The sequence below is a fragment of the Nonomuraea sp. NPDC048901 genome (assembly GCF_040649695.1).
GTDB lineage: Bacteria > Actinomycetota > Actinomycetes > Streptosporangiales > Streptosporangiaceae > Nonomuraea.
In genome coordinates, this window is the sequence record NZ_JBEZFW010000028.1 from 1 (window position 1) to 110,575 (window position 110,575).

Here is a 110,575-nt window from a genome sequence, read left to right on the forward strand (position 1 = left end):
TCAAGTCCCAGGCGCATACTAAGAAGCGAAAGATCAGCTAGGAGTGTCAAGCATCATCCGATGCCAAAGCGTCAAGCATCAAGTGAGACCAGACAGAGCGGTGTGGCTGACTGCATAGAGGTTCGTGTGACGGTGGATAGCCGTGAGCTGGCGGACCAGATGTGTTCGGCGGTTGTGGGGCGCCGGTTGGCTGCGGCGGCTCAGGTGGTGGCACCGATCGTCTCGACCTACTGGTGGGGCGGTGAGGTACAACGAGCCGACGAGTGGCTGTTGCTGATGAAGACGACCGTGGAGCGTTTCGAGGACTTGGCCGCCTGTGTTCGGGAGCTGCACTCCTACGAGGTCCCCGAGATCGTCGCCGTTTCGCTGGTGGCGGGACGGCCGACTATCTGGAGTGGATCAGGCGGGAGACGAGCCCAGAGTCCGGCGTGTAGAGATGAGGTCGCCGAGCAGTTCACGGGCGGCCTGGTCCTTGTGGGCTGCAAGGGTCTTCTCGATGGTGGCGAGGTGCTGGAGGGCCCAGGTTGACTCGCTGCGCTGTGCGGACTCTAGAGCTCGGCGAGCGTAGGTGAGTCCCTCGGTGATGTCGCCGAGCTGGAACTGTGCTTGGGCTACGTCGGTGTAGACGACGACTGCTCGCTTGGGGTGGGCGTCTTGGGCGATGGAGCTGAGGGCGGCCTGGCCGGCGTCGATGACGTGGCGCTCGTCGCCGAGTTGGATGTAGGTGGAGAGCTGGAAGGCGGCCATGCGACCCGGGTCAAGGAAGCGGGTCCAGGCACGTTCGCGGTGAGGTCGTGCGCCGCTGTATACCTCCTCGGCCTGGTGCAGTAGTTGAACGGCGTAACGGTCACCGAGAGCGGCCAGTTCTTCGGCTTCTCGGCTGAGCAGCCATGCTCGCGTCGCGTCGTCGCCCTGAGCGGGAATGAACTGCTGCGCCTGCCGTACCAACTGCAAGGCGGCTTTTCCTTCCACGGCGTAAGACTTGTAGGCATAGGTGCATGCCTGGATGACGGAATGCCCGCTCTCCTTGGCCGCCAGCGCCGACACGCGGTCGAACGAGGCGGACTGCGCAGGCTGTTGGAGGTCCCATGCGAGCCAGGAAGCAAGAGTGGCGGCTTCCCCCGCGGTGGCGGCCAGGCGGCGGCGGAAGCGGTCAGGCGGGCTGCTCTGCAGAAGGCTGCTCAGCTCGTTGATGTGGCTGGTCAAGCCCTGGTAGATGGACCGGGCGGGGAGCGTGTACTCCAGGCGGTGGAAGCCGATGGTGCGGGCTTCGAGGCGCTCGACGGTGTCCTCGTCGAGCGCCTGCGGTCCACTCAGAGCCCGGGTCAGGCGCTCCCACGGGTCAGCGATGGAAGCTGCGGCTTCGGCGGTCATGCCTGCGGCGAGGATGAGCATGGTTCGACGGTCCACGTGTGCGTCCAGCCTTCCGACTATCCAGGCCAGCGTGAGCACATCTACGTCTTGAGGGGCGTCCTGCTGACGCGGGCCGACGGCAACTTGTTCCACGCTAGGCAGCGCACTTGTTGGTGTCCCATCCCCTGCCAGGATGGGTGTACGCGGAACCGGGACGCCGGTGACGACATGCGGCGCCAGGCCGAGACTCATCCGAGCGGCGTCGGGCATGCGCAGACCGTCGGCGACGCGCTCGAAGACGTCCAGCGAGGTGACCTGGACACTGCCCTTCATGATTTCGCTGACTTTGCCCTGGCTGAGGCCGACGGCGACGCCGATACGAGTCGGACTCACCCCGGCGAACTGGCGGACAAGCCGGAAGAGATGGCCGATGTCGCGATTTCGGAGCGCGTGGAGCATTTCGGGGCGTTGCCAGAGGTCAGCCGGTATGGCGACCGGTTGGGCCGCTTCTGCGGGCATCTGCCGTTTCCCCTTGCGTCCTTGGACTGCCGGTAACTACACGCTCACGCGTCGCGATCATTCCGTTAAGGGATCCCGCCTATCCGGCCTGAGGATCACGGCTCGGGATGGGACCGATAACCGCAGCTGAAGACTCTTGATCCATGAACGCCAACGATGAGCCGACGAGTGAGAGGTGCCGGGCCTAGCGCGCGAAGGGATGGCGCTGGGTGCGCAAGGGCCGTGCCGATAGTCAGCGTCGCATCGGCGGCATCGCTGAGGCCTCGGGGCAGGTCGCTTGCTTTAAGTGCTCGGGCGTTGGCAGGAGGAGGGCCGCGTAATGGAGATCATCATGGACTGCGTGAGCCCGCATGTCGCGGCTCCGAAGCGGGACGTCCACCGGCTGGACTGGCTGCCCGCATGGTCGGGCGGACGAGTCCGAGTGATCGCCTGGACCTGCTCCTGCCGCGACACGATCTATGAACTCTGCTACGTCAGCAGCCGAGCATTCATCCGACGCACCACGACGCAGGCCAAGACAGAAGCCCTCGAGACCCACCCCTTGCCACTCGACGAGGCAGGCGCCGTGTGGGTGTCGCTGGTCTCCGGCCGAGCGCTCTGAGCAGGCGTGGCGGCGCGGTTCTTCCCAGGGGGCCGCGCCGTCATGCCGTGGTTATGCCTCCTGCTTCGAGAAAGGATGGACCCCGGCGTTGAGCAGAGGCACAGCAGCCTTCTCGCTGCTTCCCAGCTGTACGGCTTCCTGCTCCGATTCACATCGATGTCAACGGCCACCCGGCCTTACCGACCCGAACTCAGGTCGACAAAGAAACTACTCTTGGTGGGCCCAGCGATCGGGGAGCTCGAGGGGCGGTAGCCCCTCGTTTCGGGGTTTGGGGCGGAGCCCCAATAGACACAGTCTGAGCTTGATCGGCGCGAAGCGCCCCATGCGCGAAGGCGATGCAGTTGAGCGGGGTGTGGGGGCCGCGCCCCCACTGGACACAGTCTGAGCTATTGAGCGCGAAGCGCCCCTCTTCGAAGGCCTTGCTTGTGGAGCGGGTGACGGGAATCGAACCCGCGCTGTCAGCTTGGGAATTGCAGGGATCTTGGCTAGTGGACGCGCTGGCCTGCGACTGAGGCCGGTCGTGAGTGACCGTGGGTGACCCCTCGTCACCGCCCTTAATGGCACGCTAATGGCACGACGATCACAGCCGCGAACAGGGATTCGTTCTGTCGGTTCTCTGCTCTACGGTGTGCCATTACGACGTCGTCTGTTGTGATCGGAGTGGTGAGCATGGGGTTGACGACGCCCTCGGCGCCGTTCGATGTAGCGGCTGTCTTCCCTGAACTGGCAGGTCAGCGCCGGACCACAGTTCGACTGCATCCGCGTCGGGGAAAGCCGGCCATCACGGACAGTTCCATGGGCGGGCCGTTGTTGTGGCCTGCGGATGAGCCTTGGCCAATCTGTCCTGAGCCGCTGTCTCATGACCCCTCGGAAGGTTGGGATCCACTTCCGCTGATCCCAGTCATGCAGCTTTTCGCTCGAGATGTTCCCGAGCTGCCCTTCCTCGATGGCACCGACGCCCTCCAAGTGTTGTGGTGCCCGCTCGATCACGAGCCGTACTTTCAGCCTCATACGATCGTGCGCTGGCGGAAGTCGGAAGAGGTCGGGAGTCTGCTCAGTGAGGCCCCCGAGCCAGATCCTGACAGCGACCACTCGTATCTACCCACGCCTTGCGTACTGTGGCCAGAGCGGGTGGAGGAGTACCCGGGAGACTGGGAACTTCCCGCTGAGCTCACGGATCGGATCTGGGCTTGGGAAAAGGATCCCTCGAACTCTGATGACTGGAGTTATTCCTCGCACCTCTCAGCTGCTCCTGGGAGCAAAATTGGGGGCTGGGTGGACTGGATCCAGGATCCGGTGCAGTTCGAGTGCGGCAGAGGCCACGAGATGGCACACCTGCTGACAATTGCGAGCTGGGAACTCGACATCGAGAGCGGCAAGCGTTGGGCTCCCATCGAAGAGCGTCCGCTGCTCACCCCTCACGCCCCTCCGGAAGTGCAGAACCCCACCGATCTCATGATCCAGGACGCTGGATCGCTCTACGCGTTCGTCTGCTTGGAGTGTCCCGAGCGCCCCGTGGACTTCCTCAGCCAAGGGTCATGAATGTGGCCCCCACAGTGCACAACCCCGCACGCCCTAATCGGTGATCAGCCGCCTTGCTCCGTGAGCCAGGGTGAGGAACGAACCCTGGATCGTCGATCGCCCCCAACCACGCACGGCGGCCGACCACGCCGTGGCGATCGTAAGGGCTGTATCTGCGCGGCGGCGTGGCAACCCCGGTCGGAGCGTTCGGTCGGTACGGCGCGGCAGGTGTGCGGCGCCCGGCCCGGTGCCCCGCCGCCGTCCGGGACCGGCCCCCAGGCCTCACGCCCGGACGGCGGGCGGGCGGAGGGCCGGGAGTGCGGCGGCGCGCCGCGCCGCCGCCTTGATACCTACAAGAACTATTCGGCAGTGCGCTGGCTGTATCTCGCATCCTTGCGCGCCTCAGCGATGAGTTCGACGAGATCAGCCACCAGCTTCGGACTAGCGGCGATGGTCGCGTGAGCGGTCATGCTGTGCGGGCTGCCGTCGATGTCGACCACGGTGGCGCCGGCTTCGCGGGCGATGACGACGCCTGCGGCGGTGTCCCATGGATTGTTGCTCAGCATGATGTTGGCGTCGATCTTGCCGTCCGCCACCCATGCCAGGTCGATCGCGGCTGAGCCGAACATCCGTACGCGCTGAACCCGCGCTGCCAACTCATGAGTCAAGGCGAAGCGGGGCCGGTTCCGCTCCAGAGCGTTCTCCCCCACCGCGTAATCGCCCAAGGCCACGATGGCGGCCTCCAAGTCGCGGGCGTCACTCACCCGGATGTCGGAGCCGTTGGCTTGGGCGCCTGCTCCTTCTGCGCCGACGTAGCGGATGCCGAGCAGCGGCAGGTCGATGACTCCGAGCGTGGGCATGTCCTTGTCGACCAGGCCAAGAGAGACGGCGCAGAGTGGGATGCCGTGCAGGAAGTTGGCCGTCCCGTCCACTGGGTCGAGCGCCCACATCAGGCCATCACCGGTGTGGCTGACGCCCTCCTCTTCGCCGAGGAATCCGATCTCCGGTGTCTCTCGGGACAGGAACTCGCGGACGGCCTGTTCGACGGCGTAATCCACCTCCGTGGCCATGTCCCGGTCGCCCTTGGCCGTGACGACGCCAGGAGCCTTGGTCCGGATAATCTCGCTGGCCATCGACACGGCGTGTTCAGCGATGGGGAGGAGGGTCCGGGCGTCGATGGTCATACGGGTTCGCTCCGCTCCCACATCTCGTTGAACACCTGGTCGAAGACGGGAAACAGGCCGTCAGCAGCGGTGTTATCTCTCATCACCAAGGTAGGTGAATCGACTCCGCGGGCCTGCGGCAGGTATGGCTGCACCACGCAGAACGCCCGGTCCACGATCAAGAGGTTGAACCGGATCGTCTCGTCGTAGACGTGCAGTTCAAGGCGCTGAGCCGATGCGGTGTCAAGCCGGTCGCGCAACCTGGTCAGCATGGTGATGTTGAGCGCCGTAAGGGTCGTCAACGTGCTGTCTGTGTAGCGCTCTTCCGCCTCGCGTGCGCGAATCGCCTGACCCTTCGGGTCGAGGAAGAGGCACCGGATCCGGGTGCCGGAGTCCAGGAGGCGCCGGAGCTGATGATCGGGATAACCCTGGCAAAGCACGTTGAGCGACAGGCCCGCCGCGTTGATCTCCTTCGCGCTGTCGAACAGAGTCGAGGCGGGATAGGCGGAGGAGAAAGCAGAGCGGCTGCTGAAGACAGCGGTCACATCGGCCATCTGCGGCATGGCGCAGATCTCGGTCTCGGGGTCGGCGCTTCTGGCTGGCTCCGGCTCTGTCCTCGGTGTGGGCACTTCGGCGGTGTGCGTGGAGAACAGTTCGTGGGCCGACCTGCCGGGGAACATCGCCTCCAGGACACGGCAGTGGCCGGAGTACGGCAAGCCCTTGAGTTCGCCGGTCAGCCAACGGTGGAGTTGCGCACGGCTCGGCCAACCACCCTGCAACGAGGGGTCCACCTTCTTGGCCGCCTTGTCGTACTCCTTACAGAACGTGCTGTATGTCTGCCAGTGGCGTTGCGTCAGGAGTGTCTTCAACAGGATCGGCTGGTCAGTCATGATCCGCGCCTCGGGCTGGGGTGCCATATGGGCCCAGGTTAGCGACAGAGACGAGCGAGGACGAGACAAAGAGGAGACGGAAAGAGACAAGTCGATCACAGACGGTACTGGGGAGCGATCGAGACGTGACAGAGCCTCGGGCAATCCTCGTTGCATGACTGCGCGATGTGTTTCCTGCTCGGGGCGGGGCTGGAAGTACGTGAGCCTGCGCCGCGTCCTGGTGGCGGCCGAGAACTCCGCTGACGCCTCTTCCGGCGAGCGGCACCGGGACGACTGCTGGCGATGCAACGGGACCGGCAAGGCAGGGGCACTGTCGTGAGCCTGATTGCCGACTGCCTCAGCTTCCATGTCGCCCCTGCCCGTCCGGATCACATGCGCCTGGTCTGGCGAGACCCTTTCAAGGCGGAGGAACGCGTCCGCGTGGCCGCCTGGACCTGCGACTGCGTGGACACGGTGTACGAGCTCTGCCACGCAGCCGGTCAGGCTTTCATCCGCAGAACTCAGCGGAGCCACGGGTCGGTGCAGAGCCATGAGACCTACCGATGGCGGTTCAGCGAGGCACAAGATGTCTGGCTGGCTCTGCTCGACGGTGGGGCTCGATAAAGCAGGCGTGACGGTGGGCTATACCGGGCGCCCATGACCGTCGCGTCTCGGTTGGTGGGGGACGTCTGTTGCGCAGTCAGATAGTCCCCCGCCATGCCGAACGTTTCCTCGCCTGAGGGGAAGACAGGCCGTCCGACTCGAACTAGGCTTAACGACAAGTCGAGTTGTTGGATGGTCGTCATGTCGTCTGAAGAGTTCGCGCCGCCGAAGTACGCCCAGATCGTGCAGGCGATCAGGCAGAAGATCGCGGACGGAACCTATTCCCCGGGCTCTCTGCTGCCTTCCGAGACTCAGCTTGTCCGTGAGTTCAGGGTGAGCCGTCCCACCGTCGTGCGGGCGCTCCAAGTCCTCCAGCTTCGGGGCATCATCGAGCGGGAGCACGGCAAGGGATCCTTCGTAAGGGCGACTCCGCCCGTCTCGACGGATCAGAGCACCCGGCCTGGGCGGGCTGTCCTAGATCGAGTGGAAGCCGAGGAGAACTGCTCGGTCGTTGACGCCGGACCACTCACCGCGACCGCCTCGGTGGCGAAGCTCCTTGACGTGCCCGAGGGGTCTCCCGTGGTACGGCGTCGCGTCCTGTTTCGCGACGCTGAGCAGCCCACCGACCTCGTTACCGTCTGGTGCCCGGCACATCACGCCGATGGCACGCAACTCAGCGAGGCAGCGCCACTGTCAGCCGGCATCAGGCAGCATCTCGCGGCAACCAAGGGTCTCAAGCTCCAACACGTCGTCGAACGTCTGAGTGCCAGGCACCCCTCTGCCGACGAGGCCAAGCTCATAGAGATCCGCAAGACCACGCCAGTCCTCGGGGTGCTGGCAAGTGTGTTCAACGGCGGAGGGCGGCCCGCACTCATCGTGGACTTGGTGCTGCCCGGCAATCTTCACGAGCTAGAGGACTCTTATTCGCTTTAGCTCATAGCCCCTTCCTTCGACGCTCCTGCTCCTTACGCTCAGCTCAGCCGGGACAGGAAGGCCTTCAACGGAAGGTGGACTGGCGGCTGGATTTCCAAAAGGGAATGTTGTCACGCGACATGGCGTCTCGTAGGGCTTCGACCCCATACGTGGCAGCGAAATTGAGCTCGTCTGCATAGAGAGGAACTGCCATCAGGAATTCCACGTGCCTACCGTCAGCCAGAGCGGCTTCTGAGAACATATCGTCGTAAGGCGCGACAACCAGAAAGCCGCCCAGCCACGCCCCTTCCGCATGTTCGCCAGGCAAGCGCAGGATGTGCCCCGACTCTAGGCTTACGCCCCGGTATTGTGCATAGCTTCCCAATTGAGCCAGCGGCTCGGCGATGTCGTCCCATTCCGGAGCAAAGCCGATGAAGAATTCCTGGCGGTGATCCAAGTCTCTGCCAGGCAGCGGATAGTCACTAGATCCTAGTGTTGCATACAGGGCAACCCCACCGGTGGCTACAGAAGCATCCCATTTGAGGACGCCGATCTTATATTCGCCCTTTATGAATAAGGCTTCACGAACCGGCTCACCCAGTTTGCTCGAGTAGAACTGCCGAACATCTTGGTGCTGATTCACGGACACACTTCCCAAATGGTCGCCATACGCCTCACGCCTGCCTCGCGGCCACCACGGACCTATGACATACCGCCACCTTGCCAACGCCAGCGTTTGATCGACATTTGTATCGATCGTCACGCTTTGCCGCAATGGCTTATGGGTTGATTTGTCGTACGCTCAAAAAGATCTTGAAGATTTCCCGCTAACTCGTGTTGTCGAGTCGCCGATCCACGGGTACCTTCATGACAACTCGACAAGACGAGTTAGCGACAAGACGACTAGCTAGGAGCAAGCCCCATGGCACTGCAAGGTCCCATCCCCGTCACGTTCGACATGGTCTTCCCGCACGGCTGCTACATCGTTGGCGAGGTCGAGCCCGTCAAGGACTTCGACGCCTCGACCAACGGGCGCTTCGTCCAGGCCCGCGACAAGCAGACGGGCGAGCTCGTCTGGCAGGTCACGGTCATGGACGCGGACCCGTCGCTCAAGGCCGCTCAGAAAACGGTGGCCGTGAAGATCCTCAACCCGGTGCAGCCAGTTCCTCCGGCTCCCATGCCGGGACTGCCGTTCACACCGGTGGACTTCGACCACATGGCGGTCACGCCGTACGTCAACCAGGCCGGGCGGCTGGCGTACTCGATCAAGGTTCGCGAGATGCGCGCTCCTCGTCCCGCTGCCAAGGCGACCGCGACCAAGGACGCGGCGTGATGGGGCGGCGCAAGGCCTTCCCAGCCAGCACGATCAATCTCAAGGCCGGTCAGGGCGCCGACGTGCGCAACCATCCGTATCCACTGCGATCACCCGTTCTGGGGCTGGTCTTCGGCGGCACTCAGGTGCTTGTCACCACCTCAGCGAACGATCACGTCACCCTCGACGACGTCGAGTTCGCTCGGAGTCTGGCGCGTGAGGCCGCGATGTTCGCCGGCGCGGTGGAGCGCATGTTCCACGGCCTGCCGAACGGGCTGGGAGTGGGCCGATGACTCTTAACCCGTACACCTACCTCACGGTGTCCATGCGTGCTGGCGAGCCCTCGCGGGTCGGCGTCTATTTCAACTCGGTGGAGCTGCGGGCTCGCGCCTGGCTGGGCGACGGCAACAAGCCCTGCTTCGACCTCGACACCCCGGACGCCTCGGTGACCGTCTCGACCGCGGGACCGGTGACCGATCAGGACCTCACCGTCGCTCAAGAGATCTTCAACGCCGCCGCTCGATACCTCGCTGACTGCGAGCGGCTGCACTCCAAGCAGACAGCCAAGGCCACCGCGGACGAGGCGGCCTGATGTTCAGCGGGGCCGCAGGAAGCGGCAACTTCCAGCGGCCCCTCGGTCTTCCGCACACACCACATGCTTGGAAGGACTTCACCCTAATGTTCAAGAGGATGCCCGGCGACGAGCCGCACCGCATCGTCTCCACCACCCCTGACACGGCGGTGGTCTTCAAACCGACCGTGGTCCAGACCCCGGCGATCATCACTCTGATCATCTTCACCGCGCGGTTCGTCGCCGGTCTGGTTCGCCCCATCTGGCGGCATCCGTTCGCACTGACCGTGGCCGCCGTTCCGGGCACGCTCTGTTTCGCGTACGGCTGGCGCGTCGCGCTGCTGCTCGTCACTCCGGCCCTCGCCGGACTGATCGCCTGGGCGATCCTCGACAGGCCCACGTTCGCGCGGTGGGTCGGCTGGCGACTGATGGCGTTCGCACGCTGGTTCTGGATCTACCGGCGACACTGGCAGCCGGTCATGACCGTCTCCGGTCTGGCTCGGCACATACGCGGACGGGAGTACGTTCCACGGCTGGTCAAGGTCACCTGCGACTCGTGGGCCGACCGGATTACCGTCCGCATGCTCGACGGCCAGGCAGTCAAGGACTGGGCCGACAAGATCGAGAACCTTTCCCATGGCTTCGGCTCGGAGTCATGCCGGGTCTCGGTGGCCAAGGCCGGTCGCCTTGTGCTGACCTTCCCACGCCGTGATCCACTGGCCACGCCGATACCGGCACTTCCCGTTTCAGATGTACCGACCGTGGGCCCGGTCGAGGTCGGCAAGCAGGAGGACGGCTCTCCTTGGCTGCTCCGGGTGCACGGGACTCACGTCCTGGTCGCTGGTGCCACCGGGGCGGGCAAGGGCTCGATCATCTGGTCAGCGGTGCGTGGGCTCCTGCCTGCCATGCGGGCGGGCCTGGTGGAGGTCTGGGCGCTCGATCCGAAGCTGATGGAGCTGTCGTACGGGAAGGCGCTCTTCGGCGGTCGGTACGCGGCCGATCCCGCTGACTGTGCTGACCTGCTCGACGAGGCCGTGAGCGTCATGCAGAAGCGCGCGGCTCGTTTCGCCGGGGCGCAACGCTCGCACACGCCGACCCTCGACCATCCCTTCGTCCTGGTCGTGGTCGACGAGGTGGCGTTCCTGACCGCGTACCAGTCCGACAAGCAGCTCAGGCAGCGTATCTCCGCTGCCCTGGCCACGCTGACAACCCAGGGACGCGCGGTCGGCTTCGGCGTCCTGGCGGCTCTTCAGGACCCGCGCAAGGAGGTCATGAACATCCGCAACCTCTTCCCGGACAAGATCGCCCTTCGGCTCGACGAGTCGGAACAGGTGGACATGGTTCTCGGCGACGGGGCGAGAGATCGCGGCGCGCTGGCCGACCTGATCTCTCCTCGTCCGGAGAGGGGCGCTGGTGTCGGATACGTCCGGCTGGAGACCAGTCCCGATCCAATTCGCGTCCGGGCGGCGTACGTCTCCGACGAGGACATCCGCGTGATGGTCGGTGAGGTCGAATGACGCTCGCCCACTTCCTCGATGGCCTGCGCTGCGCTGTCTGCTGCGCCCTCAATGTCCTGTGGCTCGACCCGCTGCGTGGCCTGGTCGAGTGCCGCGAGTGCGGACAGACCGCGCTCACCTTCCCCGAGATTGGAGAGGAGGTCCGTTGACCGACCGCAAGACTCCGCGCGCTGTCCGCATGGCTCAACCGCTCGCCCGCGATGTGGCCGAGGAGATCGCCAAGTTGCACGGCGTCTGCATCCGTCCCATCGCCCTCAAGCGGCTCGACATGACCACCGGCAAGACAGAGGTCGTCGATGTCCCGTGCGGCACACCGCTGGAGAGCAAGTGCCCTCCCTGCGCGAAGCGCAACCGGCAACTCCGCATGGCCCAGTGCCGTGAGGGCTGGCACCTCGACGAGGAGCCCATCATCACGCCCGACGAGCCGACCGACGGACAGCGCTGGCTCGTCGAGTTCCGGGCTGACATGCAGGCGAAGCGGGACAACGAGGAAATGGCCGGCGGCGACACCACCGACTTGGACGCCGTGCTCACCGGGCTCGACATCGAGATCAACGAGGCTGGGATGCGGGGGAACGTGCTGGGTCGTACGGCCTCCAAGCGGGTCCGCTCGACCAAGCGCCGCCAGGACGCACCGGACCTGCCCAAGCAGAAGATGGCCAGCACCACGCTGGGGCGGACCTTCGAGGCTGCGGACGGCAAGACCTACCGGCCCTCGCTGTTCGTCACGCTCACCCTGCCCGGCTATGGCAAGGTCATGAATGGCGCGCCCGTCGATCCTGACGGCTACGACTACGTGCGGGCGGCCCGCGATGCGCTGCACTTCTCCAAGCTCGTGGACCGGTTCGTGCAGAATCTTCGCCGTGTGGCGGGCTATGACGTGCAGTACTTCGCCACTGTGGAGCCTCAGAAGCGGCTCGCGCCGCACCTGCACATGGCCATCCGGGGCACCCTCCCGCGCGCGGAGATCAAGCAGATAGCGGCGGCCACCTATCACCAGGTCTGGTGGCCCCAGGCCGACGAAGCACGCTTCGAGGGCGAGCACCTACCCGTCTGGAACGACGGCATCGGCTATCTCGACCCTGACACGGGCGAGGTCCTGCCCACCTGGGACGAAGCTCTCGACCAGCTCGGCGACGAGCCCATGCACGTCATCCGCTTCGGCGACCAGGTGGATGTCAAGGGTGTGCTCGCCGGGTCGCCGGACGCTGACCAGTGCATTCGGTACCTGTCCAAGTACCTCACCAAGAGTCTCGGGGAGACCTTGGACCGTCAGACACAGCGGGAGCACGCAGCCCGATTCGTCGATGCGCTGCGCTACGAGCCGTGCTCGCCCACCTGCCCTAACTGGCTGCGGTACGGCGTGCAGCCCAAGAGCGCCAAAGCCGGGATGGAGCCCGGCCGCTGCCGGTCCAAGGCGCACAAGCCGGAACACCTTGGCTACGCGGGCCGTCGCGTCCTGGTCAGCCGGAAGTGGTCGAACAAGACGCTGGCAGAACACAAGCAGGATCGCCGCACTTGGGTGCTTGAAGCTCTCGGGCAACCGGACGAGACACCCGACCCGCACCGGTACGTCTGGCGTCCCCTCAAGGCCGGTGACCCCGATCTCGCCCCGATCGGCGTCCGGCTGCTCCGATCCGTCGCAGAGCGCCAACGCTGGCGCGCTCACCTGCAACGACTCGAAGCACAGAATCTTTCGGCAACTCGACAAGCGGCCTGAAGGAGGCGACCTTGGACCAACTGTTCACCGTGCCAGAGGCGGCCAGGCTGCTGCACACCTCGGTTCGCTTCGTACGCCGACTCATCGCCGAACGTCGCATCGAGTTCGTGAAGGTCGGGCGGCATGTCCGCATCCGTGAGTCAGCACTGATCGCCTTTGTCGTCGCGGGCACCGTCGCGCCCATGACGACCTTCGACGCAACCGGGAGGGCCGCCTGATGGCGAACAAGGAGAACCACCGCCGTTTCGGCAACATCCGGAAGCTGCCCTCTGGCCGGTTCCAGATCCGTTACCCCGGTCCGGACGGCCGCATCAGGACCGGAGAGGACACCTACGAGCGCAAGGGCGACGCGGATCGGGCGCTCACCCTGATCGAGGGACAGATCCTCTCCGGTGAGTGGACGGATCCGGAGCGGAGCAAGATCAAGCTCGCTGAGTATTCGGCAATCTGGATCGACCAGCGCCCCGGCCTCCGGCCCAGGACGGTGGACCTGTACCGCTGGCTGCTCAAGAAGCACATCACCCCGTATCTCGGCGCGGTTCCGCTCGGGAAGCTCTCGACGGCGATGATTCGGCAGTGGCGTGCTGATCTTCTGAGCAAGGGTGTCTCGGTCAGCATGGCGGCCAAGGCTTACCGGCTGCTGCGCGCCGTCCTGATGACCGCGGCCGAAGACGACCGGCTCATCTCCCGCAACCCGTGCAGGATCCGCGGGGCTGGTGATGAGAAGGCGGAGGAACGGCCCGTCCTCACCGTGTCTCAGGTCTTCGCCCTGGCCGATGCGATCGGGCGTCGCCCTATCGGCAACATCCGGAAGTCCGGTAAGGCGTACCGGCTCCGGTTCCAGCGGCATGGCGAGATGCGAACTCATCCCGAGGTCTTCGCCACACGGGCAGCGGCCGAGCAGGCTCTTTGGAAGATGCTCGACAAAGGGCAGGCCGATGGCACCCACAACCGGCGCTTTCGGACCTTCGTCCTGCTGGCCACCTTCGCGAGCCTGCGATGGGGTGAGATCACCGCGCTGACCCGCAGTGACATCGACCTCGACGCCGGAACGGTGCGGATCAAGGCCGCATACGTCGAGCGCTCCACGGGTGAGTTGGTGATCGGGCCGCCGAAGTCCAAGGCTGGCCGGCGCGTGGTCGGCATCCCGCAGGCGATCATCCCGGCACTCCGGGAGCACCTGCAGATCTTCGTCCAGCCGGAACACGGCGCTCTCGTGTTCGCGGGCATCAAGGGCGGTCCGATGCGGCGGAGCGGCTTCAACAAGCTGTCCGGCTGGACGGAGGCCGTCCGCGCGCTCGGCCTTCCTGGTCTGCACTTCCATGATCTCCGCCACACCGGGAACATGATCGCCGCAGAGTCCGGGGCAGGGCTCAAGGACCTGATGGCCAGGATGGGCCACGACAACGTCAGGGCCGCGATGATCTACCAGCACGCCGTCAGAGGTGCCGACAAGGTGATCACGGAAGCGATCGACAAGCACTTGATCGGGCACGAACAGGCACGCGAAGACGACGAGGATGACCCGCCTGGCGTGCTCGCCCCGGTCGGCTGATCGCAGACCTAATGGCACGTTAATGGCACGCAGAGATCAACAACCCTAGACAAGATCAAAGCCCAGGCACCGAGTCCCTCGGTCTACCTGGGCTTTCATATGTGGAGCGGGTGACGGGAATCGAACCCGCGCTGTCAGCTTGGGAAGCTGATGTTCTGCCATTGAACTACACCCGCATCGGCCGTAGCCGCGACCACCACTCTAGCGGAAACTCGGCCCACATCAGCCAGCCGTGCCCCCCGAGTTTCCCACCGGCACGCGGTAGGTTGCTCTGCGTGCTGCTATCTGACCGCGACATCATGGCCGAGATCGACTCGGGACGGCTTGCCCTCGATCCGTTCGATCGGGACATGATTCAACCGTCCAGTATCGACGTCCGGCTCGATCGGTTCTTCCGGGTGTTTGAGAATCATCGGTATCCGCATATCGATCCGTCCGTGGAGCAGCCGGATCTGACGCGGATGGTGGAGCCTGAAGGGGATGATCCGTTCATTCTGCATCCCGGGGAGTTCGTGCTGGCCTCGTCGTACGAGGTGATCAGCCTGCCTGATCACCTGGCGTCGCGGCTGGAGGGGAAGAGTTCGCTGGGGCGGCTCGGGCTGTTGACTCACTCGACTGCCGGGTTCATCGATCCGGGGTTCAGTGGGCATGTCACGTTGGAGCTGTCCAATGTGGCCACGTTGCCGATCAAGCTGTGGCCGGGGATGAAGATCGGGCAGCTGTGTGTGTTTCGGTTGAGTTCGCCGGCTGAGCATCCGTACGGGTCGTCGAAGTACGGGTCGCGGTACCAGGGGCAGCGCGGGCCGACGCCCTCCCGGTCGTTCCGGAACTTCCATCGGACGAAGATCTGATGATGATCCGATGAATGCCTCTGACGAAGGTCTCTGACGAAGGTCTCTGACGAAGGTCGGATGCTCTGGGTGTTTGGGGGCGAGCTGTTGCGGTTTGGGGCTTGCCTGGGGTGCGGGCGTCCCTCGGAGTACTGGCGGGCGACTTGCAGGAAGCTGGCTGGCGCCCCCTCGGGCAACTGGCAAGGGCTCCTCGGGCAGTTGGCGGGCGTCTCGGGGTAACTGACGGGCCTCCCCCGGAGTACTGGCGGGCGTGGGCGGCGCCTCGGGGTAGCTGGCGGGCGTCTCCCGGACGGACCTACCTGGCCTCCCTTGGGCGGCGTTCCCTCGGATGGGCCCCTCGGGCGGGTGGCCCTCGGAAACTGGCGGGCGTGTCTCAGGTGGTCGGCGGGCGTCCCCCGGAGTACTGGCGGGCCTCGGGTACCTGGCGGGGGCGCCTCTGAAAACCGACGGGCGGCTTGCGGAGAGCAGCGCGTCCCCAGCGTCCAACCCATGCGCAGCGGCGATGTGCCTGCCAGTAGACACAAGACGTCCGAAGACACGCCCCAACGACCCACGACCGGACTAGCGGTGGTCCGGAAATGTCACCAAGATGGACTGGACAAGCGGTGACCGAAACCCACGGCCAAGTCTCCCCCACCCCGCCGTGGAAAAAGGGCAACCAAACTACCAACCGGCCCGGTGTCGCACACCATACGAAGGGTAGCCAGTAGGAGAAGGGGACATGAAGTTCGCATTTCTCCTGGTAACCCGTACTCTCTACCACGGACCATCCCCGCACATCTGGAGAACGACGTGCGCCTGCGTCTCACGCCACGTGAGGACAGCTACTACGACCTGTTCGCCGACTCCGCGAACAACCTGGTCACGGCATCCCGTCTATTGGTCGAGATCATTAGTGAGGGATCGGACAGGGAAACCCTGGCCGAAAAGATGCGCGCCTGCGAGCACGCCGGGGACGAACGCACCCATGCGATCATGAACCGCCTCAATGAGAGCTTCATCACTCCGTTCGACCGTGAGGACATCTACCGCCTCGCCTCGAACCTCGATGACGTGATGGACGCCATGGAGGCGGCATCCGACCTCATCGTGCTCTACCAGATCGACCACCTCCCCAAGGACGTCGTCCGCCAGGTGGAGGTGCTGGAGCGGGCCGCCGAGCTGACCGCCGAGGCCATGCCGCGCCTGCGGTCGATGAAGAACCTCAACGAGTACTGGATCGAGGTCAACCGGCTGGAGAACCAGGGTGACCAGGTCTACAGAAGGCTGCTGGCCAAGCTGTTCAGCGGTGAGTACGACGCGTTGACGGTCATGAAGATGAAGGAGGTCGTCGACGCCCTTGAGGAGGCGGCCGACGCCTTCGAGCACGTCGCCAACACGGTCGAGTCGATCGCGGTCAAGGAAAGCTAACCTCTGTGGACCTTTCGCTCGCCCTCGTCATCGGCGTGGTCGTCATCGCACTGGCCTTTGACTACACCAACGGGTTCCACGACGCGGCGAACGCCATCGCGACCTCGGTCTCGACTCGCGCGCTCACTCCCAGGGCCGCGTTGTTCATGGCCGCCGCGATGAACTTCATCGGTGCCCACCTGGGCACCCAGGTCGCCGCGACCGTCGGCAAGGGCATCATCGACGCGCCGGACGGCTCGCATGGCCTGGTCATCGTGGCTTCGGCGCTCATCGGCGCCATCTGCTGGAACCTGATCACCTGGTACTTCGGCCTGCCCTCCTCCTCCAGCCACGCCCTCATCGGCGGCCTGGTCGGCGCGGCCCTCGCGTCGGCCAGCGCCGTCCACTGGGACGGCGTGCTGGAAAAGGTGGTGGTTCCGATGGTGCTCTCGCCGCTGCTCGGGTTCACGCTGGCCGGCGCGATCATGATCGCAATATATTGGATCTTCCGCAACAGCCAGCCCGGCAAGACCAACCGCGGCTTCCGCTACGCGCAGACCGTCTCGGCAGCGGCGATGGCGCTCGGCCACGGCCTGCAGGACGCGCAGAAGACGATGGGCGTCATCTTCCTGTCCCTCGTCGTCGGCGGCTACATCAGCCCGGGGTCGGAGATCCCGCAGTGGGTCATCCTCGCGTCGGCGGGGGCGATCTCGCTCGGCACGTACTCCGGCGGCTGGCGCATCATGCGTACGCTGGGCCGCCGGATCATCGCGCTCGACCCGCCACAGGGCTTCGCCGCCGAGTCCGCGGCGGCAGTGGTTCTGTACACGGCGGCGATCGGGTTCGGGGCGCCCATCTCCACCACGCACACGATCACCTCGGCGATCATGGGCGTCGGCGCCACCAAGCGGCTCTCGGCCGTGCGCTGGGGCGTCGCGGGCAACATCGTGACCGGCTGGATCCTTACGATTCCGGCTGCGGCTCTGGTGGCAGCGGTGTCCTACTTTGCCCTGCACTGGGTGGTGGAATAACGGCGTACATCACGTCGACGTCCCAGCGGTCGAAGCCCAGGGACTCGTACAGGCGGATCGCCGCCGTGTTGGCCTCGTCCACGTAGAGCATCGCCTGGGCGAGGCCACGCACGCGTAGATGGTCCAGACCCGCCAGCGTGAGCGCCTTGCCCAGCCCGGTGCCCTGCTGGGAGGGGTCGACGCCGACGACGTACACCTCGCCGATCGGTTCGTGGCCGTGCTCGGACGAGCCGTGGATCTTGGTCCAGTGGAAGCCGGCCAGCCGCTCATCACGGAAGGCCAGGAAGAAGCCCTCCGGGTCGAACCAGGGCTCCTGCTCGCGCTGGCGCAGGTCGCTCGCGGTCCAGGCGCCCTGTTCGGGGTGGTGGGCGAAGGCCGCGGCGTTGACCTTGAGCCACGCCTCCTCGTCCTGACCTGGTACGAAGGTGCGCAGCCGTACCCCCTCAGGCATCTCGAAAGCGGGTAGCGGCGTGGACAGGGACCGGCGCATCTGCCAGAGCGAGCGCACGCGCTCGAACCCCGCCGACGCCGCCAGGACGCCCGCGCCCTCATGATCGCCGTGCGCCCACAGGCGCAGGCTGCCACCCGACACCTCGAGTACGGCCCGCAGCAGCCGCGTACCGTGCCCCTTCCGGCGGCGGGCGGGGTGGATGGCCAGTTCGCCGCTGGGACCCTCGACCTCATCGGTGGGATCTATGTGGGCATAGCCCACCAAAGCCTCATCGTCGTCGTACAAGAGCAGGGAACGGGCCTGCGGATCACCGCCATAGCGCAGGTGGAGCATGACATGCTCGTTGAGCGGGCGGACGCCGTCGGCCTCCGTCGCCGCGTCCACCACGCCGAGCACCTGAGTGATTTCGCGGTCATCAAGTCGTTGTCTGATCTCCACGTGCGCTGTCACAGTCCGAACTCTAGGGGTACTGCTGGCAAATAACGCCATGTGGCGGGCCGATGAATCGTTACCTTTGCGACATTGGCTGCATAGGTTCCGGCCGTAACGTCTTAGGCCATGACCCCACGTTCCCTCCTCCGGCTTGTGCTGGCCGGAGCCGTCGCCGCGGGCGGGTTCGCCGCGGCGACCGCCCCCGCGAACGCGAGCAAGGCACCCAAGACCGTTCCGGTACGGCTGCTCGCGCTCAACGACTTCCACGGCAACCTCGAACCCCCGACCGGATCCTCCGGCCGGATGGTCGACGAGAACGGCGCCACCGTCGAGGCGGGCGGCGCCGCGTACGTCGCCACGCACATGAAGGCCCTCAGCGACAAGAACACGATCGCGGTGGCCCAGGGCGACCTGATCGGCGCGAGCCCGCTGATCTCGGCGGCCTATCACGACGAGCCGTCCGTCGAGTTCATGGGCAAGATCGGGCTCAAGGTGGCCGCGGTCGGCAACCACGAGTTCGACGAGGGATACACGGAGCTGCGCCGGATCATGAAGGGCGGCTGCCACCCGGTGGACGGGTGCTCGCCGGCCGGCACGTGGAAGGGCGCCCAGTACGACTACGTCGGCGCCAACGTGCTGTTCAAGAACCCGAACGAGAAGACCGACGCGCTCGCGGCGCTGGGCGCGCCGCAGAGCCAGGTCAAGAAGCTGATGAGCGACTGGGGCGTGCCCGCCCTGCCGCCCGTCAGCGTCAAGTGGATGAACGGCGTGCCGATCGGCTTCATCGGCCTGGTCACCCAGACCACCCCGAACATCGTCACCGCCGAGGGCATCAAGAACCTCAAGTTCGTGGACGAGGTCAAGGCCGCGAACCTGGCGTCCAAGCTGCTCAAGCTGGTGGGTGTCAAGGCCCAGGTCGTACTCGTGCACGAGGGTGACCAGGTGACCGCGGGCCAGTCGCCGGACGCCTGCAGCGCCGTCCCGGGCGCGGGCAACCGCATCGCCACGCAGGTCGACCCCGAGATCGACGTGATCCTCAGCGGCCACTCGCACCAGGCGTACCTGTGCAAGGTCAAGGACCCCGCCGGTCAGGACCGCCTGTACTCGCAGGGTGGCTCGTTCGGCCGCGTCATCACGAAGGTCGATCTCAACGTGAACGTCAAGACGCGGGACATCGACCGCGCCTCGGTGGTGGCGGACAACCAGGTCGTGACTCGTACGGTCACCCCGGATCCCGAAATTTCCGCCTTCGTGCAGACCTGGAAGGACCGGGTCGCCCCGGTCGCCAACAAGCCCGTCGGCCGGATCACCGCGGACATCACCAACACCGCGGCCCCCAGCGGCGAGTCCCCGCTCGGCGACCTCATCGCCGACGGCCAGCTGGCCGCCACCAAGACCGGCGGCAACGCGCAGATCGCCCTGATGAACCCGGGTGGCGTTCGGGCCTCGCTCACCTTCGCCGGCTCCACGGCGGGCGAGGGTGACGGCGTGGTCACCTATGGCGAGGCGTTCACCGTGCAGCCGTTCAACAACCTGATGCAGGTCGTGACGCTGACCGGTGCGCAGCTCAAGACGGTCCTGGAGCAGCAGTTCACCGGCGGGCCGAACGCCCAGCCGTTCACCAAGATCCTCCAGCCGTCGGCGAACTTCACCTACACCTACAGCAGCGGCGCGGCGTGGGGATCCAAGGTGTCGAACATGAAGATCGACGGCGTCGCGGTGACGGACGCGCAGACGATCCGGGTCGCCGCGAACAACTTCCTGGTCGGCGGCGGTGACGCCTTCCTCGGCTTCAAGGACGGTACGGACCTCTGGAGCGGGCCGCTGGACATCGACGCCTTCGTCGACCATCTGGGCCGCGACAACCCGATCGCCCCGCCCGCCACGACCCGCATCACCGTTACCCCCTAGCGAACCTAGCGAACTAGCGAAGGGCCCGCTTCTAACGCAGAAGCGGGCCCCTCCTTATGTGAAGGGCCTGCTTCGGAAACGAGAAGCGGGCCCTTCCTCCTTCTTCGCCTGACGCTCTCTTCCGCCTGACGCTCTCTTCCGCCCGACGCTCTTCTTCGCCCGACGGTCAGCCGGCGATCGGCTCCACCTTGCGGATCAGCAGGCCGAAGCAGAGTGCGCCGAGCACCGCCACCACACCGGTCACCAGTAGCGGGACCACGAACGAGCCCGTGGCCTGGGCGAGGGCGCCGATGACGATCGGGCTGAGCGCGCTGGCGATGTTGGCCGCGAAGTTCTGCAGCCCGCCGAGCGTGGCCACCTGGTGCGCGGGCGCGACGTCGGCGGGCAGGCACCAGAGCGACACGATGGCGAACGCGATCGCGGCGTAGCTGATGCTCAGCAGGGCCAGTGCCAGCGCGGCGCTCTCCACCAGGACGGCGGCCGCGACAGTGGAGCTCAGCAGCATGCCCGCCACCAGGCAGGTCTTCCTGGTCCTGGTGAGGCTCCAGCCGCGCTTGAGCAGCCAGTCACCGGCGATCCCGCCCGCCCAGCCGCCCGCCACGGCCGTCAGGCCGGGGATCATGCCGAAGAAGCCCAGCTTGAGCAGGTCGAAGCCGCGATCCTGGACGAGGTAGCTCGGGAACCAGGTGAGGAAGAAGGTGACCACGAAGTTCAGGCAGGAGAAGCCGCCGATCATGCCCCAGACCACGCGGTGCCGCAGCAACCACGCCACGCTCCCACGCCGCTCCGGCGCGGCAGAGGCACCGGCCGAAGCACGGGCCGTGGCACCGACGGACGCGCCGGTCGGGGCGCCACCGGAGGCACCGGGCGAGGTAGCGGACGAGGTGTCGACAGACGTGCCGGTCGAGGTAGCGGACGAGCTCTCGACAGACGTGCCGGTCGAGGTAACGGCAGACGTGCCGGTGATGTGGGCGCGTTCGGCGGCGTTCGGCCCGGGGTGGGACTTCGGTGAGCGGTAGTACGACCACCACCCGATCGTCCACAGCACCCCCAGAGCGGCCATAACCACGAACGCCGCATGCCACCCGAACCCCGCGATGATCGCCGTGATGATCGGCACCGCCAGCGCGGACCCGATGCGAGCGCCACTGTCATAGAAGGCGGTCGCCCTCCCCCGCTCACTGGGCGGGAACCACAGCGACACCGCCTTGGCGCTGGCCGGATAGGCGCCGCTCTCGCCGATGCCGAGGCCGAGTCTGAAGCCCAGCAGCACGCCGAAGCTGCTGGCCAGCGCGGTGAGCCCGGTGAACACCGACCACCACAGCACGCACGCCCCGTACATGATCCGGGCGCCGAACCGGTCGATGAGCCAGCCCGCGGGCAGCTGCATCACCGCGTACGTCCAGGAGAACGCGCTGAGGATCAGCCCCTGCTCGGTCGGGGTGAGACTCAGGTCCTGCGTCATGAAGGGCAGGGCGACGGAGAGCGCGGCCCGGTCGACGTAGTTGATGGCGAGTCCGCCGAAGCAGAAGGCCGCCACCACCCACCGCACACGGGTCGCCCGGCCCCTGTCGGGAGCCGGTGATCGTGGCGCTGCGGCGGTCTCGTGCTTCACCATGCTGACCTCCTCGCGAGATTACGGCACGGCACCAATTTGATCGTTTCGCTCAGGGCCTGCCGTGCTGTGGTGTGGTTAACAGGATGCTCGTTACACGCAACCTCGCCGTCAAGACCTGGAAACAAACGCGCAATCAGGGCGTCGTTCCGAGTTAAACGCTCATATCAATGAGCGGTTCGCGCAGAGACTTGACAATCAACTCTGCTCGATACAATCATCAAAATGACCGATTCAATCATCTAGAAGGTGGTGCACGGTGAGCCGTTTGCCCAGCAGGGCGCGCCGCGAGCGCATCATGGAGCTCCTCGCCGCCCACACGGACGGCACCGTAGAGGTGGAACGGCTGAGCGAGACGCTCGACGTCTCCCTCGCCACGGTCCGCCGCGACCTCGCCCAGCTGCGCGAGGAAGGCCGCATCACCAGGACGTACGGCGGGGCGGTGCTCGGCGGCGGCACCACCGAGATCTCCGTACGCCAGCGCCGCATGAAGCACGTACGGCAGAAGGACGCGATCGCCCGCCAGGCCGCCGAGTACGTCGAGGACGACCAGGTGGTCCTGCTCGACGCCGGCACGACTACCGAGCGGCTGGCCCGCTACCTGCTGGGCAAGTCCGGGCTCACCGTCTTCACCAACGGCCTCGGGGCGGTCAACACGCTGGTGGAGGAGGAGGGCGTCGACGTCGTGGTGATGGGCGGGCGGCTGCGCCGCATCAACCAGACCATGACGGGTCCGGGGGCCGAGGAGATGGTCAGGGGGCTGTACGCGGACATCGCCTTCCTGGGCGCCGACGCCGTGCATCCCACCCGGGGCATCGCCTCGCGCACCTTCGAGCAGAGCTCGCTGAAGACGCTGATGAGCCAGCACACGCGCCGGCTGGTCGTGGTGGCCGACTCCGCCAAGCTCCTGGACGACGCCAGCTCCTACTGGTCGCCGATCGATCGCCCCTGGACGCTCCTCACCGACGACGGGGCCGACCCCGAGGCGCTGGCCGCCCTGCGCGCGGCGAGCGGCGGTGACCTGCGGATCGTGGTCTGCCCGACGACGGACCTCCCACCGACCGACAGGCAATGACCGCTGATCTACAGACAGCGACGACCGACCCCCACCGAGCGAGAGGCCATGATGAAACAGGCAGTGTTGCGCGCCCCAGAGCGCCTGGACGTGTCCCAGGTCGAGCGGCCCGCGCTGGAGCCGGGCGACGTCCTGGTCCGCGTGGAGAGCTCCCTCGTGTGCGGCACCGACATCCGCATCTACCAGGGCACCAAGAAGCGGAACGTCACGTATCCCACCGTGATGGGTCACGAGTTCGCCGGGACGATCGCCGAGGTGGCCGGTGCCCTGCCGGCCGGGCTGTCCATCGGGGACCAGGTGGCGGTCTATCCGCTGGTGCCGTGCGGCGCCTGCGTGGCGTGCGCCAAGGACCGCGGCAACATCTGCCGCAACCGGGTCGCGTTCGGCTACCAACTGCCCGGCGGTTTCTCCCAGTACGTCCGGGTGCCCGCGCAGGCGGTCGAAGCGGGCAATCTGGTGCCCGTGCCCGGCGTGTCCGCCGCGGAGGCCGCCATCGTGGAGCCCCTGGCCTGCGCCTACAACGGCCAGCTGCTGGCCGGCGCGCCGGGCGCGGAGACCATGCTGGTCAGCGGGTGCGGGCCGCTGGGGCTCATGCACGTACGGCTGGCCAGGGAGCTGGGCGTCCCGCGGGTCGTGGCGGTCGATCCGATCCCTGAGCGGCGCGAAGCCGCGCTGGCGTCCGGCGCCGAGCTCGCCCTGCCCCCCGGCGAGGGCACCGCGGCCGACGTGCTGGAGTGGACCGGCGGGGCGGGCGTCGACGTGCTCATCGCCGCCGTGGGACGGCTCGACGCCGTGCATCCCTACCTGGCCTGCCTGGCACCCGGTGCCAGGGTCAGCATGTTCGCGGGGTTCGGTGGCGAGGGCAGCGTGCTGGAGATCCCGGCCAACGACATCCACTACAACGAGTGGTCCGTCGTGGGCGCCTCCTCGTGCCGGCTCGACGGCTTCACGAAGATCGCCGAAATGATCTCCGCGGGCGAGCTCAGGGTGGACGACCTGGTCGGCACTCAGTTCCCGATAGACGACATGGCCAAGGCCATCGACCTGGCCGCTTCAGGCCGCGACCTCCGCGTCGGCATATCTCCTTGGAAGGACTGACATGACGGCTTACGCCACACTCGATATCAACCCGACGGGCACGACCAGCGCTCTGGGCCGGACGATCCGGCTGCGCCGGCTGTTCGGCGCCACGGGCCGGACGGTCACCGTGGCCCTCGACCAGGCGGTGCCGCGCGGTGTCGCCCCTCGCCTGGCGGGGATCGCACCCACGTACGACGGCATCGCGGCGGCGGGTCCCGACGCCGTGACGATGTTCAAGGGCATCGCCGGACACGTGATCGCCCACAATCCCACGCGCGTCCCGTGGATCCTGAAGGCGTCGACGTTCTCCGTGGACTTCCACGCCCACTACGACGCGGTCGTGGCCAGCGTGTCCGACGCGATCCGCCTGGGTGCCGAGGCGGTCGCGGTGGGCATCAGCGCGGGGTCCTCCAACCAGGCGCGCGACCTCGAACTGCTGTCGGGCGTCGTGGAGAGCGCCGGCGCGGTCGGACTGCCCGTGGTCTGCCACGCCTACCCCAGCGGGGAGCTGTGGGAGGACAGGAAGGGCAGCGTCGAGGCGATCCTGTACGCCGCCAGGGCCGCCGCCGAGCTGGGCGTCGACGTGGTCAAGACCTGGTACTCCGGCTCGACGGAGTCCTTCCGCGAGATCGTCGAGGGCACGCCCGCGATCGTCGTGGCCGCCGGCGGCGCCAAGGCCGACAGCCCGTTGCAGGTGCTCCGGCAGGCGGCCTCGGTGATCGAGGCGGGCGGGCGCGGTGTCACCTTCGGCCGGAACGTGTGGGGCGCGGAGGATCCCGGCAAGATGGTGCGAGCCCTCCGCGCGGTCGTCCATGAGGACGTCGAGCCGGAGAAGGCCGCGGAGCTGCTGAAGTAGGGACCACATGGCCACCTATCTGGGGATCGACCTCGGCACGTCGGCGACCAAGACCGTCCTGGTCGACGGCGCCGGCCGGGTGCTCGCCCGCGGCCGCGCCGACCACCGTCCCGCTCACCGGCAGGCGCGGGGCCGGGTGGACACGGCGGAATGGGCGCGCAGCGTGCGGCTGGCCTGCCACGATCTCGGCGACGCCACCCGCGCCGACGCCGTGGGCCTGGCCGTGCACTGCCCGGTCGCGATCCCCCTCGACGACGCCGGCGAGGCCGTCGCGCCCGGCCTGTGCTGGGATCATCCCGCGCTCCCCGACCTCGTGGAGGCGTACGCCAAGGCACGCGGCGACGAGGCGGCCGCCCTGGTGGGCAATGCCGCCTTTCCGGCCACCGCTATGGGGCTGGCCTGGCGGTTCTTCGCCGAGCACGAGCCGGAGACCTTGGCGCGTACGCGCACGATGGGGTTCGTCGGCACCTGGCTGGGGCACCGGCTGACCAGCCGCGACGCGATCGACCCCACGCAGGCCTCCTACAGCGGCCTGTTCGCCTGCACCGACGGCTGTGACTGGATCGACGACCTCGCCGCCCTGGTGGGGGTGCCCAGGCACGTCCTGCCGCCGGTGCTCCCGTCGCTGTCGCCCCTCGGCACCCTCCTGCCCGAGGCCGCCGCCGAGCTGGGGCTGCGCCCTGGCATCCCGGTCGTCACCGGGGCGGCCGACACGGCGGCCGCCGCCTGCCTGCTCGACATCCACGGGTCTCGCGCGCCGCTGTACACGGTGGGCACGACGCATGTGGTCACGCGGAGCTCCGCCGTACCTGATCGGGCGCCGCGGGTGTTGCAGCGCGCGGACGTACGGCCGGGCAGATGGCTGTGGCATTCCGCGACGAACGGCGGCGTGGCTCTGTCGGTCGCGGCGCGGCTGCTCGGCTACGGCGACGCGGTGGAGGAGCTGATCGCCAGAGCCGGAGCGGCCACGATCGCGCAGGCCGAGGCGGCGCCGGTGTTCATCCCGCATGTGACGCCCGAGCGCGGCCCGCTGTGGCTGGAACGGCCGCGCACCGCCCTGCTCGGCTACCTGCCCGATACCGACGCCTGGTCGGCGGCGTGGGGCGCGGTCGAGGGGGTGGCCTTCGCGGTCCGCCTGATGCTGGGCGACTCCGATCATGTCGTTATGGTGGGCTCGCTGGATTACGCCGGGATCGTGGCGGACCTGTTCGGACGGCCGGTCCATCTCGTGGAGGAGACGTACCTGCCCGCGATGGGAGCCGCGGCGATGGCCGCCGAAGGGACGGACGGGGTCATACTCCCCGCGCCGCCGTATCGGCGCATCGACCCGCGGCCCGAGTGGGCGCACGTCGTCGCCGCGCGGTGGGAGTCGTACGGCGAGACCTGGGGCAGGATCGTGGGCCGCCCCGCCCCCACGGCACCCCCGATAAGCGAGGAGAGTCGATGATCTACGTGACCCGCACCTTGACCGACGCCGCCATGGCGCTCGTGCGCTCGCTCGGCCGTCCCGTGGTGTGCGGCGAGGAGGACCCGCCCGACCGCGCCACGCTGCTGCGCCTGGCCGCGGGCGCGGAGGGGGTCGTGTGTACGCTCACCGAGCGCATCGACGCCGAGTTCCTCGACGCGGCGGGCCCGTCGCTGCGGGTCGTCGCCAACACCGCGGTCGGCTACGACAACATCGACGTGGCCGCGGCCACCGAGCGCGGGATCCAGGTCACCAACACCCCCGGGGTGCTCGACGGCGCCACCGCCGATTTGACGATGGCGCTGATCCTGGCCGCCGCGCGCCGCGTGCTGGACGGCGACCGGCTGCTGCGGGAGCGTACCCCGTGGGTCTGGGGGCCGCGCATGCTGCTCGGGCTCGATCTCAGTGCCGGGGCGTCGCTCGGCGTGGTCGGCTACGGCCGCATCGGGCGGGCCGTGGCGCGGCGCGCCCGCGCGTTCGACATGGAGATCCTGGCCACGCCCACCTCCTCGCCGCTGGCGGAGGAGGATGAGCGGGGCGTCGAGTTCGTCGAGCTGCCCGAGCTGCTGGAGCGCGCCGACGTGGTCAGCCTGCACTGCCCGCTCACCCCGGCCACCCGCCACCTCATCGACGCCGACGCCCTGGGCCGCATGAAGCGCACCGCGATCCTGGTCAACACCGCTCGTGGCGGCATCGTCGACGAGGACGCGCTGGTGAAGGCGCTGCGGGCGGGGACGATCGCGGGGGCGGCCCTCGACGTGTTCGAGGGCGAGCCGGCGGTGAACCCGGCGCTGGTCGAGCTCGGCAACACCGTGCTGACCCCGCACATCGGCAGCGCGGGCACGGCGACCCGCGAGCGGATGTGTCACCTGTCGGTGTCGAACGTCGCGGCCGTGCTGGACGGGCGCGAACCGCTCACACCGGTGAATCTCCATCCAGGTACAGCGGCAGACGGGTGACGAACTGGGCGCCTGGATAGTGGTCGGTGATCGTCAGGGTCCCCCGGTGCGCCTGAGCGATCTCCCTCGACAGGGCCAGGCCGAGTCCGCTGCCCTCCTTGTCCCTGGCCCGGGCCTCGGCCAGGCGGGTGAAGCGCTCGAAGACGTGCTCGCGCTCGTCGGCCGCGATGCCCGCCCCGTCGTCGGTGACCGTGATGTCGACGGTCTTGTCTCGATGGTTGACCGCCACCTGGAGGTCGATCCTGTTGGTGGCGTGCCGGGTGGCATTGTCGAGCAGGTTGGTCAGCAGCCGGTCCAGCTGGATGCGCGAGCCCATGACAGGGGCCGTGCCCATCACGTGGGTGACGACGCTGATGTCGCCTCCCGCACGGCGCCGCCCCTGCTCCTCCGCCAGCTGGCAGGCGTCGACGACGTGCCAGTCGATGACGGCGCCCGCGTCGAGCCGGGCCAGCATCAGGAGCTCCTCGATGATGTCCGTCAGACGGTCGGCTGACTTCAGGGCCCGGGCGCCCGTCGACGCCCAGTCCGTGTCGTCCGGGTAGGCGCTGGCCACCTCCAGCTGGGTGCGCAGCGCGGTGATGGGGCTGCGGAGCTCGTGCGAGGCGTCGGCCACGAAGCGGCGTTGCGTCTCGGCGGAGCGTTCCAGCCGGTCGAGGGTGTCGTTGGTGGTCACGGCGAGGTTGGAGATCTCGTCCCCGGCGCCGGGCACGGGGACCCGGCGGCTCAGGTCGTGCCCGGTGATCTCGGCCAGCTCGGCCCGGATGCGCTCGACCGGGCGCAGGGTGTGGCCGACCACGGCCCAGGTGATGCCCGCGACGCCGAGCAGCATCAGTGGGGTGCCGAGGAAGATCAGGGCATAGAGCCACGCCAGTGCCCGGTTGACGTCGCTCAGTGAGGACGCGCCGTACACGGTGATCAGGCCGTACGGCGTCCGCGACTGCATGGCCATGACCAGGTACTTGGCGCCGTGCTCCACGCTCTCGCTGTCGCTGGTGAGCTCGATCTCGGTAGCGTAGATCGTCTCCGGCTGGGGCAGCCGCAGGTTCGCGACGGGGGGCTGGCCCCTCAGGTTGTGGCTGGAGGCGAGGACGGTGCCCTCGGACGAGACGACCTGCAGGAGGGGTACGCGGGCCGGCGTCGGGAGCACACTGCGCAGCTCCTTTGTGCGGGCGTCGTTTGCCACTCGTCGTACGGCCAGCTCCACCCGGTTCTGCACGGCGCCGCGGAGGCTGCTCGGCAACGTGCTCAGGGTGAGGCCGACCGTGGCGGCGAAGACCACGGCCGCGACCAGCGTCGCGATCATGGTCAGGCGAGCCCGGATCGAGCAGGGGAAGATCCTTTTCACCATTCCATGGTCCCTAGCATCACTATCTGTGACACTTCCCTATTATGCCGCGAGGAACAGCATTGATACTGACCTGCTGATATATCTACCTTTACAGCGCTAAATCGTCGCGGAGAGTAAGGGGCTCCACTGTCGGCGATTCCCCTGCCGGCGACGGCGCAGGCAGTGATTTCGCTGTCGGCGGTTCCGCGGTCGGTGGTTTCGCTGTCGGCGATTCTGCGGTCGGTGGTTTCGCTGCTGGCGATTCCGCTGTCGGCGTGCACCGCTACCGGGCGGTGGCCGGGATCGGCAGGGTGGTGGCATGAGGCTTCTGGTGCTGGGCGGGACGGAGTTCGTGGGGCGGGCCTTCGTCGAGGAGGCTGTCGCGTCCGGCTGGGACGTGACCGTGTTCAACCGGGGCACGCATGCCCCGCCACCCACAGTGACGGCGCTGCGGGGCGACCGGGCGAAGCCGGCTGGGCTGGCGGCGCTCGACCGTGGTGAGTGGGACGTCGTGGTCGACACCTGGTCGTGGGCGCCGTCCGCCGTACGCGACGCGGCGACGCTGCTGGCCGAGCGGGCGGGACACTACGTCTACGTGTCCAGCCGGTCCGTCTACACCTACCCGACTGCGGCCGGTGCCGGAGAGGACGCTCCGGTGGTGGCGGCCTCGGCCGATGACGGCGATGACGTGGGTTACGCGCGGTTCAAGGCCGGTGGGGAGCTGGCGGCGGTGGCGGCCTTCGGGGAGCGGGCGCTGCTGGCGCGGGCGGGGTTGGTCCTGGGACCGTACGAGAACATCGGGCGGTTGCCATGGTGGTTGAACAGGATCGCGCGTGGCGGGCCAGTGCTCGCGCCGGGGCCCGCCGAGCTGCCCCTGCAGTACGTGGACGCGCGCGACATGGCCCGGTGGTGCCTTGAGGTGGCCAAGGACGGACTGGGTGGCGCCTACAACGTGGTGAGCCCGTCGGGATTCGTCACCATGGAGGGGTTACTGCGGACCTGCGTACAGGTTACCGAGTCCGAGGCCGAGCTGCGGTGGGTGGAGCCGGAGCCGATCCTGGCTGCCGGCGTGGAGCCGTGGACCGATCTGCCGATCTGGCTGCAGGGCGATGACCACGACTCCATCCACCGAACCGACGTGTCCAAGGCGGTGGCGGCCGGGCTGCGATTCCGGCCGGTGGCCGAGACGGTGGCCGACACGTGGGCGTGGCTGCGGAGCATCGGCGGGCGGGCGCCCATGCGTCCCGACCGGCCGCCGGTCGGCCTGGACCCGAAGGTGGAGGCCGCGCTGCTGGGGCTCGACGGCTGATCTCAGCTGCTGCTGGGGCTCGACGGCTGATCCCGGCTGCTGGTGGGGCAGCCGCGGCTGCCGGTGCTCTGGGGCGGCGCGGTTACCAGGCGCGCCGTCCGGTCACCTGCTCTGGGGCGGCGCGGTTGCCGGGTGTACCGTCCGATCATGGACATGATGACCGTTGAGCAGAACGGCATCAACGCCGTTCCGGCAGCCGAGCGGCGGGGCGCGCCTCGGGACCTGTTATGGCCATGGGCCGGCGCCAACCTCTCCCTGTTCGGCGTCGCCTTCGGTGTCTACATCGTCGGGCTCGGTCTGGGCGTCGTCCCGGCGATCATCACGGGAGCGATCGGTTACGCGCTCTCGTTCGGGCTGGTCGGGCTGGTCGCCATCGCGGGCACCCGGTCGGGGGTGCCGACGATGACGCTCGGCCGCGCCCCCTTCGGCTACCAGGGCAACAAACTGCCGGCCGTACTCTCCTACGTCTCGAACGTCGGCTGGGAGATCGTGCTCGTGACGCTGTCGGCGCAGGGCGGCGCGGCGATCCTGAAGCGGGTCGCGCCCGGCATTCCCGGCACGACCGCCATGGCGGCCTGCTTCGCGGTCGCCGCGTTGCTCACGATCGTGATCGGGGTGTACGGCCACGCGTTGATCATGGCGGTGCAGCGGTATCTGACGTACGCGTTCATCGTGCTGACCGTCGTGTACATGATTCTCATGGCCCCGAAGCTCGGCACCTCGCTGGACACCACTGCGGGCCCCGGCGGCTGGGTGGGCGCGATCATCTTCGCGATGACGCTGCTCGGCCTGGGCTGGGTCAACTGCGGCGCCGACTACTCGCGCTACCTGCCCACCGCGTCCAAGCCCTCGTCGGTGGCGCTGTGGACGACGGTGGGCGGGGCGGTGCCGCCCATGGTGCTGCTCGTCTTCGGCGTGCTGCTGGCCGGCGGCGACCCCAAGCTGGCCCAGGCCGCGGGCGCGGATCCGGTCGGGGCGCTGGCGGCGGCGCTGCCGACCTGGTTCCTGCTGCCGTACCTGCTGACCGCCATCGGTGGTTTCCTGGCCGGGGCGATCATGGACATCTACTCGTCGGGACTGTCCATGCTGGCGCTGGGGGTGCCGATCAAGCGGCACTACGCGGTGCTCATCGACGGCGCGCTGATGGTGCTCGGCGGCTACTACCTGCTGTTCGTCTCCACCAGCTTTCTGGCGACCTTCCAGGCGTTCCTGGCGATCATCGGGGTGGTGATGGCCGCCTGGGTGGCCGTCTTCCTCGTCGACATGTGGCTCCGGCGGGCGGGTGGCCGGTCGTACGACGAGCGGCTGCTTCGGCCCGGGGCGCCCGCTCTGAACTGGTCCGGGGTGATCTCGCTGGTCGTGGCGTCTGTCGTGGGCGTCGGGCTCATCACCTCCACCGACCCGAACATCGCCCGGGTTGTCGGCTTCCTGATGAGTGACCAGCTGAGGGCGGGGACGTTCGGGGCGGCCAACATCGGCGTGGTGGTCGCGCTGGTGCTGGCGGGAGTTCTCTACTTCGCGATTTCGAGTCTGGCGCCCCGCCGTAGCGGCTGAGGGCCCCGGACGGCCTGTGACGGTCGTGGTGGCTGGGGTCCTTTGGGAGATACCCCCTCCGGGGAGAAGAGGAAGCCGGTCCGTCGTCGTACAAGGCCCAAGGACGGACACCCCCTCCGGGGGGCACTGTGTTAGGCGGTCACGATGGCGAAGTCGGGTATCGGGTGGTCGAGTACGGCCACCAGGCGCCGCAGTACGCCGATGTCGCCTTCTCGTTCGACCCGCTCGACCCCCCGGCCGGCCAGCAGGCCGAGCAGTTGCGCCTTGGTCAGTCGCAAGGTCAGGTCGACCGGCCCCTCGGGCGGGTCGGCGTGCTGGATGAGGGCGCCGTTCGACAGCGTGGTCCGGTACCTCTCGCCCAGGTCGGTCAGGTGCCAGTCGATGGACAGGCTCTCGTTCCAGGCCCGCGGGCCGTCGATCCGGATGGCGATCGATTCGAGGATCTGGTCGACGCCGAGCGCCGCGACCAGGCCGGGCGCGGCCCGCTCCGTGGCGGCCGGCACGACGCCGTCGCTCAGCTCCAGCGCGCCCGTCAGGTAGAGGTTGCGCCAGGTGGGGTTCTCCGCGCCGTGCCCGAGCCGGGTGTACACCTCGGCGAGCAGGTCACGCGCCTCCTTGTTGCCCTCGTCGGCGAAGACCGCGTGGTTGAGCAGCTGGGCGGCGAAGCGCAGGTCGTTCTCCTTGAGGTAGCGCCTGGCGAACGCGACGACGGCCGCCCCGCCGCCGAGGCACTCCACGTAGCGGATCGCGCTCTCCCTCGGCGGGTGCTCCCACAGGTGCGCGGGGTTGCCGTCGAACCAGCCCAGGTAGCGCTGGTAGATGGCCTTGACGCTGTGGCCGACCGGCCCGTGGTAGCCGTGCGTGTGCCAGACCTGCTCCAGCTCGGGCGGCACCCGCATGGCCTCGGCGATCTCGGCTCCGGTCAGGCCCTTGTTCATCAGCCGCAGGGTCTGGTCATGCAGGTAGGAGTACAGGTCGCGCTGCTGCGTCAGGAACCGGGTGATCTCCGGTCCGCCCCAGGTGGGCCAGTGGTGCGAGGCGAAGGCGACATCGAGCTCGGCCGCGAACATAGCGACCGTCTCGTCCAGCTGCCGGGCCAGGGCCTTGGCGTCCCGCAGGGGCAGGAGGTTGTGCGGGTTGCGGGTGGCGTTCTCGCCCAGGCACAGGGCCCGGCGGCCGGGCAGGTACAGGGCCAGCTCCGGTGGCGACTGGGCGAGCTGGAAGACGATGCGTACCCCGTCGACCGTCTCCTCCTGTCCCGTACGTTCGACGTCGATCGTGGGGGCGATGAGCGAGATGGAGCGGGTCTTGCCCAGGCCCGTACCGATCTGGCCGTCGGGTGATCGTTCGAGGGCCTGGCCGTACAGGTAGACGGATCGGCGGGCCGTGGCGGACCAGGCGTGCAGGTGCTCGCGGGCGACGTTCCGCAGGAAGCCCGCGGGCGCCAGGATCGGCACGCCGCCGCCGGTGACGCCGCGCACGCCGCCGAAGTGGTCGACGTGCGGATGCGTGTAGATCACCCCGGTCACGGGCCGGGCGCCGCGATGGGTTCGGTAGAGGCGCAGCGCGGCGGCGGCGCATTCGGTGGAGATGAGCGGGTCGATGATGATCACGCCGGAGTCGCCCTCGACGATCGACATGTTCGACAGGTCGAACCCGCGCACCTGGTAGACGCCGTCCGTCACCTCGTACAGCCCCTGCCTGGCGGAGAGCCGCGCCTGCCGCCACAGGCTGGGATGCGCGCTGCCGGGGCACTCCTGCTCCAGGAAGGCGGCCGACTCGCCGTCCCAGATGACCTTGCTGTCGACGGCGCTGACCACCGCCGGGCTGAACTTCGCGATGAAGCCGCGATCCGCCGCCGCCTCGAAGTCGTTGGAATCGTGGAGTGGAAGGTCGGCCATGCCCAGGCCCATTCCCGAGAACCGGTCAACGCATATCCTCGTTAATGGGCAATCCCGACAAAGCCCGCTAGGGGGTTCCGTGGAAGCGTGCGTGTTCGACCTCGACGGCGTGCTCGTCGACTCCGAGCCGGTCTGGGAGGAGGTACGGCGGGCGTACGTCGCCGAACACGGCGGCACCTGGCAGGAGGACACCCAGTCCAGGCTCATGGGGATGAGCACCCAGGAATGGGCTGCCTACCTGCACGAACTCGGTGTTGCGCGGCCTCCGGACGAGATCGCGCGCGGCGTGGTGGACCAGATGGCCGAGCGCTACCGGCACGGCGTACCGCTGATGAAGGGGGCGCCCGAGGCGGTACGGCGCCTGGCGGCGGACCTCACGCTGGGCCTGGCCAGCTCCTCGCCGCGTGCGTTGATCGAGGTGGTGCTGGACGCGGCCGACTTCCGTGACTGCTTCGCCGTCACCGTCTCCACCGAGGAGGTACCGCGCGGCAAGCCCGCCCCCGACGGCTACCTGGAGGCGACCGCCAAGCTGGGGGTCGATCCGCGCGAGAGCGTGGCGGTGGAGGATTCGAGCAACGGCCTGCGTTCGGCGCACGCGGCCGGGATGCGGGTGATCGCCGTGCCCCATCCCCGCTATCCGCCCGCCCCCGACGCGCTGGCACTCGCCTGGAAGGTGGTCCCCGACCTCGACTCCCTCACGGTCGCGGCACTCGAACGATGACTCGACTCAGTAACTCCCGTACGATGACCCGACTCACAATGGCGGCGCTCCAGCGATGATCCGACTCAGAACTCCCGCCGATCTCGACGCGTGTGTGCAGGCGCTGGCCGAGGTGCAGGCCGCCGACCGTTACCCCGTGGACTGGCCCGACGATCCGCAGAGCTGGCTCACGCCTGGCGACCTGCTCCGCGCCTGGATCGCCCTGGACGAGCAGGGCGTCATAGTCGGTCATGTCGGGCTCGCTCAGGTCGAGTCGCGGGTGGCCGAGCTGGTCGGCGCGCCCGTCCGCGCGTCCGTGACCCGTCTGTTCGTCACGCCCTCCGCCCGGCGTGGCGGGCTCGCCGCCCGTCTGCTGGACACCGCCCTCGCCGACGCGGACGGACGTCTCACCCTGGAGGTCTCCGACGAGGGCCGGGCGGCCATCGCCGCCTACGAGAGGTACGGCTGGCAGCGTGTCGCCACCTCCCGGGCCCGATGGCGCAACGCGGCCGGTGAACCTGCCCTGGTGCACCATTACCTGAGCCCGTGAAGCTATCCTTTCGGAATCGTGCGAGACATCACGGTATTCAGCGGCAGCGCCCACCCCGACCTGGCTGAGGAGATCTGCTCCCACCTGGGCACCCCGCTCCACCCGGTCAAGGTCAGCCGCTTCGCCAACGACGTGCTGGAGGTCCAGCTCCAGGCCAACTGCAGAGAACGCGACGTCTTCATCATCCAGCCGCTTGTTCCGCCCGTACAGGAGAACCTGGTCGAGCTGCTGCTGATGCTCGACGCCGCCCGTGGCGCGTCCGCCGCAAGGACGACCGTGGTGATGCCGCATTACGCATTTGCCCGGAGTGACAAAAAGGACGCGCCGCGCATCTCCATGGGGGCCAGGCTGGTGGCGGATCTGCTGGTGACGGCGGGCGCCGGGCGGGTGCTGACGATGACGCTGCACTCGCCGCAGGTGCACGGCTTCTTCAGCGTGCCCGTCGACCACCTGCACGCGCTGCGCGAGCTGGCCGCCCATTTCCGCCAGTACGACCTGTCCAACACCGTCGTCGTCTCCCCCGACCTGGGCAACGCCAAGGAGGCCGCGCACTTCGCCCGGCTGCTCGGCACCGACGTGGCGATGGGGGCCAAGCAGCGCTTCAGCGACGACCGGGTGGTGATCAGCTCGGTGATCGGCGAGGTCGAGGGCAAGGACGTGATCATCCTGGACGACGAGATCGCCAAGGGCACGACCGTCATCGAGCTGCTCGACCGGCTGCGCGAGCGTGGCGTCAACTCCGTACGCGTGGCGTGCACGCATGGGCTGTTCGCGGCCGGGTCGATCGAGCGGCTGACCGCGCTGCCCGAGGTCGAGGAGATCGTCTGCACCAACACCGTGCCCGTGCCCAAGCCCACGGACAAGCTCACGGTCCTGTCGATCGCCCCGGCGCTGGCCGAGGCGATGCGGCGGATCCACGACGGGGAGTCGGTGAGCGCGCTGTTCAGCGCGCCCTGACAAAAGGCCGGTTCCGGTCCCCCTGGCTCGCCATGGGGGATTAATCACGACATGCTCCTCGGATGGTCGATACGAAACTCGCCGGTCGGACCGTTCTCGTCACCGGCGCCAGTGGAGGCATCGGGGCGGCGGTCGCGCGGGCCTTCTCGGCTGAGGGGGCGCGGGTGGCGGTGCACTACTTCAGTGAGAGGCCCGCTCCCCCGGGCGTCACCTGGGAGCATGTCACCCCCACCAGGGACGTCGCCGAGGCGCTGGCCGCCGGGCTCCGCGACGCGGTGGCCGTACCCGCCGACCTACGTGAGCCGCAGGCGGCGCGACAGCTGTTCGACGCGGTCGAGCGGCTGCTGGGGCCGGTCGACGTGCTGGTGAACAACGCCGCGCACTGCGAGACCCCGGACACCTTCGGCGCCCTCACCGCCGACGGCCTGCGCCGCCACTACGAGGTCAACGCGATCGCCCCCGCGCTGCTCGTCTCCGAACTGGCGAGCCGGCAGCGGGACGGCCGCGAGCCGTGCGTGGTGAACGTCTCCACGGACGCCGCGCGCGCCTTTCCCGGTCAGATCGGGTACGGGACGTCCAAGGCGGCACTGGAGGCCCTTACGCGGGCGGCCGCGCTCGACCTCGGTGCGACCGGCATCCGGGTCAACGCGGTGGCTCCCGGCCCGGTGCAGACCGGCTGGATGGACGCCGAGATGTGCGCGCGGGTCGGCGATATCGTGCCGCTGGGGCGGGTGGGCGAGCCCGCCGACATCGCCGACGCCGTCGTGTTCCTCGCCTCGCACCAGGCTCGGTGGATCACCGGTCAGGTTCTCCAGGTGGCGGGTGGCCACGCGCTTTAGTGCGGTGACCGCCTCAATCCCTGTAACGGTCCGTCGTGAGCTGAGGTCCTTTGGGGCAGAAGAGGCAAACGGTCCGTCGTGGACACCGCTCTAGACGAAGCCGCCGTTGCTCATCAGCAGTTGGCCGTTGATCCACTGGCCCTGTGGGGAGCACAGGAAGTCGACCAAGTTGGCGGTCTCCTTGGGCGTGCCGAGGCGGTTGAGTGGGGTCTGGCGGAGGAAGGTCTCCCGGGCCTCGTCCGACATCCAGCCGGTGTCCACCGGTCCGGGGTTGATGACGTTGGCGCTGACGCCGAGGTGGGCCAGCTCGCGGGCGGCGGCCAGGACGATGCGGTCCAGGGCGCCCTTGCTCGCGCCGTAGGGCAGGTTGCCGACCGTGTGGTCGCTGGTGAGGCCGATGATCCGGCCGGTCCCGTGGGCGCCCGAGAAGCGGCGGCCGTACTCGCGAATCAGCAGCCAGGTGGCCCGCGCGTTGACGGCGAAGTGGCGGTCGAAGCTCGCGAGGGTGGTGTCGAGCAGGCCGGAGGCGACCGATTCGCAGTGGCACATCACCAGGGCGGTGACGTTGCCCAGCCGGCGTTCGGCCTCGTCGAAGATCCGTGCGGGGGCGTCGGCGTCCGTCAGGTCGGCCTCGATCGCCGCGCCGCGCCCGGCGAGGCTTTCGCCGATCGCGTCGGCCGCCCCCGGCTCGGCACCCCAGGACATGCGCTCGTCGTACGGGGTCCAGTACGTGTAGGCGATGTCCCAGCCCGCGGCCGCCAGCCGGCGGGCGATGCCGGCGCCGATGCCGACAGTGCGGCCCACACCGGTGACCAGGGCCACTTTTCCGTCGCGTCTCGTGTCGACCATAGTGGCCATCATGCATGCGGCCACCGATCTTCTGCTAACCCGTTTCCTCCACGACATCAGGCCGGCCGTACCCCTGGTCGCCCTGTGGGCGCACGGGTCGCTCGCGGCGGGTGACTACCAGCCGGGCAAGAGCGATCTCGATCTCATCGCGGTGGTCGAGACGGACCTCACCGAGGAGCAGCGGCAACGGCTGGCCAAGCTGCACGAGGAGATCGTTCTGCCGCTCGCTGAGCATCTGCACTGCTCCTACATGCCCAAACACCGGCTGGGCGACTTCGCGACCGACCATGTGACCTGGGCGCACCAGGAGCTGTACGAGCGGCCGGTCACCCCGGTGACCCGTCGTGAGCTGCACTCGGGCGCTCTCGAGCTGCACGGCGAGCCGCCCGCGGGCCTGCTGCCGCCGGTGACGGACGAGGAGCTGAGCGAGTTCATCCGGGCGGATCTCCGGGACTTCTGGCTGGTCAAGACGCGCACGCGCAAGCTGTGGCTGCGGGACATCTGGGTGGATCTCGGGATGATCACCGTGGCGAGGGCGACGGTCACGTTGCGGGACGGGCGGCTGATCACCAAGCGGGAGGCCCTGGACGTGCTGGCCGAGCTCGGCGCGCCGATGAACGTGGTGGCGGACATCCGAGCCCGCAGGTACGGCCTGCCGCGGCCGTTCCTGAGCCGCTTCAGGCGCGCGACGCTGGCCAGGGTCTTCATCAGGTCGGCGATCAGGCGCGCCCTCGGCTGACGATCAGGACAGAACCCCGGATAGTCTTTGCCGGGTCACCACCAGAAAACGGGGAAAGGCGGGACATGGGGGAGATCAGGGAGTCCTATCTGGTCGCCGCGTCGTCCGCGGTGGCGCTGCTGCGTGAGCCGGCCGTGGCCGCCGCGTGGGAGAAGCCGAGCGCGTTGACCGAGTTCAGTGTGGCCGGACTGGCCGCGCACCTGGCCCACCAGATCGTCCGGGTCGACAACCTGCTCGAGGACGGCGGCCCGCCCGGTGAGCCGATCCCGCTGATCGAGCATTTCACCAGGTCGCCGTGGGTGCAGGCGGGTCTCGACCACGAGAGCAACGTGGGCATCCGGCGGGCCGGTGAGGTGGCCGCCGCCGACGGCCCGGTGGCGCTGGCCGCCAGGGCCGGCGAGCTGTTCGACCGGCAGCGGGTCGCCCTGCCCGCGCAGCCCAGCGACAAGGTGGTGTACCTGCCGTGGTCGGGCTGGTCGCTCCGGTTCGACGACCTCCTGCTCACCCGCCTGATGGAGCTGGTCGTGCACTCCGACGACCTGGCCGCCAGTGTGGGCGTGGAGACTCCCGAGCTGCCGGCCTCGGTCGTCGAGCCGGTCGTCGAGCTGCTGGCGCGGCTGGCCGTACACCGTCATGGCGCGACGGCGGTGATCCGCACGCTGAGCAGGGCCGAGCGGGCGCCCGCCACAATCAGCGCCTTCTAACCCGCGCCCGCCACAACTACCTCTGGACCATGCGCAGGGCCGCGACCACCTCGCGGCCCGACAGCGCGCTGTCGGGATCGATCAGCCACTGCGACAGGAATCCCGTCAGCATGGCCTGGTAGAACGTGCCGACCAGCCGCGCCCGCTCCGGCTCCGCCGCCGGGTCGATGCCCTCGAACAACTCCGCGAGCCCCTGACGCCCCTCCTGGATTCCGGCCACGAGCTGCTCCCGAATATCGGGCAGGTGGTCGATCTGGCCCAGCAGCTCGAACTGGGTGACCCAGAGCGGCCGCAGCCGGTCGAATGACTCGATCACCCGGTCCCATGCCGCCTCGAAGCGTTCGAGCGGCTCCGCGTCGGGCTTGACGTCGGCGGCCAGCGTCGCCGCCAGGTCGTCGCCCCACTCCCGCATCACCTCGAACAGCACCTCGTTCATCAGCGCGTCCTTCGACCTGAAGTGATAGCCGATGCCCGCCAGGCTCACTCCGGAGGCCGTGGCGATGTCGCGCGCCGTCGTGCGCGAGTAGCCCTTCTCGATCAGGCAGCGCTTGGCCCCGGCCAGCAGGTCTTCACGATTTCCCATGCCCAAAGTCTAACACGGACGTCTCAGAAATCCGTACTAGACAAGCGTCTGAGACGACTGTACCTTTCAGGGCATGACGAACATCCTGATCTCCGGCGCGAGCATCGCCGGCACCGCGACGGCTTACTGGCTGCGGCGGCACGGCTTCACCCCCACCGTGGTGGAGCGGGCGCCCTCGATCCGCGAGGGCGGCTACAAGGTCGACATCCGCGGCGTGGCGCTCGACGTGGTCGAGCGGATGGGCCTGCTCGACGCGGTCCGCGCCAGGAGCACCGACATGCGGATCGCGACACACTACGACGGCAAGGGCCGGCGGATCGCGGAGATGGACGCCGACCTGTTCGGCGGGCGCGAGGGCGCCGACGCCGAGATCATGCGCGGCGACCTCAACGAGCTCCTCTACGACCTGGCCCGCGACGACGTGGAGTACATCTTCGACGACTCGATCACCGGCATCGCCGAGGACGGGACGGTGACGTTCGAGCGGTCGGCGCCGCGGCGGTTCGACCTGGTCGTCGGAGCCGACGGGATGCACTCCAACACGCGCGGGCTGGTCTTCGGCGCGGAGTCGGCGTTCGTGCGCGATCTCGGCTACTACATCTTGATCTGTACGGTCCCCAACCGTCTGGGCCTCGACCGCGAGGAGGCGGTCCACGCCGCCCCCGGCCGGACCGCGAACGTCTACAGCACCAAGCAGGACGGCAACGCCAAGGCGCTGTTCATGTGGTCGTCGCAGCCGCTCACCTACGACCGCCGCGACCCGGACCAGCAGAAGGAGCTGCTGACCCAGGCCATGGCCGGGGTCGAGTGGGAGGTGCCCGCGCTGCTGGAGGCCGTGCGCGGGTCGACGGACTTCTACTTCGACTCCGTCAGCCAGATCCACATGGACCGCTGGTCCAAGGGCCGGGTCGTGCTGGTCGGCGACGCCGCCTACTGCGCCTCGCCGGCGTCGGGCCAGGGCACCAGCCTCGCCCTGGTGGGGGCGTACGTGCTGGCCGGTGAGCTGGCCTCCGGCGGCGGCGTGGACGGCTACGAGCGGGAGATGCGCGCCTTCGTGGACGCCAACCAGAAGCTGGGCCCGGCCAACGTCAAGGGCATGGTGCTGCCCTCACGCGCGGTCATCTGGTTCCAGACCAGGATGATCAGGCTGCTCCCCCACCTGCCCGGCCGTGACCGGATGATCGACCGCATCGCCGGGCCCATGGCCCGGGCCGCGACGGCCATCACGCTGAAGAACTATATGGAATAAAGCGTTCCGTTCTGGTAGATTGGGAATCGAACGTTCCGTTCCACATAAATGCCAGAAGGAGCCTGTCATGACGATCCTCGTCACCGGTGCCACCGGAACCGTCGGCCGCCTCATCGTCGACGAGCTCGCCCGGAACGGCCACCAGGTGCGTGCCCTGACCCGCGACCCGGCCAAGGCCGACCTGCCCGAGGGCGTGGAGGTCGTCGCCGGGGACCTGGCCGAGCCGGGCAGCCTCACGACCGCCTTCGAGGGTGTAGCGGCCGTTCACCTCATCAACTTCGCCGGCGACGACTACGCGCCGCTGAAGACCGGCGAGCAGATCGTGGAGCTGGCCGTCAAGTCGGGCGTGCGCAAGGTCACCGTCCTGGGCGGGCGCGCCGACGGCCCGCTGGAGCAGGCCCTGGCCGCCAGTGAGCTGGAGTGGACGCTGCTGACGCCGGTCGAGTTCATGTCCAACACGCTCCAGTGGTGGGCCCAGACGATCAAGGCCGAGGGCGCCATCAGGGAGCCGTTCGGCAGCCGGCTCAGCGCCATGGTGCATGAGCGTGACATCGCCGCGGTGGCGGCCACCGTGCTGACGAGCGATGGTCACGCAGGGAAGACGTACCCGCTGACCGGGCCGCAGGCCATCACCACCACGGAGAAGGTGCGCATCCTCAGCGACGCCGTCGGCCAGGAGATCCGCTTCGTCGAACTCTCCGAGGCCGAGGCCCGCGCGAAGTGGCGCGCCGACGGCATGGGCGCGGAGACGATCGAGTTCCTCATCGGCGCGCTCGGCAATACCCCCGAGATCGGCTACACGGTGGTCCCGACCGTCGAGCAGGTCACCGGCCGGGCACCGCGTTCCTTCGCCCAGTGGGCCGCCGAGCACGCCACGGCATTCAAGCGCTGAGCTCCGCGTAATGGCAGGCCGCCCGCGCGGCCGGCGTGGCGGGCAGGATGTCGAGCCGCTGCGACCTGCACTTGGCGTCCACCCCCGCCTCGGCCGCCTTGCCGGAGGCGAGCACCTGGCAGCGGGCGTGGAAGCGGCAGCCGCCCGGGATCCGCGTCGGGTCCGGCGGCTCGCCCGTGAGCACGATCCGCTCGGGTGACTCCGGCAGCACCGACATCAGGGCCTGCGTGTACGGATGGCGCGGCGCGGTCAGCACCTGCTCGACCGGCCCCGCCTCGACGATCCGGCCGAGGTACATGACCGCCACCCGGTCGGCGATGTTCCAGGCCAGCCCGAGGTCGTGGGTGACGACCAAGGCCGACAGGCCCAGGTCCGCGCGGAGCCGGAGCAGCAGCGCGAGGATCTCGCCCCGCACCGAGGCGTCCAGCGAGGCCACCGGCTCGTCGGCGACCAGCACCTTCGGGTTGAGGGCCAGCGCGCCGGCGATGACCACGCGCTGACGCTGACCGCCCGACAGCTCGTGCGGGTAGCGCAGGAAGAACCGCTCAGGAGGCCGCAGCCCGGCCCTGGACAGCGCCTCGGCCACGATCTCCCGCTCGCCGGACAGGCCGTGGATGCGCGGTCCTTCGGCGACCGCCTCGTAGACGGTGTGCCGCGGGTTCAGCGAGCCCATCGGGTCCTGCAGGACCAGCTGCACGGCCTTCCGGTACGCCTTGAGCGCCTTGGAGTGGTAGTCCAGCGGCGTACCGTCATAGACGACCGTCCCCGAAGTGGGCCGTTCCAGGCCCATCAGCGTGCGCGCCAGCGTGGTCTTGCCGCAGCCGGACTCACCGACGAGGGCCACGATCTCGCCGGCGCCGATCGCCAGGTTCACCCCGTCGACCGCGCGGGCCCGCCGCCCGCGCGACGGGAACTCCACGTGCAGGTCACGGGCCTCCAGCAGGGTCTTGTGCCCCGTGGCGACGGTCTCCGAGGACGTCTCCGTCTCGGTCATGAGGCCTCCTCCTTCGCCCGTACGTGCACGCAGGCAGCGGTACGGCTGTCGCCCGCGGGCCAGAGCTCGACATCGAGGGTCGCGCACTCCTCCAGCGCCACCGGGCAGCGCGGATGGAAGGCGCAGCCGGTGGGCAGGTCCATTGGGTCCGGCGGATCGCCGCCGAGGCCCTTGGGCGCCAGCCGCGACTCCGGGTCGCCGACCGTGGGGAACGCCGCCGCCAGTGCCCGCGTGTAGGGGTGCTTGGCCTCGTGGAACACCTCGCGCGACGGGCCGTGCTCCACGACGCGACCCGCGTACATGACCGCGAGCTGCCCGCAGACGTCGGCGAGCACCGACAGGTCGTGCGAGATCATGATCAGCGAGATGTTCCGCTCGGCGATCAGCTCCTTGATCAGCGTCAGGACCTGGGCCTGGACCATCACGTCGAGCGCGGTCGTCGGCTCGTCGGCGATGATCAGCCGGGGCGAGCAGGCCAGGGCCATCGCGATCATCACGCGCTGCCGCTGGCCGCCGGACAGCTCGTGCGGGTAGCTGCGGGCCCGCCAGGCGGGCAGGCCGACCTGTTCGAGCAGCTCGGCCACCCGCTTGCCGGCCTGGTCGGGTTTGGCCAGGTTGTGCACCAGCAGCGGCTCGGCGATCTGGTCGCCGATCTTGCGGACCGGGTTGAGACCATGCTGGGCGCCCTGGAAGACGATCGACGCCTCGGCCCAGCGGACCGCGCGCATGCGGCCCCATTTCATGGCCAGGATGTCCTCGCCGTCGAGCAGGATCCGGCCGCCGACGCGGGCGTCACGCGGCAGCAGCCGCAGCAGCGCCATGGCCAGTGTCGACTTGCCGGATCCCGACTCACCGGCTACCCCGAGCGCCGCGCCCGACTCCAGTTTCAGCGACACTCCCCGTACGGCGGGCACCTCGCCGGAGGCGATCCGGTAGGTCACCGAGAGGTCGTCGAGTTCGAGGAGAGTCATGCGCCCGCCTTCCTGAGTCGCGGGTTGAGCACGGCCTCCAGCGCGCGTCCCACCAGCGTGAACGCCATGACGACGGCCAGGATGCAGAGGCCGGGAATGAGGATGTACCACCACGCGCCCTGGGTGGCGGCGCCGAAGTCGTAGGACGCGCGCAGCATCGTGCCCCAGGAGGTCTTGTTCGAGCTGACACCGAGGAAGGCCAGCGTGGACTCGGTGACGATCGCGCTGGCGACCTCCAGCGTGGTGCTGGCCAGCAGCAGCGGCGCCACGTTCGGCAGCACGTGCCGGGTGGTGATGTGCCAGTGCCCGCCGCCGAGCGCCTTGGACCGCTCGATGTACGGCCTGGCCTCGACGGACAGCGTCTGAGACCTGATCAGCCGGGCGGTGGACGGCCAGGTGGTGATGCCGATGGCCACGATGATCGTGGCCGTGCTGCCGCCCAGGATGGCCGCCAGCACCAGTGCCGTGATCAGCGAGGGCAGCACCAGGAACCAGTCGGTGACCCGCATGAGCACGGCCCCGATCCAGCCGCGGAAGTGCCCGGCGGCGATGCCGATGACCATGCCGATCACGATGCTCAGCAGGGCGGCGAGGAAGCCGATGAGCAGCGAGGTACGCGAGCCCCACCAGACCATCAGCAGGACGGACCGGCCGGACTCGTCGGTGCCGAAGGGCTCCGCGAGGCTGGGCGCCGCCCACTTGGCGCCCGTGCCGGACACCACGCTGGTCACGCCGTCGCTGATGAACAGGGGCGCGACCAGCGCCAGAAGGACCGCGGCGACGAGCACCACCAGCCCGGCCATTCCGGCCCGCTCCTGACGGAAACTCCGCCAGAAGCGGCCGAGCGCCAGACGCCTGCGAGACGTGGCCACGGCGGTCATGCCGACCTCACCCTCGGGTCGATGATGTGATAGACCACGTCGGCCAGCGTGTTCATGAGGATCACGGCTACCGTGATCAGCATGAACGTGCCCTGCATGAGTGTGAAGTCAGGCACCCTGACCGCCTCGTAGAACAGCTGCCCGAGCCCCGGCCAGCTGTAGATCGTCTCGACGGTGACCGCGCCGCCGACCACGAAGCCGATGCGCATGAAGACCAGCGTCACCGTCGGCAGCAGCGCGTTGGGGACCGCGTGGCGGCGGCGCACCTGGTCGTCGCGCAGGCCCTTGGCGCGGGCCACGTTCACGTAGTCCTGGCTGACCTCCTCCAGCAGCGACGAGCGCATGACCAGCAGGTATTGGGCGTAGACCACGGCCACGAGGGTCAGGCACGGCAGCACCATGTGCATGCCGACGTCGAGCACGTAGGCGAAGCCGTCGGGCGCGTCCACGCTCTCGATGCCCCGGGTGGGGAACAGGCCGGGGATCGGCCCGATCCCGACGCCGAACACCATGAGCAGGAGCAGCCCCAGCCAGAACGTCGGCATGGACCACAACACCAGCGAGACGCCCGTGGAGACCTGGTCGAAGCGGCTGCCGCGCTGCCATCCGGCCCGCTGGCCCTGCCAGATCCCGAGGCCGACCGCGATGACCAGGCCCCCGCCCGCGAGCAGCAGCGTCGCGGGGAAGCGCTCGCCGATGAGGCTGAGGACCGGCCGGTTGTACTCGTACGAGGTGCCCAGGTCGAGGTGGAGCGTCTTGCCGACGAAGTCGAAGAACTGGTCGATCAGCGACTTGTCCAGGCCGAGCCGGTGCCGTTCCAGAGCGAGCTGCGTCGGGGTCATGTTGCGGCCCTGCGCCAGGTTGCGCACGGGGTCGCCGGGCAGCAGCCGGAACACGAAGAACGTGCCGACGATCACCATCGCGATGCTGAACAACGCCCCGCCGACCTTCGACAGCGCGTACTTCAGCGTGCCGCGGTAGGCGGGGCGGTCATCACCGGAGCCCGCCGCCTGGACGGCGGGCTCCGCTGCTTCGAGCGGTGTGGTCATTCGCGCTCGTCGGCGACGCTCTTGCGACGCCGGGTCAAGAGGAAGGCCACGAGTCCGATGACCACCACGCCGCCGACCACGCCGGCGATGAGGCCGGTGTTGGAGCCGCCGTCGCTGCCGGCCGCGCTGGTGCCGCCGGTGGCCTTGACGTCCATGGCGTAGAACGGGTAGCCGCTGCTGCCGCCGTAGATCAGGCCCTTGTCCTCGGGGACCGGGGTGATACTGGTGATGCGGTCCTTGCGGTAGCCCTCAAGGTCGTTCGGGTAGTAGATCGCGATCACCGGAGCGTCGGTGTAGAGGCGCTCCTGCATCTTCTTGATGATCTCGACGCGCTTGGCCCGGTCGAGCTCCTTGAGCTGCTCCTGGTAGAGCTTCTCGAAGGTCGGGTCGCAGTAGAACGACTCGGTGCCGCCGCCCTCGCCCGACGGGGTGGGCCGGCGGCTGCACAGGTGCGTGGCCAGGACCTCCTCGGGGTCGGGGTTGACCGACCAGCCGCTGATCGCGATGTCGTACAGGCCCGTGACGCCCGTCTGCTCCGAGAACTTGCTGGAGTCGAGCTTCACCGTGGTCAGCGTGACGCCGATCTCCTTGAAGAAGCCCGTCAGGTATTCGGCGAGCTTGTCCTCGATCGGAGTGTCGGTGTGGATGCTGAAGCGGAACTCCAGCTTCCTCTTGCCGTCGGGCATCGTACGGACGCCGTCGGCGCCCTTCTTGTAGCCGGCGTCATCGAGAATCTTGTTGGCCTTGGCGACGTCGTAGGTGACCTTCTGGTCGCCCGTGGCCTCCCAGAAGAACTCCTTGTACAGCGGCGGGATGATCGAACCGTCGGCGGGCTTGGCCAGGCCGCTCTGCACCTCGTCGGCCAGCTTCTGCTTGTCGATCGCGTAGTGCAGCGCGGTGCGCACCTTCGGGTCCTTCAGCGCGGGGTGACCGTCGCCGACAGGCTTGTTGTCCGTGGTGGTGGCGCCGGGGTTGACCTCCAGGTACGCCGCGCGGCGGCCCTGGGTGTTCCACTGCTCGATGTTGGGGTCGCCCTTGATCGACTCGAAGTCCGGCGGCGTCATGCGGCCGATCAGGTCGATGTCACCCTTCTTCAGACCGGCGATGGCGGCCTGCGGGTTGTCATAGAAGATGAACTGCAGTTCGTCGACCTTGGGCCTGCCCCGCCAGTAGTCGGGGTTGGCCTTGAGCTTGACGAACTGGTCCTTCTTGTGCTCGACCGCGATGTACGGCCCGCTGCCCACGGCCGGGTAGACGTCGGCCTCGTACTTGGCCATGTCGGTGACCTTCTCCCAGACATGCTTGGGCATGATCGGGATCGGATTCTCCAGCATGGACGCCTGCGGCGCCTTGGTCTTGATGACCAGGTCCTGGCCGTTGGCGGTGACGCTCTCGAAGTTCTCGACGGCCGGGCCGTTGGCGGTCTTGGCCGCGTCGTCCGTCATGACCTTGTTGAAGGTCCAGGCCGCGTCCTCGGCGGTGACCGGCTGACCGTCGGACCACTTGGTGCTACGGATCTTGAACGTCCACGTGAGCCCGTCGGGCGAGGTCGTCCACGACTCGGCCAGGTCCGGGCTGGGCTTCAGCGTCTTGGGGTCGGGCGTGGTCAGGAAGCTGTACATCTCGCGCTGGACCGCCGACGAGACCAGCCTGACCGCCAGGAACGGGTTCATCGAGTCCATCGCCTGCGTGGCGCCGATGCGGACGATCTTCTTCCCCGCTGCCGGTTCCGCGGCTTGGGCCGCCTGGCCCTGACCTGCGACTAATACCGCTACGCCCAGCAGAGCCAGGCGTGCGAACCATTTCCTCATTGTGCCTCACCTTCAGGCGGGGGTGTCCTGTGTAGAGAAAGGCACACCATACGAACACTGCGTGTCAACGAGTGCCGGAAAATTGTTTCACCTTCGTTTCCTTGAGCGGTGTAAATTTTCAGACCGACTCAAGAACGGTCCCGTCGCTCACCCTCAGGCGACGATCGACGTGTACAGCGTCGAGCATCCGCCGGTCGTGGGTGACGAGCAGCAGCGTGCCTGGGTAGCTCGACAGGGCCGACTCCAACTGCTCGATCGCCGGGAGATCGAGATGGTTCGTCGGCTCGTCCAGCACGAGTAGATTAACGCCTCTAGCCTGCAGCAACGCCAGAGCCGCGCGGGTGCGCTCGCCGGGCGACAGCGTGTCGGCGGGCCGCAGCACGTGCGCGGCCCGCAGCCCGAACTTCGCCAGCAGCGTCCGCACCTCGGCGGGCGGCAGCTCCGGCGTCTGCGCGCCGAACGCGTCGAGCAGCGGCTCCCCGCCCTCGAACAGCCCCCTGACCTGGTCCACCTCGCCGACCACCACGCCGGGCCCGAGCGTGGCGTGCCCCTCGTCGAGCGGGGTGCGGCCGAGCAGCGCGGCCAGCAGCGTTGTCTTGCCCGAGCCGTTGGACCCGGTGATCGCCACCCGCTCGGCCCAGCCGATCTCCAGGTCGACCGGGCCGAGTGTGAACGCGCCCCGCCTGACCACCGCGCCGCGCAGCGTGGCCACCACCGCGCCGGAACGCGGCGCGGCGGCGATCTCCATCCGCAGCTCCCACTCCTTGCGCGGCTCCTCGACCACCTCTAGGCGTTCGATGAGCTTCTCCGACTGGCGAGCCTTGGCGGCCTGCTTCTCGGTCGTCTCGATGCGCGTGTTGCGGCCGATCTTGTCGTTGTCGGTCGCCTTGCGCCGGGCGTTCCTGACGCCCTTCTCCATCCAGGCCCGCTGCGTCCTGGCACGGGACTCCAGCTGGGCGCGGGTGTCGGCGTACTCCTCGAAGCGCTCGCGGGCGTGCCTCCTGGCCACCTCGCGCTCGTCCAGGTAGGCCTGGTAGCCGCCGCCGTACAGGTGGATCTGCTGCTGGGCCAGGTCCAGCTCCAGCACCTTGGTGACGGTCCTGGCCAGGAACTCCCGGTCGTGGCTGACCACCACCGTGCCGGCCCGCAGGCCCTGGACGAAGCCCTCCAGCCGGTCGAGCCCGTCGAGGTCGAGGTCGTTGGTCGGCTCGTCGAGCAGGAACAGGTCGTAGCGGCTGAGCAGCAGCGAGGCCAGCCCCGCGCGGGCCGCCTGGCCACCCGACAACGAGGTCATGGGCTGTTCCATGCTCACCGGCAGCCCGATCTCCGCCGCACGATCCTCCAGGTCGGCGCCGCCGAGCGCGAGCCAGCGCTCCAGCGCGACGCTGTAGGCGTCGTCGGCGCCCGGCCGCGCCTCGACCAGACCCTGGGTGGCGTCGTCGAGCTCCCGCTGCGCCTGCTCGACGCCGGTGCGCCTGGCCAGGAATTGTCCGACCGTCTCACCGGGGCGGCGCTCCGGCTCCTGCGGCAGGTGGCCGACCGTGGCCGTGGCCGGGCTGAGGCGTATGGAGCCCTGCTCGGGCCGATCGATCCCGGCCAGCAGGCGCAGCAGTGTGGACTTCCCGGCGCCGTTGGCCCCGACCAGCCCGATGACGTCGCCGGGGGCCACCACCAGATCCAGGTTCGAGAACAGGATCCGCTCGCCATGCCCCGCCGCAAGGTCCTTGACCACCATCGTCGCGCTCATGTAGGCCGATGCTACTAACGTGAGCCAAATGTCTCGCTGGCCCGTGCTCGCCGCCGCTGTCGTCACCGTCGTGGCCGGGCTGGGGGTGCGGCTGCTGTGGGACGGACCGTTCGCCAAGTACGCGGGCGACGCGCTCTACACGGTCCTGATCTACCTGCTGGTCGTGCTCGTCCTGCCGCGCGTCCGGCCGGTGTGGGCCGCGCTGGGGTCGGCCGCGCTGAGCTGGGCGATCGAGTTCGCCCAGCTCTGGGAGATCCCGCCGCTGCTGCGGCCGCTGCTGGGCAGCACGTTCAACCCGCCCGACCTGTTCTGGTACGCCGTGGGCGCCGCCGTGGCTTGTGCTGCGCATTTAGCGACGAGGTCCACATTTAGGTAAAGAACGGTCCTTACCAGCTCGAAACTCCGCTGTAACGCCTTGCCTGTGACATGGAAATGGTCTAGAGATAGACCAAATCCTAGAGAGTCCTCCGCCGCGCATCCCCCCAAGGAGACCTCAATGACCACAGAAGAGGATTCCAGGCGCCTCGCCGAGCTCGGTTACAAGCAGGAGCTGTCAAGGACCTGGAGCGGTTTCTCCAACTTCGCCATCTCCTTCTCCATCATCTCGATCCTCGCCGGCTGCTTCACCACCTTCGGTCAGGCCTGGAACAACGGCGGTCCCATCGCCATCTCCTGGGGCTGGCCGCTGATCTCCGTCTTCATCCTGATCATCGGTCTCTGCATGTCGGAGCTGGTCTCCGCGTACCCGACGGCGGGCGGCATCTACTGGTGGGCCGCCACGATGGGCAAGCCGATCCACGGCTGGTTCACCGGCTGGCTCAACCTGATCGGCCTCATCGCGGTCACCGCGTCGGTGGACTACGGCTGCGCGACATTCCTGAACATCACCATCAACCGGCTCACCGGCGGCGGCTGGGACGCCTCGCTCGGGAACGCGTTCCTGCTGTTCGTGATCATTCTGGTGCTGCACGCGCTGATCAACATCTACAGCCACCGGCTCATCTCAATGCTGCAGAACATCTCGGTCTGGTGGCACGTGGCGGGTGCCGCGATCGTGGTGGCGATTCTGATCTTCGCGCCGAGCCACCACCAGACGGTCGGCTTCGTCTTCACCGACACCATCAACAACTCCGGCTTCGGTGATGGCGACGGCGGCATACCATTCTGGTTCTACGTGCTGCCGCTGGGCTTCCTGCTCACGCAGTACACGATCACCGGCTTCGACGCCTGCGCGCACGTGTCGGAGGAGACGCAGGGCGCCTCCACGGCGGCCGCCCGCGGACTCTGGCAGTCGATCTTCTACTCGGCGATCGGCGGCTGGATCCTGCTGCTGGCGTTCCTGTTCGCCGCGACGAACGTGGACGAGATCAACAAGCAGGGCGGCTTCGTGGGCGCCATCTTCGAGACCGCCCTCTCCTCGCCGCTGGCCACCGCGATCTTCGCGATCTCCACGATCGGTCAGTTCTTCTGCGGGATGAGCTGCGTGACCTCGATGTCGCGGATGACCTACGCGTTCTCGCGCGACGGCGCCGTGCCGGGCTGGCGGCTGTGGTCGAAGGTCGACCGCAACCGGACGCCGGTCAACGCGATCCTCGCGGGCTGCGTGGTGGCCGCGCTGATTACCCTGCCCGCGCTCTGGGCGCCGGCCGGCTCGACCACTCCGGTGGCCTTTCTCGCCGTCGTGTCGATCGCGGTCATCGGGCTCTACCTGGCGTTCCTCATCCCGATCTGGCTGCGGCTGCGCATGGGCGACAACTTCCGGCCCGGCCCGTGGACCCTTGGGCGGAAATATCGGGCCATGTGCTGGATCGCCTGCGTTGAGATCGTGATCATCTCGATCTACTTCATCATGCCGATCAAGCCCTCAGCGATCCCCGGCAACGAGAACTTCACCTGGACGGACGTGAACTACGCGCCGGTCCTGGTCGGGGTCGTGCTGCTCGGCATCGCCCTGTGGTGGAAGCTGTCGGCCAAACACTGGTTCACCGGGCCCCGCCGAACCATCGACGAACTGCCCATGCCTTAAGACGCTTACGACGCTTCAAAGGCCGTGGCCACGGCCGCGCGGACGGTGTCCATGGACGTGGCCTCCAGCTCTCTCTTGAGCGAGGTCATGTCCACGTCGGGCATGCCGCAGGCGACAGCCCAGTGCCACGGCTCCAGGTCGCCGTCGACGTTGAGCGCGAAGCCGTGGCTGGTGACGCCACGGCTCTGCCGCATCCCGATGGACGCGACCTTGCGCCCCGTCTCGGATGTCCAGACGCCGGTCAGCAGCTCGGAGCCGGGCGGGGTGTCGCGGCGCTCCGCGGGCAGCCCCAGCGCGCCCAGGGCCTCGACCAGCCGGAGCTCCACTTCCCGTACGTAGTCGACGATGCCCTCCTCCTCGCCCAGCTTGACGATGAGGTAGCCGACGAGCTGGCCGGGACCGTGGTAGGTGAGCTGGCCCCCGCGGCCGGTCTCGACCACGGGGATGCCGCGCGACGGGTCCGGCAGGTGGGTCACCGGCGTGCGGCGCCCGACCGTGTAGACCGACGGGTGGCTCAGCAGCCAGAGCGTGTCCGGCCGCTCGTCTCGTTGGCGCTCACCGACGAGGTCGGTCATGCGCTCCATCGCCTTGTCGTAATCGACGAGCTCATCCTGGACGAGTGTCAGCGGCCTTGCCTTCATGCGTTCCAGGATAGGACGCAGCGCGGCCAGCACCGGATCGCCCCGGTTTGCCCCGGAGGCGTTCCCCCTTTGCCGGCCCAGTGCGGGAGGCGGCGGAGGTGATATGCCGTCGGCCGACCAGCGGCGGTGTCGCTTGTACACCGTGATGCGTTGCGTCGGACGCATCACTCGTGGCGGTGCGGCGACACTTCGGCGCGCGTCGAACTAATTCGCGGCCAGACTGATTCCTCGTTGATCACGAGGCGCGACCCGAATGAGGAGCCCCAGGACCATGACATCGAGCCACGACATCGCCCTCTACGCACCCGGTGCGGTCCTTTGAGAGTCCACTGATCCGCCGCAGCGCAAGCGGTTCCGCACCAACTACTTCACAGACGGCCGCACGCTGATCTGGGAGTATCCGCGGTCCACGCCTGATGGAGACCAGATGGACTTTGTCGAGACGATGGAGATCGATGCCCCGGCGCTGGTCGTCGAGAGGTCGCTCGCATGGACGATGCATGTACCGGTCGAACGGCGCAGCCCAACGGTGACGTAGACGGCTGGCCCCAATAGTCCCGACGTGAGCGTGCGCTCAAGCGAGCGAGTCGCCGCGGCCTTCCGCCCGGGCCGGGCAGACCGACGCCGAGGTGATGGCTCATGTCGAGTTCGAACCGGCCATACAGGTTCAGGTCTCGAAGATCGCTGCACACGCTCGGGCCCGGCATTCGGCCGCGCCGTACGACCAGGGGGAGATGAAGACCTTGACAATGCGGTGGACCACCGATGTGACGCCAGATGATCTGATGGGCATGCGCCGGGCCGCAGCATGACATTTTCCGTTCCTGTCCTTCTGGTGAGCGGAATCGCCTCGTTACGAGAAACGCCCTTCCGCGTTGTCGAGGTCGTCACGGCAGCGCAGGTGATTCAGCGGAAAGGCGCGCTGGCCGATGGGGTTCACCTCGCCATCGTGGATCCAGGCCTGACGCCCAGCGACGACGACATCTTTTCCGCGCTCCATCTCCGCAACGCCGGAAAGACCGCGGTGGTGGGCAATCCCGAACTCGTTCCCGGCGACCTCCTCGAGCCGATCCATGCCTACATGGCGGCCTGCAGGTCCACCGCGACACCTGTCCAGACAGAGGTCCTCCTCATGGAGGACGCGACGCCGTTGTACGACATCCACCGAATCGTAAAAGCCTTCGAAAGGCAGATGATCTGATGGGCCTGCCCTCCAAGCCGCTGCGCGTGGCGCTGCTCCTCGGTGGCGCCAGCGCCGAGCGTGACGTTTCGATCGCCTCCGCCGCGGAGGTCATCCCGGCCCTACGCGGGCGCGGCCACAGCGTGGAGGTCTTCGACACCGTCAAGGGCCGGCTCAGCTCCGCCGAGGAGGAGCGCGTGCTGGCGGCGACGGTGGGACACGCGCCGCCTGACCTGGCCCTGCGGCCCGTCGTGGGCATGGCGCCCCGGCTGGTGGAAGAACTGCTGGGCGCGGACCTCGTCTTCCTCGCCCTGCACGGAGGAGCGGGGGAGAACGGTGTCATCCAGGCGATCCTGGACTCGGCGGGGCTGCGCTACACCGGCAGCGGCCACCTCGCCAGCGCCATTGCCATGGACAAGGACCTGAGCAAGCGGCTCTTCCGTGCGGAGGCCATACCCACTCCTGACTGGGTGCTCCTGGAGCCGGATGACGATCCCGGCGGCATCCCGTTCGAGATCACCCCCAGCAGCCCGGTGATCGTCAAACCGAACGCGCAGGGGTCCACCGTCGGCCTGACCCTGGTGAAGAGGCCGCAGGATTTGCACGACGCCGTCAGGACCGCCCGAATGCACGACGCCGGTGTGCTCGTCGAGCGCTTCGTGCCCGGACGGGAATTCGTCGTCGGCGTCCTCGACGGACGGCCGCTGGCTGTGGGAGAGATCAAGCTGGGCGTCAAGGAGATCTTCGACTACGAGGCCAAATACCAGCCGGGTGTCGCGCTGGAGATCTTCCCTGCCGGCATTTCCCCGGAATTGACGGCCGAACTGCAAAATCTCGCGGGCCGGGCGCACGAGATCCTCAAGGCGGGCTCCTACAGCCGCGTGGATTTCCGGCAGGACGAGGCGGGACACCTGTGGTGCCTGGAGGTGAACACGTTGCCCGGCCTGACCGCGACCAGCCTCTTCCCTCAGGCCGCGCAGGCGTCGGGGGTCTCGTTTCCCGAGCTCTGCGAGCGCATCTGCCGATCGGCGGCAGACGGATGACGGCCGTCGAGTTCGAGCACGTCGCCATCAGGGAGAACGGAGATCCCTTGGTGGATCTCCGTTCCTACCCCTTCGATCTGTCCCCCTCCTATTTTCGGCGGGGCCTGTCACCGACCAGCGCGATGTACGTACGTCATGCGGTCGCCCGCATGCTGGTCAGCATCCAGCGCAGCCTGGCTCCGCTCACCTTCAGGATCTGGGACGGCTGTCGGCCGCGGTCCGTGCAGAGCAACATCTACCTGCGCTACCTCGCGAACCTTCGAGTCACGCACCCGGAGATGGACGAGGCCGAACTGCGCAAGCAGGCGGAGGTCTTCGTCACCGAACCAGGAGATCCGCGACGCGTCCCTCCCCATGCCACCGGCGGGGCGGTGGATCTGACACTGCTGGACTGGGCTGGACAAGAGCTCGACATGGGGACGGCCTTCGATCACTTCGGTCCCGAGTCGGCGGCGCTCTACTTTGAAGACCGCCCTGGGAACTCCCTGGTCAGGGACAACCGGCGGAGACTGCGGGACGCCATGATCGGTGCCGGCTTCCGCTGCGATGCCGACGAGTGGTGGCATTTCGACTTCGGCAACCAGATCTGGGCGGCGCATTACAAGGAGCCGGAAGCCTTCTACGGCGAGATCGGCTGGCGCGGGTTGAGGCCTTGCACGCCCACAAGCGACGAACTGGGCGACCAGGAGCCGGGGTGACGTCCACTGGCAGCGATGGCGTGCGGGGGAGTCGTTCAATTCGATGGGGCGTGCCCATGCACCATGTCCGGAGCTTCTTGGCGCAGACCGGAGGCATCCGCCATCGGCCACAGCGACGCGCCAAGGCACACCTTTCGGCGGCCGAGCGGGAGGTGATCTCGCGAGGGCGGGCGGCCGGAAGTCCGGCGCCGGCCCGGCGGCTGAACCGGGCTTCTTCGGCGAACCCTCGCCAGATCGCCCGTTACGGCGGACGCGACGCCTACCGCGCCGTCGTGGCCGACCAGGCGGCCTACCAGCGTGGGACGTGGTGACTTAAAACGCCGAGTGGGAGCGGCTCCACCCGCTGCTGGCCCCAAGCCGGCCAACGAGGCGGGCGATGGAACGATCACCGTACGACGCGCGTTATGACAAACGCGCCTACGTCTTCCTCGGCACCGTCACCCTGGCCGCCCTGGTCATCTGGCTCCGTACCTGATCTAAGAAACAGCCCTTAGTAGCGCTGCGGCTCCTCGGGGACGAGGATCCACATGGCCACGTAGACCACCCAGAGCGGTCCGGGGATGAGCGACAGCAGCAGCCAGAGGATCCGGACGAGGGTGGGGGGCAGGCCCATCTTGTCGGCGAGACCGCCGCAGACGCCGGCCAGGATTCTATGCTCTCGTGAGCGGTACATCGTTTCCTCCGTGTGGTTGCACCTATCTGGAAAACGGATGTCCAGGCTGGAGATATCCCACTAGGCACCCTGAGAAAACCCTGAGAGGGTCAGCCACTCGTGTGCCTGGGCGAGGTGTTGGCTGGTCAGGCCCTGTCTCGGATCAACATGAATGAGCAGGAAATCATCGAGACCCTGAGTGCCCCTGAGGTATTCTTCGTCCTCCAGCCATACCTGGTCGTCGAACCATACGAACGGTCTGCGGCCGACATAAGCGGCTACGTGCGGGGTTTTAAACATTTCCCCGTACAAACCCCCCTGGTCCGGTCCCATGGGAATGACGGGGAGCTCGGGCAGGCCGAGCCGGGGACCGATCCACTCGTTGGCGTGCTGCTCCCAGGTCGTCGCCCAGACCAGCTCGGCGCCGGTGACCAGGGCCAGCTCCAGCAGCCTGGTGCCGTGCCTGGCGTTGAGCTGCACGGTGTAGACCTGGTCGCCGACCGTGCACTGGTAGCGGCGGAAGTCGGGCGTGGGCCGGCTGAACGGGTTGAGCACCCCGTCCACGTCGATCAGCAGCAGCGGTCTCACCGGACCGCCCGCTGCCCCTGCGGGCTGCGGTCTCACCGGACCGCCCCCCGATGCTCCTGCGGGCTGACGCCGCGTACCCGTTTGAAGGCCGCGCTGAGCGCGAACGGGCTGCCGTAGCCGACCTGCCTGGCCACCGAGCCGACCGTCGCGTCGGGCTCGCGCAGCAGATCGGCGGCAAGAGCCAGCCGCCAGCCGGTCAGGAACGCCATGGGCGGCTCGCCGACCAGCTCGGTGAAGCGCCTGGCCAGCGAGGCCCGCGAGACGCCCACCTGCGCGGCCAGCGCGGCGACCGTCCACGGGTGTGCCGGGTTGTTGTGCAGCATCCGCATGGCCCGGCCCACCACCGGATCGCTCTGCGCCCGATACCAGGCCGGCGCCTCGTGGGTGGCGAACCACGACCGCAGCACGGAGATGAGCAGCAGGTCGAGCAGCCGGTCGAGGACCGCCTCCTGCCCCGGCTGGTCCTTGACGATCTCGGCGCCCAGCAGCGGGACGAGCGGGTCGCCCCGCTGGACCAGCAGCGTGGGCAGCGCCTCCAGCAGCCGCCTGCTCACCTCTCCCTCCATGAGGTAGGCGCCGGTGATCATCACGGTCTCGCCGTCCGCGGCGTTGCCCCAGGTGCGTACGCCCAGGTCCATGGCCTGGGCGAGCGACTCCCCGTCGACCGTGGTGCAGTGCTGGCCGGGGTGGATGACGATCTGCGGCGGCGTGGCCGGGTTGTCGGCCACCGTGTACGGCTTGGGCCCGCGAATGATCGCCACCTCTCCAGGACACAGCCGGACGACATCCCCCTCATCGGGCACCACCCACGCCTCGCCGCGCACCATCACCACCACCGTGAGCGGGGCCTCGTCCTGGATGCGCAGCGACCAGGGCGGATCCAGCAGGCAGCGGAGCATGAAGGCGCCCCTCGCCCGCGGACCGTCGAGCAGGGCGGCTAGCTGGTCCATGGGTTAGACGATCGCATATGGGATTGCGCTTCTCAACCATGGAGAGTCTCAGACTTCGGCGGCTTACTTGAGCCATGACAACTTTGGTGCTGGGCGGCACGGGCAAGACCGGCCGCCGCGTGGCGAACAGGCTCACCGTTCTCGACCACCCGTGGCGGATCGGCTCCCGCTCCGCGCGACCGCCCTTCGACTGGACAGACCGATCCACGTGGGCGCCCGCGCTGGACGGCGCCGACTCCGTGTACGTGACCTACTATCCCGACCTCGCCTTCCCCGGCGCCCTGGCAGACATCCAGGCCTTCACCTCGCTCGCCGTGGCCGGCGGCGTCGGCCGGCTGGTCCTGCTCTCCGGCCGGGGCGAGCCGATGGCCGAGGCGGCCGAGCAGGTCGTCCAGTCGTCCGGGGCCGACTGGACGATCGTGCGGTGCAGCTGGTTCATGCAGAACTTCAGCGAGGGCTACCTGCTGGATCCCGTGCTCGAAGGGGTCATCGCGCTGCCGATCGCGGACGTGCCCGAGCCGTTCGTGGACGTGGACGACATCGCAGATGTCGTGGTGGCGGCGCTGACCCAGGAGGGCCACGGCGGCAAGCTGTACGAGCTGACCGGGCCGAGGCTGCTCACGTTCACGGACGTGGCCGCCGAGCTGTCCAAGGCGACGGGCCGGGACATCGTCTACGTGCCGGTGACGGCCGAGGAGTTCGCGGCCGGGGCCCGCGAGCAAGGCGTGCCCGAGAACGAGATCGAAGGGCTGAACGGGCTGTTCGCCGAGGTCCTGGACGGCCGCAACGCGCACCTCGCCGACGGCGTCCACCAGGCGCTCGGCCGGCCCGCCCGGGACTTCACCGACTACGCCACCGCGAACAAGGCGATCTGGACCGTGCGTTGACGCCCCCTGGACCGCGCGCCACGCACCACCTGGACCGTGCGCTCAACGCACCACTTTGGCCGGATCCCAGCCGGGGCCGGGCACCGAGGCCAGCAGCAGGCGCGTGTAAGGGTGCTCGGGCTCGGCCAGCACCCGCTCGACCGGGCCCCGCTCCACGACCACCCCCCGATGCAGCACCAGCGTCTCCTCGCACAGGTGCCGGACCACGGCCAGGTCGTGGCTGACGAACAGCAGGGCCACGCCCGCGTCGCGACGTACCTGGGCCAGCAGCTCCAGGATCTGGGCCTGGATGGAGACGTCGAGCGCGGCCACGGCCTCGTCGAGCACCAGCACCGACGGCTCGACCGCGAGCGCCCTGGCGATGGCGAGGCGCTGGCGCTGGCCGCCGCTCAGCTGGTGCGGGCGCGCGCCGGCCTCGCGGCTGCCCAGGCCCACCTGATCGAGCAGTTCGGTGGCGCGGGCGGGCGGCTTGCCGTGCAGGCGGAGCGAGGTGTGCAGGCATTCGGTCGCGGTCAGCCGGGGGTCCAGCGAGAGGTAGGGGTCCTGGAAGACCATCTGGATCTCGCGCGCTCTTCGGAGCCTGGCCGCTTTGCCGCGCTCCTTCGGGCCGCGGGGGCGGCCGGCCACGGTGATCGTGCCGGAGTCGGGAGTGACCAGGCCGACGAGCATGCGGGCGATCGTGGTCTTGCCGGAGCCGGACTCGCCGACCAGCCCGAGCGAGCCGCCCGGCGCCAGCTCGAAGGAGACCTCGTCGGCGGCCACGGCGCCCTGGAAGGACTTGCTGAGCTTCTCTACGGCCAGCATCAGGCCTCCACGAGGCGGCAGGCGGCCGAGCCGCCCGCGACGGTCAGGGGCCGCGGCTGCCAGGCGTCGCAGTCGCCGGTGGCGTGCGGGCAGCGCGGCGCGAACGGGCAGCCGGTGAACGCGTCGTCGAGCGACGGCGGCCGGCCGGGAATGGGGCGGATCGGGCGCGGGTCGCCGAGCTCGGGCGTGCAGGCGAGCAGCCCGGCCGTGTACGGGTGCCGCGGGTCCGCGAACAACTCCTTGGCCGGCCGCGACTCCACCACCGCACCGGCGTACAGCACGTGCACCCGGTCGCAGTAGGCGGCGGCCAGGTGCAGGTCGTGCGTGATGAACAGCATGCCGAGCTCCCGTTCGGCCTGGATCCGGCGCAGCAGCGCGAGCGTTTCGGCTTGGGTGGTGACGTCGAGCGCGCTGGTCGCCTCGTCGGCCAGGAGCAGGGCGGGGTCGGCGGCCAGCGCGGCGGCGATGACCACGCGCTGGAGCATGCCGCCGGACAGCTCGTGCGGGTACTGCCGCACGCACCGCTCGGGGTCACGCAGGCCGACGGCGGCCAGCAGCTCCAGCGCCCGCGTACGGGCCTCCGCCTTGGACCGGCCCAGGGTGAGCACCATGCGTTCGGTGAGGAAGTCGCCGATCCGGCGTACCGGGTTGAGCGACGAGCGCGGATCCTGGTAGATCATCGACACCTGGGCGGCCCGCAGGTCCCTGAGCGCCGCCGGGCTCATCGAGAGCACGTCGTCGCCGGAGACCAGCACCCGGCCCGACACCCGCGCCCCCTGCGGCAGGAGGCGCAGCACCGCGCGGGCGATCGTGGACTTGCCCGAGCCGGACTCGCCGACCAGACCGACGACCTCGCCCTTGCCGACGCTCAGCGACACCTCGCGCAGGATCGGCCGCCGGCCGCCCGCCTCGATCGTGAGGTCCTCCACGGAGAGCAGCATCAGATTCCCCTCACGCCCATGCGGTCGGCGAGCCGTACGCCGATCACGTTGAACGACACGACCACCAGGGCGATGGCCGCGCCGGGCACCAGCACGGGCAGGAAGGCGCCCTGCACGATCGCCGGCTGCCCCTCCTTGACCATGAGGCCCCAGTCGGACGACGGCGGCTGCGCGCCGAACCCCAGGAAGCTCAGCGTGGCCAGGCTCATCAGCCCCTCGCCGAACAGCACCACGAGGTAGCCGACGATCGAGCGCCCCATGTTCGGCACCAGGTGGCGCACGCAGATCGCCAGCCCGCCCATGCCCTGCACCCGATAGGCGTCGATGTACGGCTTGCCGCATTCGGCCAGCGCGACGCTCCTGGTGTACTTGGCGATCGTCGGCGCGTAGGCCAGGCCCAGCGCGATGACCGCCGTGGTCATGCCGTTGCCGAAGACGGCCACGATCAGCACCACGAACAGCAGCCCGGGGAAGGCGTACATCACGTCGGTCACCCTGGACACCACCGCGTCGACCCAGCCCCGGTGCCAGGCGGCCAGCGTGCCCAGGGCGACGCCGAGGGCCGAGGCGATGGCGAGCAGCAGCAGCGGGCCGACCAGCGAGGTGCGGGCGCCGTAAAGGATGCGGGTGAGCAGGTCGCGGCCCGACTGGTCGGCGCCGAGCAGGTGCTCGGGCGAGACCGGCGCGAGCGAGGCGCCGAAGTCGACCGCGTCCGGCTCGAACGGCGTGACCAGCGGCGCGCACACCGCGCCGACCACGACCAGGCCGAGGAAGGCGGCGGCGAGCAGGTAGCCGAGCGGCCGGGCCGGTCGCGGCGACAGCGTGGCAACGGCGGTCATGTCCGCCTCCTTGCTCGGGGGTCGATCAGCGGCTGGACCAGCTCCACCAGCGTGGTCACCACGATGTAGGCGGTGACCATGAGCAGCAGCACCGCCTGCGTCACGGGGAAGTCGTGCGTGTTGATCGCGTTGACCAGCAGCGAGCCGATGCCGCTGAGGCCGAACGCGGTCTCCACAGTCACCGTCCCGGCCAGCATCCCGGCGGTCACCAGCCCGCACATGGTCACGATCGGGCCCAGCGCGCCGCGGAAGACGTGCCTGACCACGATCAGCCGCTCGGACAGCCCGGAGGCGCGGGCGACGGTCACGTGATCGAGTTCGCGCTGCTCGACCATGGCCTGCCTGGTGACCCGGCTGATGATCGCGAGCGCGCCGAGCGCCAGCGTCACGGCCGGCAGGGTCAGGTGCCAGAGCGAGCCGCCGCCCATGACGGGGAACCAGCCGAGCCGGACGCCGAACAGCGAGATCAGCACGGTGGCCACCACGAACGGCGGCACGGAGGTGGCGAACGTCGTGCCCGCCACCACCGCCGCGTCTGTCCGCCCGCCGCGTACCGCCGCCAGCACGCCCAGCGCGATGCCGAACACCACGAACAGCACGGCCGCGTAGGCGACCAGCCCGAGCGTGCTCGGCAACCGCGCCGCCAGCAGGTCGCCCACCTGGTCGTTGTACTGCGTGGACCGGCCCAGGTCGCCGGTCACGGCGTCGCCGAGCCAGCGCCCGAACTGGACGAGGAACGGGTCGTCCAGGTGGTACTGCGCGCGGACGGCCGCCAGGTATTCGGGCGTCAGGTTCTCCTTGCCGCCCGCCAGGAACGTCACCGGGTCGCCGGGCGCCGCGTACGACGCCCCGAAGATGACGAACGAGGTGACCAGCAGCGTCGCGACCACCCCGGTCAGCTTGCGGACCATGCTCAGCCCTTGGCCCCGAGGTCGGCGGCCCACGGGTAGCCCATGTACACCTGGGAGGCGGGCGGCCCGGTCACCTTGCCGCCGAGCACGACCGCGGACGGCACCTCGACGAGCGAGATCCACACCATGTCGGCGGTGAAGCGCCGCTGCAGCTCGATGACGTCCTTGGCGCGCTGGGCGTCGTCGGTGCCGGCCAGCGCCTTGGCGACGAGCGCGTCGTATTCGGGCGAGCTGAAGCCGACCCAGTTGTTGGCCGAGCCCGTCAGGCCGTTGTCGTAGAAGCCGATCGGGTCGGACTTGGTGATGTACCAGTCGTCGGGCACCAGGTCGACCTGGGCGCGCAGCGACTTGTCGGTGTAGAAGCTGCCGAACTCCGAAGGGGGCACGGTCTTGATCTGCGCCGTGAGCCCGATCTTCTTGGCCGCGTCGACCACCGCGTTGGCGATCACCGTACGGGTCTCGTCCCCGTTGGTGGCCACCACGATCGGCTCCTTGGGCGTTCCGGCCTCCTGGACCAGCTTCTTGGCCTCGTCGAGCGACGGCGTCTCGGGCGCGCCGGACAGCTGGTCGTAGGCCGTCTGGAAGGCCTGCTTCTCGTACGACCAGGCGCCCGCGCCCACCGGCACCTTCCACGGTCTGGCCAGCCCGGCGAACCCGGACTTGGCGATGCCCGCCCGGTCGACCGCCAGCGACAGCGCCCGGCGGATCTTCGGGTCCTTCAGCACGCCGCGGTCGGTGGGCAGCAGCACGAACACCCGCGTGGTGGGCCCGTAGGCGACGTTGACCGCCTGGTTGCCCTGCAGCGCGACCGCCGGGCCGGTGCTGGAGAGGTAGGCGCCGTCGGCCGCGCCCGTCGTCAGGCTGTTGACCAGCGCCGTGTCGCCGGCCCATTTGAAGGTCACCGTCTTGGTGAGCGGCTTGACGTCCTTGTTCCAATAGGCGTCATAGCGCTCGATGGACAGCTCGGTGCCCGACTTCCAGTCCTTCACCTGGTACGGCCCGCTGCAGGCGTCCTCGTGGCCCGGCGTGCCGTACTCCTTGCCGAGCTTGTCCACGACCTTCTGGTTCAGCACGATGCCCGCGCCGCCCGCCATGGCCTGGACGAACAGCGCGTTCGGCTTCTTGAACGCGATCGTGACCCGGCCCTCGCCGGACTTGCTGATCGACTCGACGTCCTCGAACTCGTCGGACTCGTCCATGCCCTCGCCCGAGTGCCGCTTCAGGCTCCACACGACGTCGTCGGCGGTGACCGGCGAGCCGTCGTGGAAGGTGGCGTCCTTGCGCAGGGTCATGACCATGGTCTTGGGGTCGGGCTGGTCGATCTTCTCGGCCAGCCACGGCTTGACCGTCATGTCGGGCTGCGTCTGCATGAGCCGCTCGCAGACGTTGGCCAGGACCGTGCGGTTGTCGGTGTTGCCGTCGATGTCCATGTCCAGCGTGCCCGGCTCCTCGTCGAGCAGCCAGGTGGCCGAGTCGAGCGCGCCGGTCGCCTTGGCCGTCTGGTTCACCAGCGTGAGCTTGGCCGGGTCGGGCGCCTTGGTGGTGGCGGCCGGGCCACCGCACGCGGCGGTGAGACCGATCAGCCCGGCCACAGCGAGTGTCTTCTTCACAACGTCTCTTCTCCGTGCGGTCCGTCGTAGAGGTTCCAGGGCACGCGCTCGTACTCGTGGTCGCAGGGCGTGCCGGCGGCGATCAAGTAGTCGCCCGTGGTGAGGTCGACGCAGCTCGACAGCAGGGTGGCCCACTGCTTGACAGGGGGCTGGCTCTCGTCCGGGTGGGTGCAGAGCGACTCGGGGTAGCCGAGGTGGTCGGACATGGCGTGCCGGATCAGCTTGCGCGCCTCGTCGCTGCCGGACGCGTGGCGTACGGCCCGCAGCCCGCCCTCCGCGCGCGGCACCCGGAACAGCGAGTCGGCCGAGCCGGGGCGGTAGGTGGCAGCCAGTTGGGGCGGCATGAACGCCTGGTAGTGGTTGCCGTGCACGAGCAGTCCGTCGGTGGGATACATCCAGCCGACGGCGCCGGGCGTGGTCTCCAGGTCGATCGCGAAGCCGGCGCGGTGGGTGACCAGCGCGTTGCTGGCGATGTGCGCCCGCGACTTGGTCAGCGCCTCCAGCGCCGAGTTGAGGTCGGCGCTGTCGAGGACCCGGCGCCTGATCAGCGTCTGCGGCACGCCGATCGTGTCGTCGAAGCGCCCGCCGAGCCCGTTGGCGTTGAGCGCGATGCCCGCCGAGTTGGCCCCCTGCCGCCCGACCTGGCCCGCCTCGACGTGCATGATCACGGTGGGCTTGCCCGGCTGGACCACCCTGAGCACCATGACCGTGTCGGCCACGCCGGCGCGCCAGTCCCAGTTCTGGCCCGCGTAGACGTGGCCGTCGCCGGACGCCTGCTCCATCAGGGCGAAGGAGGTGCACCCGTCCGGCTCCATGGAGTTGAACGTGGTGTCGTAGATGATCTCTCCGCGCGCGTTCAGCGCGACGATGTCGAGGAACTCGACGCCGGCGCCCTCCGCGATGCCCTCCATCTCCTCGACCAGGTCGGGGGCGAACGCCTTGCTCGGCTCCACCCAGCGCGCCGCCCGCTGCGTCACCTGTGGCCAGTCCAGGCCGCTGGAGTGGGCGAACGCCTCGGCGTAGTAGGCCAGCGCCCGGTGGATCCGCTCGCGGGCCTGCTCGCCGTACTGGCGCCCGCGTTCTCGCGGACCCCCGGCGATCTCGACGACGGGCAGGGATGTGAGGCTCAATGGTGCTCCTTGGACCGGCCGCTGCCTGTAACGTTCATTTCAGTGAGGCAACGAGTCCGTAGCGGTCGTTTCCAGGAAAGAGTAATGAGCGCTACACAGGAGTCAAGGTTCGTAATGGAAAATTCACACAGTCCGATCGAGCAGCTCAGGAGCACGGTGAAGCAGCTCTGGGACGAGCTGTCTCCCGCCGAGCGCGCCGTGTGCCAGTTCTTGATCTCCGCTGCGCCCGAGCAGATCCTCTTCTCCAGCGCGCAGGAGCTGGGCACGGCCTCCGGCACGAGCAACGCCACCGTGATCCGCACCATGCAGCGGCTCGGCTTCGGCGGGCTGCCGGGGCTGAAGCGGGCGCTCGCCGGTGAGTTCACCTCGGCCGTGGCGCCCGACGTACGCATGCGGCAGCGCATCAGCCATGTCGGCCACGACCTGTCGGCGATCTGGGACCGGGTCTTCGACGAGGCCCGCGAGCGCCTCGACCACGGCCGTCGGCTCTATGACGCGGAGGCGTTCCAGCGCGCGATCGAGGTGATGGCCCACGCGAGCTCGGTGCTCGTCTACGGCGCGGGCGCCTCCGAGCCGTCTGCACGTTACTTCGCGCTCAAGCTGGGGCGCCGTGGTCACCGGGCCCGCGCGGTCTCGGCCACCGGCTTCGCGCTGGCCGACGACCTGCTCTCGCTCCAGCACGGCGAGGCCGTGGTCATCTTCCAGCCGGGCCGCAAGCTCAGGGAGCTCACGGTGCTGATCGACCGGGCGCACGCGGTGGGCGCCGGCGTGATCCTCATCTCGGACGAGTTGGGCGGCACTTTCGCCGACCGGGTCGACGCCGTACTGGCCGCCCCTCACACGCCCACCGGCATCAGCGCCGAGCCGCTGACCGGCATCATCGTGGCCGACGCGCTGCTGCTGGCACTCGATTCGCTCGACGAGAGCCGTTCCGTCGAGCATTCCCACCAGCTGACCGCACTCCGCGAGCAACTGCTGGGCCCCCGTATCCGCTAGCCTCGCCTCGTCACTTACGCGGGTATGGGGAAGGTGTAGTCGTGATCGGCTGGCTCGAAGCGGTGGTGCTGGGGCTGATTCAGGGCCTCACGGAGTTCCTGCCGATCTCCTCAAGTGCCCATATTCGCGTGGTGTCCGCGTTCTTCGGCTGGCAGGATCCCGGCGCCGCGTTCACGGCGGTGATCCAGCTCGGCACCGAGACGGCGGTGCTGATCTACTTCAGGAAAGAGATCTGGGAGATCATCTCCACCTGGACCCGCGCCCTGTGGACGCCCGAACTGCGCAGCCACTACGCCGCCCGCATGGGCTGGTACGTGATCGTCGGATCCCTGCCCATCGGCATCCTGGGCCTGGTGTTCAAGGACCAGATCGAGACGGTCTTCCGCGACCTGCGCCTGGTGGGCACCACGCTGATCGTCTTCGGCATCATCCTCTGGTTCGCCGACTACACCGCCCGCAACAGGCTCACGCTGGAGAAGCACCTGAGCTTCACGCACGCCATCGTCTACGGCTTCGCGCAGGCCCTGGCGCTGATCCCGGGCGTCTCCCGCTCCGGTGGCACGATCACGGCGGGTCTGCTGCTCGACTATCGGCGCGAGGACGCCGCCAAATACTCCTTCCTGCTGGCCATCCCCGCGGTCCTGTCGTCGGGCCTGCTGGAGGTCGCCCAGATCGGCGGGGGCCAGGCACCCGACTGGGGGCCGACCATCCTGGCGACGGTCATCTCGTTCGTCGTCGGCTATGCGGCGGTGGCCTGGTTCCTGAAGTACATCAGCCAGCACCGCTTCACCGGGTTCGTCATCTATCGCATCCTGCTCGGGCTGTTCGTCATCCTCGCGGTCACCATCGGCTGGATCCCCGCCCAGGGCTGAGCCACTCACCGGCGTATGCGATGAGCCGCCTGGTGGGAGCTCGTACGGCGGCGGGGCAGCGCCAGGAGGACCACCCCGAGCAGCGCCCAGGCCGCCAGCACTCCTAGCGGCGTCCCCAGCGCGGCCCCGTCGAAGTAGACGGTGTTGCGCACCACCTCGCTCCCCGGTTCCACCGGCAGGAAGCGGCCGATCGCGGCGTACCACTCGGGAATGAACCGCGCCCCGATCGGGCCGCCGCTGGCCGGCAGCCCGATCGGGATGAACAGCAGCGCCGCCAGCACCATCCCCCCGATGCCGACGGTCTTGAGCAGGCCCGAGACGACCAGCCCGATGGTCAGTACGATCCCCGCCGACACCGCGACCAGCCAGCCGTATCTGCCGGGCAGGGCGCCGAGCACCACGTCCGCGAGCCAGGCATTGACCGAGGCCGCCACCAGGGCGCCCGCCACCATCACCCCGACCCGCAGAGCCACGCCGTGGCCGGGCGCGACCTTCGTGAGCAGCAGGGCCATCGCGAGGCCGGGCAGCACCAGGCTGAGCACGTAGAACATGCCGGACGTGCCGCCCACGTCACCAGCGGCGAGCGGCACCGCGTCCTCCACCCGCAGCGCCCGGCCCCGCGCCTGCTCGGCGGCTTGGAAGGCCCCGGTGATCGCGGCGGCGCCCGCGCGCCCGCCCGCGCTGGCCACCACGAGCCTGCCCTCCCGCGGGACCAGGATCGCGTCCACCTCCCGGCCGAGCAGGGCCTCGTGGGCAACGTCGACGGAGGTGTATTCCCGCAGGTCGAAGCCGCCGGGCTGCTTGTCTTCCATGGCCCTCGACAGCTGGTTCACCAGCGTGTCCGGCCCGACCACCGCGACCGGCACGCCGTGCGGCTCCGGCTCGAAGAACGTCCCGAGGAACGACCCGGAGAAGAGCATGCCGAGCAACGAGACCCCGACGAGCACGCCGATGATCTTCCTCATAGAAATTCACTGTCTGTTGACTTCATCACTGTTGAATTCATGGCCGTCGAATTCTACATAGATGAATTTCCGTAGTTGAATGGCCCCATGGCCGAAGAACGCGGAAGGCGCCCGGGCAGCCCCCCGACCAGGACGTCGATCTTGGAGGCCGCGGTCGACTCCTTCACCGCGCAGGGCTACGGGCAGACCACGATCAGGGCCGTGGCCCGCGCGGCGGGCGTCGATCCGGCGCTGGTGATGCACTTCTTCGGGAGCAAGGAGGGGCTGTTCCGCGCGGCGATCGAGCACAGCATGCCGGTCCGGCTGATGGCCGAGGCCCTCGACGGCGACCCGGAGCACATAGGCGAGCGGCTGGTGACCAGATATCTGTCGCTCTGGGAGCATCCCGCGCACGGCCCGCGGCTGACCGCCATCCTTCAGGCGGCCGCCGCCACCCCGGCCGCGGCCGACCTGGTGACGAACCTCACGCGGGTGGATCTGCTCGGGCCGCTCGCCGAGCGGCTGCCCGGCGACCACGCCGAGATCCGCGCGCTGCTCGCCGGATCGCAGCTGGTCGGCATGGCCATGTTCCGCTACGTGCTCAAGGTCGATCCGCTGGCCTCGCTGCCCGTGGACCGGGTGGCGGCCCTGGTGGCGCCCAACGTACAGCGCTATCTGACCGGCACGCTCTCGCTCGACGAGCTGACCGTCTCCGACCGATAGGTCACCAGCGTGAAGACCAGCGCCAGCAGCGCGAGCCCGGTGGCCAGCACGATCACGCCCGCCCTGCCGTACCCGTCGAGCGCCAGGCCGCCGGTGATGCCCGCCACGAACAACCCGACGTACTGCGCCGAAGACAGCAGTCCAAGACCGATCGGCACGTTGTGCGGCACGGCCGCCACGGTCCTGTACTGCTGCGCCGGCGCGACCAGCCACCCGAGCGCGCCCCAGCAGAGCGCCCACACCAGGGCGATGGGCAGGGCGAGGTTGGCGACCGGGATGAGCGCCATGAACACCGTCGAGGCGGCGATGCCGATCAGCACCATCCGCCGCGGCCCGTACAGGTCGGTGAACCGCCCGCCGACCTGGTTGCCCACGACCCCGCCGATCCCCCACGCCCACAGGACGGCGGGCAGCGGCAGGTCGAACAGCGAGCCGATATAGGTGTAGGCGGCGAACCCGGCGGCGAACATCAGCAACTGCGTCGTCAGCACCGCCAGGACCCGCCGGTCGGCCAGCGGGGCGAACCGGTCGGCCAGCCGTCCCGTGGTCTCGACCATGACGTCGGGCACCACGGCGACCACCCCGGCGAAGCCGAGGACGCCGAGCGCGACCACGAGCCAGATCGTGGCCCGCCAGCTCAACGCGGACCCGAGCCAGGTACCCAGCGGCACGCCGATCGCCGACGCGACGCTCAGGCCGCCCATCACCAGCGCGAGCGCGCGACCACGGCGTTCGGGCGAACTCAGCGCCGTGGCGACACCGGAGGCGGTCGGCGTGAACATCGCCGCCCCCGCCGCCGCGACCACGCGGGTGACCATCACCAGCGGGTACGTGGGCGCCAGCGCGGTCAACGTGTTGCCCAGCACGAACACGGCCAGCGCGATCAGCAGCACCCGCCGGCGCGACAGCCGCGCGGTCAGGGCGGCCAGCACCGGCGACAGCAACGCGTAGGCCAGCGCGAACACGGTCATCAGCTGGCCGGCCGCCGATAACGAGATATCCAGATCATGTGAAATGGGCGCCAGCAGCCCGGCGGTGACGAACATGCCGGTGCCGACGGCGAAATTCCCGAGCGCGAGAGGATAGAGCCGACTGCTCACTGAGTCTCCTTCAGTTTGATGCTCATCAAACTGGACTATCGTTGGATTGTTGTCAAACAATGCGACGGAGGTAAGGTCGGACCATGCGCCTGCTTCCCCATCCGGCCACTGCCGACATCCAGCTCACCGAGGTGTTGCGGGCGCTGTCCGATCCCATACGCATGGAGATCGTCATCCGTCTGGCCAGCCGCGGCGAGATAACGTGCACGGCGGCGGGCGACGACCTCGGCGTCCACAAGTCGACGGCCTCGCACCACTACCGAACGCTGCGCGAGGCCGGGGTGATCATGTCGAGACAGGAGGGGCGGCTGAAGTACATCAGCCTGCGGCGCGACGGCCTCGACGCCCGCTTCCCCGGCCTGCTCGACGCGATCCTTTCGGCGGCTCATGTCCCGGTCTGAGCGACGGCCCGCGTTCGACGGCCTACCGCTGCCCCAGCCTGACGGGCGGCCGGTGTCCCCGGCTGATGGACTGCCCATCCAGCAGGTCCTGCCCGAGCTGCTCAACGTGCTCGACCGCGCCGGGTCGGCCATCCTGACCTCACCGCCCGGCACGGGCAAGACCACCGTCGTCCCGCTCGCCCTGGCGGCGTCCGGGCTACGGGTGCTGGTGGCGGAGCCGCGGCGACTGGCTGTACGAGCCGCGGCCAAACGGATGGGCGTCAGCTATACGATCCGCGGCGAACGGCACACCGGCGCGAACCCCCTGGTGGAGGTCGTCACCACCGGCGTACTCCTGCAGCGGCTCCAGCGCGACCAGGAGCTTTCTGGCGTGGACGTGGTGATGCTCGACGAATGCCACGAACGCCACCTCGACGCCGACACGGCGCTCGCTTTCCTGCTCGACGTACGGGACACGCTCCGCCCCGACCTGCGCCTCCTCGCCGCCTCGGCCACCGCGGACGCCGCCCCCTGGTCCCGCCTGCTCGGCGACGCGCCGATCGTGCGCGCGTCGGGCGCGACACACCCTGTCGAGATCGTGTGGACGCCACCGGTACGCCCGGTCGCCCCGCCGCACGGCCTCCGGGTCGACCCCGCGCTGCTCTCGCACGTGGCCCAGGTCGTACGGCAGGCGCTGGCCGAACGGGAGGGCGACATCCTGTGCTTCCTGCCCGGCACGGGCGAGATCGCCAGGGTGGCCGCCCAGCTCGGCAGTGGGCTCTCGGGTGGTGTCGAGGTGCTTCAGGTGCATGGGCAGGCGCCGGCCCGGGTCCAAGACGCGGTGCTGTCGCCCGGGTCGGCGCGCAGGGTGGTGCTGGCCACGTCGGTGGCGGAGTCGAGCCTGACCGTGCCGGGGGTGCGGGTGGTGGTGGACTCGGGCCTGGCCAGGGAGCCGCGCACCGACCACGCCCGGGGCCTCGGCTCGCTCACCACCGTACGGGTCTCGAAGGCATCGGCCGACCAGCGCGCCGGCCGGGCCGGGCGGGAGGCTCCCGGCACGGTGTACCGGTGCTGGACGGCGGCGGAGCACGAGCGGCTCGCCGACCACGCACGGCCGGAGATCGCTTTGGCGGACCTCACGGGGTTCGCACTGCAGGCCGCCTGCTGGGGCGACCCGGACGCCTCAGGCCTCGCCCTGCTCGACCCACCACCACCTGCCGCGATGACCGCCGCCACCCGCACCCTCCACACCCTGGGCGCCCTGGAACCAGCCCCCGGCACCACCACGCCCTGGTACGGGTCGGACGACGGCACCGACCATGTGACCGGCGACAGCACCGGCCAGGTAACCGGTGGTGGCACCGACCGGGTGATGTGGCGAGTGACCGCGCGGGGGCGACGGATGGCACTGGTCGGCGTGCACCCGCGCCTGGCCAGAGCGCTCCTCGACCTCGGACCGCGCGCCGCCGAGGTGGTGGCGCTCCTGTCCGACCAGCTCCCCCGCGACGCGGGTGACGACCTCGTGGAGATCTGGCGCTCGGCCCGCCATGGCCGCGACGGCTTCACAGCCCGCTGGCGCCAGGAGGTCCGCCGCCTCACAAGAAGCACCCCACCCCAGGACCGGGGACCCGCGTCACCGGCCAGACGGGAGATGACCGACGACGCCGTGGCCGGGCTGGCGGTGGCGTTGGCGTTTCCTGAGCGGGTGGCGCGGCGGCGGGGCGGTGGATACCTGATGGCGTCCGGCACCCAGGCGCAGTTGGCCGAGGGGTCGCGGCTCGGCGAGGCGAAGTGGCTGGCCGTGGCGGTGGCCGACCGTCCGACCGGCTCGGCGTCAGCCCGGATCCGTCAGGCCGTGGTGATCGATGAGGAGACCGCCAGGCTGGCGTTCCCGGTGACCACCGAGGAGGAGATCGCCTGGCGCACCCCGCCGGGCGAGCGCCGCGGCGACGTGTCCGCCCGCGTCGTCGAGCGGCTGGGCGCGATCGAGCTCTCCGCAACCCCGCTCAAGAACGCCGACATACGCGAGGCCATCCTGTACGGCCTGCGCACCGAGGACGTACTGACCTGGACCAAGGAGGCCACCGCCCTCAGGGACCGCCTGGCGTTCTGCCATCGCGAACTCGGCGACCCGTGGCTCCCGATGGACGACCTGGCGGAGATCGCCGAACGCTGGCTGGAGCCGGAGCTGTCCCGCGCTCGCCGCCGAGCCGACCTGGAGCGCATCGACGTGGCCACCGCCCTGAAGCGGCTGATCCCATGGAGCCGGCGGCTGGACGAGGTGGCGCCCGAGCGCGTCGCGGTGCCCAGCGGCTCCCGCGTCCGCGTGGACTATTCGGGCGGGCAACCGGTGCTGGCGGTCAAGCTGCAGGAGCTGTTCGGCTGGACGGAGACGCCGAAGGTCGCGGGCGTACCGCTCCTCGTACACCTGCTCTCCCCCGCCGGACGCCCGGTGGCGGTCACCGCTGACCTTGCGTCGTTCTGGCGCGAGGGCTACCGTGCGGTCCGCGCGGAACTACGCGGCCGCTACCCCCGGCACCCCTGGCCGGAGGATCCGCTGACCGCGGCCCCCACCCGCCGCGCGAATCCGAGATGACCCCCGCGGCCGAACGGGAGCCGAGATGACCGATGACCGGCTGCTTGAGGCGGCGCGCAACAACGCCGAGTGGTGCGACGCGGTGTGCCGCTCGCACGGGTCCCTCGGCACGTTCAGCGCGCTGAGCTGGACCAACGCCGGCGTCACCCCGACCTACTATCCCGATGCCGTCACCCTCTCCCCCGAGGCGACGTGGGCCGACCTGCTGGCCGGGGTCGAGGGCAAGCGGAGCGCCTCGGTCAAGGACAGCTTCGCGCTGCTCCAGCCGCCACCCGGGTGGAACCTGCTGTTCGAGGCCAAGTGGATCCACCGCCCGGCCCCCACGACGACCGGCGAGGCCATCGCCCCGGCGGCGACCGGGGATCTCATCGCCTGGGAGGCGGTCCGCGACGCGGGCACGCTCCGTGACTGGGAGCGCGCCTGTTTTCCGGCGGATGACACGGATCTGTTCCGGCCGCCGCTGCTGAGCGAGGTCACCGTGCTGGCGGGCCGGATCGGCGGCGACATCGTGTGCGGGTCCGCGCTCAACGCGAGCGGCAGTGTGGTGGGCGTCTCGAACGTGTTCGCCTTGGGCTGCGACCTGGACGCCGCCTGGTCGGGCACAGTGGCGCTGGCGGCCGAGCTGTTCCCCGGCCGCCCACTGGTCGGCTACGAGACCGACCCGGCCCCCGCGTCCCGGCACGGCTTCACCCCGATCGGCCCGCTCCGGGTATGGCTGAAGGCGTGACCCAGACGCGCCGCAACCCCGCAGACGACCTCACAGTACGTCGTCCATGGTCGGGTTCGTCAGTACCTCGACCGTCTCCGACCCCACCCCCACATCCTTGAACCCGCTGGACGTGGCGACACAGACCACCGGCCCGTCGAAGTCCCGCCCCAGCTTGCGGTAGGCGGCCAGCCCCGCCGCCCCCGACAGCTCCTGCCACAGCCCCTGCCGGGCCAGCGCCCGCTGGGCCGCCCGCATCTCCTCGTCGGTGACCAGCAGCGCCTCGCCGTCGCTGTCGCGCACCGCCCGTACGCCCCGGTGGCCGCCCACCGAACCGCCGATGCCGTACGCGTCCGTGTGCCCGAGCGAGACGATCGCGGCCGGCGCCCCCGTGGCGACGGCCCGCGCGTGGGGACCGCCCGCGGCGGCCTCGCAGGAGAACATGCGCGGCGTCGTACCCGCCAGCCCGAGCCGGCGCAGCTCGGTGAACCCCTTCCAGACTCCGTAGAGCAGCTCCGCGTAGCCCGTCGGCGCGAACACCGCCGCCGGCACCCGGCCGAGCTGCAGGAACAACTCGTACGCGATCGTCTTGTAGCCCTCGGCCCCGAACGGGTGCCCGGTGTGGGTGACGGTCAGGTTGCTGACCGGGTGGTAGCCGAGCCGGTCCACGATCTCGCGCATCAGCGGCCAGCGCGCCTCGACCGGCACAGCGAGCACCTTGCCCCCGTACGCGCGAACGAGCGAATGGACGGCGGGCGGCGCGTCGGCCGAGGCGAGCACGATGGCGGGCAGTCCGGCGCGGGCGGCGTACGCGGCGGCCGAGGCGCCGTGGTTGCCCGACGAGGCCACCACCACGCCCGGCGCCCCCGCGCCCACTGCCGCGCTTACCGCGACCCGGTTGAGCCGGTCCTTGTGCGACCAGGTGGGGTTGCGTGACTCGTCCTTGACGTACACGCCTTCCAGCGGGATCAGCGGCGTGCCGCCCTCGCCCAGCGTGGGCGCGTGCAGCGGCGGCAGCAGCGGCGACCAGCGCGCGAGGTCGGGCCCCGGCTCCTGCTCGAACAGGGTCGCGCTGACCCGCGCGTAGTCGTAGTCGACCTCGACCGGATAGGCCAATGACGTGGTGCTCGTCCTGGGGCAGCCGCGGGTCAGCGGCGGCCACAGCGGATACGTGATCGAGGGGTCGCCCAGGGAGCGCTGGCCGGTGGCCAGAGATGGTCCGTTCACGCGGACCAAGCGTAGACGCGCTATCATTGTGATATCACTTCGATAGCAAGGAGTCGGGATGGAACGATACGCCTTCCGCCTGAACGGTTTCCTGGTCCTCCTCGTCCTGCTGGTGCTCGCCGCCGTGGCGGCCATCGGCTCGCCGGAGGTTCTGGGCATCGGGTGGATCGTCCTCTTCGCACTGGTCGCCAGCGGGTTCACCGTGGTCAACCCGAACGAGGCGAAGGTGGTGCAGTTCTTCGGCCGCTACATCGGCACGGTCGAGGACGCGGGCTTACAGTGGGTGCTGCCGTTCACCAACAAGACCACGATCACGCTCAGGGTCCGCAACTTCGAGACGGCCAAGCTCAAGGTCAACGACGCCGACGGCAACCCTGTCGAGATCGCCGCGGTGGTCGTCTACAAGGTGGACGACGCGGCCAAGGCCAAGTTCTCGGTGGATGACTATGAGGACTACGTCGAGATTCAGTCGGAGGCGGCCGTGCGCCACCTGGCCACCACGCACCCCTACGACTCGCACGAAGCCGGTCGCACCAGCCTGCGCGACGGCACGGAGGTGGCCGCCGAGCTCACCGCCGAGCTGCGCGAGCGCACCGAGCTGGCCGGGATCGAAGTGCTGGAGGCGCGCATCACGCACCTCGCCTACGCTCCCGAGATCGCCCAGGCCATGCTGGTCCGCCAGCAGGCCGCGCAGGTCGTGGCGGCGCGTACCCGAATCGTCGAAGGCGCTGTGGGCATGGTCCAGCTCGCGCTCGATAGGCTGGCCGCCGAGCAGGTGGTGGAGCTGGACGAGGAGCGTAAAGCGCAGATGGTCTCCAACCTCTTGGTCGTCCTCTGCGGCGACCGGGCGATCCAGCCGGTGGTGAACACCGGCAGCCTGTATGCCTGAGCGCAAGAAGCTCCTGCTGCGCCTTGATCCGGCCGTCTACGACGCCCTCGCCAAGTGGGCGGCCGACGATCTCCGCAGCGTCAACGCGCAGATCGAGTACGCGTTGCGGCTCGCGCTGAAGCAGGCCGGCCGGGAGCCTCGCAACGAAGGGTGAAAAGCCGCACACTTTAAGCATGTTGTGGACAGGCAGGTCCGCCATCGAGATCGCGACGGCCGTACGTCGGGGTGAGGTCACCGCCGCGGCCATCGTCGAGGAACACCTTCACGCGATCGCCGAGCGCGATCCAGGAGTCGGGGCGTTCCGGCTGGTCAGAGAGCGGGCCCTGGACGAGGCGCGGGCCGTGCAGGAGCGCCGCGACCTGGCCGACCTGCCGCTGGCGGGCGTACCCGTCGCGGTGAAGGACAACCTGGAGGTCGCGGGCGAGGCCACCCGCGGCGGATCCGCCGCGACGGCGGACACGCCCGCGCCCAAGGACCACGAGACGGTCGGCCGGCTGCGCGCGGCCGGCGCGGTGATCGTCGGCCTGACGAACCTGCCCGAGCTGGGCCTGGTCGCCTTCGGCGACAGCGCCTACGGCACCGTGCGCAACCCCTGGAACCTGGCCCGTACGGCCGGCGGCTCGTCGGCGGGCAGCGCCGCGGCGGTGTCGGCCGGGATGGTGCCGCTGGCGCTGGGCAACGACGGGATGGGCTCGCTGCGCATTCCCGGGGCATGCTGCGGGGTGTTCGCCATCAAGCCGGGCACGGGTCTCGTACCACCGCCGACGGAGACCTGGGGCGGCCTCACCGAGAACGGCCCGCTGGCCAGGAACGTGCCCGACCTGGCGCTGATGCTCTCCGTCCTGGCCGCCGACGAGGGCCTGGCCGAGTCCTGGCGCGGCGGCGAGCGGATCGAGCCCCGGCCGCGCATGCTCCGCTCGGTCTGGGCGGATGACGACGACGAGGTATGGGCGCCCCGGCCGCCGCACGAGACCCCGGAGCCCTTCGACCTGCGCGTGGCCTACGCCCCGCAGCCGCTGCCGGTGGGCCTGCCGATGGACCGCGAGTTCCAGGCGGCGGTACGCGCGGCGGCCGAGACCCTCAGGGTCGCCGGGCACACGGTCGTCGAGCACGAGCAACGCCTGCCGGCCGCCCTCGGCCCCGCCACGATCGCCACCTGGCTGACCCGCGCTTCCGGAGCGGCCACCGGCCTCGACCGCACGCGCCTGGAACCGCGCACCCGCGCGCTGGCCCGCGCGGGCCGGGTGCTCCACGCGCTCAGACTGGACGGCGAGCGGGGCCGCGCCCGCTGGCACGGTTACGGCGCCGACCAGTGGTTCGGTGACGCCGACGTGCTCATCACGCCGACACTGGCCCGGATTCCGCCGAAAGCCGACCGCTGGGGCGAGCGCGGGCTCGCGCGCAACCTGCTGGCCAACGTCAGGTACGCACCAGCCACCGGCGCCTGGAACATGTGCGGCTGGCCCGCGCTCACCGTCCCCATCGCCACCCACTCCAGCGGCCTGCCGATCGGCGTCCAGCTCATCGCCCCACCCGGCGGCGAGCCGCAACTCCTCGGCCTGGCCGCCCAGCTGTCGGCCGCCCACCCGCCGGTCCGGCCGCGCGGCTTCTCAAGCTGACGTCCGATTCAGGGGAAGTCGGGCAGTCGGCGGCGGGCGTGGTCGATGAACGCTCGCGCGGCAGGCCCCGACGGCCCCGTGGCCCGCCAGATGAGCGCCATCCGGCCGCGCAGCCGCGGCTCGGTGATCTCCAGTACGTGCAGGTCGTCCTTCGCGACGGTGACCGCCGACTCGGGCAGTACGGCCAGGCCGAGCCCTTTGGCGGCGAGCTGCCCCAGCACGTACGGCTCGCTGGCCTCGAAGGCGACATGCGGCGTAAACCCGGCGGCGGCGCACGCCTCGTCGAGCGCGGCCCGCAGACCGGTGCCGCGCGGCAGGCAGATCAGCGCCCGATCCGCCAGCTCCCGCAACGTGATGACGGGCATCCCCGCCGAACCCTGAGCCGCCAAGTCGTGAGTGAGCCCGACGGCGGCCACCAAAGCCTGGTCGATCACCACCTGCGCGTCCAGCCCCGCCGGCACGCTCGATCCGATGCCGATGAGCCCGAGGTCCATCCGCCCCGCCCGCACCGCCTCGATCAAGCTCTCCGGATCGGACTCCTGCAACGAGATCTCCACGGACGGATGCCGGTCGTGGAAGTCGGCCAGCAGCCCCGGCAGGTCGAGCACGGAGGGCGCCGAGACGGTGCCCATCACGACGTGCCCGCGCAACAGCCCGGTCATCTCGTCGACGACCAGCCGGGCGGCGGCGACCGCCGCGAGGGCGGCGCGCGCGTACGGCAGCACCGCCTCCCCCACCTTGGTGAGGCGCACCTGCCGCGCCGAGCGGTCGAACAGCGGCTGGCCCAGCTCCCGCTCCAGCTGCCGGATCTGCGCGCTCACCCCGGGCTGGGCCACATGGAGCCGCGCCGCGGCCCGGGTGAAGCCGGCCTCCTCGGTCACTGCCACGAAGTACTCAAGCTGCCGGAGCTCCATAACAAATCATGCTAGCAGTCAGGCAATCCATCTCTTTGACTTCTGGATGAGCCGGACACAAGCTGAATCGCATGGACATGCTGAAGTGCCCGGTGTTCCGACCGGGTGATGAGGGATATGACGACGAGCGGGCCGGTTTCCAGGCTCTCGCCCGGCACCGGCCGGACGTGATCGTCGGCGCGACGGACGCCACCGACGTACGCGCGGCCGTGGCCATGGCCGCGGCGGACGGGCTGCCGGTGGCCGTGCAGGCCACCGGGCACGGCATGCCGATGGCGGCCGACGGCGGCCTGCTCATCAGCACCCGCAGGATGACCGGCGTACGGGTGGATCCCGAGACCGCGACGGCCAGGATCGAGGCGGGCGTGCGCTGGTCGCGGGTCATCGAGGAGGCGGCCCGCCACGGGCTGGCCCCGCTGTCCGGCTCGGCCCCGTCCGTCGGCGCCGTGTCCTACACGCTCGGCGGCGGGCTCGGGCTCATGGCGCGCCGTTATGGCTACGCCGTCGACCAGGTACGCGCCGTCGAAGTGGTCACCGCCGACGGCGTACTCAGGGAGGTGACGGCCGCGACGGAGCCGGACCTGTTCTGGGCGCTGCTCGGCGGGCGCGGCAACTTCGGCGTGGTCACGGCGCTGGAGATCGGCCTGGTCCCGGTGACCGGTCTGTACGGGGGCGGCCTGTTCTTCGATCTCGCCACCGACGTGGTGAAGCGCTGGGCCGAGTGGACACGGGACCTGCCCGAGGAGATGACCTCGTCCATCGCGGTGATCCCGTTCCCCGACGCCCCGCAGGTGCCCGAGGTGTTCCGCGGCCGCCGCGTCGGCCACGTGCGGATCGCGTACACGGGCGGCCCGGAGGAGGGCGAGCGCCTGCTGGAGCCGCTGCGCGCGATCGGGCCCCGGCTCGTGGACTCGGTGAAGGAGCTGCCGTACACCGAGTCGGGCAGCATCCACAACGACCCGGCCGAGCCGATGGCCTACTACGCCACCCACTCGCTGCTGCGCGAGCTGCCCGCGCGGGCCGTGGACGCGCTGCTGGAGGCCGAGCGCGCCATCCTGGAGATCAGGCACCTGGGTGGCGCGCTGGACAAGCCGGGCCTCGGGCCCGTAGTCAACCGCGACGCCCAGTATCAGGTCGGCGTCCTGTCCCGGCTCGCGCCGGGCGGCGACCCCGGCGAGGTGCGCCCGCTCCACGACGGGGTCCGCGAGGCGCTGTCGCCGTGGGACACCGGAGGCCGCGGCCTCAACTTCCTGTACGGCGAGAACACCGCGCCCGACCAGGTCCGCCTGGCCTACGACCCGGACGACTACCGGCGGCTGGCCGCGCTGAAGACCGTGTGGGATGCCGGCAACCTGTTCCGGCTCAACGCCAACATCCCACCGGCCTGACGGTCAGACCCCCATCGGGTGCCAGACCGTCTTCGTCTCCAGGAAACGCGTCATGCGGGTGAGGGCCGGGGCCGCCCGCCAGTCCTCGTCCGGCGACGGGCGCAGGACCCGCTTGAGGTTCTCCGCCGCCGCCTGCTCGCAGGTCAGCGCCAGCTCGGCGTCGGACACACCGGTCAGGTCCAGCCCGTTGACGTCCATGTGGGCCGCCAGCCAGGGCGCGAGCTCCCGCTGATGACCCGTGAGGACGTTGACGACGCCGCCCGGCAGGTCCGAGGTGGCCAGCACCTCCGCCAGGGTGATGGACGGCAGCGGCGTCCGCTCGGAGGCGATCACGACGCACGTGTTGCCCGTCACGATCACCGGCGCGATCACCGAGATCAGCCCCACCAGCGGGTCCTCGGGCGCGACGACGGCGACGACCCCCGTGGGCTCCGGCGAGGAGAGGTTGAAGTACGGGCCGGCGACCGGGTTGGCCGTGCCGTGCACGGAGGCGATCTTGTCCGACCAGCCCGCGTACCAGACCAGCCGGTCGACCGTGGCGTCCACGGCCTCCAGCGCCGCCTTCTTGCCGCCGCCCAGCTCCTCGGCGAACTGCGCGCGGCGGCCCTCCAGCATCTCGGCGATCCGGTAGAGGATCTGGCCCCGGTTGTAGGCCGTGGCGCCCGACCAGCCGGGGAACGCCTTGCGCGCCGCCACCACGGCGTCACGGACGTCCTTGCGGGAGGCCCGCGAGGCGTTGGCGAGGAAGTCGCCCTTGGGCGAGGTCACGGCGTAGGACCTCCCGCTCTCGGAGCGCGGGAACGCCCCGCCGATGTACAGCTTGTACGTCTTGCGAACGGCCAACCTACTCATCGCCGCGCCCCCTCCGCATGGTCTCCTCCGACATCTCGACCGGCACGAAGACCTGGCCGCACCGGCTCACCCCGCAGCGGTGGGCGTACCAGCCGGTGCGTACGGGCCTTCCGGCGCGGGCGAAAGCGTGGCCGCGCGTGGCCTGCGCCCGCCGTCCACCCCGGCGGGAACGGCGGTGCTCACACATCAAGGTAGGCCTCCAACCCGAGCAGCCCGCCCTCTCGGCCGTATCCGGACTCCTTGTACCCGCCGAACGGCGCGGCCGGGTCGAACCTGTTGAACGTGTTGGCCCAGACCACTCCGGCCCTGAGCTTGTCGGCCATCCACAGGATGCGCGAGCCCTTCTCCGTCCAGATCCCGGCCGACAGCCCGTACGGCGTGTTGTTGGCCTTCTCCACGGCCTCGGCCGGGGTGCGGAACGTCAGCACCGACAGCACCGGGCCGAAGACCTCCTCCCGGGCGATGCGGTGCGACTGGGCCACGCCGGTGAAGACGGTCGGCGGGAACCAGAAGCCCTTGTCGGGCAGTTCGCAGGCGGGCGACCAGCGCTCGGCCCCCTCCTGCTCGCCGAGGTCGCTGAGCGAGCGGATCTTCGCCAGCTGCTCGGCCGAGTTGATCGCGCCGATGTCGGTGTTCTTGTCGAGCGGGTCGCCCAGGCGCAGCGTGCCGAGGCGCCGCTTGAGCGCCGTCAGCAGCTCGTCCTGGATCGACTCCTGCACCAGCAGCCGGGAGCCCGCGCAGCACACGTGCCCCTGGTTGAAGAAGATGCCGTTGACCACGCCCTCGACGGCCTGGTCGAGCGCGGCGTCGTCGAAGACGATGTTCGCGGCCTTGCCGCCCAGCTCCAGCGTGAGCTTCTTGCCGGTGCCCGCGACGGTCCGGGCGATGATCCGGCCGACCTCGGTGGAGCCGGTGAAGGCCACCTTGTTCACGTCGGGGTGGGCGACCACGGCGGCGCCGGTCTCACCCGCTCCGGTGACGATGTTGACGACACCGGGCGGCAGGTCGGCCTGCTGGCAGATCTCCGCGAACAGCAGCGCCGTCAGCGGCGTGGTCTCGGCCGGCTTCAGCACCACCGTGTTGCCGCAGGCCAGCGCGGGGGCGATCTTCCAGGCCAGCATGAGCAGGGGGAAGTTCCACGGGATGACCTGCCCGGCGACGCCGAGCGGCCGGGGGTCCGCGCCGAACCCGGCGTACTCCAGCTTGTCGGCCCAGCCGGCGTAGTAGAAGAAGTGCGCGGCGACGAGCGGCAGGTCCACGTCACGCGACTCGCGGATGGGCTTGCCGTTGTCGAGCGACTCCAGCACGGCCAGCTCGCGGGCGCGTTCCTGGATGATGCGGGCGATCCTGAACAGGTATTTGGCCCGTTCGGTGCCCGGCATCGCGCTCCAGACCCCGAACGCCTTGCGCGCGGCCTGTACGGCCCGGTCGACGTCGTCGGAGGAGGCCGTGGCGACCTCCGCCAGCTTCTCCTCCGTCGCCGGGTTGATCGTCTTGAAGGCGGAGCCAGAGCCGTCCACGAACTCGCCATTGATGAACAGCCCGTACGACGGCTTCAGATCGACGATGTCGCGCGACTCGGGCGCCGGTGCGTATGCGAAGGTCGCCATCATCAGTCCAGGGTGAAGTAGTCGGGGCCCGCGTAACGGCCGGTGGTCAGCTTCTGGCGCTGCATCAGCAGGTCGTTCAGCAGCGACGACGCACCCAGCCTGAACCAGTCGGGCGACAGCCAGTCCTCGCCGGCGGTCTCGTTGACCAGCACGAGGTTCTTGATGGCGTCCTTGGTGGTGCGGATGCCGCCGGCCGGCTTCACGCCGACCTGCCGGCCCGTCTCGTCGCGGAAGTCGCGCACCGCCTCCAGCATGATCATCGTCACCGGCGGCGTGGCGGCCGGGGCCACCTTCCCGGTGGAGGTCTTGATGAAGTCGGCGCCGGCCAGCATCGCCAACCAGGACGCGCGCCGTACGTTGTCGTAGGTCGACAGCTCGCCGGTCTCCAGGATCACCTTCAGATGGGCGGAGCCGCAGGCGGCCTTCACCGCGACGATCTCCTCGTACACCTTGAGATAGTCGCCGGACAGGAACGCGCCGCGGTCGATCACCATGTCGATCTCGTCGGCGCCCGCGGCGACGGCGAGCGCGGTGTCGCTCACCTTGACCTCCAGCGAGGTGCGTCCGCTCGGGAAGGCGGTCGCCACCGAGGCGACCTTCACCCCCGAGCCGCGCAGCGCGCCGGCGGCCACGGCCACCAGGTCGGGATAGACGCAGACGGCCGCCACCCGGGGCGCTCCCTCGCCGGGGTGCCTCGCCTTGGTGCACATCGCACGGACCTTGCCGTGCGTGTCCGCGCCCTCGAGCGTGGTGAGGTCGACCATCGAGATGGCCAGGTCGATCGCCATGGCCTTGGCGCTGGTCTTGATGGAGCGGGTGCCGAGCATCGCCGCTCGCTGGTCCGCGCCGACCCGGTCGACACCGGGCAGGCCGTGCAGGAATGCTCGCAGCGTCGCGCCGGACGAGCCGACGTCGGCGAGCGAGGTAGTCACAGTTGACACCTCCACAGGATCGCCGACCAGGTGGGCTACGTCCAAACCGGATCTCTAAGGCGGCATCGGCGCGCCTCCTAGGTACTCCCTGGCCTGGAGTTTCCCGGGAGATAGGGCATCCGCCCGATGTGGCGGTAGGGGCCTTAGCCCGAACCTTAAGAGTGTCAGCAAGACACAAGAAGGAGACACACCACCATGAGTCCCGAGATCGAATACCAGATCATGAAGAGCCACGTCAACGAGCTGCGCCAGGCCGCCGCGCGACACCGTCAGGTACGCGAGGCACTGGAGGGCAACAAGTCCGAGCGCCGCTCGCTGTTCGGCAAGCGCCGCTCCTCATGACCGCCCCACAAGCGCCCGGCCGCACCCTCCCTCGCGGCCGGGCCACCATCCCTCCCTAGCACCGCCTTCCCTCCATCGGGCTCCCCCGGAGGGGACATCCCTCGCAGGGACCCCGACCACGACGGACCGTCACACGGGATCGGGACGGTCGGTGTGACGAACCCCCGGGAACCCCATTTGCGGCCACCGCCCCATCGGGCCAAGGCCGCTCGTCAATCTGCCCTAAATGCGTCGAAAGCGGCTGGTGAGGCATGACATGCTGGACGACATGCTGGGACGTTCGGTAAGTCCCGTCTTCGTGGGGCGGGAAGAGGAGCTCACGGCCCTCTCTCAAGCCTTCGACGAGGCCCGGAAGGGCACCGCGACAGCCGTGCTGGTCGGCGGGGAGGCGGGAGTCGGCAAGACCCGGCTGGTACAGCGGTTCGCCGAGCAGGCGGCGCGGAGCGGCGCTCATGTGCTGTACGGCGGGTGCGTCGAACTCTCCACGGAGGGCCTGGCCTACGCGCCGTTCACGGCTGCCCTGAGGCAGCTGGTCAGGGAGCAGGGCACCACCCAGATCGCCGCGCTGCTGCCGGGCGGCGCCGAACGCGACCTGGCCCGGCTGCTCCCCGAGTTCGGCGAGCCCAGCGGTGACGGCGAGACCGACACAGGGCGGGCCCGGCTGTTCGAGCAGTTCCTGACGCTCCTCCAACGGCTGGCCGGCAACCGGCCGACGATCCTGCTCATCGAGGACATCCACTGGGCCGACCGGTCCAGCCGCGACCTGATCGCCTTCCTCAGCCGCAACCTCGGCACCGCGCAGATATTGATCGTCATGACCTACCGCTCCGACGACCTGCACCGGCAGCATCCGCTCCGGCCGGTGCTCGCCGAGCTGGGCAGGGTCAACAGCGTGCTCAGGCTCGACCTGCCCCGCCTGTCCAGGGACGAGGTCGCCCTGCAGATGGCCGGGATCCTCGGCATCGACCCCGACTACCCCAAGGTGGAGAAGGTCTACGAGCGCAGCGAGGGCATCCCGCTGTTCGTCGAGGCCCTGCTGGACTGCGGCGAGGACTGCGCGTTCCCCGAGTCGATGCAGGACCTGATACTCGGCTCGGTCGAGCGGCTGCCCGAGGAGACCCAGCGCGTGCTGCGCATCGCCGCCGCGGGCGGCATCAGGGTCGGCCACGCCCTGCTCGCCGCGGTCAGCGGCCTGTCCGACCTGGAGCTGGAGGCCGCGCTGCGGTCGGCCATCGCCGGGAACGTGCTGCAGATCGCCGACAACCGCGCCTACGTCTTCCGGCACTCCCTCATCCGCGAGGCCGTACACGACGAGTTGCTGCCCGGCGAGCATCAACGGCTGCACTCGCGCTACGCCGAGGAGATCTCCCGCGACCGCAAGCTGGTGCCACCGGGCCGGGCCGCCGTGGAGCTGGCCCACCACTGGTACGGCGCGCGCAACGACCTCTGGGCACTCATCTCGGCCTGGGACGCGGCACAGAAGTCGTTCGGGGCCTTCGCGTACACCGAGGCGATCCCGCTGCTCGAACGCGTACTCATGCTGTGGGACCGGGTGCCGGACGCGGCCGAGCGCATCGGCGCCGACCACACGGCGGTGCTCGAACGGGCCAGCGAGGCCGCCCTCGCGGGCGGCGAGCTCGACCGGGGCATCAAGTTCGTCAAGGCGGCCCTGGCGCAGCTCGACGAGACCCGGGAGCCGGCCCGGGTCGCCACGCTGATCGTGCGCTGGGCCAACCTCAAGATCTACAAGGGCAAGACGGGCGTCGTCGACGACTTCCAGCACGCACTGCGTCTGGTGCCCGAGCCGACCCTGGCCCGCGCGAGCGTCATCATGCCGATGAGCCAGCACCTGATGCTCCGTGGCGACGTCAAGGAGGGCACCCGGCTCATCGAGGAGGGCCTGCGCCTGAGCCGGGATCTCGGCGACAAGTGCCTCGAAGGAGACCTCCTGCTGAACCTGGCGCTCGGCCACTCCATCGACGGTGACACAGAGGCGACGCTGGCCACCAACCTGCGCGCGCTGGAAATGGGCCGTCAGGAGAGCTCGGGACGGCTCATCACGCGGGCGATCGGCAACAACATCGACGCGCTGAGCGACCTGGGACGCTCCGAGGAAGCCCTCGCGCTGGCCGACGAGGGCTGGCAGCTGGCCAAGCAGTACGGCCGGATGCGGCTCAACGGGCTGTTCATCCTGCTCAACAGGGCCGAGGCGCTGGAGGCCATCGGCCGCTGGGACGAGGCCCTCGAGGCCATCGGGCAGGCACTCAGTCTCGGCCCCGTGCTGCGCACCCACAACCACCTGCTCCGCGTACGCGCCGACATCGCGCTGGGCAGGGGCGAACTCGCGGTCGTCGAAGGCATCCTGGCGGAGCTGGGCGTGCTCAAGGAGCGGCCCGAGGAGTTCTTGCAGGACATCACCAACAGCACCCGGCTGCGGATCGGCTGGCACCTGTTCAAGGGCGAGTCGCTGGCCGCGCTGGCCGTGACCGAGCGCATCCTGTCGTTGTCGTCGCAGTCCCCGTCGTCGCAGTCCCCCAAAGCCATGCTGGGCTGGCGGCGGCTGGCCCTGCTCACCCTGGTCTGCGACACCGCCGAGGACGCCGAGCCCGACCGGGTCCGCGCGGTGCGCGAGCAGGCCGCCAAGGTGGCCGCGAGCCTCAAGGTCAGCGGGCCGGTGGCGGAGGCGTACAAACTGACGTACTCGCGCGACTTCGACGCGGCCGCGGCCGCCTGGGAGCGTCTCAAGCGCCCGCACAACCAGGCCAAGGCCCTCGTCAGAGCGGCCACCGTGGTGGCGCGGTCGGGCGACAGGGAGGGCGCGGCGACCCGGCTCGCCGTGGCCGCGCCGCTGGCCGCCGCGCTGCGGGCGACGCCGCTGATCGACGAGATCGAGGCACTCTCCCGGCGGGTCGGCGTCGTCCAGCAGCAGGCGACCGTCCCCGAGCTGCTCACGCCGCGCGAGACGGAGGTGCTGCGGCTGGTGGCGCTGGGCCGTACGAACCGGGACATCGCCGCCGAGCTGTTCATCTCGGCCAAGACGGTCAGCGTGCACGTGTCCAACATCCTGGCCAAACTGGGCGTGACCACCCGCGGCGAGGCAGCGGCGGCCGCACACCGCCTCTCCCTGCTGTCTCGGTAGAAGCGAGCCTCCCCCGGCCGGGGCGTCTTAGGAGGCCAGGTCGCGGCGGAGGAACTCGGCGGTGTGGGAGCCGGTCGCCGCCAGCAGATCGCGCGGCGTGCCCTCGAAGAGCACCTGACCCCCCTGCCCGCCACCCTCGGGCCCGAGGTCGATGACCCAGTCGGCGTTCTTGACCACGTCCAGGTTGTGCTCGATGACCACGACCGAGTTCCCGGCGTCGACGAGCCGGTCCATGATGTCGAGCAGCCGCTTCACGTCCGACATGTGCAGCCCGGTGGTCGGTTCGTCCAGGACGTACACGGTGCCGCTCTTGTGCAGCTCAGTGGCCAGCTTGATGCGCTGGCACTCGCCGCCCGACAGCGTGCTGAGCGGCTGGCCGAGCGTGAGGTAGTCGAGCCCGACGTCGTTGACCGCCCGCAGCACCCGCCTGAGCTTCGGCTGCGGGAAGAACGCGTACGCCTCGGCCGCCGTCATCTCCAGTACGTCGCTGATCGACTTCCCATCCAGCTTGTGCTCCAGCACCTCGGGCCGGAAGCGCCGCCCCTGGCAGTCCTCGCAGGTCGACTTCAGCCCGTCCATGAACGCCAGGTCGGTGTAGATGACGCCGAGCCCCTGACAGGCGGGGCAGGCGCCCTTGGAGTTGGGGCTGAACAGCGAGGCGCTCACCGACCCGGCCCGCGCGAACAGCCGCCGGATCTCGTCCAGCATCCCGGTGTACGTGGCGGGGTTGGAGCGGCGCGAGACGCTGACGGCCGACTGGTCGATGACCACCGCCTCGGGGTGCAGGCTCAGGAACACGTCGTTGACCAGCGTGCTCTTACCGGATCCCGCGACGCCCGTCACGACGGTCAGCACGCCGGCGGGGATGTCGACGGTGACGTCCTTCAGGTTGTGCGTGTTCGCGCCGGCGATCGTCATCGCGCCCGTGGGGCGCCGGTAGTCGGTCTTCAGGGGTAGTCGCCGCTTCATGTACCGGCCGGTCAGGGTGCCGGCCTCGGGCAGCGCCGCCGCGGTGCCCTCGTACACCACCTGCCCGCCGTGCGTCCCGGCCCCGGGGCCGATGTCCACGACGTGGTCGGCGATCCCGATCACCTCGGGGTCGTGCTCGACGACGATGACCGTGTTGCCCTTGTCACGCAGCTTGCGTAGCAGCGTGTTGAGCCGTTCGACGTCGCGCGCGTGCAGCCCGACGCTCGGCTCGTCGAAGACGTACATCATGTCCGTGAGGCTGCTGCTGAGGTGCCGCACCATCTTGACGCGCTGTGACTCGCCGCCCGAGAGCGTGGCGGTCTCGCGGTCGAGGCTGAGGTAGCCGAGGCCGATCGTGACGAGGTCGCGCACCCGGTCGATCAGGCTCGCCACCACGGGGGCGCCCACCGGGTCGGTGAATCCGGCCAGCACCTCCACGAGCTCGGTGGCCTCCATCGCGGCGAGCCGGGCGATGTTGAAGCCGTCGATCTCGCAGCCGAGCACGTCCTGGTTGAGCCGGGCGCCCGCGCACAGCGGGCAGGTGGCCGTCGTGACGTACTCCTGGAAGAGCCGGCGGTTCGCCTCGGACATCTCGGCGACGTCCTTCTTGATGTACAGGCGGGTGAACCGCGCCACCAGGCCCTCGTAGCTGGAGTTGATCGTGCCGCCCTGCCACTCCAGCGGCACCTTGGTCTGGGCGCCGTGCAGCAGCGTCGCCCATTCCCGCTCGTCGTAGTCGGCCAGCCTCTTGTCGTTGTCGAACAGGCCGGAGTTGGCGTAGATCTTCCAGTACCAGGTGCCGACGGCGAAGTGCGGGTGCAGGAGGGCACCTTCGTTCAGCGACCGGGACCTGTCCAGGAAGACGTCGAGGTCGAGCGCGACGGTCCTGCCCAGACCCTCGCATTCAGGGCACATGCCCTGAGGATCGTTGAACGAGAACGCGTTGGAGTAGCCGACGAACGGCTTGCCGACCCGCGAGAACAGCAGCCTCAGCAGCGAGTAGATGTCGCTGATCGTGCCGACGGTCGAGCGCGAGCCGCCCCCGAGCCGCTTCTGGTCGACCACGATCGCGGCGGACAGGTTCTCGATCACGTCGACGTCCGGCTGCCCGTACTTCGGCAGCCTGTTGCGGGCGAAGGCGGTGAAGGTCTCGTTGAGCTGACGCTGCGCCTCGGCGGCGAGGGTGTCGAACACGATGGACGACTTCCCGGACCCGGATACGCCGGTGAAGACGGTGATCTGCCCCTTCGGGATGCTCAGGGAGATGTCGCGGAGATTGTTCTCGCGCGCGCCGATGATCTGGATACGGGACGTCTGCAACGCCACTCCTCGCCCTCGATAAACTCCGTACGTCGTACATCGTACTATGTACGGAGTTATGTTGAGTGAGAAGATGGATGACGTGCCGCCCACGATCGCCCGGACCAGCGCCGGAGACCCCGCCCGCACCATCGAGCTGCTCTGGCGGCGGCCGGGAACGCGGCCGGCGCAGCGCGGGCCACGTCAGGGCCACACGGTCGACGAGGTCGTTACGGCCGCGATCGCCGTCGCCGACGAGGAGGGCCTCGACGCGACGACGATGCGCCGGGTCGCCCAGGCGCTCGGGATCGGCACGATGTCGCTCTACACGTACGTGCCGGGCAAGGCCGAGCTGCTCGACCTCATGCTCGACACGGTCCTCGGCCAGATGCCGCGCCCCGACCTGTCGGAGCTGCCGTGGCGGGCGCGGCTGGAGGCGGTGGCGCAGGCCAACCGCACGGTGTACGAGGGACACCCGTGGATGCTCGCCGTGTCCACCACACGGCCGCCGCTCGGCCCGGGGGTTTTGGCCAAGTACGAGCACGAGCTGCGGGCCTTCGAAGGGCTCGGCCTGGGCGATGTGGAGATGGACGCCGCCCTGACCTACCTGCTCGGCTTCGTGCACTCCTCCGCCCGCTCGGCCGCCGACCAGCGGGCCGCCCAGAGCGAGGCGATGACCGACGAGCAGTGGTGGGCCGTCAGCTCTCCGCTGCTCGCCCGCGTCTACGACGAGGCCGCCTACCCGACGGCCAGCCGGGTCGGCGCGGCCGCCGGAGCCGCCAACAACGCCGCTTACAGCGCCGACCACGCCTACGAGTTCGGCCTCCAGCGCGTCCTGGACGGCCTCCAGGTCCTCATCGAACGACGCTAGCGGCGTCCATCCGGCTGTCCGTTCACCGCGCTAGACGACCGCATCGACCAGCAGCGCGATTCCGAAGATCGCGAACACGGCGGCGGCACCATACCTGATCGCCTTCTCCGGCAGGTGCTTGCCCAGCAGGCGCCCCACCACGATCGCGAGGGCGTCGGCGGCGACCATGCCCACCGTGGACCCGATCCAGGTGCCCAGCCAGCCGTGCTGCGTCGCCAGCGTGATGGTGGCCAGCATGGTCTTGTCACCCAGCTCGCTCAGGAAGAACGCCACGGTCACCGCGACCACGGCGTTCCTGGTGGTGCGCCGGGCCTTGCTCGACTCCTCGTCCGTCAGCTCGTCCCCGCGCAGCGTCCACAGGGCGAAACCCAGGAAGGCGAGGCCGGCCACGACGGAGATGGCGGTGGTGGGCAACGCGTCGCCGATCAGCCCGCCCACCGCGACGCTGACCAGGTGCACGGCGGTCGTCGCGATCGTGATGCCGGCCAGCACCGGCCAAGGCTTGAAACGGGTGGCGAACGTCATCGCCATGAGCTGGCTCTTGTCGCCCATCTCGGCCACGAAAATGACCGCGAGGCTGATCCAGAACGCTTCCAACTGTCCTCTTCCGCGCGACCGAGCCGGAAGCAGGCACCCAGGGAGTTTTCGGGCACGACTTCGGCCCGGTAGCGTCTTGATCCATAGCTACCAGGCCGAAGGTCTCGTCCGCCCGTACAGGCCCGCGTGACCGGGCGCGCAAGCGCGCCAGCATGTCGATCACGCGATTGGGACTACTCCCCTTCGGTAATTCCGAATAACCATAACAGCGGCCCTCAGGGACCTATTCCAGCGAGCAGCCGACCAGCACCGGCTCGTTGACGAGCGTGACGCCGAACTTCTCCAGCACCCCGTCACGCACCTCCCCGGCCAGCAGCAGCAGGTCAGCCGTGGTGCCCGTGCCGTTGGGGTTGGTCAGGGCCAGCGTGTGCTTGGTGGAGATGCGGACCGGGCCGCGTTCGTAGCCCTTGGGGTAGCCCGCCTGCTCGATCAGCCAGGCGGCAGGCACCTTGACCAAGCCGTCCGGCATGTCCCAGCGCGGATGACCGGGGGCCCGCGCCGCCAGCTCCTCGGCCTCGGCGGCCGACAGGACCGGGTTGGTGAAGAACGACCCGGCGCTGCGGGTGTCGGGATCGGCCGGATCGAGCACCATGCCCTTGCCGCGCCGCAGCTCCAGCACCGCTCGACGCGCCTGGTCGAGCGGCACGCGGGCCCCCGGCTCGACGCCGAGCCGGGTGGCCAGCTCCTGGTAGGCCACGGGACCCGACAACTCCGAGACGTCGAGCGCATACGTCACGCCGAGCACCACATGCCGCGCCAGATCCCGCTTGAACGCGCTGTCACGGTAGGAGAAGCCGCACTGCCGCGCCTCCAGGTCGACCACTTGCCGCGTCCTGCGGTCGTAGACGCGTACGCACCTGATGGTCTGGGCCACTTCCTGGCCGTAGGCGCCGACGTTCTGGATCGGGGTCGAGCCCACGAGCCCCGGAATGCCGGACATGCACTCGATGCCGGACCAGCCCTCGGCCACCGCGCGGGTGACCAGTCCGTCCCAGTCCTCCCCCGCCTCGACCGTGACCAGCACTTCGTCGCCGTCACGGGAGACGGACACGCCCTGGGTGACGACCCGGATGACCAGCCCGTCGAACCCCTCGTCGGCGACCACCAGGTTGCTCCCGCCGCCGAGCACCAGGGTGGGCTGGGCCTGCCGGTCGGCCTCGGCCACGAGGGAGACGAGGTGCTCCGCCGTACTGGCCTCGACGAATTCGCGGGCGGGGCCGCCCAGCCCGAGGGTGGTGTACGGCGCGAGGTTCTCCATGGGGCACAAGCTTATGAGGCCCTCGGCATGCCCAGCACCTTGTCCTGGTTCACCCGTGCCGGCGTAGGTGGCGTACGGGAAGGCGGTCGGAGGGCACGACCAGCTCGCCCTTGAGGGCCATGGAGAGCTCCAGGTCGGCGTTCTCCCCGTCTCGGGCGTCCTCGGGCAGCGCGCTGATCGCGGCCGACCTGCGTACCGCCATCAGGTCGCCGCGCAACGCGCGCACGCGCCCCGGTCCCGCCTCGCGCCACCCCGCGCCGATCAGCTGCCTCTCCAGGCCGCCCTGCGGTGCCTCCTTATCGTCCGGCGGTGTCACGGCACCCTCCGGCGGTCGCTCCAGGCCATGCCACCCCGCCGCCACCGCGCCGTCCGCGACCGCCGCGACGAGCGGCGTGAGCGCGTCGCCCGTCAGTACGACCGAGGTCTCCATCAGTACGTGCACCTCAGACGTGTCGAGGCGCAGCAGCTTGGCCCGGCAGGCGCCCCACGTGGCCGAGCCGCCCCGCCAGTGCGGGGTCTCGGCCACCCGCCACTCGGTGACCCGGTCCGGATGGCGCAGTGCCAGCTTGTGCAGCACCTCGCCGGCGCCGTCCACGTCGCCCAGGTCGAGGGCCACGACATGGGCGTCGGTGTGCTCGAGCACCGACTCTATGGACGCCCGTACGTCATCCGGCCGGCCGTCGACGATGAGGCTCACGGACGCCGTGACGTCGGCGGTCGCCACCCGCTGCCGCTCGGCGGCGACGCCCGCCGCGTCGAGCCGGTTGGCGGCCAGGGTTCCGTCCCAGACACGCTGGGCGTGCAGCATGTCGTCCCCCGGATCGCCCCGCTGCTCAGGGTCACCGGAGAAGCCCAGCTCGTCTGCGGGATTGGCGCGAGCGCCTCTTGGCCTGGCCCCCGCGGTGCCGACACCCGTCGCCGCGCCCGCGCCGCCGGTCGTGTCGCGGCCCGTACCGACGGCGCCCGCCACGTCCTCGGTCCTGACGGGACCCAGGTGGCCGGGCGGCTTGTCGGTCACCGCGGAGACCGGGATCGATTCGACCGTGGGCCAGATCCTGCCTTGGTGCGGTGCTGTATCCATAGGCTCCCGCGTACCCGAGAGCCGCCCCGCCTATCATCCGACTCATCCCGCCGGGCTCGTCGATGGGGCTCGTCGATGGGGCTCGTCGCGCTACGCGAGTTGAACCACCGCGCGGGCCTTGGACAGCACCCGGGTGTCGCCCGCCCGGGCCGTCAGCGCGACGACCACCCGCTTGTCCGGCAGCTTCTCCTCCACGACGCCGCTGACGGTGATCGTCGCGCCCTCGTCGTCATCGGGCACGACCACCATCGAGGAGAACCGCACCCCGAAGTCGACCACCGCGCCGGGATCGCCGACCCAGTCGGTGACGAACCGGCCGCCCTGCGCCATCGTGTACATGCCGTGCGCGATGACGTCGGGCAGCCCAACAGCCTTGGCGAACCGCTCGTTCCAGTGGATCTGGTTGAAGTCGCCCGACGCCCCCGCGTACATCACGAGGTTGAGCCTGCGGACGTCGTAGCCGGTGGCCGGGATCTCGTACCCGACCTCGATCTCGTCGTACTTCACCGTGGCAGTCATCTCAGGCCGCCCCTCCGCGCTCGACGATCGTGTTGTACGTGGTGCAGACCGGCTCACCGGAGACCGTGGTGATGTCGCTTCTCACCGTCAGCAACTCGTTGCGCCCGGCGCTGCGGATGTCGGTGATCGTGGAGCTGGTGACGAGCTCGTCGCCTGCGTAGATGGGGCGAACGTACTCAAAACGCTGCTCGCCATGAACCACCATGGCCAGGTTCAGGCCGAGGTCAGGATCGGCCAGCGCCTCACCGCCGCTCTGCAGGCTGAACACGATGGGAAAGGTCGGCGGCGCGACCACATCGGGATGCCCGGCGGCCTGGGCGGCGTCCCGGTCTCGGTAGATCGGATTGCCGTCACCGATCGCGGCGGCGAACTCCCTGATCTTCACCCGGCTGACCTCGTACGAGGACTTGGACGCGTACGTCCGGCCCACGAAGTCGCGGTTCAAGGCCATCTGTGCTCCCTCGCATGTCCGTTACGCAGACGCTAACAGAACAAGGTTCGGCTGTCGCCGGGATGACCACGACTTTGCCGCAGGGACAGCCGGTGAATTCCACCGCTATGACGGCTGGCGGATTGCCCACCGGAACGACCAGCGGACACTGCCGCCATGACACCCGACGGCTTCCGCCACCGAGACGGCCAGAAGACACGACAAACCGGCGCCCTGGTGCAGGACGCCGGTTGTGCGTTGGTTAAGGCCAGGAGAATGCCCCCGGCGAGACCGCGCTCGGAAAAGAGCTAGCGGGTCTCGCGGTGCGCGCGGTGGCAGCGGCAGTTGGGGCAGTACTTCTTCAGCTCAAGCCGATCCGGGTCGTTGCGCCGGTTCTTCCGCGTGATGTAGTTGCGGTGCTTGCACTCCTGGCAGGCCAGCGTGATCTTCGGCCTAACGTCGGTGGCAGCCACGTGGGAGTGCCTTTCTACGTTTGGGACTGGGACATGCCCAAGCCCAGGTCGGCGACCTGGGGAGGGGCAGTAGCGGAGGCCGGACTTGAACCGGCGACACAACGATTATGAGCCGTTTGCTCTGCCTGACTGAGCTACTCCGCCTTAAGCCGGACGAACGACCCCGGCCCGTAGAGGATACCTGACCTGGGGAGCACATACGTAATCGACCAGCTCGCCCGGGCTGGCCGACCATTAAGCCTAGCAGCCGGGGTACGGCGGGCAAAATCCACGCACAACAAGAAACGCCCGACTCCGCGATTTCACGGGTCGGGCGAATTGCCTTGTCAGTGTGCGAGCCCCCAAACGGAATCGAACCGTTGACCTTCTCCTTACCATGGAGACGCTCTGCCGACTGAGCTATAGGGGCCTGTCCGGCGCTGCGGACAGGTGTAACCATACACGGCCCTCAGCGATGACGCGAACTCGTCAGCCCCACTAGCCGACCGCCTCATAACCCCGCTGGAACGGCAGCTCCACGACCTCGCAGAGATCGGCCAGATCGACGTGCCGGGCCACCTCCGCGACCGACACGCAGTCGGCGACGGGAACCCCGTCCCTGCGCACGCGGAGCACCTGTCGCCCGTCACGCTCGGCGAGAACGACCTCGTAGCCGTCTAACCCAACCCATCGCCTGTCCATAGCGGCACACAGTAGCTCCTGGGTCTCTCAATTTCCGATAGGCGACATGCGTTACACGCCATACCGAGTTGCTACTGCGGTCCTTGCGTCGACGCATCTAGGTTGCGATGAGTGCCGATTCGATGCCGGGCACGCGCTCGTGCAGCCAGTCCCCGCCGCACTCGTACTCCCACACGAGTGCCAGCAGCATGTAGAGCAGTCGGTGGCTGGCCATGTGCGATGGCGCGTCGAGTGGAATGCCCGCGGGGAAGTACGCGTCGAGCATCGCACGTTGCAAGCCGGGCTCGCGGAAGTCCATCCTGGCCAGATCCAACCATGGGCTGGCGGCACCGCAGTCCGCCCAGTCGATGATCCCCGCAATCCGGGACCCGACCGACAGGACATGCCGCGGGTGGAGATCACCGTGAACGTACACGCAGGGCTGATCCCACCGAGTACCGTCCACGAGGAGATCCCGACATCGGGAAAAGAGCGTCGGGGTCAAGATCCCGGCATTGGCGACAAGGCCGAGTCGATCCGCCAACCCCGCGACCTGATCGGCCCAGGTTCCCTCACCTGCGCATGGTGGCGAGCCGGACGCGTCCTTGAAAAAGCCCGCTCCCTTCACAGGAAGAGAGTGCACGGCACGCAGCAACCGTCCCACCTCGGACGCCGCCTTGAGCGACGCGGCCCCTGGCTCGCCAGAGACGAGTCGCGTCACCAGGTACGGAATCTCCGCGTCGGCCGCGCCGGCGATGACCTCGGGGACCGGAACGCCCCTCTCCGACATGGATCGCAAGGCCCATAACTCCACCTCGACTTCACGCGCGGCGGCGGCCTTGAAGACAGCGCGTGCCCCGGACTCCAGGGTCACTGCGGCGACCGTGTTGGCCGCGAATCCAGACAGCGGCTCATACCCTGTCACGCGTTGGGACAGCAAGCGCTGGATCACCTCACCATCGATGCGCCTGGCATCGCTCACGACTACCGGCCTCCTCTCACTCCCGTGGACCGTACACACTGAGGTCAGTAGCGGTAGAAGCCCGCGAGGTCCTTGATCCGTCGGATGTCGTCGACGCGTACCGAGGCTCCAGTTTCGGGGGCGTTCATCATCTTGCCGTGGCCCAGGTAGACGCCGACGTGGTGGGTCTTAACGGTGTTTTTGGTGATTTTTCCGAAGAAGACGAGGTCGCCTGGTTCGGCCGAGCCGACTCGGCGCAGTCTGCGTACGTGGGCGTCGGTGGTGCCGGGGCCGAGTACGTCGGCGCCGAAGGCTCGGGCGTACACCCACCTGGTGAAACCCGAGCAGTCGAGCCCCCGGGTCTTGGCCGCCGGGCAGGGGCGCGTCTTTCCCCGGTAGCCCAGGCAGGTGCCCTTCGACGGTCCGGGATCCGTCGCGTGGCCGCCTCCCCAGGAGTAGACGACGCCCCGCTGCTGGATCTCGTACGCGATTCTGACGATCGCCGAAGGAGCGGGGTGCCGCAGGAGCGGCACCGACGCGGTGGCGGTCAGCAGGATGAGGGCGATCGCCACCCAACGCCATCCCGATGCCGCCGCTAACCCTCGCAACCTAGGCATCGGGATTTATTCTGCTTTATCGGGCGGCCCGGCGAGCAGACCAGGTCTATCGGGCCGTGAGGGTGAGTTTCACCGAGCCGACCGTGACACGTACGCCGACCTTGCCCTTGCCCTTGGGCCTCGCGTTCGTGGTGAAGGTCAGCGTCGTCTTCTGGCCGCGCCCGAGCTCGGCGACGTCGCAGCGCACCGCCGTGCCGCTGAAGTCGCAGCCCGGCGCCCGCACCACCCGCTGGCCGCCGAACGCGCGCCCCGACACCTTGACGTGCGTGACGGTGACCGGTCCCGTGTTGGACACGGTGACCGTGTACGTCTTCCTGTTCCTGGCCAGGCCGGAGACCGTCACCTCGGCGGGCGGGTTGGCCAGCTCGGCCAGCTCGTCCTCGGAGCCGTTGAAGGAGTTCTGGCCGCCGGCCAGCGTGCCCTTCTCGGCGGACTGCCAGAACGTGTGCCGTTCCCAGCCCTTGGGCAGCTCACCGGGATCGCCGCCCCATCGGGCCAGCCACAGCGGGTGGGCGCCGAACTTGCCGGAGTCGCCGGTGCACGTCTGCCACCAGGCCCGGGTCGTGTAGATGATCGCCTGGCGGCCGGTCCGCTCCCGGTATTTCGCGGTGAACGACTTGATCCAGCCGACCATGTCCTTGTGCGACAGGCCGTAGCAGCCGTCCTTGCCGTTCTTGTCCTTGTACGGGTTCTCCTCCAGGTCGAGCACTCCGGGCAACGTTCGCCCGTCGATCTTCCAGTCCCCGCCGTTCTGCAGGAAGAAGTCGGCCTGGGCGGCACCGTCGGACTCGTGCGGCTGCGCGAAGTGGTACGCCCCGCGCAGCAATCCGGCCTCCGCCGCGCCGTCGTACTGCGCGTCGAAGGAGGGATTGCGGTAGTCGGTCCCCTCGGTCGCGTGGACGAACGCGAACTTGCCACCGCCGGACGCGACGGTCGACCAGTCGACCTCGCCGGTCCAGTTGCTGACGTCCACCCCGACGACCCCGTCGGCGGCCCACGCGGTGCCGGTCATCCCGGCCGTGGCGACCGCCGCCAATAACAACAGACGTTTCACGCGGGAGATCATCGCCGAGCGCCGAGCAGCCTCGCAAGAAATTTCTTATATCGGTATAAAACCGCATTTCAGCGGCCGAAAATTGGTCATCCACAGGGTGTGTACGAGATGACGTTTTCGCAGGTCAGTGCCGTTTATGAACGTCACTTTCATGTTTGCCAAACCGGCTTTATCTGGCTCAAGCTGATTCCGATCCTCAATCGAGCCCCCGACCTGGGGTTTCTTCGCCATGCCCGGAGGAGAACGACCATGATCCACGCCCGGGGACTGACCCGAGTGTTCAAGTTGAAGAAAGAGGCCGTCGAGGCCGTACGCGGCATCGATCTCGATGTGGAGGCCGGCCAGCTGGTCGCCTTCCTCGGCCCGAACGGCGCCGGCAAGTCGACCACCCTCCGCATGCTGACCACCCTGCTACCGCCCACCTCCGGCACCGCCACCGTGGCGGGCCGGGACATCGCCCGCGACCCCTCCGGCGTACGCGCCCGCATCGGGTACGTCGGCCAGAAGAACAGCGCCGGCGAGAACTTCCGCGTCCGCGACGAACTCGTCACCCAAGGCCGCTGCTACGGCCTGGCACCGGCGGAGGCGGGCAGGCGCGCCGACGAGCTGCTCGACCTGCTCGAACTGCGGCCGCTGGCCCAGCGCAAGCCCGGCACGCTGTCGGGCGGCCAGCGCCGCCGCCTCGACATCGCGCTCGGCCTCGTCCACCGTCCGGGACTGCTCTTCCTCGACGAGCCGTCCACCGGCCTCGACCCCAAGAGCCGTGCCGAGGTCTGGTCGCACATCCTGCGGCTGCGTGCGGAGTACGGCACGACGCTCTTCCTGACCACCCACTACCTCGAAGAGGCCGCCAGCATGGCCGAACGCGTGGTGATCATCGACAACGGCGAGATCATCGCGGACGGCACGGCAGAAGGACTCAAGAACGACCTGGCCGGCGACCGCATCACGATCACCACCGCGACGGAGCAGGAAGCGGCCACGGCTGCCGGGATGACCAGTGAGGCGGCCGCCGAGGTCGAGGGCACGACCGTGCGGCTGCGCGTCGCCAACGCGGCCACGGCCCTGCCCGAATATCTGCGCACCCTGGAGGCGAACGGCGTCAAGGTCGCCACCGCCGAGACCGCCCGCCCGACCCTCGACGACGTGTTCCTCACTCTTACCGGGAGAAGTCTCACCGATGACGACATTCCTGCGTGACACCACGACGGTCTTCACCCGCGAAATCACCCCCGCGCTGCGCGAGCCCGTCGGGCTGCTGTTCTCGATGGGGCAGCCGCTGCTGTTCCTGTTCCTGTTCGGCTCGCTGCTCGATGGGGCGATGGGCTCGTCGTGGCAGTGGTTCGTGCCGGGCATTCTCGTCATGATGTGCCTGATGGCGCCCATGTCGTCGGGCTATCTGATGCTGGTCGAGTTGCTGGGCGGCTCGATGGAGCGGCTGATGGTCACCCCGTTGAGCCGTACGGCGATGCTGGTCGGCAGGACGATGAAGGAGATGGCGGTCCTGTTCTGCCAGGCCGTGCTGATCATCCTGCTGGCGCTCCCGCTGGGTTTCCGGCTGTATCCGGCGGGTGTGCTGGGCGGGCTCGCGATGTTGATCGTGCTCGGTGTCGGGCTGGGGGCGCTCTCGTTCGTCCTCGCGATCAAGTCGGCGCCCAGCGGGAACCTGTTCTACGTGGTCACCCAGGTGGTGCTCTTCCCGGTCTTGTTGCTGTCGGGGGTGCTGCTCCCTGTGGAGACCGGGCCCGCGTGGCTGCGGGTCATCGGACAGATCAACCCGATCTCGTACATCGTCGAGGCCGAACGCGCCCTCTTCGCGGGCGACCTCACCAACCTGTCCATCCTGTACGGCACCGCGGCCACCTGCCTCATCGCCGCGATCGGCCTCTGGCTGGGCAACCGGGCGATGCGCCGGGGCGTGTGACGGGGCACGTGACGTTCAGGGGCTGATCGCCAAGAACAGGAACGCGGCGAACAGCACCAAATGCACGCCGCTCTGCAGCAGCGTCGCCCGCCCCGGCACCACGGTGAGCGTCGTGACGACGAAGGTCAGCCCCAGCAGCACCAGATGCGTGGCACCGAGGCCGAGCACGAGCGGCCCCGTCAGCCAGATCGAGGCCACCGCGATGACCGGGATCGTCAGCCCGATGCTGGCCATCGCCGAGCCCAGGGCCAGGTTGAGGCTGATCTGGATCTGGTCGCGCTTGGCCGCGCGGACGGCGGCGATGGTCTCCGGCAGCAGCACCAGCAGCGCGATCACCACGCCGACCACCGCCTGAGGCAGCCCGGCCGACGACACCGCCAGCTCGATCACCGGCGACTCGACCTTGGCCAGGCCGACGACCGTCACCAGGGCCACCAGCAGCAGCCCGAGGCTGATCATGGTGGCCCGCGCCGAGGGCCGCGGCGCGTGCCCCTCAGCGTCGGCAGCCGCGTCCTCAGCGGTGGCGGGCGCGGCCTCAGCCGTGGCGGGCGCGTCCTCAGCGGTGGTGACCGGCAGGAAGTAGTCGCGGTGCCGTACGGTCTGCGTCAGCACGAACAGCCCGTACAACAGGAGCGACACCACCGCCGCGAACCCGAGTTGCGCGGCGGAGAAGGCGGGCCCCTTGGCGCTCGTCGTGAACGTCGGCAGCGCGAGGCTGAGCGTGCTCAGCGTCGCGACCGTCGCCAGCGCGCCGCCCGTGCCCTCGGCGTTGAAGACCGCCACCTTTCGCCGGAGCGTTCCGCGGAGCAGTGACAGACCGACGATGCCGTTACAGGTGATCATGACCGCGGCGAACACCGTGTCCCGGGCCAGTGACGCCGAATGCTCGCCACCTGAGATCATCAGGCTGACGATCAGCGCCACCTCGATCACCGTCACGGCCACGGCCAGCACCAGCGATCCGAACGGCTCGCCCACCCGGTGCGCGATGACCTCGGCGTGGTGCACGGCGGCCAGGACGGCGCCGGCGAGCAGTACGGCCACGATGATCACCAGGACGGGCGGGAGTTCGCGACCCCATGACAGGACCAGAGCGAGGAGCGCAAGTAGGGGGACGGCGACCATCCACTGTCTCGTTATGTAACGAAGCATATACAGGGTGTTGCCCAATCTTCCGGAGTTACCACCGATCATGCCTTGTCATCCGTTTTGGGGTGAAATAGACCATGGATCACGTGATCGCGACGGAGACCGTGCCATGGATCCCGGTAGCGCACCGGCTGGAGGTCGTCCTGTCCTCGCGGCTGCCGCCGACCGGCCAGATCACCACGGCCTTCGCCGTCGTACGGGACGACAGCGACAGGATGCTGCTGACCTGCGTCGACCGCGCGGGACGCGGCTGGGACATCCCCGGCGGCCACCTCGAACCCGGCGAGTCCCCCGTGGACGCCGCCGTCCGCGAGCTGGCCGAGGAGACCGGGCTGGTGCTGGCGCCCGAGGAGCTGTCCGTTTTCGCGTGGTTGCGGATCGAACTGACGGGGCCGGTGCCCGATGGGTACCGCTATGAGGCGCTGACGAATCTGGTGATGTTCCAGGCGCGGCTCGACTCGCCGGGACCCGCCGTACGGCCCGCTCCGGGGTCGGAGAGTACGCGGGCCGCCTGGCTCGCGGCCGAGGAGGTGGAACGATTGTGCGCCGGGCAGAGCTGGCTGATCGCGTACCGGACGCTCTAGCCGTTGCACACGCTTCGTTTAACGGAATAATCTCGTCCCATGCCCAGGGGAACCTCAGAAGTCAGCGAGCCGATGTACTTCGTGCTCACCGCGCTGCGCGGCGGACCGCTGCACGGACACGCGATCAGCAAGTCGATCAAGGAGCTGTCCGGCGGCCGGGTCCAGCCCTCTGTCGGCACCCTGTACGGCATCCTTGAGCGGCTCAACGAGCGAGGCGTGATCGCCGTGGACCGCGAGGAGACGGTCAACGGCCGCAACAGGCGCTACTTCAGGATCACCGACGAGGGCCAGGCACTGGTGGAAGCCGAGGCGAGACGCATGCAGGAGGCCGCGTCCCTCGTCCTGCGGCCGACCATGTTCGCCTCCCTCGTCCGCCTCCTGACCGCATGACCACGCTCGAACGGCGCTACCGCAGGCTGCTGCTGGCCTACCCGAGGCGATACCGCGCGGCGCACGGCGACGAATTACTCGACGTCCTGCTCGAATCCGCAGCTCCAGGACAGTCCACCCCGGTGCTCAGGGAGGCGTGGGGACTGCTCCGAGGCGGCGTGCGCACCCGCATCACCCATCAGGCGACGGGCACCGCATGGGCGGACGGCCTGCATCTCGGGGTCACGGCGGTGTCGGCGGTGAACCTGGCCGCGCTGCTGCCGTTCGCGGGCTCGCTGCCGCTGTGGACGCTGCTGTCGGTGCTCGCACTGCTGGCGGTCATGCGCGGATGGACGCGGACGGCGTTCCTGCTCACTCTCGCCACCGGCGTCAAGGCGGTCTCGATCGCCGGCGGCTGGCAGCCCCTGGACCTCACCCTCCTGCCGGTCTACCCGTCAGCGCTCGCCGACCGTCCCCTGTTCGAGACCAGCAGCCCGCAGGCGGTGGCCATGGGCTACGCGGTCGTACTGTCCGGACTGGCGGTGCTGGCCTGGCGGCGGCACCGGCCACGAGTCCGGTCGTGGTGGTGGTTCGCAGCGGCGCTGGCGGCCGCGTGGGCGGGCCCGTCGTGGCTGCCGGAGGGCACGCTGTTCCCGATCAGTCTGAGCAAGATGGCCGTCGAGGTGGTGGCGCTGGGGCTGGCCGTGGCGGGCGCGTACCTGGCCCGCGACCCGCGCTGGGCCCTGGCCTCGGGCATCTACCTGGTGGTCACGTCGGGCGACCTGGGTCTGCACGGCGACCAGCTGACCAGGCAGCACCTCGCCTACTGGGGCGTACTGGTCGTACTGACCCTGGCGACGGCGTTCGCGCCCTACCGACAGCGGCGGCACGCCCTGGATTGACCATGCTCTGTTAAACGGAGTATGGTCCTCTGCCATGCCCAAGAGATCCCCTCTTGCTCCTGTCATGGCAATGGCCGCGCTGGTCGCACTCGGCGGCTGCGGGGGCACCGCCGAGAACGCGCCAGAGCCGTCCCACCAGCCCCAGCTGGTCGAGCTGGCCGTATGAAGTCCCCTAGGCGGCTGCTCGCCTTCGTCATCGCGGGTGTCGTGGCCATCGCCGCCGCCGGCTGGGTCGTCAGCACCCGCCTGCGATCCCCCGCCGACGAGGCCGCCCGCCGCGCCGCGCCGAAGGCGTCGCTCGTCACCGCCGCCGTCGAGCGCCGCAAGCTGGTCAGCACGGTCGTGGTCAGCGGCACGCTCGAATACGGCTCCCCCCTGCCCATCACCCTCGCGGGAGTGGTCGGTGGCACCTCGGAGCTGCAGCGGGTCACCCGGGCGCCGCGCCAGGGCAGGCTGAAAGAGGGAGCGGCGTTCATGGAGGTGAACGGCCGCCCGGTGTTCGCGCTGCGCGGCACTGTGCCGATGCACCGCACGATCGGCCCGGGCACCGAGGGCAAGGACGTCAAGCAGTTGCAGAAGGCGCTGCGCAGGCTCGGGTACGGCGGGCCCACCTCGGGGGTGTTCGACAAGGCCACGATCGCCGCCGTCACCAGGATGTACAAGAAGAAGGGGTACGAGGCCCAGCAGCCCACACTGACCGACCGGCAGACCCACGACCAGTTGCGCAAGGCCGTACAGACGGCGCAGGAGACCCTGGCGACCGAGAAGAACACGCTCGACCAGGGGCGTGACGTACTCCCGCTGAAGGTCAAGCTGACCAACGCCAAGGCGGACCTGAAGTCGGCGCGCGCCGCGCTGAAGGAGGCCGAGCGGCAGCGGCTCACTCCGGAGGACGACGCCAAGCTGGCGACGGCCGACGCGACCGTACGCGCGGCCGAGGAGAAACTGCTCGAAGCCGAGCAGGCGCTCGCCGCAGCCAGGAATCAGCCGACCGCCGCCCCGACCGCCACATCTACCGCCCTGCCCACCGCCACCGCCGCGCCTCAGCCGACCCAGGACACGAGCCTGCTGGAGCTGAAGGTACGCAACGCCAGGGCCGATCTGGACCAGGCGCAGGAGGCGTACGGCCGGATCAAGGAGGAGTCGCGGCAGGCCCGCGAGAAGCTGCTGGAAGAGCTGCGCAAGGCCGAGCGCACGGCAAAGGACGGGCTGGTCACGGCCGAGCAGGCGCTGCGCCAGGCCCGGCGGCTCTCCCCCACCAAGCTCAAGGTGGCCAACGCGGCCAAGGACGTGAGCGCGGCCAGGTCGCTGCTGGCGGAGTTCGAACGGACCTACGGCACGGCGATTCCGCCGGGCGAGATCGTGTTCCTGCCGAAGCTGCCCGCGCGGGTGCAGAAGGCCGCGGTGAAGGCGGGCGAGGTCGTCGAGAAGGAGGTCGCCACGGTGACCAGCTCGACGTTCATGGTGACGGGGTCGGTCGAGAGCGCGGAATCCGACCTGCTGCGTACGGGCATGAGCGCGGTCATCGAGCTCGACTCGGGCAAGACGTACCCGGCGGCGCTCACCGCGGTCGGCGAGAAGGCCACGGTGCCCGGCCAGGAGAAGGGCCCCGAGGGCACCCAGCCGGTCCTGCTCACGCCGAGCTCGGCGAAGGGGCTCAAGGGCCAGTCGGGCGCCACGGTCACGGCCAGGGTGACGGTGGGGGCGACCAAGGAGCCGGTGCTGGTGGTCCCGGTGGCCGCGGTCGTCACGGGGGCCGACGGCAAGGCGCGGGTGCAGGTGGAGTACGCCACGGACAAGACCAAGGAGGTCGAGATCCGCACCGGCCTGACCGCCGACGGGAACGTCGAGGTCACCGGCGCGCTCAACGCCGGCGACCGAGTGGTGGTCAGCGGTGTCTGAGCCGGTCATCGAGTTGACCGCCGTGTGCAGGGAATACCCCGCGCAGCCGCCCGTCCGCGCGCTCGACGACGTCTCGCTCCGGGTGGCGCGCGGCGACTACCTGGCGATCGTCGGCCCGTCGGGCTCGGGCAAGTCCACGCTGCTCAACGTCCTGGGCCTGCTGGACCGGCCCAGCTCGGGCAGCTACCGCCTGGACGGCACCGAGACCACCACCCTGCGCGACGGCGAACGGACCAAGCTGCGAGGCGACCGCATCGGCTTCGTCTTCCAGTCCTTCCACCTGCTCGCCCACCGCACCGTCGTGGAGAACGTGATGCTCGCGGAGATCTACGGCGGCCACCCGCGCAAGGGCAGGCGAGAGCGGGCGCTGGCCGCGCTGGAGCGGGTCGGGCTCGGCCACCGCGTGGGCTTCCTGCCCGACCGGCTGTCCGGCGGCGAACGCCAGCGCGCGGCCATGGCCAGGGCCCTCATGGGCGAGCCGTCCCTGCTGCTGTGCGACGAGCCCACCGGCAACCTCGACAGCCGCAACACCGAGGCGGTGCTCGACCTGTTCGACGAGCTGCGCGAGCAGGGGCTGACGATCGTGGTCATCACGCACGAGCGGGAGGTCAGCACGCGCGCCGGTCGCCGGGTGCGGATCACCGACGGCGTGCTGGTGGAAGAGGCGTGATGCACGTACGGGATCTCCTCGGTGAGGCCGTCGCGGGCATGCTCGCCAGGCCGGTGCGCTCCGCGCTCACCACGCTCGGCACCGTGCTGGGCATCACCACGCTGGTCATCACGCTCGGCGTGGCCGCCACCGCGGGCAACCAGATCGTCGGACGCTTCGACGAGCTGGTCGCCACGGCCATCACGGTGGAAGTACCGGAGAGCGCGAACGTACCGCTGGTCGCCTGGGACTCGCTCGATCGGGTGACCAGGCTGCGCGGGGTGGTCTCCGCCGCGGCGGTGGCCGAGACCAAGGACAGCTCGAACCTGTCCGTCCGCTCCAACGACCTCGTCGACCCGGCCAGGGTGACCACGCAGACCCTGACCGTACTGGCCGCCACGACCGGCCTGCCCGAGGCCGCCAGGGGCCGGGTCGTGCAGGGCAGGTTCTACGACGCCGGCCACGTCAAGCGGGCCGACCGGGTGGCCGTGCTCGGCGACCAGGCGGCCAAGATGCTCGGCGTCACCAGTCTCGACCGGGCTCCGGCGATCTTCATCGGCAAGCACGCGTACACGGTCATCGGCATCCTCGGCGACCTGCGCCGCGAACGGAACCTGAGCGCCGCCGTCATCGTGCCGCCCACGGTGGGCAAGCAGTTCGGGCTGCGTGACGTGACCAGGGTGCTGGTCAACACCAGCCTCGGCGCCGCCGACCTGATCGCCGGGCAGGCGCCGAACGCGCTCTCCCCCGGCAACGGCGACCAACTGCAGGTCGTCGCCCCGCCCAGCCCCACCAGGGCGCGCGACCAGGCGCAGGACGACGTCAACGCGCTGTTCCTGATCCTCGGCCTGGTCTCGCTCGTGGTGGGCGCGGTCGGCATCGCCAACGTCACGCTGGTCACCGTGATGGAACGCGTCGCCGAGATCGGCCTGCGCCGCTCGCTGGGCGCGGCCCGCCGCCACATCGCCGCCCAGTTCCTGCTGGAGTCGACCCTGATCGGGCTCGCGGGCGGGGTGATCGGCGCGAGCATCGGCGTGGTCGCCGTCGTCGCCGTCTCGGCCGCCAAGCAGTGGACGCCGCTCCTGGACGTACGGCTGGCGATCGGGGCGCCCATCGCCGGAGCCGTGGTCGGGCTGCTGGCCGGTCTGTACCCGGCACTGCGGGCGGCCAGAATGGAGCCGGTGGACGCGCTCAGGTAGCTTGTCGATCATGAATCCGACACCTGAGGACGGCATCACACTCACCGTGTGCCCTCCCCTTACCGACCACGACCTCAACGACCTCTTCACGGCCTCATGGCCCGGCCACGACCCGATCTCGTTCGCCCCCATCCTCGGCCACAGCCTCTGCTGGGTCGCCGCCCACCGCGCGGACCGCCTGGTCGGCTTCGTGAACGTCGCCACGGACGGCGGCATCCACGCCTTCGTCCTGGACACCACCGTGCATCCCGCCGAACGCCGGGCGGGCCTCGGTGTCCGCCTGGTCCGCGCGGCCGCCGACGAGGCCAAGGCGCGCGGCGCCGAGTGGCTGCACGTGGACTACGAACCGCATCTTGAGGGGTTCTACGCCCAGTGCGGCTTCCGCCCTACGGCGGCGGGGTTGATGCAGCTCTGAGGATCGCGGTTCTGAGGATCGCGGCGCGACGAAGCGGCGGCGCGGAGGAGCGGCGGCGCGAAGGATTGCGGGAGGGTCTTTCGCGGGGTCTACTTCGTCCATGGCACTCCCCGAACTCGTCCCCTCCGGGCAGCCGGTGGACGTCCAGAAGACCAGTTTCTCACTCGATGTTCTCGGCCGCTTCTTCTGCAGCACCTGGCAGGAGGCGACGGGCAGCGGCGGGCCGCCGTTCTCGGCGGTGGTGGTCGGCGGCGGGATGTACGGGGCGTACTGCGCGACCAAGATCTACCGGCGGCACCCGGGCAAGCGGGTGCTGCTGCTGGACGCCGGCCCCTACCTGGTGCCCGAGCACGTGCAGAACCTCGGCCGTATCGGGCTCAACGTCCCCGCGCCCATCGCGCCCGGCGCCGATCCGCGCGTGCCCCGGGAGCTGGTGTGGGGGCTGCCGTGGCGGGGCAACGTCGACTTTCCCGGGCTCGCGTACTGCACCGGCGGCAAGTCCCTCTACTGGGGCGGCTGGTGCCCCCGGCTCACGGCGGATGATCTCCGGCACTGGCCGGCGTCGACGGCCGCGTACCTGGAGAGCACCTACCTGGAGGTGGAGAGCGAGATCGGCGTCGTGCCCGCGACCGATTTCATCGCGGGTGACCTCTATACGACGCTGTTCGAGGCGTTCGCGTCCGCCGCCGCGGTGACACCGGGGTTCGAGACCGGCCTCGGCGATCGCGGCGCCGAGGTCGCGCCGCTCGCGGTGCAGGGAGACTCGCCGGTGTCGGGCCTGTTCAGCTTCGACAAGTACAGCAGCGTGCCGATGCTCATGGACGCGGTCCGCGAGGATGTGACCGCCTCCGGGGGACGCGACGCGGACCGGCGGCTCTTCGTGGTGCCCCTGGCGCACGTCCTCCGGGCGCACGCGGCCGACGGGGTGGTGACCGCGATCGACGTCGACGCCGCCGGGCGGCCGGAGTCCCTACCGATCTCCCCCGACTGTGCCGTGATCCTCGCCGCGAGCGCGGTGGAGACCACCCGGCTCGCCCTGGGCTCGTTCCCCACCCCGCTCATGGGCCGCAATCTGATGGCGCACGTACGCAGCGACTTCACCGTCAGGATCCGCCGAACGGCGCTGCCGCCGCTGCCCGAACACGTGCAGACCGGCGCGCTGCTGCTGCGCGGGCTGGTGCCCGCCGGCCGGTTCCACATCCAGATCACCGCGTCGACGAGCCAGGGCGGATCCGACGAACTCCTGTTCCGCATGCTCCCGGACATGGACCTGCTCGAACGGCAGCTGGCCAACACCGATCCCGACTGGATCACCGTCACCCTGCGCTGCGTCGGCGAGATGCACGGGGACCGGACGACCGAGATACCGGACCCGGACAAGAGCTGGATCAATCTCAGCCCGCACGAGGTCGACGAGTACGGCATAGCGCGCGCGTACCTGCACCTCACGCTCGATCCGCGGGATGAGCAGGTCTGGCAGGCGATGGACAACGCGGCGGTCGCCATCGCCCAGGTGGTCTCCGGCTCGCCGGACCAGATCCAGTATCTGTACGACAACGCATGGCACGCGCAGCCGTTCCCCCTGGACAGGCCGTTCCCTGAATGGCATCGAGGACTCGGGACGACCTACCACGAATCCGGCACGCTGTGGATGGGCGACGACCCGGCCACCTCGGTGACCGATCCGGTGGGCCGCTTCCATCACGTACGGAACGCCTATGCCTGCGACCAGTCGTTGTTCCCGACGGTCGGATCGGTCAACCCGGTCCTCACGGGACTGACCCTCGCCAGGCAACTGGCCGACCGGATCTGACCGTCTCTGAACGGAACGCCGCCTCCCTTGCGGGAGACGGCGACCGTGCGAGTCCTATCGAACCCAGAGGGGGTAGTAGCCGGGGCTACCTGTGCAGTCGTACTGACTGAAGCCCTCCCGGACGTACTGCTGGCCCATGTCGATGCACTTGGACTTGGTGGTGAAGACGCCGATGTACACCCAGCCAGCCGCCTGAGCGGGGGTGCTGAGCACGCTGACGCTCATGACAGCGATGGCTGTCGTGAGGAGTGCGGCACGGATACGCGACATGTGTCTCCTTCATACCGGGGGAGCGATACGCGAAGATCATGTCAGGGCATGGTCCGAAACGCGATCTCGGTCAGTGTCGATATCGTTGTGCCCTGCATCGCCCTGACGGCACGTAGAGAGCTGAGGTAGGACAAGTGGCGGCACCTGGCTTCGGTGATTTCGCGAACATTAATGTCGACGCGTTCCTGCGGGATTCACAGAAGCGGGTGGCCCGTTTCACGGAAGCGCAGGAGAGGGCCACGGACGCGGTCGGCCGGGCCACCACCGCCGACGAGCACATCGCGGTCGAGTGCACCATTTCCGGGGTGAGCAGACTCGACATCGACCCGCGGGCCAAGCGCATGAGCGTGGAAGAGATGTCCGCGGCGATACTCAAAGCGATTCACGAGGCCGACGCGGACCTCAAGCGTCAGCTGTCGGAGATCCTGACGGATTCGTTCGACGGCGACGCCCTGAACCTGGCCGGCGACCCAGAAGCCGCCAGAGCGCAGGTCGAAGAGGCGCAGAGAGCCTTCGACCGAATGGTGAGCGACACGATGGGCGAGCTGGACCGCATGCGCAAGGAGTTCGGCTACTGACCGGGTGACCCGCGCCGGACTGTGCGGCGACCGGAGTCATTCGGTGATGTCACCGCACCCGTCACTTCAGGCCGTCTGTCAGTGCCTTGTCGTACCCCCAGGCGGCCCCATACACCACGAGCAATTTGACAAGCTTCCACAGAACCTGCTTGCGCAGCACCAAAATCCGTTCCTCGATCGAGAGAGCCACTGAACGCGCCTTCAATTCAGCGTAGATCCGGCCGCTTCCGCCGAGCATCCCCGCCACCGTCAGCGCCGCCGAGCTCGTGGCAGCCACGAAGTTGAAGTAGATCCACGCGGTCCAGACGTTGGCCAGAATTCTGAGAATCAACGAAAGACGATGGGCCGAGTTGGCGGCGTCCTGCGAGCCCATGGCGAACTCTTCGACCTTCTGCCCGAAGGCCGCTCGATCCAGCGCCTGCCAACTGGCCGCCGACACACCGTCGTGCCGATCCCGCATGGACTCACCGGAGGCGGACACCTTGCCGCTGATGGCACTCCAGCCGTCCGCCGCCCTGTGCAGCAACTGCGGATCCGCCGGCAGCGTGAGGGCGTGGTGGAGCACGGACCTCTGCATCACCGGCAATATGGCGGCGCAGAAGGCGTATTCGCCGAGCGTCGTCAGCTGCATCCACCGGAGATCGCCGCCCCCGCCGGGCTCGTACGGACTGGGCGTGCCACCCGGAATGGGGAGTTTAAATGCGTCTGACATGCTCGATGCTCTCCACTTCCGCAGTGTCGACGTTCGCGGATGCCGTATACAACTTGTCTTGATGACCGCGCAACGATTGGGCCATGTCGCCCAGCTTCGACTCTGCGGCGGTGACTATTTTGTCGTGCTCTTGGGCGAACGGAAATCCGATCACTCCCAATGCGCCCCAGCCGAGCCGCATATTGTGGGGAAAGCCGCCGGCCTCTTCCAGATGTGACACGGGAGAAGTCCCGCTGGCGTCGTCGACCAGCGCGTCGCCGAGCCTCCTGATTGTTGCCCTGTCGTATATCCGGGCCGACTCATCCGCGCCTGCGCCGGGTGTAGCCGAAGGCAACGCCATCACCATCCGTCCTCGACGGGTTACACGGAGTAACTTTTCGATGATACTTCGGCAAGATCCTATAAGTCGGAAGCTACACACACAGACTTCTGCGCCTTTTGCTCAGCACGGACGCGGCGCCGCCGCGTCCGCCCGAGGCCGGTCAGTCGTTGCCGAGCTCCATCGCGGCGCGGTCGAGCATCTCCTCGTCCTCGGAGACCTCGCCGCGTGAGGCGATGATCTCGGCGCCGCCCTGCGGCATGTCGCCGATCAGCGGGGTCGAGGGCGTCTGGGAGGCGTCGATGAGCGCGGGATGGGTGGGGCCGAGCATGCCGAGACTGGCGTACTGCTCCAGCTTGGCGCGCGAGTCGGCGATGTCGAGGTTGCGCATGGTGAGCTGGCCGATCCGGTCCACCGGACCGAACGCCGAGTCCTCCGTACGCTCCATCGACAGCTTGTCCGGGTGGTAGCTGAAAGCCGGACCGGAGGTGTCGAGGATCGAGTAGTCCTCACCGCGCCGCAGCCGCAGCGTCACCTCGCCGATGACCGCCGTGCCGACCCAGCGCTGCAGCGACTCGCGGACCATGAGCGCCTGCGGGTCGAGCCAGCGGCCCTCGTACATCAGCCTGCCGAGCCGCCGTCCCTCGCTGTGGTAGGTCGCCAGCGTGTCCTCGTTGTGGATCGCGTTGACCAGCCGTTCGTACGCCGCGTGCAGCAGCGCCATCCCGGGCGCCTCGTAGATGCCGCGGCTCTTGGCCTCGATCACCCGGTTCTCGATCTGGTCCGACATGCCCATGCCGTGCCGGCCACCGATCGCGTTGGCCTCCATCACCAGGTCGACCGGAGTGGCGAACTCCTTGCCGTTGATCGTCACCGGGCGGCCCTGGTCGAAGCCGATGGTCACGTCCTCGGTGGGGATCTCGACCATGGGGTCCCAGAACCGCACGCCCATGATCGGGTCCACGGTCTCGATGCCGGTGTCGAGGTGCTCCAGGGTCTTGGCCTCGTGGGTGGCGCCCCAGATGTTGGCGTCGGTCGAGTAGGCCTTCTCGGTGCTGTCGCGATAGGGCAGGCCGTGGGCCAGCAGCCACTCCGACATCTCCTTGCGCCCGCCCAGCTCGGACACGAAGTCGGCGTCGAGCCAGGGCTTGTAGATGCGCAGGTGGGGGTTCGCGAGCAGGCCGTAGCGGTAGAACCGCTCGATGTCGTTGCCCTTGAACGTCGAGCCGTCGCCCCAGATCTGCACGTCGTCCTCGAGCATCGCCCGGACCAGCAGGGTTCCGGTGACCGCCCGGCCCAGCGGGGTGGTGTTGAAGTAGGCCCGCCCGCCCGATCGGATGTGGAACGCGCCGCAGGTCAGCGCGGCCAGGCCCTCCTCGACCAGCGCCGCGCGGCAGTCGACCAGACGCGCGATCTCAGCCCCGTAAGCCGTCGCGCGACCGGGCACCGAGGCGATGTCGGGCTCGTCGTACTGGCCGATGTCGGCGGTGTAGGTGCACGGGACGGCGCCCTTGTCGCGCATCCAGGCGACGGCGACCGAGGTGTCGAGACCACCCGAGAAGGCGATGCCGACCCGCTCGCCGGTGGGCAGGGAGGTGAGAACCTTGGACATGAGACAAGAGTATGCATTGCTTCGCATGATCATGCAAGATTCGGCGCGGGCCGTGGTCTTCGCGTGCAACAGTTTTTGCCCCTCGCTCCTCTCGGAGGTGAAAGAACGACGAAGGGCGAGAACCGTTGGAAGGCGATCCCCGATTCGCAGAGTTCGTCGCAGAACGCGGCGACGCGCTGCTGCGCTACGGCTATGTACTGGCCGGGAACCCCCATGACGCGGCCGACCTGGTCCAGGAGGCGCTGCTGAAGCTCCGTGGCGCCTGGCCGCGATTACGCCTGAAGGAGAACCCGGGCGGTGCTGGTGCTGCGCTACTACGAGCA

The 110,575-nt window shown here is 69.1% G+C and carries 113 protein-coding genes, 3 tRNA genes and 2 pseudogenes (1 of these 118 cut by a window edge); 65 read left to right on the plus strand and 53 right to left on the minus strand.

Annotated features, from left to right (window positions below):
- Positions 1-159: 159 nt before the first annotated feature.
- Positions 160-324 (plus strand): annotated as a pseudogene (cutA, locus tag AB0C30_RS52905) (divalent cation tolerance protein CutA); the annotation flags it as partial.
- A gap of 75 nt (positions 325-399) precedes the next feature.
- On the opposite strand, the gene AB0C30_RS52910 reads toward cutA, so the two are convergent.
- Positions 400-1,872, minus strand: a complete 1,473-nt coding sequence (locus AB0C30_RS52910) for a helix-turn-helix domain-containing protein (protein ID WP_357958961.1) — start codon at positions 1,870-1,872, stop codon at positions 400-402.
- A gap of 319 nt (positions 1,873-2,191) precedes the next feature.
- On the opposite strand from AB0C30_RS52910, the gene AB0C30_RS52915 reads away from it, so the two are divergent.
- Both AB0C30_RS52915 and AB0C30_RS52920 read left to right on the plus strand, forming a co-directional pair.
- Positions 2,192-2,473, plus strand: a complete 282-nt coding sequence (locus AB0C30_RS52915; RefSeq protein ID WP_357958964.1) for a hypothetical protein — start codon at positions 2,192-2,194, stop codon at positions 2,471-2,473.
- 903 nt (positions 2,474-3,376) lie between these two features.
- Entirely contained in the window at positions 3,377-4,015 is a 639-nt protein-coding gene (locus AB0C30_RS52920) for a hypothetical protein (RefSeq protein ID WP_357958966.1), read from the plus strand.
- A gap of 338 nt (positions 4,016-4,353) precedes the next feature.
- Here AB0C30_RS52920 and AB0C30_RS52925 read toward each other — a convergent pair whose 3' ends face one another.
- Together AB0C30_RS52925 and AB0C30_RS52930 are read right to left on the minus strand one after the other, a co-directional pair.
- Positions 4,354-5,178 (minus strand): inositol monophosphatase, encoded by an 825-nt coding sequence (locus AB0C30_RS52925; protein ID WP_357958969.1) that lies wholly within the window; start codon positions 5,176-5,178, stop codon positions 4,354-4,356.
- The gene (locus AB0C30_RS52930) at positions 5,175-6,074 is read right to left on the minus strand and encodes a DUF5919 domain-containing protein (RefSeq protein ID WP_357958972.1); all 900 of its coding nucleotides are present in this window, start codon (positions 6,072-6,074) and stop codon (positions 5,175-5,177) included. The genes AB0C30_RS52925 and AB0C30_RS52930 overlap by 4 nt, the downstream gene beginning before the upstream one ends.
- A gap of 127 nt (positions 6,075-6,201) precedes the next feature.
- On the opposite strand from AB0C30_RS52930, the gene AB0C30_RS52935 reads away from it, so the two are divergent.
- Positions 6,202-6,366 carry a hypothetical protein gene (locus AB0C30_RS52935; RefSeq protein WP_357958976.1) on the plus strand — a complete coding sequence of 55 codons (165 nt, stop codon included), beginning with the start codon at positions 6,202-6,204 and terminating at the stop codon, positions 6,364-6,366.
- A gap of 455 nt (positions 6,367-6,821) precedes the next feature.
- On the plus strand, positions 6,822-7,562 hold the full coding sequence (locus AB0C30_RS52940; RefSeq protein WP_357958979.1) for a GntR family transcriptional regulator: 741 nt from the start codon (positions 6,822-6,824) through the stop codon (positions 7,560-7,562).
- A 64-nt stretch (positions 7,563-7,626) separates the two neighbouring features.
- Here the strand turns inward: AB0C30_RS52940 and AB0C30_RS52945 are convergent, their stop codons facing one another.
- Positions 7,627-8,184 (minus strand): suppressor of fused domain protein, encoded by a 558-nt coding sequence (locus AB0C30_RS52945; protein WP_357958981.1) that lies wholly within the window; start codon positions 8,182-8,184, stop codon positions 7,627-7,629.
- 279 nt (positions 8,185-8,463) lie between these two features.
- On the opposite strand from AB0C30_RS52945, the gene AB0C30_RS52950 reads away from it, so the two are divergent.
- The 8 genes from AB0C30_RS52950 (at position 8,464) to AB0C30_RS52985 (ending at position 14,216) form a co-directional block, all read left to right on the plus strand.
- Positions 8,464-8,874, plus strand: coding sequence for a plasmid replication, integration and excision activator (locus AB0C30_RS52950; protein WP_357958984.1), 411 nt, complete (start codon positions 8,464-8,466; stop codon positions 8,872-8,874).
- The gene (locus tag AB0C30_RS52955; protein WP_357958987.1) at positions 8,871-9,146 is read left to right on the plus strand and encodes a hypothetical protein; all 276 of its coding nucleotides are present in this window, start codon (positions 8,871-8,873) and stop codon (positions 9,144-9,146) included. Before AB0C30_RS52950 ends, AB0C30_RS52955 begins: the two co-directional genes overlap by 4 nt.
- A complete protein-coding gene (locus tag AB0C30_RS52960; protein WP_357958990.1) occupies positions 9,143-9,445 on the plus strand; it encodes a hypothetical protein in 303 nt (100 codons plus the stop codon). The genes AB0C30_RS52955 and AB0C30_RS52960 overlap by 4 nt, the downstream gene beginning before the upstream one ends.
- An 86-nt stretch (positions 9,446-9,531) precedes the next feature.
- On the plus strand, positions 9,532-10,941 hold the full coding sequence (locus AB0C30_RS52965; RefSeq protein WP_357958993.1) for an FtsK/SpoIIIE domain-containing protein: 1,410 nt from the start codon (positions 9,532-9,534) through the stop codon (positions 10,939-10,941).
- Positions 10,938-11,090: a hypothetical protein gene (locus AB0C30_RS52970; RefSeq protein ID WP_357958996.1), complete on the plus strand. Its 153-nt coding sequence runs from the start codon at positions 10,938-10,940 to the stop codon at positions 11,088-11,090. Before AB0C30_RS52965 ends, AB0C30_RS52970 begins: the two co-directional genes overlap by 4 nt.
- A 29-nt stretch (positions 11,091-11,119) precedes the next feature.
- Complete coding sequence (locus AB0C30_RS52975; RefSeq protein ID WP_357959302.1) at positions 11,120-12,661, plus strand: replication initiator; 1,542 nt, start codon at positions 11,120-11,122, stop codon at positions 12,659-12,661.
- 11 nt (positions 12,662-12,672) lie between these two features.
- Entirely contained in the window at positions 12,673-12,879 is a 207-nt protein-coding gene (locus AB0C30_RS52980) for a helix-turn-helix domain-containing protein (RefSeq protein ID WP_357958999.1), read from the plus strand.
- Complete coding sequence (locus tag AB0C30_RS52985; RefSeq protein ID WP_357959002.1) at positions 12,879-14,216, plus strand: site-specific integrase; 1,338 nt, start codon at positions 12,879-12,881, stop codon at positions 14,214-14,216. Before AB0C30_RS52980 ends, AB0C30_RS52985 begins: the two co-directional genes overlap by 1 nt.
- A gap of 102 nt (positions 14,217-14,318) precedes the next feature.
- Here AB0C30_RS52985 and AB0C30_RS52990 read toward each other — a convergent pair.
- Positions 14,319-14,392: transfer RNA gene (locus AB0C30_RS52990), tRNA-Gly, on the minus strand.
- A gap of 99 nt (positions 14,393-14,491) precedes the next feature.
- Here AB0C30_RS52990 and dcd point away from each other — a divergent pair.
- The 3 genes from dcd to AB0C30_RS53005 all read left to right on the plus strand — a co-directional run bounded on the left by dcd (position 14,492) and on the right by AB0C30_RS53005 (position 17,487).
- Positions 14,492-15,067 carry a dCTP deaminase gene (dcd, locus tag AB0C30_RS52995; protein WP_357959004.1) on the plus strand — a complete coding sequence of 192 codons (576 nt, stop codon included), beginning with the start codon at positions 14,492-14,494 and terminating at the stop codon, positions 15,065-15,067.
- A gap of 792 nt (positions 15,068-15,859) precedes the next feature.
- Entirely contained in the window at positions 15,860-16,477 is a 618-nt protein-coding gene (locus tag AB0C30_RS53000) for a DUF47 family protein (protein ID WP_225294450.1), read from the plus strand.
- 5 nt (positions 16,478-16,482) lie between these two features.
- Positions 16,483-17,487: an inorganic phosphate transporter gene (locus AB0C30_RS53005; protein WP_357959007.1), complete on the plus strand. Its 1,005-nt coding sequence runs from the start codon at positions 16,483-16,485 to the stop codon at positions 17,485-17,487.
- On the opposite strand, the gene mshD is transcribed toward AB0C30_RS53005, so the two are convergent.
- On the minus strand, positions 17,420-18,388 hold the full coding sequence (mshD, locus tag AB0C30_RS53010; RefSeq protein ID WP_357959010.1) for a mycothiol synthase: 969 nt from the start codon (positions 18,386-18,388) through the stop codon (positions 17,420-17,422). The genes AB0C30_RS53005 and mshD overlap by 68 nt on opposite strands.
- 108 nt (positions 18,389-18,496) lie before the next feature.
- Between mshD and AB0C30_RS53015 the strand changes: the two genes are divergently transcribed.
- Entirely contained in the window at positions 18,497-20,281 is a 1,785-nt protein-coding gene (locus AB0C30_RS53015) for a bifunctional metallophosphatase/5'-nucleotidase (protein ID WP_357959012.1), read from the plus strand.
- A gap of 166 nt (positions 20,282-20,447) precedes the next feature.
- Here AB0C30_RS53015 and AB0C30_RS53020 read toward each other — a convergent pair whose 3' ends face one another.
- Positions 20,448-21,899, minus strand: a complete 1,452-nt coding sequence (locus AB0C30_RS53020; protein ID WP_357959015.1) for an MFS transporter — start codon at positions 21,897-21,899, stop codon at positions 20,448-20,450.
- Between the two features lie 256 nt (positions 21,900-22,155).
- On the opposite strand from AB0C30_RS53020, the gene AB0C30_RS53025 reads away from it, so the two are divergent.
- The 5 genes from AB0C30_RS53025 to AB0C30_RS53045 are packed head-to-tail and all read left to right on the plus strand — an operon-like array spanning position 22,156 to position 27,331.
- Positions 22,156-22,971 (plus strand): DeoR/GlpR family DNA-binding transcription regulator, encoded by an 816-nt coding sequence (locus AB0C30_RS53025; RefSeq protein WP_357959017.1) that lies wholly within the window; start codon positions 22,156-22,158, stop codon positions 22,969-22,971.
- 48 nt (positions 22,972-23,019) lie between these two features.
- A complete protein-coding gene (locus AB0C30_RS53030; protein WP_357959020.1) occupies positions 23,020-24,069 on the plus strand; it encodes an alcohol dehydrogenase catalytic domain-containing protein in 1,050 nt (349 codons plus the stop codon).
- Between the two features lies 1 nt (position 24,070).
- Positions 24,071-24,907: a hypothetical protein gene (locus AB0C30_RS53035; protein ID WP_357959023.1), complete on the plus strand. Its 837-nt coding sequence runs from the start codon at positions 24,071-24,073 to the stop codon at positions 24,905-24,907.
- 7 nt (positions 24,908-24,914) lie between these two features.
- Positions 24,915-26,354, plus strand: coding sequence for an FGGY family carbohydrate kinase (locus AB0C30_RS53040; RefSeq protein WP_357959026.1), 1,440 nt, complete (start codon positions 24,915-24,917; stop codon positions 26,352-26,354).
- Complete coding sequence (locus AB0C30_RS53045; RefSeq protein ID WP_357959029.1) at positions 26,351-27,331, plus strand: D-glycerate dehydrogenase; 981 nt, start codon at positions 26,351-26,353, stop codon at positions 27,329-27,331. The genes AB0C30_RS53040 and AB0C30_RS53045 overlap by 4 nt, the downstream gene beginning before the upstream one ends.
- Here AB0C30_RS53045 and AB0C30_RS53050 read toward each other — a convergent pair.
- Positions 27,288-28,679 carry an ATP-binding protein gene (locus tag AB0C30_RS53050; RefSeq protein WP_357959032.1) on the minus strand — a complete coding sequence of 464 codons (1,392 nt, stop codon included), beginning with the start codon at positions 28,677-28,679 and terminating at the stop codon, positions 27,288-27,290. The genes AB0C30_RS53045 and AB0C30_RS53050 overlap by 44 nt on opposite strands.
- A gap of 298 nt (positions 28,680-28,977) precedes the next feature.
- On the opposite strand from AB0C30_RS53050, the gene AB0C30_RS53055 reads away from it, so the two are divergent.
- On the plus strand, positions 28,978-29,967 hold the full coding sequence (locus tag AB0C30_RS53055) for an NAD-dependent epimerase/dehydratase family protein (protein ID WP_357959035.1): 990 nt from the start codon (positions 28,978-28,980) through the stop codon (positions 29,965-29,967).
- Between the two features lie 147 nt (positions 29,968-30,114).
- Positions 30,115-31,521: a cytosine permease gene (locus AB0C30_RS53060; RefSeq protein ID WP_357959038.1), complete on the plus strand. Its 1,407-nt coding sequence runs from the start codon at positions 30,115-30,117 to the stop codon at positions 31,519-31,521.
- 131 nt (positions 31,522-31,652) lie between these two features.
- On the opposite strand, the gene AB0C30_RS53065 is transcribed toward AB0C30_RS53060, so the two are convergent.
- On the minus strand, positions 31,653-33,422 hold the full coding sequence (locus AB0C30_RS53065) for an alkyl sulfatase dimerization domain-containing protein (RefSeq protein WP_357959042.1): 1,770 nt from the start codon (positions 33,420-33,422) through the stop codon (positions 31,653-31,655).
- 79 nt (positions 33,423-33,501) lie between these two features.
- Between AB0C30_RS53065 and AB0C30_RS53070 the strand changes: the two genes are divergently transcribed.
- The 4 genes from AB0C30_RS53070 (at position 33,502) to AB0C30_RS53085 (ending at position 36,468) form a co-directional block, all read left to right on the plus strand.
- A complete protein-coding gene (locus AB0C30_RS53070; protein ID WP_357959044.1) occupies positions 33,502-34,143 on the plus strand; it encodes an HAD family phosphatase in 642 nt (213 codons plus the stop codon).
- Positions 34,144-34,198: 55 nt separating this feature from the next.
- Positions 34,199-34,672: a GNAT family N-acetyltransferase gene (locus AB0C30_RS53075; RefSeq protein ID WP_357959046.1), complete on the plus strand. Its 474-nt coding sequence runs from the start codon at positions 34,199-34,201 to the stop codon at positions 34,670-34,672.
- 18 nt (positions 34,673-34,690) lie between these two features.
- Positions 34,691-35,629, plus strand: a complete 939-nt coding sequence (locus AB0C30_RS53080; RefSeq protein ID WP_357959050.1) for a ribose-phosphate pyrophosphokinase — start codon at positions 34,691-34,693, stop codon at positions 35,627-35,629.
- Between the two features lie 62 nt (positions 35,630-35,691).
- A complete protein-coding gene (locus AB0C30_RS53085; RefSeq protein ID WP_357959053.1) occupies positions 35,692-36,468 on the plus strand; it encodes an SDR family oxidoreductase in 777 nt (258 codons plus the stop codon).
- Positions 36,469-36,558: 90 nt separating this feature from the next.
- Here AB0C30_RS53085 and AB0C30_RS53090 read toward each other — a convergent pair whose 3' ends face one another.
- Entirely contained in the window at positions 36,559-37,317 is a 759-nt protein-coding gene (locus AB0C30_RS53090; RefSeq protein ID WP_357959056.1) for an SDR family oxidoreductase, read from the minus strand.
- 10 nt (positions 37,318-37,327) lie between these two features.
- On the opposite strand from AB0C30_RS53090, the gene AB0C30_RS53095 reads away from it, so the two are divergent.
- Both AB0C30_RS53095 and AB0C30_RS53100 read left to right on the plus strand, forming a co-directional pair.
- Positions 37,328-38,056, plus strand: coding sequence for a nucleotidyltransferase domain-containing protein (locus AB0C30_RS53095; protein WP_357959060.1), 729 nt, complete (start codon positions 37,328-37,330; stop codon positions 38,054-38,056).
- Positions 38,057-38,121: 65 nt separating this feature from the next.
- Positions 38,122-38,760, plus strand: coding sequence for a maleylpyruvate isomerase N-terminal domain-containing protein (locus AB0C30_RS53100; protein ID WP_357959063.1), 639 nt, complete (start codon positions 38,122-38,124; stop codon positions 38,758-38,760).
- Between the two features lie 16 nt (positions 38,761-38,776).
- Here AB0C30_RS53100 and AB0C30_RS53105 read toward each other — a convergent pair whose 3' ends face one another.
- The gene (locus AB0C30_RS53105) at positions 38,777-39,343 is read right to left on the minus strand and encodes a TetR/AcrR family transcriptional regulator (protein ID WP_357959066.1); all 567 of its coding nucleotides are present in this window, start codon (positions 39,341-39,343) and stop codon (positions 38,777-38,779) included.
- A 73-nt stretch (positions 39,344-39,416) separates the two neighbouring features.
- Between AB0C30_RS53105 and AB0C30_RS53110 the strand changes: the two genes are divergently transcribed.
- Positions 39,417-40,592, plus strand: coding sequence for an FAD-dependent monooxygenase (locus AB0C30_RS53110; RefSeq protein ID WP_357959069.1), 1,176 nt, complete (start codon positions 39,417-39,419; stop codon positions 40,590-40,592).
- 67 nt (positions 40,593-40,659) lie between these two features.
- Positions 40,660-41,484 (plus strand): NAD(P)H-binding protein, encoded by an 825-nt coding sequence (locus tag AB0C30_RS53115; protein WP_357959072.1) that lies wholly within the window; start codon positions 40,660-40,662, stop codon positions 41,482-41,484.
- Here the strand turns inward: AB0C30_RS53115 and AB0C30_RS53120 are convergent.
- The 6 genes from AB0C30_RS53120 to AB0C30_RS53145 form a co-directional block, all read right to left on the minus strand.
- Positions 41,474-42,478, minus strand: a complete 1,005-nt coding sequence (locus AB0C30_RS53120) for an ABC transporter ATP-binding protein (RefSeq protein WP_357959075.1) — start codon at positions 42,476-42,478, stop codon at positions 41,474-41,476. The two genes, AB0C30_RS53115 and AB0C30_RS53120, sit on opposite strands and share 11 nt — an antisense overlap.
- Positions 42,475-43,449, minus strand: coding sequence for an ABC transporter ATP-binding protein (locus AB0C30_RS53125; protein WP_357959078.1), 975 nt, complete (start codon positions 43,447-43,449; stop codon positions 42,475-42,477). The genes AB0C30_RS53120 and AB0C30_RS53125 overlap by 4 nt, the downstream gene beginning before the upstream one ends.
- On the minus strand, positions 43,446-44,330 hold the full coding sequence (locus tag AB0C30_RS53130) for an ABC transporter permease (RefSeq protein ID WP_357959081.1): 885 nt from the start codon (positions 44,328-44,330) through the stop codon (positions 43,446-43,448). The genes AB0C30_RS53125 and AB0C30_RS53130 overlap by 4 nt, the downstream gene beginning before the upstream one ends.
- Positions 44,327-45,379, minus strand: coding sequence for an ABC transporter permease (locus AB0C30_RS53135; protein WP_357959084.1), 1,053 nt, complete (start codon positions 45,377-45,379; stop codon positions 44,327-44,329). Before AB0C30_RS53135 ends, AB0C30_RS53130 begins: the two co-directional genes overlap by 4 nt.
- Positions 45,376-47,190 carry an ABC transporter substrate-binding protein gene (locus AB0C30_RS53140; RefSeq protein ID WP_357959087.1) on the minus strand — a complete coding sequence of 605 codons (1,815 nt, stop codon included), beginning with the start codon at positions 47,188-47,190 and terminating at the stop codon, positions 45,376-45,378. The genes AB0C30_RS53135 and AB0C30_RS53140 overlap by 4 nt, the downstream gene beginning before the upstream one ends.
- Positions 47,191-47,308: 118 nt before the next feature.
- Complete coding sequence (locus AB0C30_RS53145) at positions 47,309-48,937, minus strand: ABC-F family ATP-binding cassette domain-containing protein (protein WP_357959090.1); 1,629 nt, start codon at positions 48,935-48,937, stop codon at positions 47,309-47,311.
- A 28-nt stretch (positions 48,938-48,965) separates the two neighbouring features.
- On the opposite strand from AB0C30_RS53145, the gene AB0C30_RS53150 reads away from it, so the two are divergent.
- Together AB0C30_RS53150 and AB0C30_RS53155 are read left to right on the plus strand one after the other, a co-directional pair.
- Positions 48,966-49,313: a DUF2809 domain-containing protein gene (locus AB0C30_RS53150; RefSeq protein ID WP_357959093.1), complete on the plus strand. Its 348-nt coding sequence runs from the start codon at positions 48,966-48,968 to the stop codon at positions 49,311-49,313.
- A gap of 120 nt (positions 49,314-49,433) precedes the next feature.
- Positions 49,434-50,963: an amino acid permease gene (locus AB0C30_RS53155; RefSeq protein ID WP_357959096.1), complete on the plus strand. Its 1,530-nt coding sequence runs from the start codon at positions 49,434-49,436 to the stop codon at positions 50,961-50,963.
- 5 nt (positions 50,964-50,968) lie between these two features.
- Here AB0C30_RS53155 and lipB read toward each other — a convergent pair whose 3' ends face one another.
- A complete protein-coding gene (gene lipB / locus AB0C30_RS53160) occupies positions 50,969-51,604 on the minus strand; it encodes a lipoyl(octanoyl) transferase LipB (protein ID WP_357959099.1) in 636 nt (211 codons plus the stop codon).
- Positions 51,605-52,439: 835 nt separating this feature from the next.
- Between lipB and AB0C30_RS53165 the strand changes: the two genes are divergently transcribed.
- Genes AB0C30_RS53165 through AB0C30_RS53180 form a run of 4 tightly spaced genes read left to right on the plus strand, consistent with a single transcriptional unit; the run spans position 52,440 to position 54,836 of the window.
- Positions 52,440-52,805 (plus strand): hypothetical protein, encoded by a 366-nt coding sequence (locus AB0C30_RS53165; RefSeq protein ID WP_357959102.1) that lies wholly within the window; start codon positions 52,440-52,442, stop codon positions 52,803-52,805.
- Entirely contained in the window at positions 52,805-53,827 is a 1,023-nt protein-coding gene (locus AB0C30_RS53170; protein WP_357959105.1) for a D-alanine--D-alanine ligase, read from the plus strand. The genes AB0C30_RS53165 and AB0C30_RS53170 overlap by 1 nt, the downstream gene beginning before the upstream one ends.
- Entirely contained in the window at positions 53,824-54,525 is a 702-nt protein-coding gene (locus AB0C30_RS53175) for a M15 family metallopeptidase (protein WP_357959107.1), read from the plus strand. The genes AB0C30_RS53170 and AB0C30_RS53175 overlap by 4 nt, the downstream gene beginning before the upstream one ends.
- Before the next feature lie 56 nt (positions 54,526-54,581).
- On the plus strand, positions 54,582-54,836 hold the full coding sequence (locus tag AB0C30_RS53180) for a hypothetical protein (protein ID WP_357959110.1): 255 nt from the start codon (positions 54,582-54,584) through the stop codon (positions 54,834-54,836).
- Between the two features lie 179 nt (positions 54,837-55,015).
- Here the strand turns inward: AB0C30_RS53180 and AB0C30_RS53185 are convergent, their stop codons facing one another.
- The 3 genes from AB0C30_RS53185 to AB0C30_RS53195 are packed head-to-tail and all read right to left on the minus strand — an operon-like array spanning position 55,016 to position 56,715.
- The gene (locus AB0C30_RS53185) at positions 55,016-55,198 is read right to left on the minus strand and encodes a PspC domain-containing protein (protein ID WP_357959113.1); all 183 of its coding nucleotides are present in this window, start codon (positions 55,196-55,198) and stop codon (positions 55,016-55,018) included.
- A gap of 60 nt (positions 55,199-55,258) precedes the next feature.
- On the minus strand, positions 55,259-55,765 hold the full coding sequence (locus AB0C30_RS53190; protein WP_357959116.1) for an HAD domain-containing protein: 507 nt from the start codon (positions 55,763-55,765) through the stop codon (positions 55,259-55,261).
- Between the two features lie 32 nt (positions 55,766-55,797).
- Positions 55,798-56,715, minus strand: a complete 918-nt coding sequence (locus AB0C30_RS53195) for an AraC family transcriptional regulator (protein WP_357959119.1) — start codon at positions 56,713-56,715, stop codon at positions 55,798-55,800.
- A 74-nt stretch (positions 56,716-56,789) separates the two neighbouring features.
- Here AB0C30_RS53195 and AB0C30_RS53200 point away from each other — a divergent pair, with 74 nt between their 5' ends.
- Positions 56,790-57,602 carry an NAD(P)H-binding protein gene (locus AB0C30_RS53200; RefSeq protein WP_357959122.1) on the plus strand — a complete coding sequence of 271 codons (813 nt, stop codon included), beginning with the start codon at positions 56,790-56,792 and terminating at the stop codon, positions 57,600-57,602.
- 42 nt (positions 57,603-57,644) lie between these two features.
- Here AB0C30_RS53200 and AB0C30_RS53205 read toward each other — a convergent pair whose 3' ends face one another.
- From AB0C30_RS53205 to AB0C30_RS53230, 6 genes are read right to left on the minus strand one after another with little or no spacing between them, the layout of a single operon-like run.
- Positions 57,645-58,406 carry an ABC transporter ATP-binding protein gene (locus tag AB0C30_RS53205; protein WP_357959125.1) on the minus strand — a complete coding sequence of 254 codons (762 nt, stop codon included), beginning with the start codon at positions 58,404-58,406 and terminating at the stop codon, positions 57,645-57,647.
- Positions 58,406-59,347, minus strand: coding sequence for an ABC transporter ATP-binding protein (locus AB0C30_RS53210; protein ID WP_357959128.1), 942 nt, complete (start codon positions 59,345-59,347; stop codon positions 58,406-58,408). Before AB0C30_RS53210 ends, AB0C30_RS53205 begins: the two co-directional genes overlap by 1 nt.
- A complete protein-coding gene (locus AB0C30_RS53215; RefSeq protein WP_357959131.1) occupies positions 59,347-60,186 on the minus strand; it encodes an ABC transporter permease in 840 nt (279 codons plus the stop codon). The genes AB0C30_RS53210 and AB0C30_RS53215 overlap by 1 nt, the downstream gene beginning before the upstream one ends.
- Entirely contained in the window at positions 60,183-61,097 is a 915-nt protein-coding gene (locus AB0C30_RS53220; RefSeq protein WP_357959134.1) for an ABC transporter permease, read from the minus strand. The genes AB0C30_RS53215 and AB0C30_RS53220 overlap by 4 nt, the downstream gene beginning before the upstream one ends.
- 2 nt (positions 61,098-61,099) lie before the next feature.
- On the minus strand, positions 61,100-62,707 hold the full coding sequence (locus tag AB0C30_RS53225) for an ABC transporter substrate-binding protein (RefSeq protein WP_357959137.1): 1,608 nt from the start codon (positions 62,705-62,707) through the stop codon (positions 61,100-61,102).
- On the minus strand, positions 62,704-63,837 hold the full coding sequence (locus tag AB0C30_RS53230; RefSeq protein ID WP_357959140.1) for a C45 family peptidase: 1,134 nt from the start codon (positions 63,835-63,837) through the stop codon (positions 62,704-62,706). Before AB0C30_RS53230 ends, AB0C30_RS53225 begins: the two co-directional genes overlap by 4 nt.
- 114 nt (positions 63,838-63,951) lie before the next feature.
- Between AB0C30_RS53230 and AB0C30_RS53235 the strand changes: the two genes are divergently transcribed.
- Both AB0C30_RS53235 and AB0C30_RS53240 read left to right on the plus strand, forming a co-directional pair.
- A complete protein-coding gene (locus tag AB0C30_RS53235; RefSeq protein WP_357959143.1) occupies positions 63,952-64,833 on the plus strand; it encodes a MurR/RpiR family transcriptional regulator in 882 nt (293 codons plus the stop codon).
- 41 nt (positions 64,834-64,874) lie between these two features.
- Complete coding sequence (locus tag AB0C30_RS53240; protein WP_357959147.1) at positions 64,875-65,705, plus strand: undecaprenyl-diphosphate phosphatase; 831 nt, start codon at positions 64,875-64,877, stop codon at positions 65,703-65,705.
- 5 nt (positions 65,706-65,710) lie between these two features.
- On the opposite strand, the gene AB0C30_RS53245 is transcribed toward AB0C30_RS53240, so the two are convergent.
- Positions 65,711-66,670, minus strand: a complete 960-nt coding sequence (locus AB0C30_RS53245) for a hypothetical protein (RefSeq protein ID WP_357959150.1) — start codon at positions 66,668-66,670, stop codon at positions 65,711-65,713.
- 87 nt (positions 66,671-66,757) lie between these two features.
- Between AB0C30_RS53245 and AB0C30_RS53250 the strand changes: the two genes are divergently transcribed.
- A complete protein-coding gene (locus tag AB0C30_RS53250; RefSeq protein ID WP_357959153.1) occupies positions 66,758-67,372 on the plus strand; it encodes a TetR family transcriptional regulator in 615 nt (204 codons plus the stop codon).
- Here AB0C30_RS53250 and AB0C30_RS53255 read toward each other — a convergent pair.
- Positions 67,321-68,472: an MFS transporter gene (locus AB0C30_RS53255; protein ID WP_357959156.1), complete on the minus strand. Its 1,152-nt coding sequence runs from the start codon at positions 68,470-68,472 to the stop codon at positions 67,321-67,323. The two genes, AB0C30_RS53250 and AB0C30_RS53255, sit on opposite strands and share 52 nt — an antisense overlap.
- A gap of 83 nt (positions 68,473-68,555) precedes the next feature.
- Here AB0C30_RS53255 and AB0C30_RS53260 point away from each other — a divergent pair, with 83 nt between their 5' ends.
- From AB0C30_RS53260 to AB0C30_RS53270, 3 genes are read left to right on the plus strand one after another with little or no spacing between them, the layout of a single operon-like run.
- The gene (locus AB0C30_RS53260) at positions 68,556-68,873 is read left to right on the plus strand and encodes a helix-turn-helix transcriptional regulator (protein WP_357959159.1); all 318 of its coding nucleotides are present in this window, start codon (positions 68,556-68,558) and stop codon (positions 68,871-68,873) included.
- Positions 68,860-71,448, plus strand: a complete 2,589-nt coding sequence (locus tag AB0C30_RS53265) for an ATP-dependent helicase C-terminal domain-containing protein (RefSeq protein WP_357959161.1) — start codon at positions 68,860-68,862, stop codon at positions 71,446-71,448. Before AB0C30_RS53260 ends, AB0C30_RS53265 begins: the two co-directional genes overlap by 14 nt.
- A 25-nt stretch (positions 71,449-71,473) precedes the next feature.
- Positions 71,474-72,175 carry a hypothetical protein gene (locus AB0C30_RS53270; protein WP_357959164.1) on the plus strand — a complete coding sequence of 234 codons (702 nt, stop codon included), beginning with the start codon at positions 71,474-71,476 and terminating at the stop codon, positions 72,173-72,175.
- A gap of 30 nt (positions 72,176-72,205) precedes the next feature.
- On the opposite strand, the gene AB0C30_RS53275 is transcribed toward AB0C30_RS53270, so the two are convergent.
- Complete coding sequence (locus AB0C30_RS53275; protein ID WP_357959166.1) at positions 72,206-73,381, minus strand: pyridoxal-phosphate dependent enzyme; 1,176 nt, start codon at positions 73,379-73,381, stop codon at positions 72,206-72,208.
- 58 nt (positions 73,382-73,439) lie between these two features.
- Here AB0C30_RS53275 and AB0C30_RS53280 point away from each other — a divergent pair, with 58 nt between their 5' ends.
- The 3 genes from AB0C30_RS53280 to AB0C30_RS53290 are packed head-to-tail and all read left to right on the plus strand — an operon-like array spanning position 73,440 to position 75,889.
- Positions 73,440-74,270: an SPFH domain-containing protein gene (locus AB0C30_RS53280; protein ID WP_357959169.1), complete on the plus strand. Its 831-nt coding sequence runs from the start codon at positions 73,440-73,442 to the stop codon at positions 74,268-74,270.
- Complete coding sequence (locus AB0C30_RS53285) at positions 74,263-74,424, plus strand: hypothetical protein (RefSeq protein WP_357649351.1); 162 nt, start codon at positions 74,263-74,265, stop codon at positions 74,422-74,424. The genes AB0C30_RS53280 and AB0C30_RS53285 overlap by 8 nt, the downstream gene beginning before the upstream one ends.
- A 19-nt stretch (positions 74,425-74,443) precedes the next feature.
- A complete protein-coding gene (locus AB0C30_RS53290) occupies positions 74,444-75,889 on the plus strand; it encodes an amidase (RefSeq protein ID WP_357959172.1) in 1,446 nt (481 codons plus the stop codon).
- Between the two features lie 8 nt (positions 75,890-75,897).
- On the opposite strand, the gene AB0C30_RS53295 is transcribed toward AB0C30_RS53290, so the two are convergent.
- Complete coding sequence (locus AB0C30_RS53295) at positions 75,898-76,803, minus strand: LysR substrate-binding domain-containing protein (RefSeq protein ID WP_357959175.1); 906 nt, start codon at positions 76,801-76,803, stop codon at positions 75,898-75,900.
- Positions 76,804-76,874: 71 nt separating this feature from the next.
- Here AB0C30_RS53295 and AB0C30_RS53300 point away from each other — a divergent pair, with 71 nt between their 5' ends.
- Positions 76,875-78,191 carry an FAD-binding protein gene (locus AB0C30_RS53300; protein ID WP_357959177.1) on the plus strand — a complete coding sequence of 439 codons (1,317 nt, stop codon included), beginning with the start codon at positions 76,875-76,877 and terminating at the stop codon, positions 78,189-78,191.
- Between the two features lie 3 nt (positions 78,192-78,194).
- On the opposite strand, the gene AB0C30_RS53305 is transcribed toward AB0C30_RS53300, so the two are convergent.
- The 4 genes from AB0C30_RS53305 to deoC are packed head-to-tail and all read right to left on the minus strand — an operon-like array spanning position 78,195 to position 81,585.
- Positions 78,195-79,043, minus strand: coding sequence for an aldehyde dehydrogenase family protein (locus AB0C30_RS53305; protein WP_357959180.1), 849 nt, complete (start codon positions 79,041-79,043; stop codon positions 78,195-78,197).
- On the minus strand, positions 79,036-79,230 hold the full coding sequence (locus AB0C30_RS53310; protein ID WP_357959182.1) for a hypothetical protein: 195 nt from the start codon (positions 79,228-79,230) through the stop codon (positions 79,036-79,038). Before AB0C30_RS53310 ends, AB0C30_RS53305 begins: the two co-directional genes overlap by 8 nt.
- Entirely contained in the window at positions 79,223-80,653 is a 1,431-nt protein-coding gene (locus AB0C30_RS53315) for an aldehyde dehydrogenase family protein (protein ID WP_357959305.1), read from the minus strand. Before AB0C30_RS53315 ends, AB0C30_RS53310 begins: the two co-directional genes overlap by 8 nt.
- 2 nt (positions 80,654-80,655) lie before the next feature.
- A complete protein-coding gene (gene deoC / locus AB0C30_RS53320; protein WP_357959308.1) occupies positions 80,656-81,585 on the minus strand; it encodes a deoxyribose-phosphate aldolase in 930 nt (309 codons plus the stop codon).
- A gap of 195 nt (positions 81,586-81,780) precedes the next feature.
- On the opposite strand from deoC, the gene AB0C30_RS53325 reads away from it, so the two are divergent.
- Together AB0C30_RS53325 and AB0C30_RS53330 are read left to right on the plus strand one after the other, a co-directional pair.
- Positions 81,781-81,927 (plus strand): hypothetical protein, encoded by a 147-nt coding sequence (locus AB0C30_RS53325; protein WP_357649218.1) that lies wholly within the window; start codon positions 81,781-81,783, stop codon positions 81,925-81,927.
- 268 nt (positions 81,928-82,195) lie between these two features.
- Positions 82,196-85,066, plus strand: coding sequence for an AAA family ATPase (locus tag AB0C30_RS53330; protein ID WP_357959185.1), 2,871 nt, complete (start codon positions 82,196-82,198; stop codon positions 85,064-85,066).
- Positions 85,067-85,093: 27 nt separating this feature from the next.
- Here AB0C30_RS53330 and AB0C30_RS53335 read toward each other — a convergent pair whose 3' ends face one another.
- Positions 85,094-87,355 carry an excinuclease ABC subunit UvrA gene (locus tag AB0C30_RS53335; protein WP_357959188.1) on the minus strand — a complete coding sequence of 754 codons (2,262 nt, stop codon included), beginning with the start codon at positions 87,353-87,355 and terminating at the stop codon, positions 85,094-85,096.
- Positions 87,356-87,428: 73 nt separating this feature from the next.
- Between AB0C30_RS53335 and AB0C30_RS53340 the strand changes: the two genes are divergently transcribed.
- On the plus strand, positions 87,429-88,205 hold the full coding sequence (locus AB0C30_RS53340) for a TetR/AcrR family transcriptional regulator (protein ID WP_357959191.1): 777 nt from the start codon (positions 87,429-87,431) through the stop codon (positions 88,203-88,205).
- A gap of 30 nt (positions 88,206-88,235) precedes the next feature.
- On the opposite strand, the gene AB0C30_RS53345 is transcribed toward AB0C30_RS53340, so the two are convergent.
- From AB0C30_RS53345 to AB0C30_RS53400, 12 genes are all read right to left on the minus strand, one after another.
- Complete coding sequence (locus AB0C30_RS53345; RefSeq protein ID WP_357959194.1) at positions 88,236-88,802, minus strand: TMEM165/GDT1 family protein; 567 nt, start codon at positions 88,800-88,802, stop codon at positions 88,236-88,238.
- Between the two features lie 223 nt (positions 88,803-89,025).
- The gene (locus tag AB0C30_RS53350; protein ID WP_357959197.1) at positions 89,026-90,060 is read right to left on the minus strand and encodes a UDP-N-acetylmuramate dehydrogenase; all 1,035 of its coding nucleotides are present in this window, start codon (positions 90,058-90,060) and stop codon (positions 89,026-89,028) included.
- 49 nt (positions 90,061-90,109) lie between these two features.
- On the minus strand, positions 90,110-91,141 hold the full coding sequence (locus tag AB0C30_RS53355; RefSeq protein WP_357959200.1) for a hypothetical protein: 1,032 nt from the start codon (positions 91,139-91,141) through the stop codon (positions 90,110-90,112).
- A 90-nt stretch (positions 91,142-91,231) separates the two neighbouring features.
- Complete coding sequence (locus AB0C30_RS53360; protein WP_357959203.1) at positions 91,232-91,660, minus strand: MaoC family dehydratase; 429 nt, start codon at positions 91,658-91,660, stop codon at positions 91,232-91,234.
- A 1-nt stretch (position 91,661) separates the two neighbouring features.
- The gene (locus AB0C30_RS53365) at positions 91,662-92,111 is read right to left on the minus strand and encodes a MaoC family dehydratase N-terminal domain-containing protein (protein WP_357959206.1); all 450 of its coding nucleotides are present in this window, start codon (positions 92,109-92,111) and stop codon (positions 91,662-91,664) included.
- 287 nt (positions 92,112-92,398) lie between these two features.
- Positions 92,399-92,563 (minus strand): 50S ribosomal protein L33, encoded by a 165-nt coding sequence (gene rpmG / locus AB0C30_RS53370; RefSeq protein WP_019632658.1) that lies wholly within the window; start codon positions 92,561-92,563, stop codon positions 92,399-92,401.
- 70 nt (positions 92,564-92,633) lie between these two features.
- Positions 92,634-92,707: transfer RNA gene (locus AB0C30_RS53375), tRNA-Met, on the minus strand.
- A 192-nt stretch (positions 92,708-92,899) separates the two neighbouring features.
- A tRNA-Thr gene (locus tag AB0C30_RS53380) sits at positions 92,900-92,972 on the minus strand.
- Positions 92,973-93,040: 68 nt separating this feature from the next.
- Entirely contained in the window at positions 93,041-93,244 is a 204-nt protein-coding gene (locus tag AB0C30_RS53385; RefSeq protein ID WP_357959209.1) for a transposase, read from the minus strand.
- A gap of 97 nt (positions 93,245-93,341) precedes the next feature.
- On the minus strand, positions 93,342-94,205 hold the full coding sequence (locus AB0C30_RS53390; protein ID WP_357959212.1) for a phosphotransferase: 864 nt from the start codon (positions 94,203-94,205) through the stop codon (positions 93,342-93,344).
- A 44-nt stretch (positions 94,206-94,249) separates the two neighbouring features.
- Positions 94,250-94,756, minus strand: coding sequence for an NlpC/P60 family protein (locus AB0C30_RS53395; RefSeq protein ID WP_357959215.1), 507 nt, complete (start codon positions 94,754-94,756; stop codon positions 94,250-94,252).
- Between the two features lie 91 nt (positions 94,757-94,847).
- On the minus strand, positions 94,848-95,855 hold the full coding sequence (locus AB0C30_RS53400) for a GH25 family lysozyme (RefSeq protein ID WP_357959218.1): 1,008 nt from the start codon (positions 95,853-95,855) through the stop codon (positions 94,848-94,850).
- 249 nt (positions 95,856-96,104) lie between these two features.
- On the opposite strand from AB0C30_RS53400, the gene AB0C30_RS53405 reads away from it, so the two are divergent.
- Positions 96,105-97,055, plus strand: a complete 951-nt coding sequence (locus AB0C30_RS53405) for an ATP-binding cassette domain-containing protein (protein WP_357959221.1) — start codon at positions 96,105-96,107, stop codon at positions 97,053-97,055.
- Positions 97,036-97,779: an ABC transporter permease gene (locus AB0C30_RS53410; protein WP_357959222.1), complete on the plus strand. Its 744-nt coding sequence runs from the start codon at positions 97,036-97,038 to the stop codon at positions 97,777-97,779. The genes AB0C30_RS53405 and AB0C30_RS53410 overlap by 20 nt, the downstream gene beginning before the upstream one ends.
- A gap of 15 nt (positions 97,780-97,794) precedes the next feature.
- On the opposite strand, the gene AB0C30_RS53415 is transcribed toward AB0C30_RS53410, so the two are convergent.
- Positions 97,795-98,904: a hypothetical protein gene (locus tag AB0C30_RS53415; RefSeq protein ID WP_357959224.1), complete on the minus strand. Its 1,110-nt coding sequence runs from the start codon at positions 98,902-98,904 to the stop codon at positions 97,795-97,797.
- A 110-nt stretch (positions 98,905-99,014) separates the two neighbouring features.
- Here AB0C30_RS53415 and AB0C30_RS53420 point away from each other — a divergent pair, with 110 nt between their 5' ends.
- The 9 genes from AB0C30_RS53420 (at position 99,015) to AB0C30_RS53460 (ending at position 106,761) form a co-directional block, all read left to right on the plus strand.
- Positions 99,015-99,512, plus strand: coding sequence for an NUDIX hydrolase (locus AB0C30_RS53420; protein ID WP_357959226.1), 498 nt, complete (start codon positions 99,015-99,017; stop codon positions 99,510-99,512).
- 39 nt (positions 99,513-99,551) lie between these two features.
- Positions 99,552-99,902 (plus strand): PadR family transcriptional regulator, encoded by a 351-nt coding sequence (locus AB0C30_RS53425; protein ID WP_357959228.1) that lies wholly within the window; start codon positions 99,552-99,554, stop codon positions 99,900-99,902.
- The gene (locus tag AB0C30_RS53430; RefSeq protein ID WP_357959230.1) at positions 99,899-100,783 is read left to right on the plus strand and encodes a hypothetical protein; all 885 of its coding nucleotides are present in this window, start codon (positions 99,899-99,901) and stop codon (positions 100,781-100,783) included. Before AB0C30_RS53425 ends, AB0C30_RS53430 begins: the two co-directional genes overlap by 4 nt.
- Before the next feature lie 34 nt (positions 100,784-100,817).
- Positions 100,818-100,949 (plus strand): hypothetical protein, encoded by a 132-nt coding sequence (locus tag AB0C30_RS53435; RefSeq protein ID WP_357959232.1) that lies wholly within the window; start codon positions 100,818-100,820, stop codon positions 100,947-100,949.
- Positions 100,946-102,685 carry a peptidoglycan-binding protein gene (locus AB0C30_RS53440; RefSeq protein ID WP_357959234.1) on the plus strand — a complete coding sequence of 580 codons (1,740 nt, stop codon included), beginning with the start codon at positions 100,946-100,948 and terminating at the stop codon, positions 102,683-102,685. The genes AB0C30_RS53435 and AB0C30_RS53440 overlap by 4 nt, the downstream gene beginning before the upstream one ends.
- The gene (locus tag AB0C30_RS53445) at positions 102,678-103,355 is read left to right on the plus strand and encodes an ABC transporter ATP-binding protein (RefSeq protein ID WP_357959237.1); all 678 of its coding nucleotides are present in this window, start codon (positions 102,678-102,680) and stop codon (positions 103,353-103,355) included. The genes AB0C30_RS53440 and AB0C30_RS53445 overlap by 8 nt, the downstream gene beginning before the upstream one ends.
- Positions 103,355-104,533 carry an ABC transporter permease gene (locus AB0C30_RS53450; protein ID WP_357959239.1) on the plus strand — a complete coding sequence of 393 codons (1,179 nt, stop codon included), beginning with the start codon at positions 103,355-103,357 and terminating at the stop codon, positions 104,531-104,533. Before AB0C30_RS53445 ends, AB0C30_RS53450 begins: the two co-directional genes overlap by 1 nt.
- 10 nt (positions 104,534-104,543) lie before the next feature.
- A complete protein-coding gene (locus AB0C30_RS53455) occupies positions 104,544-104,948 on the plus strand; it encodes a GNAT family N-acetyltransferase (RefSeq protein WP_357959242.1) in 405 nt (134 codons plus the stop codon).
- A 100-nt stretch (positions 104,949-105,048) separates the two neighbouring features.
- Positions 105,049-106,761, plus strand: a complete 1,713-nt coding sequence (locus AB0C30_RS53460; protein ID WP_357959245.1) for a GMC oxidoreductase — start codon at positions 105,049-105,051, stop codon at positions 106,759-106,761.
- A gap of 54 nt (positions 106,762-106,815) precedes the next feature.
- Here the strand turns inward: AB0C30_RS53460 and AB0C30_RS53465 are convergent, their stop codons facing one another.
- Positions 106,816-107,031 (minus strand): hypothetical protein, encoded by a 216-nt coding sequence (locus AB0C30_RS53465; protein ID WP_357959248.1) that lies wholly within the window; start codon positions 107,029-107,031, stop codon positions 106,816-106,818.
- A 134-nt stretch (positions 107,032-107,165) separates the two neighbouring features.
- On the opposite strand from AB0C30_RS53465, the gene AB0C30_RS53470 reads away from it, so the two are divergent.
- On the plus strand, positions 107,166-107,609 hold the full coding sequence (locus tag AB0C30_RS53470; protein WP_357959250.1) for a hypothetical protein: 444 nt from the start codon (positions 107,166-107,168) through the stop codon (positions 107,607-107,609).
- 61 nt (positions 107,610-107,670) lie between these two features.
- On the opposite strand, the gene AB0C30_RS53475 is transcribed toward AB0C30_RS53470, so the two are convergent.
- The 3 genes from AB0C30_RS53475 to argG form a co-directional block, all read right to left on the minus strand.
- Positions 107,671-108,240: a hypothetical protein gene (locus AB0C30_RS53475; protein WP_357959253.1), complete on the minus strand. Its 570-nt coding sequence runs from the start codon at positions 108,238-108,240 to the stop codon at positions 107,671-107,673.
- 64 nt (positions 108,241-108,304) lie between these two features.
- Positions 108,305-108,667: a hypothetical protein gene (locus AB0C30_RS53480; protein ID WP_357959256.1), complete on the minus strand. Its 363-nt coding sequence runs from the start codon at positions 108,665-108,667 to the stop codon at positions 108,305-108,307.
- Between the two features lie 136 nt (positions 108,668-108,803).
- On the minus strand, positions 108,804-110,252 hold the full coding sequence (gene argG / locus AB0C30_RS53485) for an argininosuccinate synthase (protein WP_357959259.1): 1,449 nt from the start codon (positions 110,250-110,252) through the stop codon (positions 108,804-108,806).
- 125 nt (positions 110,253-110,377) lie between these two features.
- On the opposite strand from argG, the pseudogene AB0C30_RS53490 reads away from it, so the two are divergent.
- Positions 110,378-110,575 (plus strand): annotated as a pseudogene (locus tag AB0C30_RS53490) (sigma factor-like helix-turn-helix DNA-binding protein); its annotated part runs 97 nt beyond the window's last position; the annotation flags it as partial.

Coding starts and splice junctions, on each gene's coding strand:
- AB0C30_RS53175 (WP_357959107.1), top strand. CDS start 53,824: ATGACGGCCGTCGAGTTCGAGCACGTCGCCATCAGGGAGAACGGAGAT.
- AB0C30_RS53455 (WP_357959242.1), top strand. CDS start 104,544: ATGAATCCGACACCTGAGGACGGCATCACACTCACCGTGTGCCCTCCC.
- AB0C30_RS53100 (WP_357959063.1), top strand. CDS start 38,122: ATGGGGGAGATCAGGGAGTCCTATCTGGTCGCCGCGTCGTCCGCGGTG.
- AB0C30_RS53125 (WP_357959078.1), bottom strand. CDS start 43,449: ATGACTCTCCTCGAACTCGACGACCTCTCGGTGACCTACCGGATCGCC.
- AB0C30_RS53055 (WP_357959035.1), top strand. CDS start 28,978: ATGAGGCTTCTGGTGCTGGGCGGGACGGAGTTCGTGGGGCGGGCCTTC.
- AB0C30_RS53285 (WP_357649351.1), top strand. CDS start 74,263: ATGCCTGAGCGCAAGAAGCTCCTGCTGCGCCTTGATCCGGCCGTCTAC.
- AB0C30_RS53150 (WP_357959093.1), top strand. CDS start 48,966: ATGTCTCGCTGGCCCGTGCTCGCCGCCGCTGTCGTCACCGTCGTGGCC.
- AB0C30_RS53325 (WP_357649218.1), top strand. CDS start 81,781: ATGAGTCCCGAGATCGAATACCAGATCATGAAGAGCCACGTCAACGAG.
- AB0C30_RS52935 (WP_357958976.1), top strand. CDS start 6,202: ATGACTGCGCGATGTGTTTCCTGCTCGGGGCGGGGCTGGAAGTACGTG.
- AB0C30_RS53365 (WP_357959206.1), bottom strand. CDS start 92,111: ATGGCCTTGAACCGCGACTTCGTGGGCCGGACGTACGCGTCCAAGTCC.
- AB0C30_RS53090 (WP_357959056.1), bottom strand. CDS start 37,317: ATGGTCGACACGAGACGCGACGGAAAAGTGGCCCTGGTCACCGGTGTG.
- AB0C30_RS53450 (WP_357959239.1), top strand. CDS start 103,355: ATGCACGTACGGGATCTCCTCGGTGAGGCCGTCGCGGGCATGCTCGCC.
- AB0C30_RS53290 (WP_357959172.1), top strand. CDS start 74,444: ATGTTGTGGACAGGCAGGTCCGCCATCGAGATCGCGACGGCCGTACGT.
- AB0C30_RS53135 (WP_357959084.1), bottom strand. CDS start 45,379: ATGACCACACCGCTCGAAGCAGCGGAGCCCGCCGTCCAGGCGGCGGGC.
- AB0C30_RS53415 (WP_357959224.1), bottom strand. CDS start 98,904: ATGGTCGCCGTCCCCCTACTTGCGCTCCTCGCTCTGGTCCTGTCATGG.
- AB0C30_RS53115 (WP_357959072.1), top strand. CDS start 40,660: ATGACGATCCTCGTCACCGGTGCCACCGGAACCGTCGGCCGCCTCATC.
- AB0C30_RS53410 (WP_357959222.1), top strand. CDS start 97,036: ATGACGACATTCCTGCGTGACACCACGACGGTCTTCACCCGCGAAATC.
- argG (WP_357959259.1), bottom strand. CDS start 110,252: ATGTCCAAGGTTCTCACCTCCCTGCCCACCGGCGAGCGGGTCGGCATC.
- AB0C30_RS53120 (WP_357959075.1), bottom strand. CDS start 42,478: ATGACCGAGACGGAGACGTCCTCGGAGACCGTCGCCACGGGGCACAAG.
- AB0C30_RS53305 (WP_357959180.1), bottom strand. CDS start 79,043: ATGAGTAGGTTGGCCGTTCGCAAGACGTACAAGCTGTACATCGGCGGG.
- AB0C30_RS53315 (WP_357959305.1), bottom strand. CDS start 80,653: ATGGCGACCTTCGCATACGCACCGGCGCCCGAGTCGCGCGACATCGTC.
- AB0C30_RS53300 (WP_357959177.1), top strand. CDS start 76,875: ATGGACATGCTGAAGTGCCCGGTGTTCCGACCGGGTGATGAGGGATAT.
- AB0C30_RS53480 (WP_357959256.1), bottom strand. CDS start 108,667: ATGGTGATGGCGTTGCCTTCGGCTACACCCGGCGCAGGCGCGGATGAG.
- AB0C30_RS53475 (WP_357959253.1), bottom strand. CDS start 108,240: ATGCAGCTGACGACGCTCGGCGAATACGCCTTCTGCGCCGCCATATTG.
- AB0C30_RS53185 (WP_357959113.1), bottom strand. CDS start 55,198: ATGTACCGCTCACGAGAGCATAGAATCCTGGCCGGCGTCTGCGGCGGT.
- AB0C30_RS53180 (WP_357959110.1), top strand. CDS start 54,582: ATGCACCATGTCCGGAGCTTCTTGGCGCAGACCGGAGGCATCCGCCAT.
- AB0C30_RS52930 (WP_357958972.1), bottom strand. CDS start 6,074: ATGGCACCCCAGCCCGAGGCGCGGATCATGACTGACCAGCCGATCCTG.
- AB0C30_RS52950 (WP_357958984.1), top strand. CDS start 8,464: ATGGCACTGCAAGGTCCCATCCCCGTCACGTTCGACATGGTCTTCCCG.
- AB0C30_RS53330 (WP_357959185.1), top strand. CDS start 82,196: ATGCTGGGACGTTCGGTAAGTCCCGTCTTCGTGGGGCGGGAAGAGGAG.
- AB0C30_RS53310 (WP_357959182.1), bottom strand. CDS start 79,230: ATGTGTGAGCACCGCCGTTCCCGCCGGGGTGGACGGCGGGCGCAGGCC.
- AB0C30_RS52915 (WP_357958964.1), top strand. CDS start 2,192: ATGGAGATCATCATGGACTGCGTGAGCCCGCATGTCGCGGCTCCGAAG.
- AB0C30_RS53460 (WP_357959245.1), top strand. CDS start 105,049: ATGGCACTCCCCGAACTCGTCCCCTCCGGGCAGCCGGTGGACGTCCAG.
- AB0C30_RS53385 (WP_357959209.1), bottom strand. CDS start 93,244: ATGGACAGGCGATGGGTTGGGTTAGACGGCTACGAGGTCGTTCTCGCC.
- AB0C30_RS53360 (WP_357959203.1), bottom strand. CDS start 91,660: ATGACTGCCACGGTGAAGTACGACGAGATCGAGGTCGGGTACGAGATC.
- AB0C30_RS53405 (WP_357959221.1), top strand. CDS start 96,105: ATGATCCACGCCCGGGGACTGACCCGAGTGTTCAAGTTGAAGAAAGAG.
- AB0C30_RS53435 (WP_357959232.1), top strand. CDS start 100,818: ATGCCCAAGAGATCCCCTCTTGCTCCTGTCATGGCAATGGCCGCGCTG.
- AB0C30_RS53050 (WP_357959032.1), bottom strand. CDS start 28,679: ATGGTGAAAAGGATCTTCCCCTGCTCGATCCGGGCTCGCCTGACCATG.
- AB0C30_RS53355 (WP_357959200.1), bottom strand. CDS start 91,141: ATGGATACAGCACCGCACCAAGGCAGGATCTGGCCCACGGTCGAATCG.
- AB0C30_RS52970 (WP_357958996.1), top strand. CDS start 10,938: ATGACGCTCGCCCACTTCCTCGATGGCCTGCGCTGCGCTGTCTGCTGC.
- AB0C30_RS53105 (WP_357959066.1), bottom strand. CDS start 39,343: ATGGGAAATCGTGAAGACCTGCTGGCCGGGGCCAAGCGCTGCCTGATC.
- AB0C30_RS53340 (WP_357959191.1), top strand. CDS start 87,429: ATGGATGACGTGCCGCCCACGATCGCCCGGACCAGCGCCGGAGACCCC.
- AB0C30_RS52965 (WP_357958993.1), top strand. CDS start 9,532: ATGTTCAAGAGGATGCCCGGCGACGAGCCGCACCGCATCGTCTCCACC.
- AB0C30_RS53155 (WP_357959096.1), top strand. CDS start 49,434: ATGACCACAGAAGAGGATTCCAGGCGCCTCGCCGAGCTCGGTTACAAG.
- AB0C30_RS53440 (WP_357959234.1), top strand. CDS start 100,946: ATGAAGTCCCCTAGGCGGCTGCTCGCCTTCGTCATCGCGGGTGTCGTG.
- AB0C30_RS53280 (WP_357959169.1), top strand. CDS start 73,440: ATGGAACGATACGCCTTCCGCCTGAACGGTTTCCTGGTCCTCCTCGTC.
- AB0C30_RS52925 (WP_357958969.1), bottom strand. CDS start 5,178: ATGACCATCGACGCCCGGACCCTCCTCCCCATCGCTGAACACGCCGTG.
- AB0C30_RS53200 (WP_357959122.1), top strand. CDS start 56,790: ATGACAACTTTGGTGCTGGGCGGCACGGGCAAGACCGGCCGCCGCGTG.
- AB0C30_RS53430 (WP_357959230.1), top strand. CDS start 99,899: ATGACCACGCTCGAACGGCGCTACCGCAGGCTGCTGCTGGCCTACCCG.
- AB0C30_RS53145 (WP_357959090.1), bottom strand. CDS start 48,937: ATGAGCGCGACGATGGTGGTCAAGGACCTTGCGGCGGGGCATGGCGAG.
- AB0C30_RS53220 (WP_357959134.1), bottom strand. CDS start 61,097: ATGGTCCGCAAGCTGACCGGGGTGGTCGCGACGCTGCTGGTCACCTCG.
- AB0C30_RS52985 (WP_357959002.1), top strand. CDS start 12,879: ATGGCGAACAAGGAGAACCACCGCCGTTTCGGCAACATCCGGAAGCTG.
- AB0C30_RS53140 (WP_357959087.1), bottom strand. CDS start 47,190: ATGAGGAAATGGTTCGCACGCCTGGCTCTGCTGGGCGTAGCGGTATTA.
- AB0C30_RS53215 (WP_357959131.1), bottom strand. CDS start 60,186: ATGACCGCCGTTGCCACGCTGTCGCCGCGACCGGCCCGGCCGCTCGGC.
- lipB (WP_357959099.1), bottom strand. CDS start 51,604: ATGAAGGCAAGGCCGCTGACACTCGTCCAGGATGAGCTCGTCGATTAC.
- AB0C30_RS52960 (WP_357958990.1), top strand. CDS start 9,143: ATGACTCTTAACCCGTACACCTACCTCACGGTGTCCATGCGTGCTGGC.
- AB0C30_RS53085 (WP_357959053.1), top strand. CDS start 35,692: ATGGTCGATACGAAACTCGCCGGTCGGACCGTTCTCGTCACCGGCGCC.
- AB0C30_RS53205 (WP_357959125.1), bottom strand. CDS start 58,406: ATGCTGGCCGTAGAGAAGCTCAGCAAGTCCTTCCAGGGCGCCGTGGCC.
- AB0C30_RS53245 (WP_357959150.1), bottom strand. CDS start 66,670: ATGAGGAAGATCATCGGCGTGCTCGTCGGGGTCTCGTTGCTCGGCATG.
- AB0C30_RS52940 (WP_357958979.1), top strand. CDS start 6,822: ATGGTCGTCATGTCGTCTGAAGAGTTCGCGCCGCCGAAGTACGCCCAG.
- AB0C30_RS53195 (WP_357959119.1), bottom strand. CDS start 56,715: ATGGACCAGCTAGCCGCCCTGCTCGACGGTCCGCGGGCGAGGGGCGCC.
- AB0C30_RS52920 (WP_357958966.1), top strand. CDS start 3,377: ATGCAGCTTTTCGCTCGAGATGTTCCCGAGCTGCCCTTCCTCGATGGC.
- AB0C30_RS52975 (WP_357959302.1), top strand. CDS start 11,120: ATGGCTCAACCGCTCGCCCGCGATGTGGCCGAGGAGATCGCCAAGTTG.
- AB0C30_RS53170 (WP_357959105.1), top strand. CDS start 52,805: ATGGGCCTGCCCTCCAAGCCGCTGCGCGTGGCGCTGCTCCTCGGTGGC.
- AB0C30_RS53130 (WP_357959081.1), bottom strand. CDS start 44,330: ATGACCGCCGTGGCCACGTCTCGCAGGCGTCTGGCGCTCGGCCGCTTC.
- AB0C30_RS53015 (WP_357959012.1), top strand. CDS start 18,497: ATGACCCCACGTTCCCTCCTCCGGCTTGTGCTGGCCGGAGCCGTCGCC.
- AB0C30_RS53075 (WP_357959046.1), top strand. CDS start 34,199: ATGATCCGACTCAGAACTCCCGCCGATCTCGACGCGTGTGTGCAGGCG.
- AB0C30_RS53270 (WP_357959164.1), top strand. CDS start 71,474: ATGACCGATGACCGGCTGCTTGAGGCGGCGCGCAACAACGCCGAGTGG.
- AB0C30_RS53235 (WP_357959143.1), top strand. CDS start 63,952: ATGGAAAATTCACACAGTCCGATCGAGCAGCTCAGGAGCACGGTGAAG.
- AB0C30_RS53035 (WP_357959023.1), top strand. CDS start 24,071: ATGACGGCTTACGCCACACTCGATATCAACCCGACGGGCACGACCAGC.
- AB0C30_RS53065 (WP_357959042.1), bottom strand. CDS start 33,422: ATGGCCGACCTTCCACTCCACGATTCCAACGACTTCGAGGCGGCGGCG.
- AB0C30_RS53350 (WP_357959197.1), bottom strand. CDS start 90,060: ATGGAGAACCTCGCGCCGTACACCACCCTCGGGCTGGGCGGCCCCGCC.
- AB0C30_RS52910 (WP_357958961.1), bottom strand. CDS start 1,872: ATGCCCGCAGAAGCGGCCCAACCGGTCGCCATACCGGCTGACCTCTGG.
- AB0C30_RS53425 (WP_357959228.1), top strand. CDS start 99,552: ATGCCCAGGGGAACCTCAGAAGTCAGCGAGCCGATGTACTTCGTGCTC.
- AB0C30_RS53045 (WP_357959029.1), top strand. CDS start 26,351: ATGATCTACGTGACCCGCACCTTGACCGACGCCGCCATGGCGCTCGTG.
- AB0C30_RS53295 (WP_357959175.1), bottom strand. CDS start 76,803: ATGGAGCTCCGGCAGCTTGAGTACTTCGTGGCAGTGACCGAGGAGGCC.
- AB0C30_RS53030 (WP_357959020.1), top strand. CDS start 23,020: ATGATGAAACAGGCAGTGTTGCGCGCCCCAGAGCGCCTGGACGTGTCC.
- AB0C30_RS53020 (WP_357959015.1), bottom strand. CDS start 21,899: ATGGTGAAGCACGAGACCGCCGCAGCGCCACGATCACCGGCTCCCGAC.
- AB0C30_RS53260 (WP_357959159.1), top strand. CDS start 68,556: ATGCGCCTGCTTCCCCATCCGGCCACTGCCGACATCCAGCTCACCGAG.
- AB0C30_RS53265 (WP_357959161.1), top strand. CDS start 68,860: ATGTCCCGGTCTGAGCGACGGCCCGCGTTCGACGGCCTACCGCTGCCC.
- AB0C30_RS53095 (WP_357959060.1), top strand. CDS start 37,328: ATGCATGCGGCCACCGATCTTCTGCTAACCCGTTTCCTCCACGACATC.
- AB0C30_RS53040 (WP_357959026.1), top strand. CDS start 24,915: ATGGCCACCTATCTGGGGATCGACCTCGGCACGTCGGCGACCAAGACC.
- AB0C30_RS53110 (WP_357959069.1), top strand. CDS start 39,417: ATGACGAACATCCTGATCTCCGGCGCGAGCATCGCCGGCACCGCGACG.
- AB0C30_RS53465 (WP_357959248.1), bottom strand. CDS start 107,031: ATGTCGCGTATCCGTGCCGCACTCCTCACGACAGCCATCGCTGTCATG.
- AB0C30_RS53250 (WP_357959153.1), top strand. CDS start 66,758: ATGGCCGAAGAACGCGGAAGGCGCCCGGGCAGCCCCCCGACCAGGACG.
- AB0C30_RS53060 (WP_357959038.1), top strand. CDS start 30,115: ATGGACATGATGACCGTTGAGCAGAACGGCATCAACGCCGTTCCGGCA.
- AB0C30_RS53210 (WP_357959128.1), bottom strand. CDS start 59,347: ATGCTGCTCTCCGTGGAGGACCTCACGATCGAGGCGGGCGGCCGGCGG.